The organism is Rhodococcus huquni, from assembly GCF_055231055.1.
Window position 1 is genome coordinate 1 of the sequence record NZ_JBUYWE010000001.1, and the last position, 115,343, is coordinate 115,343.

Below are 115,343 nucleotides of genomic sequence, written 5' to 3' on the forward strand. Positions count from 1 at the left end.
TTACGGCGGCCATAGCGAGAGGGAAACGCCCGGTCCCATTCCGAACCCGGAAGCTAAGCCTTTCTGCGCCGATGGTACTGCACTCGACAGGGTGTGGGAGAGTAGGACACCGCCGAACATCCGTTACTGAAGCCCCCCCAACAATGTTGGGGGGCTTCAGGCATTTCCGGACCCGGAGAGTACGTGAAGTGCGCGGGTCGCCAGGTGGAGATTGAGTCTGGTGTCCACGTCGTGAAGATCTCGTCCCGTCAGCTCGTGTATACGACTCATTCTGTATCGCAAGGTACTTCGGTGTATCCGGAGCGCTCGCGCGGTGTCGTCGTAATGGCCGCCGCATTCCAGGTACTGGGTGAGTGTCTCGACCATTGTGCTGCGATGCCGGCGGTCGTAGTCGAGCAGAACTCCGAGCCATTCGCGGACGAATTCATGGACATTTCCGGAATCTGATCGAGTGTCGAGTATTCGGTAGACGCCGAGATCATCGAAGTGCACGACGCCCTCTGGATGCAATGATGTCGAACGTATTTCGAGGGCCCTGGTTGCGTCGGCGAAGGATCGAGGTATCGATTCAGGATCACGAGACACCGTTCCGACGCCGATGACTCCTGAACCACCCAGTGTCCGGTGCATCGCTTCGTAGATTCTCTGCGGATCGGTGGTCGCCTCCGAGACTGCTCCCACCAGGTCGCCACGGCGTACGAGCAGCGCGTGGCTTCGGGACGAATCCAAGTGTCGCCCGAACGCTGCGAGAACCGCGTCGGCGTCGGCTCCGTCCCATCGGAGGGCCTGCACACGCTGAGGTTTCCGTAGGTCGTATCCCAATGCATCCGCCCGTGCGCAAGCGGTGTCGTTGTCGAGCCCCTCGAGCAGGTCCGCTCCCAGATCGCGTCGAAGCCGGATCTCGGCCTCGGCGATGGAACGTTGATGCGTCATCTGCATCGCCAGTGCTGTCGCACCATGGACGAGTGCGAATCTTTCGAAGTCGCCGGCGCTTCGAGACGGGTCCGAGAGAAAGACGATTCCGAGTACGTCGTGACGAGGGCGAACGACATGAAACAGCCTGTCGCCGTCCCACATCGGGTTCCCGTCGGAGACGGCCTTACGGACCATGTCCGCGTGGTTGTGGCCCCCGATTCTCCGGTAGTGGGTCTTCGTGGACGGGGGAGCGAAGACCCGGAGGTTCCCGAACGCGTCCTCCATCCCGACGTGCAACCCGGTGAGCTCGTTCAGTGCGGCCGCAATCGCCTGATCTCCCGCCAACGTGGTGGAGAGTTGTGACAGAACTGCGCGCACGTTGGACTCGCGGCGCAATCTTTCGACCGTTTCGGCGAGTTGGTCCATGTCTGCAGTACGGAGAAGTTGGCTCGACAGTGCGGTGCGCGCGTTGGCTGCCGCGATTGCCGCTCTGGCGTGTTCGCTGACCAATTCGACCAGCGTCACCTGGTCCGGTGTCGGCTCCGTCGGTGACGTCACGACGACATCGAGCGCCGAATCGGCTCGGGTGCACACCACGTGTCGCCAACCATCTGCCGCTGCATGAGTCTTGTGTTGGGGAGACTTCGACTGCACCGCAAATGGTCCCAGTGCGGCAAGCGCGTATCCGAGAAGCGTCACGATGTCACCCGGCGCCGCACTTTCGTGCATCTGCGCCGTGAGTGCAAGCGCAGCCCACAGGTCGGGAGCCCGTGGAATCTCGTCAACCTTCGGGTCTGGCGGCAGGTCCAGATCCATTGCAGTGGGCTACCCCGAAATCCTTCGTCGAAACGGGTAACCGTGCCGGTCGGTCGAGCCGCGGTGTCGTTGTTCGCCCCGGCGTGACCAGGACATTCTTCGCTGTTCGGACCACGCTGGTGGGGAAGGGGTGAGCAATGGCCGTATCGGACGCGTGGACGGATCCGGATCTCGACAGTGTGCGATCAGTAGTGGCGCACACGTCGGACGGCTGCGAGGGTTGTCTGGAACTCGGGACCCACTGGGATCACTTGATGCTGTGCCTGTGCTGTGGCTACGTCGGCTGCGGCGACAGTTCGGCGATGCGTCACGCGCGTCGCCACGCCGGGGGGACCGGGCATCCCATCGCGGAATCGCTGCGGCCCGGTGATCACTGGCGGTGGTGCTTCGTCCACGATGCGCGGATAGATTCACCCCTGGCCGAGATCTGGCTCGCTCCCGGCGTGCGTGGTCGAGGGGGTCGTGTCGAGCGGGACCGTGATGCGAGTCGTCTCGAGGCGTCCACGAAGAAGGACGTCGTCTCTGTGGATCCAGTTCCGCGCCTCGGATTCGTCGGCGGACTCGAGAGCGCGTCCTGAAGCCACGAGGTGGCCGGGCACGGACTTTGCGACTTCGGAGAGCCGCGCAGCTTCGTTGACCGGATCGCCGATCACCGTGTACTCGAACCGGTCGTGTGCACCGATGTTGCCCGCCACTGCTATGCCCGCCGCGACCCCGATACCCGCATCGCATTCGGTCACCTCGGCCGACAACCGCCGGCGAATCGACCGGGCGGCGGCCAATGCTCGGCCGGCCGGATCGTCGAGGTCTGCGGGTGCCCCGAAGATTGCCAGTGCGGCATCACCCTCGAACTTGTTGACGAAACCGCCGCGCTCGTCGATCTCGTCGACGACGACAGCGAAGAATCTGTTGAGAATGGCAACGACTTCCGCCGGTTGGTGAGTTGCCGCGATGGTCGTCGATCCGATGATGTCCACGAACAACACGGCGACCTCGCGTTCCTCGCCCCCCAGTTCGGGATTGCTGAGCATTGCATTGGCCGCGACTTCGTGGCCGACATGACGGCCGAAGAGATCGCGGATTCGTTCCCGCTCGCGCAGGCCCTCCGCCATTCGGTTGAATCCTCGCTGCAGAGCGCCGAGTTCGGAGCCGTCGTAGACCACGACGGACGTGTCGAGGTCGCCGTCGGCGACGCGCGCCATGCCGTTCCGCACCGCGCGTAGGGGAGAGGCAGTGGCCCGCACACTGATGAGGGCGAGCAGTGGACCGAAGATCAGGGCCACTCCGCCCACCGCGAAGATCGATACGGCGAGACTCGTCGAGCTGGCGGGCCGGATGAAGCTGAACACTGCGATCAGCATCAGGCCGAGAATCGGGATGCCGGTACCGAGGAGCCAGATGAGAAGGGTCCTGCTCGTGATCCCGAGCGTGCGCTCCGGGCGCGGGCCGCCGACTTCGAGTGCGAGCGCGGCAATCGGCCGGAGCGCGAACTCGGACAGCAGGTAGCAGTAGGAACAGATGGTGATGCCGGTGAGTGCAATCGTGAATGCGACTTTGGGTACCACGTCGACGTCGACGAGTCCGTACAAAGTGGTCAGTACGACGAGCGCGAGACCCCACAGCAACGCTTGAACTGCAGTGAGCCTTCGTGGTGCCCGGAACGCGGCTAGGTGGTCCGTGGGGCTCGGAGTGGCGTCGGACGTTGCCCAGCGCAGGTCTCGGATGAGACGTCTTGTGCCCCAGGTGATGCCGACCACGATCGCGAAGGCGACAAATACGGGGACCGCGACGAAGTTGACGAAGACGTAGTCCATGGTCAGCACCGAAGGGCCAGGCACCACCACGGTGACCAGCATGACGGCGATGAGCGCGCCGATGAGATTCGTGATGACGAGTGGGGCTGTGAGCAGAAGCTGTACCCGAATCCGCCGGCGCGTCGATGTCTCGTCGGAGGGGCCGAGCAGCCAGGACCCCATCGGGGCAGAGGAGGTGTGTCGTCGACGCATAGTCATTCGAGACTAGTCGGGGTGATCCTCTAGGGTGGCCACGTGCGCCTTGTGATTGCTCAGTGCCGTGTCGACTACGTGGGACGTCTGACGGCTCACCTGCCCTCAGCCCGTCGACTCATTCTCGTGAAAGCGGATGGGTCGGTCAGCATTCACGCCGACGATCGGGCGTACAAACCTCTGAACTGGATGACCCCGCCCTGCTGGCTCGTGGAGGAGGCTGCAGGCGACGAGGGCGCGATGTTGTGGGTTGTGACCAACAAGGCGGGCGAGGAACTTCGGATCACGGTCGAGGACATCGAGCACGATTCCAGTCACGAGTTGGGCGTGGACCCCGGGCTGGTGAAGGACGGGGTAGAAGCACACCTGCAGGAGTTGCTCGCCGAGCACGTCGAAACACTCGGTGCCGGATACACCTTGGTACGGCGCGAGTTCATGACGGCGATCGGCCCGGTCGATCTGATGTGTCGGGATGCGGACGGCGCATCCGTAGCGGTGGAGATCAAGCGGCGGGGGGAGATCGACGGGGTCGAACAGCTGACCCGTTACCTCGAATTGCTCAACCGCGATCCATTGCTCGCCCCCGTGACCGGCGTGTTCGCAGCGCAGCAGATCAAGCCGCAGGCGAAGACACTGGCAACGGATCGGGGCATCCGTTGTCTCGTTCTCGACTACGAAGCCTTGCGCGGCACCGAGAGCACAGAATTCCGACTCTTCTAGACTGGACGCGTGCCCCGTAGGAAACCTCAGCCGCGCAACCGCCGCCGAACGCAGGCGTCGGGTGCAAGCGGCGGGGGTTCACTGTTCGGTGGGGCCACCGCGAGACACGAGCAGGGCCCGCCCGGGTCGACCGACGACACCTACCTGGTGCGAACCGTCCCCGGATCGCGTGCAACCAAAAGCTACCGATGCCCGGGTTGTGACCACGAGATAAGCCCAGGGGTGCCGCACGTGGTCACCTGGCCGGCGGACTTCGGTGGTGTCGAAGATCGGCGCCACTGGCACAGTGGTTGTTGGTCGGGCCGACGCACGCGCGGGATCACCCGCAAGTGGTCGTGATCAGCGCGTACTGCTTCCGGACCTGACGGGCTGCTGCGCCTTCGGGCGTTCCCGTTCTGCAGTCTTGCCTGAATCGGCGCGGGCCTGTGCCGGTTTCGCAACGACCTCGTCCTCGGCGTTCGACGCCGCCGACTTCGATTCGGTGGAGGTCGTCGAGTCCGTGTCTTCGACAGCCTCCGTGTCCTCGGCGGTGTCCGCGTTCTCGACCACGGCCTTCTCGGCGGGCTGTGAGTTCTTGGTGGCGCGTTCCGAGGAATCGGCCGCGCTGTCGGTGTCGTCCTGGTCCGTCTCGCTCGGAGCGGCCTTGATGTCGGTGGGTACGTCGAGCAGTTCGCTCTCGCGATTGACCGAGGCGAGCATCGCAGGAACCGAGTCGAGCTGTCCCCTGATACCCAAGAGCTGGGCGAGGATTCTGCCGCGCAGAACGCGCAGCTCCTCCGCCAGGTCCTTGGCGTGGGCGATTCTGCGCTCGGCCTGATCCGTCGCCAGTTGCAGACGGCGCTCGGCCTCGTGTGACGCATCGGCGAGACGACGCTTTGCCTCTGCCTTGCTCGAGGATTCGAGCTCGTTCGCCGCAGTGATGGTCTTCTGTCGGCGCTCCGACATGGTGAGGTCGAAGTCTTCTTGAATTCTGGTGCGCTTGAGTTCGGCCTCGGCGGCCAGTCGCTCGCGCTCCGACTGTGCGGCTTCGACGATGCGGGTGGCCTCGTTGCGTGCCTTCGACATCGTCTGGTTGTGTTCGACCTCGAGCGCGTTACGGCGATCCTCGAGCTCGGCGACGAGAGATTCGTATTCGCCGCGAAGAGTTGCGCCCTCCTGCTCGGCGATCGACACCATCTCGGCAGCGTCGGACTCGGCCTTGGCGCGAACCTCGGACGCTTCGTCCGAGGCGAGTCGCAGCATGCGCGAGATGCGATCGCTCATGCCCTCCGCGGTGGTGGGCGGAACGGAGAGGCGGTCGACATCCTTGCGGAGGTCGTCGATCTCGTTTCGCGCATCGTCGAGCTGCTTGGCGAGATCGCGAGCCTGAGCGGCGGCCGCGTCACGATCGGCGGCCGTCACGCGAAGCTCGGCATCGAATCGCTCGAAGTAATTGCGGACTTCGTCGCGATCGAACCCCTTTCGTGCGACAGCGAAGGGGAGATGCTGAGATCCGCGATCGTGCTCGTTCACCATGCCCGTCAATCTACCTGGGTAGAACGCTTGTCGCTGCCATGGGTTCGGTCCCCTTGCAGCGCAGTCAGTTGCCGGCTGCTTGCTCTACGAGCTCGATCAGAACGCCACCCGCATCCTTGGGGTGGACGAAGTTGATGCGTGAATCTGCGGTGCCGCGTCGCGGAGCGTCGTAGAGCAGCCGAACGCCCTTGTCCCGAAGTTCGGCGGAGAACACATCGATGTCGCTGACGCGATATGCCAGCTGTTGCAGGCCGGGGCCGCTCCGCTCGATGAACTTGGCGATGGTCGACTTCTCGTTCAACGGGGCAAGCAACTGCAGTGCGGTGCCGCCTGCGGGCGCACCGGCGACGCTCAGCATCGCCTCGCGCACGCCCTGCTCTTCGTTGACTTCCTCGTGAGTGGATTCCATACCCAGATGTTCGCTGTACCAGGCGATGGCTACGTCCAGGTCGGGTACTGCGATACCGACGTGGTCGATGGCGAGGACCAGGTTCGAGGACAGGGGGGACGACTGCGACTGGGGGGAGGACTGTGTCATGGCATCGACGTTAGCGCTAACGTTTGAGTAGGTCTCGCCGGGATGTGACTTGCGTCGCTGGAAACAGTGAACGTTGTCGTGCGGCGGGACGATCACCCGACTTTTGTACGCGGAGGAAAATCGTGACCAGTTCTGTGATTGTGGCCGGAGCCCGTACGCCGATGGGGCGTCTGCTCGGATCCTTGAAGGATTTCTCGGGTTCCGACCTCGGTGGGATCGCCATCAAGGGTGCGCTCGAGAAGTCGGGTGTGAAGCCGGAACAGGTTCAGTACGTGATCATGGGTCAGGTGCTCACCGCGGGCGCCGGTCAGATGCCCGCACGCCAGGCTGCGGTTGCCGGCGGCATTCCTATGGACGTACCGGCTCTGACCGTCAACAAGGTCTGCCTCTCGGGCGTCGACGCCATCGCGCTCGCCGATCAGCTGATCCGCGCGGGTGAGTTCGACGTCGTGGTCGCGGGCGGTCAGGAGTCGATGAGCCGCGCCCCACACATGCTCGAGAAGAGCCGTGGGGGATTCAAGTACGGTGACGTGACGATGCGCGATCACATGGCTTACGACGGCCTGCACGACATCTTCACCGACCAGGCGATGGGCTTGCTGACCGAGCAGGTCAACCAGAAGGACGCGCAGAACATCACCCGTGAGGAGCAGGACGCATTTTCGGCGGCCTCGCATCAGAACGCGGCACGGGCGTGGAAGGACGGGCTCTTCGACAACGAGGTCGTGCCGGTGTCGATCCCGCAGCGTAAGGGTGACCCGATCGTGTTCGACGAGGACGAGGGAATCAGGGCCGACACGACGACGGAGTCGCTCGGACGTCTCCGTCCGGCGTTCAGCAAGGACGGCACCATCACCGCAGGTTCGGCGTCGCCGATCTCGGACGGCGCTGCCGCCGTCGTGGTGATGAGCAAGGCCAAGGCCGAGGAACTCGGAATCGAGTGGGTGGCGGAGATCGGTGCTCACGGTGTCGTGGCCGGGCCGGATTCGACATTGCAGTCGCAGCCCGCGCGCGCCATCGCCAAGGCCTGCGAACGAGAAGGGATCGATCCCAAGGACCTGGATCTCGTGGAGATCAACGAGGCGTTCGCGGCAGTCGGAATCGCCTCGACGCGCGAGTTGGGTCTCGATCCTGCCAAGGTCAACGTCAACGGTGGTGCGATCGCGGTCGGTCACCCGCTCGGCATGTCGGGGGCCCGAATTGCGTTGCACCTGGCACTCGAGCTCCAACGTCGCGGTGGTGGGGTCGGTGCGGCCGCGCTGTGTGGCGGTGGCGGACAGGGTGACGCACTGATCGTGCGAGTCCCCAAGAAGTAGTGGCCGCGCCGACGCACCGTAGTTGGGGTGGCCACCCCAACTACGGTGCGTCGTAGACATTCGGGCACAATGGACACCATGCCGAACATCTTCGACGTGTCGACTCCCGCCAAGCGCTTCCGTCTCGTTGCGTACTGGGAGGCTCTGACCTGGGCCGTCCTGCTCGTTGCCATGTTCTTCAAGTGGGTCCTCGGGTTCGAGGAGGCCGTCCGAATCCCGGGCATGGTGCACGGCATCGCCGGGTTCCTCGTGTTCATCGTGGTAGCTCTGATCACGGCCGTACAGCTGAAGTGGGATCTCAAGGTCACCGCTCTCGCTCTACTGTCCAGCGTGCCCCCGTTCGGAACCGTCGTCTTCGAGATCTGGGCTGCGCGCACCGGTCGGCTCGCCGAGCTGTCCACCGACGCCGCAGGCAACCGGAGCGCCGCCACCACGGTCTGAGTCCGTGACGCGGCCCCTGTACGTGCCGCAGCTCGGATCGTGACAAACTGGGTGTCGTGACACGACCAGGTTCTCGTACTCCAGCTCGCTCCGCGGCCATCGCTGCGGCAACCAGTGGTGCCGTCGATCTGTCGGGCTTCAAGGAGCGTGCATCGGCACCTCCTGCCCAGGCGACTCCCGGCACGGGATCGTCGACCGGGGGTGCTCTCGAACCCGTCGTCGAGGTGACGGAAGCCACCTTCGAAGAGGAGGTGCTTCGGCGCTCCGACCAGGTCCCCGTGATCGTGGACCTGTGGGCGACGTGGTGCGAACCCTGCAAGCAGCTGTCTCCACTTCTCGAGAAGCTGGCGCGCGAAGCCCAGGGGCGCTGGGTGCTTGCGAAGGTGGACGTGGATGCCAACCCGCGAATTGCTCAGGCGTTCGGTGTGCAGTCGGTGCCGACCGTGGTCGCCATCGCCGCTGGACAGCCACTCGCAGACTTTCAGGGTGCGCAGCCCGAGGAACAACTCCGTCAGTGGCTGGCAGCGGTGGAGCAGGCCGTCGAGGGCAAGCTTTCCGGGCCGCCGGCGGCGGAGTCCGATCCGGACGAACCCGAACCCGAGGATCCGCGCTTCACGGCCGCCGAGTCGGCGCTCGAAGAGGGTGACCTCGACGGGGCTGTGGCGGCCTTCCAGCGCATTCTCGACGAGGAACCGGCCAACCAGGAGGCGCTCGGCGCCATTCGTCAGGTTCGGTTTCTGGCGCGCGTTCAGGGAGCCTCGAACGACTCCGTCGCTACCGCAGACGCGAACCCCACCGATGTCGATGCCCAACTGGTCGCAGCGGACGTGGAGATGTACAGCCAGGCGCCGGAAGCCGCGTTCGATCGCATCATCGCCGTGATCAAGCGCAGCGCCGGCGAAGACAAGACGCGGGCACGCACTCGGCTGCTGGAGTTGTTCGAACTCTTCGATCCGGCAGAGCCCGTGGTCGTGGCCGCGCGCCGGAAGCTCGCGTCAGCCCTCTACTGACAACGTCAGCCTCCAGCGACAACGTCAGTCACCGATAGCGGCCGTCGCAGCCGACTTCTCCGCCGAGCACTCCCGTTCGAAACGCATCGACGCGTGAGAATCCACTGGGCACGGTCTCGCCGTTCACGTCGCTGGCCGCGAGTCCGTCGGTGAGGAGTCCCGAGATGGCTTCGTCGAGGTCGCCGGGAGAGAGCCAGACGCTGCCGTCCGCGAGTACCTCCGGATGTTCTGGGCTCAGTGCGGTGGTGATGACACCCGAGAGGCATGCCGCCCGCAACGCTGTGCGCGGCGAGTGCAGGTCTTCACCCTTGCTCTTCTGAAGTGCAAGGGTGTACCTCGACGCAAGCAGCACATACGCGTTGTAGTCGCCGGTGAGGCTCGTCGCAAGAAGTTCTCGGCGGCTGGTCCTTGTGGGGGTCCCGCGTTCGGCGAGTTCGTCGACGCTGACACCGATGGTGTTGGTCGAGGGGCAATAGGACACCGGTTCGGTCGCTTCTGCGTCGGCGCACTTCATGTCCGCACCGTCCAGATCGAGTCCGGGCGGATCGGAGAGCTTGAAAATCTGCTGAAACGACGCGACGAACGACTTCAGCGAATCCTCGGTGACCGGGAGTTCGCCGTCGTCCTGATCGTCGGCAAACCGCTGTGGAAGATCGGCTCTGCGCGACTCGATCTCCTTCTCGTCGATTCGCTCGCACGGCGCGGGCCCGTCGGTGAAGCCCACCTGTACGGCGCTGACCCGTTCGAACGCGGACCCGTGGACGTTGTCCGGGTTGCTCGGATCGGTGTCGCCGATCGCCACGGCGGACGCAAGCACGCTGTTCAGCCCGTCCGACGTGTTCATGGTGAAGTGCTTGGTCTTACCTTCCGCGATGTGCCGAAGGAACGCACCGCCGAAGCAGTCCGCCTGTTGCTCGCGCACGATGCCGGCTGTCTTGGCGGCGGGGGCGGTGTCGGCCTTCGTCTGCACGGCATGGCCGTACTCGTGGGCCAGCACGAAGACTGCCGCGATGTCGCCGAACTTCTCGATCACCTCGGGGATGAGGAGTTCACGGTCCCAACCGATCGTGTGGTCTTTGCTGCAGTAGCCGGCGTTGGGTAGATCTTCGGTGCTCTCGCCGCAGAACACCGGACCATGACGGTCGGTCGGATCCCAGGACACCAGTTCGGACACCGGCTCGAATTCTTGGTGGAACATCTCGGGGAAGTGCTGCGACCAGTACGTCTCGATGTCCGTCACCGCGTTGCCGACCATCGTGTCGATCTCGCCGCCGTCGGTGTTCGTGATAGCGACGTCGGCGTCGGGGACGTTCGGGCGAGCCCCACTCGGACCCGAGGTGGCGTCGAGGCCGGCGACACGAAACGGATTGTTGTAGATGGAGACCGCGTCGCCCGCGATCGACGACGCGCAACCTCCCACGGCGAATGCCGCGAACCCCAGTACTGCGATTCGAACCAGCCGACGCCGGTGCCTCTTCATTCACGCTCCAGACTGATCCAGATCGCACCATGAGCCGGAAGTACCACCTGTGCCGAGGCAGGACGTCCGTGCCACGACTGCGACACTGCGGAAACCGAACCGAGGTTCCCCGATCCCGCGCCCTCGTACGGCACCGCGTCCGTGTTGAGGATTTCGCGCCACCGACCCGGCTCGGGCAACCCCACCCTGTAGTTCGAGTGCAACCTGCCCGAGAAGTTGAACAGGCAGGCGACGATCGAACCGTCAGTACCGTAGCGCAGGAAACTCAGCACATTGTTCTCGGTGTCGTTGGCGTCGATCCACGAGTATCCACCTGGTGAGGCGTCCAGGGTCCAGAGTGCGGGGTGGCCACGATATGCCGCATTGAGGTCCGAGACGAGTGCGGCGATGCCCCGATGGAACCGCCCGGTGTCGGGCCGATCGAGTACCCACCAGTCGAGGCCGTTCTCCTCGGACCATTCGCCGGGCTGCCCGAACTCCTGACCCATGAACAGGAGTTGCTTTCCGGGGTGTGCCCACATGTATGCGAGGAGGGCGCGCAGTTCGGCGGCCTTGGTGAAGTCGTTGCCCGGCATGCGGGTCCAGAGAGTGCCCTTTCCGTGCACGACCTCGTCGTGGCTGATCGGCAGCAGGTAGTTCTCGCTCCACGCGTACATCAGCGAGAAGGTGATCTCGTGATGGTGGAAGCTCCGATGCACCGGATCGTGGCCCAGGAAACCGAGCGTGTCGTGCATCCACCCCATGTTCCACTTCATGTCGAACCCGAGGCCGCCCACGTTGGTGGCCCGCGTGACGCCCGGCCACGCGGTCGACTCCTCAGCGATGGTGACGACGCCGGCGTGATGTTTGTGAACGGTCGCGTTCATCTCCTGGACGAACGCGACTGCTTCGAGATTTTCGCGTCCACCGTGGATGTTGGGCGTCCACCCGCCCTCCGGGCGGGAGTAGTCCAGGTAGAGCATCGAAGCGACCGCGTCTACCCGAAGGCCGTCGATGTGGAATTCGTCGATCCAGAACAGTGCATTCGCGACGAGAAAGTTCCGGACCTCTCGGCGGCCGAAGTCGAATACGTAAGTACCCCAATCCAATTGCTCACCGCGTTGGGGGTCGCTGTGCTCGTACAGTGGGGTCCCGTCGAAGCGAGCGAGCGCCCAGTCGTCCTTCGGGAAGTGCGCTGGAACCCAGTCGACCAGGACGCCGATCTCGGCGCTGTGCAGTCGATCGACGAACCATCTGAAGTCGTCGGGTGATCCGAACCTGGCAGTGGGGGCGTAGTACGAGGTGACCTGGTAACCCCACGATCCTCCGAACGGGTGCTCGGCCACCGGCAACAGTTCGACGTGCGTGAAGCCTGCTGCACTCACGTAATCCGCGAGCTGGTCGGCAAGTTCGCGATACGACAGACCAGGACGCCACGACGCGAGATGCACTTCGTAGACACTCATCGGTGACTGCGTCAGATCGCTTGCGGCGCGGCGTTCGAGCCATTGCTCGTCGCGCCAGCGGTGTTGGTTCACCGTGATTCTCGATGCCGTCGCCGGTGGGACCTCCGTATGGAAGGCCATCGGGTCCGCCTTGTCGCGGGCCACCCCGTCCGGGCCGATCACGCGGTACTTGTACAGCTCCCCGGCGCCGAGGTTCGGCACGAACAGTTCCCACACCCCGGACGAACCGAGGGAGCGCATCGGGGCGCTGCGACCGTTCCACCCCTCGAAGTCGCCGATCACGCAGACTCCCCGGGCGGCCGGCGCCCACACGGCGAACGAAGTACCCGTGACGCCACCCTCAGGTGTGTCGTAGGTGCGAACGTGGGCGCCGAGGACCTCCCACAGACGCTCGTGCCTTCCTTCTCCGAGGAGGTGCAGGTCGAGATCACCCAGCGTGGGAAGGAATCGGAATCCGTCGGCCGTGGTCACGGTCTGCCCGCCCGGGTGGTCGACGATCAGCCGGTAATCGGGGAGCTTCTCGATGGGCAGAACTGCTGCGAAGATGCCCTCCGAAACCTCGGGCAGCGGGTACCGCCGATCGCCGACGAGAACTTCGACAGACGCGGCACCCGGTCGTAGTGCACGAACCACGGTTCCATCAGGGTGCGGGTGCGCACCGAAAACCGAGTGCGGATCGTGGTGTTCGCCGCGTGCGAGTAGTTCGAGGTCCGCATCGGCGGGCCTCGCTTCGGAATCGGAGGGAAAGGTCATTGTCCACCACCGCGGTGCGCGAGTGTTGTTCGAACCGGATACGCGATGGTGGGCAGTGCGATCACGTGTGCCACTGCCCGCCACGGCTCGAGCCGCACGAAATTCGTTTGCCCCCAGTCGTACAGCTCGCCGGATACCTCGTCACGGACGGCCATCCGGTCGTGCCAGTCGTGGCCGATCGCCGGCATGTCCAGCCAGATGTTGCCCTGTTCGGCGGCATAGGGGTCGAGGTTGACCACGGTCAGCACGGCGTCGCCGGTGGCCGCGTCGAACTTCGAATACGCGATCAGCGCGTCGTTGTCGACATGATGAAAATGCAGATTGCGGAGCTGCGCAAGCGCGGGGTGGGCCCTTCGGATGCGGTTCAGTGTCGTGATCCACGGTTCGAGTGACTCGCCGCGGGCTGCGGCGCCGTCGAAGTCCCGCGGACGAAGTTCGTACTTCTCGGAATGAAGATATTCCTCACTGCCGGGTCGAAGTGGCGTGTGTTCGTACAGTTCGTAGCCCGAATACACGCCCCACGTCGGAGCCATCGTCGCGGCGAGAGCCGCCCGGATGGCGAACATGCCGGGGCCACCGTTCTGCAGGCTCTCGTGCAGTATGTCGGGAGTGTTGACGAAGAGGTTCGGTCGCGCCTCGTCTGCCTTCGCCGCCAGCTCCTTGCCGAACTCGGTGAGTTCCCATTTGTTCGTGCGCCAGGTGAAATAGGTGTACGACTGGGTGAATCCACGTCGAGCCAGCCCGTACATACGGGCGGGCAGCGTGAACGCCTCGGAGAGAAAGAGCACGTCTGGGTGCGACTGCTTGATCTCCGAGATGAACCGCTCCCAGAAGCTCGGGGGTTTCGTGTGTGGGTTGTCCACGCGGAAGATCTTCACGCCCGCGTCGATCCAGTGGCGGACGACGCGCACAACTTCTCGATGGATGCCCTCCGGGTCGTTGTCGAAATTGACCGGATAGATGTCCTGGTACTTCTTGGGCGGATTTTCTGCGTACGCAATCGTGCCGTCGGGCAGGACCGTGAACCATTCGGGATGCTCCAGCGCCCACGGGTGGTCCGGAGCGCATTGCAGTGCGAGGTCGAGCGCTACCTCCATCCCGTTCTCCCGCGCCGAGCTCACGAACTTCCGAAAGCTCGCCTGCGTCCCCAGTTCGGGATGCACCGCGTCGTGTCCACCTTCGGCGGAGCCGATCGCCCACGGAGAACCGACATCGTCCGGTCCGGGGGTCAGCGAGTTGTTGGGGCCCTTACGGTTGACGATGCCGATCGGGTGAATCGGGGGTAGGTACACCACGTCGAAACCCATTGCGGCAATCCGACGAAGATCGGCCGCGGCCGTCTCGAAAGTGCCGTGGCGGGGCGTGCCGTCCGCATGGCGCCCGCCCGTGGATCGCGGGAAGAATTCGTACCACGATCCGTAGAGCGCCCTGCGGCGATCCACGGTCACTCGATGGGTACGACTCTCGGTCACGAGTTCGCGTAGGGGATAGGCGCGGAGGAGCTCTGCGATATCGGTTCCGAATGCCGGTGCCACTCTCGCCGGGAGTTGACGCTCCGAGCGCAGCGAGTGCGCGATCGCGAGTAGTCGGTCGCGGTCGGCGAGCGGCACGCCCCGCGCGGCGTCCTCGAAACGACGTGCGCCGATCTCCAGGTCGTTGCTCAGCTCGGCAGCGCCCTGGCCGACCGCCAGCTTCGCCTCGACCACCCGCTTCCAGGTGGCGATGGGGTCTCTCCATGCCTCGATTCGAAAGGTCCAGGCCCCTTCGCTCGTCGGAGTGAACAGGCCGTCGAAGACATCGGGAACTCCGCCCGGGCTCATCGGAATGCGGATCGTGCGAACATCCTCGTCGGCAGGTGCCGCGTCGTCTCCGCCCGGGCCCCGAACCGCGAGGTTCGCGGACACCACATCGTGGCCCTCGATCCACACCACGGCGCGCACCGGAACGACCTCGCCGACCACCGCTTTTGCCGGGAAGCGGCCACCGTCGATCGCGGGTTGCACATCGTCGATGCCGAGTCGCCCTGTCACTCCGGCCTCCATTTCGTAGCCGTCCTTCTTCGAAGTCGCCAGTTCAACCGTAATGGAGCGACGGTCCGTTGGGCGGTTACCGCGCGGGTCACCTGCGACGCGCAGGTCGAGTCGTCCGCGTGGGCTCCGTGTAGTGGGTAGTCTTCGCGAGGTGAAAGCCTTGCGTCGGTTCACTGTCCGAGCTCATCTGCCCGAGCGCCTGGGCGCTCTCGGCCCGCTGTCGACGAATCTGCGGTGGTCGTGGCACCCACCCACCCAGGAGTTGTTCGAACGGCTCGACGCAGACCTGTGGCGAAGGGTCCGATTCGATCCGGTGCGCATGCTCGGTGAGGTGGCACCCTCCCGGCTGGACGAACTGGCGGAGAACCCGAATTTTCTGGTGGCACTCGACGCTGCGGAAGCGGATCTGAAGGACTACCTGGCGAGTCCGGGCTGGTATCGAAAGCGCGAGTCGAAGGGTGAAGTGACGGCCTCTGGCATCGCGTACTTCTCGATGGAATTCGGAGTGAGCGAGGTTCTACCGAACTACTCGGGCGGCCTCGGAATCCTGGCGGGCGATCACCTCAAAGCCGCATCCGACCTGGGCTTGCCGCTGATCGGCGTCGGGCTCCTGTATCGGTCCGGCTACTTTCGGCAGTCGCTGACAGCCGACGGCTGGCAGGCAGAGCACTATCCGGCCCACGATCCGCAAGGGCTTCCTCTGCGCTTGCTGACGGGATCCGAGGACGGCGCGCCCGTCCTCGTACACGTCGCGATGCCGGGCGGCCGTGTGTTGCGCGCACGAGTCTGGATTGCGCAGGTCGGTCGGATTCCACTGCTCCTGCTGGATTCGGACATCGAGCAGAACGACGCGGAGCTGCGGGGTGTCACGGACCGCTTGTACGGCGGCGACCAGGATCATCGGATCAAGCAGGAAATTCTGGCGGGGATCGGCGGTGTTCGCGCAGTACGTGCGTACACGCGAGCCCACGGTCTGCCCGATCCGGATGTGTTCCACATGAACGAGGGGCACGCGGGCTTCCTCGGGATCGAGCGCGTACGTGAGCTGATGTCGGACGAGGGTCTGGACTTCGGCACGGCTCTGGCGACCGTCAGAGCCGGCACCGTGTTCACGACCCACACTCCGGTCCCGGCGGGTATCGATCGGTTCCCGGTGGACCTCGTCCGACGCTATTTCGGCAGCGATAACGGCGAGAACGACTCGTCCCTGCTGCCGGGACTCACGGTCGACCGCATTCTCGGGTTGGGTCACGAAGCTGATCCGTCGGTGTTCAACATGGCACACATGGGACTTCGCCTCGGTCAGCGTGCGAACGGGGTGTCGAAACTGCACGGGGCCGTCAGTCGAGACATGTTCCGTCCCTTGTGGCCGGGGTTCGACGCCGGTGACGTGCCGATCGGTTCCGTGACCAACGGTGTCCACGCACCGACGTGGGCGGCGCCCGAATGGATGGACCTCGCCCGCCGCATCGTCGGTCCGGAATCGGTCGAGGAAGCGCGTGGCTGGGAGCGACTACGTGACGTCTCGTCGACAGAACTCTGGGAGACCCGAAATCTACTCAGGGACAAACTTGTTCAGGAAGTTCGCCGTCGGGTGCGAGCGTCCTGGCTCGAGCGGGGTGCGACCACAGCGGAACTCGGCTGGACCGAGTCGGTGTTCGACCCGAACGTGCTCACCGTCGGATTCGCACGGCGCGTCCCCACGTACAAACGTTTGACGTTGATGTTGCGTGACCCCGACAGGCTGCGGGCGATGCTGACCGACGAGGAGCGGCCGGTCCAATTGGTGGTCGCGGGCAAGAGTCACCCGGCGGACGACGGTGGAAAAGCGTTGATCCAGCAGGTCGTACGATTCGCAGACGCCGCGGACGTCCGGCATCGAATCGTCTTTCTTCCGGACTACGACATGTCGATGGCCCGCTACCTGTACTGGGGTTGCGATGTGTGGCTGAACAATCCGCTCCGCCCGCTCGAGGCGTGTGGAACCTCGGGCATGAAATCCGCACTCAACGGTGGTCTCAACCTCTCGATCCTCGACGGCTGGTGGGACGAGATGTTCGACGGTGAGAACGGGTGGGAGATCCCGACTGCGGACGGGGTGGACGACGAGGTGCGGCGAGACGATCTCGAGGCATCGGCGCTGTATCAGCTTCTCGAAACTGCAGTGCTGCCGAGATTCTACGATCGCGGTGACGGCGAGGTACCGGAGCGCTGGGTGGAGATGGTTCGGCACACGCTCGAGACGCTGGGGCCGAAGGTATTGGCGTCCCGCATGGTGCGTGACTATGCGATCGATTACTACGCCCCGGCTTCGGAGGCGCGTCGTCGGGTCGCGGCGGACGGGTTCACCGGAGCCAGAGATCTCGCAGACTTTCGTCGCCGCGTCGCCACCGCGTGGCCGTCTGTCGTCGTCGCACGCGTCGACGGATCGGGATTGCCGGACTCGCCGGAGATCGGCGCGAACCTGTCGTTGCGGGCACGTATCCGACTGGGGGAGTTGGACCGGAGCGAGGTGTCGGTGGAGGCGGTGATCGGGCGAGTGGGAGACGCCGAGGAGCTGACCGACGTGGTGACGGCGCCGATGCGCTATGTCGATTCCGACGACACAGGAGCGTTGTTCGTCACGGACGTTGCACTGCCACTGTCCGGATCGGTCGGATACACCGTTCGTGTGTTGCCGTGTCATCCGCTCTTGGCGGAGCCCTCCGAACTGGGGTTGGTGACGACGGCGTGATCAGCGAGACGACGTGATCAGCGAATAGATGTACCGACGCTGACGGGAGCTATGTCTCGTCGCCGGAACCCTTCCGCTCCGAGAACGGTGAGGACAGCGCCGATCGCTACCAGGATCAGCGCGGTGCCAGGGGAGAATCCGTCGAGCGGAGATCTCGCGAACGGCGACAGCAATCCTGCCCACGCAGGCAGGAGCTCCCCGGCCAGTGTGACCAGCACGATGTACGCCAACCAGCCCCACAGAACCGAGAGTGCACGCGGGGCGTGGCCGTAGCACCATGCGGCTGCCCCCAAGACAGTGAACAGTGGGGGAAGTTGCGCGGTCGTCGCGATGAGAAGTCGCCAGAGTGAGTCGACGTCGCCGAGAGTGGAGGTGGCTGTCACACTCAGGGCCGTCCCGCCGAGCAACAGCACTGCGAATGCGCCACCTGCGATCACGGCCGACTGGGCGCCGAACCACCTGACCCGTGAGATGGGTGCAGACAGCACAGCATCTGTGCGGCCCACACTCTCGTCGCGGACCATTCCGGTCACTGCACTCAATGCGCAGGCGCCGGCAAGCACTGCCAACAGCGTCAGCCACAGCACGAAGGCGTCCTCCGGGGACCGCTCGGATGCAGAGAAGCCCGGAACATGGGCGCCGAATCCGCCTACGGCCAGTCCGATCCCGACGACTACCGGGCACCACGTCGACAACGGCCACCAGAGCTGCCCGAGAACGAAAGGGAGGACGCCAGTGTCGGGTTCGTTCGATGTGGCCGGCTCGGCGACGCGCCGGGAGAGAGAGAAACCGAACCCGTGATCACGGTGGGTCAGCGACCATGACGTCGTTCCCAGGAGCAGCACCACGACCGTGACGCCGAGGAGAACGGGCCACCACCTGGGTGCGTCGAATGCGTGCGTCGCGTGGGCCCAGGTGAACGGTGACAGCCACCCCACGACATTTCGATCGCCCGAGTGCAGTGCATCGCCGATCACGTGCACCAGGTAGGCCCCCGCGACGCCGCCGAGTGCCGCGGCGTTCGAGTATCGGGCGTCTTCGAAAATCTGTGAGGTGAGTGCGGACAGTGCCGTGAACACGAGGCCGACCATCAGAACGCCGGCGGCGACCGTGAAGGAACCGGCCGCGCCGAATCCCGCGGACACGAACGCGACTGTCAGCAGCGCGCAGACGCACATGTTCGCGACGACGGCAGAGCTGAGCCCCGCGATCGTGGATGCGAACCGGCCGACGACGCCGGTACGGGCCAGTTCGGCACATCCCGACTGCTCGGCCCCACGCAGATGCGGGGTGACGAGGAGGACCGACATGACAGCGACCGTCACCATGGTCACCTCCGCGACATGATCGGTCAGATGTGCGGTGGAACCGCCCCACGCGAGTAGGAGAGTTGCGGCAGCGACGAGCACACTCCACACCGCGATACGAAACTTGTCGGTGCGAAGGGCCAGTGCCGAGAGCACCGTGGTTCCGGAGAAACGCTTCACCGGATCGCCTCGTCGAACAGTGGCGATACCGATTCGGAGTCCTCGCTGAACTCCCGACGAAATACGTCCTCGAGGTTGGGTGGGTTCGCCGAGATCGATACGATGCCGAAGCCGGTCAGCGTGGTCATGACCGGATCCATCTCCTCGGCATCCACGTCGAAGACGACGGTATTGGGGGCGCCCATTTTTCGGAGGTTGTGCACGCCCGGAGCGCTCCCGATGGGTGTGGGGCCGATGCGTGTGGTCACCGTGATGGTCGTGCGGGCGAAGTGCCTGAGATCGCTGACCGTTCCCGTCTGGACTGTCTTGCCGTGCCCGATGATCGTCACCGATTCACACAGATTCTGGACGTCCGTGAGTGCATGACTCGTCAGCAGAACGGTGCGACCCTGTTCGCCGTATTCGGCGATGCACTCGCGAACGACGGCTTCTCCCAGCGGATCCAGCCCGGCCGTAGGTTCGTCGAGCACGAGGATTTCGGTGTCCGCCGCGAACGCCGCCACCAATGCGACCTTCTGACGATCGCCGCGCGAGTAGGTACGCCCTCGCCTCGAGGGATCGAGTTCGAAGCGTTCGATCAGGGACGATCGCCGATTCGGGTCGGTACCCCCGCGCAAGCGACCGAGCAGATCGATCGTCTCGCCTCCGGTCAGATGCGGCCACAGCGCGACATCACCCGGCACGGCGGCAAGCTGGCGATGCACCTTCTCGGACTCGTGCCACGGATCCAGGCCGAGGATCTCGGCGGAGCCGGAATCCGCTCTCAGTAGTCCGAGGAGAACGCGGATGGTCGTGGACTTTCCCGAGCCGTTGGGGCCGAGAAATCCGTGTACCTGCCCCTTCTTCACCTCGAGATCGAGGCCGTCGAGAGCGCGGACACTCCCGAACTTCTTGGTGAGCCCGGTGACCGAGATGGCAGAATCCATCCGCCGAGCATAAGGGGGAGTACCCGAAGCTCTCGCACCCGCTCAGGGCCGTGCGTCGCGGATTCTCCCGAGAGCCTTGCGTACGACGGCGGGATCGCCCGTCTCCCAGAACGGCGGCAGCGACGCGCGCAGGTATCCGGCGTAGCGCGCGGTAGCGAGGCGCGAATCGAGAACTGCGACGACACCTTTGTCATCGACACTGCGTAGCAGCCGTCCCACACCCTGCGCGAGAAGGAGCGCCGCGTGATTGGCCGCGACAGAAAGGAATCCGTTGCCGCCGCGAGACTCGACGGCGCGTTGACGGGCGATCAGTAATGGATCGTCCGGGCGGGGAAACGGGATGCGGTCGAGTATGACGAGGCTCAGTGACGGTCCGGGGACGTCCACCCCCTGCCACAGCGAAAGGGTGCCGAAGAGGGAAGTGGCCTCGTCGTCGGCGAACGCCTTCACCAAAGTGCCCGTGGCGTCGTCGCCCTGACACAACACGGGGGTATCGAGGCGCTGTCGCATCTCCTCGGCCGCAGCCTTTGCTGCGCGCATCGACGAGAAGAGTCCGAGAGTTCGGCCACCTGCAGCCTCGACCAACTCGGCGATCTCGTCGAGGAACGCGGGAGTGAGTCCGTCGCGCCCCGGGGGAGGCAGATGTTTTGCGATGTAGAGGATTCCGGATCGCGCGTGATCGAACGGGGACCCGACGTCTAGTGAATTCCACTTGATCTCGGACGAATCCGACGGGGCTTCGGAGCCGACAGCCATGGCCGGGTCGCTTCTAACCCCCGATTCCGCCGGCAGCCCCCAGTTGACAGCCAGTCCGTCGAACGACCCGCCGACTGTGAGAGTTGCCGACGTGAGTACGACCGTGGACTCGGCGAACAGCCGCGACCTGAGCAGGCCACCCACGGACAGTGGCGCCATTCGCACGACCCGGCGTACGTTTCCGCGATTCTCGTCGGCAGCCAGCCACACGACGTCCTTGCGTTTGGCGGGGTCCGGCTCCTCGAACGTGCTCAGAATGCGTACGGCGCTGTCGTGCACTTCTTCGACGGCGACGAGTGCGGCGTTACGCGCGGCTGCAGCTTCGGGATCGTTGATCGCCATACCCGGACGGGAAGGGCCGATCGCCGTACGCAACGACCACGCAGCGTCCCTGACCGCGGAAAGGGCGTGAGCGGCACCGTGCGGCAGCGTTTCCCAACGTTCGGGTGGCGTGTACTCGAGGAGTTCGGCCCACCCTTCGGCCGCAGCTTCGAGCTTGTCGACGTCCTCCTCCTCGACCAGCTTCGAGCATCGCCGTGCAGCAGCGCTGATCGTTCCGGCACCGAGTTCGGCGGTCGCGACGTTGGTCACCCGGTCCACGAGCTCGTGTGCTTCGTCCACGACCACGACGTCGTGTTCGGGCAGGATTGCGATACCGGTGATCGCATCGATGGCGAGCAGAGCGTGGTTGGTCACCACCACGTCCACCCTGGATGCCTCGGTGCGGGCTCGTTCGGCGAAGCAGTCCTCACCGACCGGGCAGCGCGACTTTCCGAGGCACTCGCGCGCCGTGACACTGACTTGACGCCACGCCTTGTCCGAGACTCCTGGAACGAGGTCGTCACGGTCACCGGTCTCGGTGTCGGACGACCACTCGGTGAGTCGGGCGACCTCGCGGCCGAGACGCGACACTGCGAACGGGTCGAACAATTCCTCGTCCGGCGCGTCGTCCGCAGAGCCGGAATGAATCTTGTTCATGCACAGGTAGTTGTTGCGGCCTTTGAGGATGGCGAACTGTGGGCGTCGGCCCAGTTCCGATTCGAGCGCTCCGGCCAGGCGTGGCAGATCCCGTTCCACCAGCTGGCGTTGGAGGGCGATGGTCGCGGTGGACACGACGACCGTCTTGCCGGATTCCACCGCGTGCCGCACGCTCGGAACGAGGTAGGCGAGCGACTTGCCGGTGCCAGTTCCTGCCTGCACTGCCAGGTGCTCACCCGTGTCGATCGAGTGTGCGACCGCAGAAGCCATCGTCAACTGGTTGGAACGTTCGGCTCCGCCGAGCGAATGCACCGCGGATCGGAGCAGTTCTGGAACGTTGGGAAGTTGATCGGCCACCCGAGCAGGTTAGTCGAGGCCGACGTCGGCGAGGGTCACCCGGTCGGAACCGGCCGTCGCGTCGCGGCCTGTCAAGGCGACGCCCGCAGCGCGCAGTTCCACCAGGGTCGATTCGGTGGTGATCGGAGACACTCCCACGGTGTAGGGGAGTAGGACAGTAGTCGCGAAGCCTTCACGTACGGAGTCCAGTGCAGTCGCCCGAACGCAGTGGTCCGTCGCGATCCCCACGATGTCGACGTCGGTGATCGAGCGGTCGCGCAGCCAGTGAGCCAGTGACTCATCGGTGTCCGAGGTGCCTTCGAAACCGGAGTACGCAGCGGTGTACGCGCCTTTGGAGAAGATCTCCTGGGCGACGCCGACGTCGAAGTTCGGATGAAAGTCGGCTCCGGGTGTGCCGACCTTGCAGTGGACCGGCCAGGTGTCGACGAAGTCGGGGTTGTCCGAGAAGTGGGCGCCCGGATCGATGTGGTGGTCCCGGGTGGTGACGACGGCGTCGTAGGTGTCCGAGGTGGCGAGCGGTCCGATCGCCGCGGCGACTGCCGCGCCGCCGTGGACGCCGAGCGACCCACCTTCGCAGAAGTCGTTCTGCAGATCGACGATCACGAGTGCGCGAGCAGTCATCGGGCGTGTCCTCCGGTGAAGCGCACGGGTATGGCGGACTCTCCGCTGGAGAGCTTGAGACCCTCCCACGGGAGACTGACGAGACCGTCGGCGAGCAATGTCCGACCGTCTTCCAGGGTGGGCAGCCCTTCCACCGGCTTGCCCTCGCGGACGAGCGGAATCAGGAGGTCACGGGCTTGCAGACCGGACGACGTGGGGGCGGAGTCGTGGGCGGGGTACACCAATTCCTCCACGACTGTTCCCGTCGGCCTGGCGAAGCGGACCGCCCGTTTGGCACCGCCACGGGATGCCTTGTTGGTACTGCGCTTCTCTACGGGTGTCCCTTCGACCTCGACCAACTTGTAGACCATGCCGGCGGTGGGGGCGCCGGAGCCGACCACCACCGAGGTGCCCACACCGTAGACGTCGATCGGTTCGGCGCGAAGAGCTGCGACGGAATATTCGTCCAGGTCGCCGGACACGACGATCTTGGTGTTCGGGGCGCCGAGATCGTCGAGCTGTCGGCGTACCTGGCCGGCGAGGACCCCGAGGTCGCCGGAGTCGATACGTACTCCGCCCAACTCGGTTCCGGCGACCTCGATCGCGGTGTTCACGCCCTCGGTGATGTCGTACGTGTCGACGAGGAGCGTGGTCCCCACTCCGAGCGCATCGACCTGGGCGCGGAACGCTGCCGCCTCGTCCGGCCCGTCGGGGGTGGTGTGCAGAAGGGTGAACGCATGGGCACTCGTGCCTGCGGCCGGTATGCCGTGCCGGCGGACGGCTTCGAGGTTCGACGTCGTCGTGAACCCGGCCAGATACGCGGCACGGGACGCGGCGACGGCGGCTTCCTCGTGGGTACGGCGCGAGCCCATTTCGATCATCGGACGCCGCGCCGAGGCGCTGACCATCCTGGCTGCGCCGGACGCGATGGCACTGTCGTGATTGAGGATCGACAGTGCGAGCGTCTCCAGCAGAACGCACTCGGCGAACGAGCCCCGCACGGACAGGAGGGGGGAGCCGGGAAAGTAGAAGTCACCTTCCCGGTAGCCGTCGATGTCCCCGGTGAATCGGTAGTCGGCGAGCCACCCGGTGGTCTTCTCGTCGAGGAACTCGGAGACGATCGCGAGCTCGTCCTCCCCGAATCGGAAGTTCTCGAGCGCGGTCACCAGCCGTTGCGTACCTGCCACGACGCCGTAGCGGCGGCCGTGTGGCAGGCGGCGCGCGAACACTTCGAAGCTGCAGTGGCGTTCGGCAGATCCGTCGGCCAGTGCGGCCGCGAGCATGGTGAGCTCGTACTGATCCGTGAACAACGCGGTGCTGTCGTGTCGTGAAGTCACGCCCCGAACTCTAGGCGTTTCGGTGTGGACGGGCGGCGCTCCGCCCGAGGCTGCCCTGTTGTGTCGTCGCCCCCCGTCGTACCCTGGGAGCATGTCTTCGAGTTCCACAACACGTGATGCTCCGGACTCGATGTCCCAATTCGTCATGGGTCCGGCAGCGTCGACGATTGCCGTCCATGCGTCGTCGCCGCAGGCCACTCCGGTGGAATCCGAGGTCGTGGAGGCCGACGAAGCGATCGATCGTCCATGGGTCACCGTGGTGTGGGACGACCCCGTGAACCTGATGCATTACGTCACCTACATCTTTCAGAAGCTCTTCGGCTACAGCAAGGCAAAAGCCACGGATCTGATGATGAAGGTTCATTCCGAGGGCAAAGCCGTCGTGTCGAGTGGATCTCGCGACAAGATGGAGAGCGATGTGCGGCGGCTGCATGCGGCAGGCTTGTGGGCCACGATGCAGCGTGACGACACCTAGATCGGAGCGCCGATCGACGACCAGACCGCCCAGCGGCAGTGACAACCGGCCGCCCAGCGGCAGTGAGGACACCGGGTAGCGACGTGCGGATGTGGACGAGAAAGAACTCGCTCGGCGGCGTGAAGCTGCGCTCGGAGATGGATGCGCACGAGGCCACCGTGTTGCGGTCGCTGGTGGCGTCCGTGTCGGGATTGCTCGAGGAGCGTGCTGCGTCCGCACCGGAGGATGATCTCGCGGCACTCACGGGGATTCGGTCGGGCAACACGAAGGCTCCGGACGACGAGGTATTGGCCCGACTGCTTCCCGACTTCCATCGACCCGACCAAGATCCCGACGGAGCCGACCCCTCGGACACGCGCGCGGACGTCAACGGCGCTCTACGCGGATTGCACGAACCGGAGATCATCGACGCCAAGCTGGCTGCTGGGTCGGTCATCCTGTCGACGGTTCCCGAGCGTGGCGGCAAGGTCGTACTGACACCGGAGCAGGCGGATGCGTGGCTTTCCGCACTCAACGACGTCCGGCTCGCCTTGGGAGCCAATCTCGGAATCGACTCCGACACGCCGGACGAGCTGGACGAGAGCGACCCTCGTGCACCGCATTTCGATCTGTACCACTGGCTCACCTGGATGCAGGATTCACTGGTTCAGGTGCTGTTGCCGTGACGGTGCAGGGCCGGCTGTCGGACGTGGCGGGCCTGACGGTGGGGCACGCTCACCAACTCGATCGAGACGTTACCGTGGCCTCGGAGGCCGGCCTCGGCGCAGGCGCGGCCACGGGTTGCACGGTGGTGCTCGCCCCGGACGGTGCAGTCGGCGCGGTCGACGTCCGCGGAGGCGGCCCGGGTACCCGTGAGACCGATCTACTCGACCCGACCCACACGGTGCAGCACGTACACGGACTGGTACTCACCGGCGGGAGCGCTTACGGCCTGTCGGCCGCCGACGGCGTGATGCGCTATCTCGAAGAGGTCGGCAGTGGCGTGCCCATGGGTGCCCCGGGTCTGGTCGTCCCGATCGTGCCGGCTGCGGTCGTGTTCGACCTTCCGGTAGGGGACTGGAACCTCCGCCCGGACGCAGATTTCGGGTATCGCGCGGCCTCGGAAGCATCCCGCGTATTCGATTCCGGTTCGGTGGGCGCCGGCGTGGGTGTCCGGGCCGGTTGCCTCAAGGGGGGAATCGGTACTTCGAGCGTGGTCGTGAAGGACGGCCCGGCGCAGGGCATCACGGTATCGGCACTCGTGGTGGTCAACCCTGTGGGCGAGGTCTTCGACCCTCGTACCGGGCTGCCCTGGGGCGTGGGTTCGGACGGCCCCGAATCGTTCGGGCTGCAGGTACCCGATCCGAGCGAACTGACGGCAGCCAACGCGCTTGCGGCCAAGGGGACCGTGCTCAACACCACGATCGGAGTGGTGGCCACCGATGCACACCTGAGCAAGGCAGCGTGCAAGCGCCTTGCGGTGGCCGGACACGACGGTCTGGCTCGGGCGATCAGACCCGCTCATTCACCGCTCGACGGTGACACGCTTTTCGCGTTGGCGACCGGTCGGCACGCGTCGGCGGACAGCTCCGGTGGGATCGATGGGGCAGAGGCCGCCTTCCCCGGCAATCTTGCGGTGGTGGACGCACTGTGTCGCGGGTCCGCTCGCGTCGTGGAGCGTGCCATTGTCGACGCGATACTCAGCGCGGAGTCCGTGGCCGGGATTCCCGCCTACCGTCAGACGTTCCCCTCGGCTTTCCTGCCACACGGTTGATCGACCGAACCGCTCGCATGTCCGGTTTGGGTAGGATCGAGGGCGCCGAACGAGCGTTGGAGGACCAACTGTGGGCGTGAACAGAATTGCGAAGCGATCATGACGTCGCCGGTCGGCCCGAGCGGACTCGGGCAGTCGCCGTCGCCGCAGACGCCTGACAAGAAGCCGATATGGCAGCAAGCGGCAATCGTGGTCGGTGGATTCACGATGCTCTTGTACGTGATCGAAGTCCTGGACGTGCTGTCCGGTGACCGTCTCGAGCGTGCCGGTGTGGAACCGCGCTCGTCCGACGGTCTCTGGGGCATCGTGTTCGCGCCCGTCCTGCACGACGACTGGAATCACCTGTTCTCCAACACCATCCCGCTGCTGGTGCTCGGGTTTCTGGTGCTTCTCTCCGGGATCGCGAGAGGGCTGGCGGCCACCGGAATCGTATGGGTCGTCGGCGGTTTCGGAACCTGGCTGACCGGTGGTGCCCATTCGGTCCACATCGGCGCGTCCGTACTCGTGTTCGGATGGCTCGCCTACCTGCTGGTGCGTGGAATCTTCACACGAAGCTTCGGGCAGATACTGGTCGGCGTAGCGGTGTTCTTCGTGTACGGCGGCCTGCTGTGGGGAGTGTTCCCGTCACAGCCCTTCGTGTCCTGGCAGGGCCACCTCTTCGGGGCTCTCGGCGGTGTCCTGGCGGCGTGGGTGACATCGTCCGATGCCAGGAAGCAGCGCGAGCAGAAGCGCGTCGAGAAGCAACCTGGAGCACAGTTCGGTCTGTGATCGGCACTTCGCCGTCTACACCGGGTGGTGGGCGCCCACATTTTGCTCCAACGCCAGGACGACCGATCTTGCGCGCGAAATCCAGTCCGCGACGATACTCCCGGTCACCTTCGAAGGGAGTTGCGCGAGCCGCAACGTCAGGGTGTGACACCCGTTCGAATCACGCACAGGGAGGACGAGAGAACCGACGTCGTAGTCGGTGGCAGGATCGAGTTCGCACACGCGATAATCGACGGTCGACTCGGTGATCGATACGCGAATATCTCGTTCCTGGGCCGGCGTCAACCGTCCTGACGCGTATCGCCGGGTCGCGTCGCACATCGAGTCGTAGGCAGCTCTGCCCTCGTGGGGCAGCAAGGACAGTACGTAACCGTTGGAGCGCACGAATTCGATCCGCTGGCGAAAGCTTTCTCTGGTGGAGTCATCGGCACCACGGTTCTTGGCCAGCCATCGTTCCTGCTCGGCATCGGAGAGGTCGAAGACGATGCTGTCGCCGATCGGGGGCACCATCGGTATCCGTCGTGCAAGGCCGTTCTCTCGGTCGACGCCCGGCCCTACCGCCGACAACACCGTTGCCAATTCGTCACGGCTTACCGCCGTGTAGAGGTTGACCTCGCATCCGATCTCCTTGGCCAGGGCCTCGAGGTCAGGACGCGCTGCCTGTGCTTCCTGAATCGCGCCGGAAATTTCGTGGTCCATGCGAGCCATCAACGACGAGCTGACGAAACTGCCGTAGCCGCCCTGAAAGTATAGGAGGGGTGTGATCGGATTGGTAACAGCAAGATCGTCGACGCTGCACAGCACGATCAAGTGGTCGCCGGCGTCGATCGTGTCTGCGATGTGCGCATCGACCCACGCGATGGATCGACTCAGCACCGGGTTGCCGGATGGCGAGGTGAACCAGTCGATCCCGTCGAATTTGTTCTTCCAACGCCGCGCGATCGTGGCGACGAGTTCCTCTTGTTCGCCGCCGACAACGTTGATGCATATCGAATCGCAGCTCGAGAGTTTGCCGAAGGTATTGGACGTCTTCATGGGCATGAAGGAGACGAGTGGAGGGTCGAGAGAGACGGAACTGAATGTTCCGACGACAAGGGCGAGCAGTTCGCCGTCTTCCGCACGACCGGTGACAATTGCTACGCCGGTGGGGTAGTGGCCCATCACCTCGCGGAAAAGCTCCTGGTCGATGTCGGTGGTGCTTTCAGTGAACATTGGATTACTCCTTGGAGCGTTGGTTCGTCGATCCACTGGTCGGCTCAGCTGTCGCGTATGTGTGTCTGTAGCTTGCGGCCCAAGGCCTCTGGACGGAGAAACAGGATGCACAGCACACCGCCGACGAGGAGGACGCCGCCGGTGATCGTGAAGGCATGGTGTACACCGACTGCCATATTGGTAGCCATTTCCGGCGTCAGCGCAGCGCCCGAAGGGGGTGCCACGTACCCCGCGCGGGTCATCAGCCACCCGACGAGTGTTGGTGAGATGATCGCCCCTACCGACGCGACACCGCCGAGTGTGGCCATCATGATGGGGCGCTGTTTGGCCCCAACTGCGAACGCAAGGGCAGAAGCCGTCATGGGGTAGGCGAGGCTGCAACCGGCTGCCACACAGAGGAGGGCGACAGCGAGGACGCCCGAGGTCGTCGGAACGAGCATGAAACAAACTCCCGCGACGAGGGCAGCGACTCCGAAGGGCAGTGCGATCGAGCGATGCGCGTCGAATCCCTTCTGCATCAACCGATGACCAAGGAAGCCGAGTAGCAGCAGAACGGCTGCGCCCAGGAGCCAAGGAATCGTGGTGACCGTCCCGACTTCGGGGAGGGAGAGCCCGACCACGGTTTCGAGGTACTGCGGAAGCCAGGTGGTGACGAATCCCTGCACCCAGAAGTTGGAGCCGCCCCCGATGACCGCCGCCAGAAAGGTCAAGCTTGCGAATGCCCGCCACAGAGAGATGGGCGCCTGCTTGTCGACCTCGTCGGTCGCCGAGTCTGCGACCGCATCACCGTTCTTCCCATGACCTGCGTATGGCCCATCGCTGGCTAGTAACAGCCAGGCGACGGTCCAGACGAGGCCGGCGATGCCGAGGACGCCGAAGGCCCAGCGCCATCCCCACTCGACGATGACCCATGCGAGGGCAGGGGCGGCAAGAACCGGCCCCAGAGTGGATCCCGCCGCCACGAGGTTGGACGGTAGTGCGCGGCGGCGAGGCTCGAACCACGAATGAACCGCGGTGAGGGACATTGCCGTCGCGGGCCCTTCGGCGCCCCCGAGCACGATGCGGGTGACCAGCAGGATCGCGGCACCGCCACCCAGAAACATGGGGAACTGCATAACAGCCCACACGACCCCCATCGTGAGGATGATCCACCGCACGGAGAATTTCGCTGCGACGAAGCCGGCCACGACCGAGACCACGGCGTACAGGAAGAAGAAGGCACTGCCGATGAATCCGAACTGGACTGTGGAGATACCCAGGTCGGGAATCGCTTCGGACGCAACGAGGCCGAGTACGGCCTTGTCCGCGAAAGCGACGATCTGAAACAGGACGAGTAGTGCTGTGACGAGCCAGGCCTTGCGGTTCATTCTGCCGAAGTCGACTTTCCTCGACCTCTCCGTGAGGGGAGATTCGAGAACGTCGTCCGGCGCCACGGTCGAAGCCATGAGTGGCCGCCTTTCGTGTGGGCTGGGGTTCTGGGCGTGCGGGAGATCTCCTCCGGGTCCGACGGAGTTCGTCGCAGACTCGACGGTGTGGAAAACCTATTCCCGGTTTCGTGACTCGGGTAGGAGAGAAACCTTTACTGTCGGTGACCGCGCTCACTGGGCAGAATGACGTGGTCACCCAACGCAGGAGGAACCCGTGAACGCTCCCGTGGTCGACCTGTCCATCTCGGGCCAGGTGCGGTCGGTCCAGGCACGGTCAGCGACCGCAGTCGATCTCGTGGCCCAGGTCAGGGCGACGATCGCCGCGCGCGAGCCCGAACTCGAGGCGTGGGTGCAGATGTCTTCGACGACGTCGGAAGAGGCCGTGCACGTCGACGCCGACGAGCGTGCCTTACCTCTGCGCGGGATCTCGGTCGGGGTGAAGGACCTCATCGACGTTCGCGGCATGCCCACTCGTGCAGGCTCCGCGGTGACGTCCGGTGCCGAGGCCGTCGCCGATGCACCGTGTGTGTCTCGGTTGCGGTCGCTCGGCGCGGTCGTCCAGGGCAAGACTGTGACCACGGAGTTCGGCTACTTCCGGCCGGGCCCCACTCGGAATCCGCACGCACCGGGCCACACACCCGGCGGCTCGTCGAGTGGCTCCGCTGCTGCCGTCGGCGCGGGCACCGTGCCGCTGGCGCTCGGCACCCAGACCGCAGGATCGCTCACCCGTCCTGCCTCCTACTGCGGCGCGGCAGGAATGGTCCTCGCCCACGGCAGCACCGACACCGCCGGAATCCTCGGCCTCAGTGAATCTCTCGACTCATTGGGGTTTCTCACCCGCACTGTTGCGGATCTTCGCTACGTGCACGATGCGTTCGTCGGTGCACAGCGGAGGCATGCCCCGCGCAGTGGGGTGATGCGTGTTCTCGTCTGGGACGGGAGCCGATTGGACGACCTCGATCGATCGATGACGATCCTCCTGGATCGGCTTCCCAGCGTGTTGAGCGAATTGGGTCTGATATCCGACGAACTCGAGTGGGACGACCACGTGCAGACTCTCGCAGCTGATCACCACACGGTGATGGCTTACGAAGCTGCGCGTGGTTGCGTCGGCGAGCTCAATCGGCACGGGGATGACCTGAGCGCTCAGATCAGGGATTTGCTCGAGCGAGGCCGAAAGGTCCCGCACAGCGTCTACTGGGACGCCCTGATTCGGCGGGACCGGTCCCGCGACCTTCTGCACAGTTTTCTAGAGGGTGGTGCCGTGATAGTCGGCCCCGCCGCCACGGGCAGGGCGCCCAGGGGACTGTCCGCGACAGGTTCACCCATCTTCAGCCGTCCGTGGCAACTGCTCGGCCTGCCTGTCGTGGTCGTGCCGGGTGCCAGAACGAGCTCGGGGCTGCCCTTGGGCGTGCAGATCGTCGGTGCTGCCGGCGGAGAGGAGAAACTCTTCGACGTGGGCGAGAAACTCGAGTCCGTACTACGGGGCCCCTCAGGGTTGGTTGACTGACCATGGTTGCAACACCCAAGATTTCAGGAGACGCAGCGATGCTGAAACCACGTCCGATAGATCATCACCGGATGTTTCTCACGTGCTACGAGGACACCTTCGATTACGGGTGGCACCACGTCGACCTGTTCGTCCACGACGAGCACGGACGTGAGGTCAACTGGGTGCACTGGACCGTTGAGGCAGACGGCCCGGAGGCTGCCGACGAGTCCGTTCGCGGTGAGGAACCACAGCTGTTACGCACGACTCCGTGGGAGAGCAAAGTCAGTGCGGCAGGGGCGCGCTACTGGACTGCAGAGGCCGGCTGGGGAGAAGAACGGTTATGACGGTGAGGAACACCGGAGCGGAGCCGACGGCCTCGGTGTACGTTGTCGACGACGATCCTGCGCTGTGCGATTCCGTCGACTGGATACTCGAGAGCATCGGTATCCGACCGGTGATCTGCCACAGCGCCGACGCATTCCTCGAGGTGTACGACGGGTCGAACCCGGCCTGCATCGTTCTCGATGTGCGAATGCCGGGCATGAGCGGTACTCGACTGCAGGACAGGATCAACGAGTTCGCGCCGCACGCCGTGATCATCTTCGTATCCGCGCACGGCGATATCAGAATGTCCGTCGGAGCATTGCAGAAGGGCGCAATGGACTTTCTGGAGAAGCCGTACGACCCGCAGCGATTACTGGACGCGGTGCAGTCGGGTACGGAGCGAGCCCGAAGTCTTTTCACGGAACATGTTTCTCGCGCCCTGTTGCACGACAAGCTCGAACGTCTGACGCCACGGGAGCGGGAGATTCTCGCTCTGGTCGTCGAAGGCCTGCCGAGTCAGAACATCGCCCGCAGGTTGGGGATGAGTGTGAAGACAGTCGATGTTCATCGTGCACGCATCAAGAGCAAGACCGATTCCGACAGCATCGGAACCTTCGTCCGAGACCTGCTCCGCTGGGGAGTAGAAGTGCCGGGCGGGGATCGGTGAACGCGGTAGCAGTCGAGCCCTCAGTAGTAGTCGAGCACGAGGCGTGCATCCTTGGCGCGTGACACGCACACCGCAATGGTCTCACCGGACTTCTTCTCGGCCTTCGTGAGCACGTTGTCGCGGTGTTCGGGTGAACCCTCCAGTACCTGCATGATGCAGGTGCCACAGATGCCTTCTTGGCAAGAGGTGTCCACGTCGCAGCCGTTCTCCTGGAGAACTTCGACGATGCTTCGGTTGGCAGGAATATCGTAGATTTCGCCTTCGAGCTCGACTTCGAAGGCGCTGTTCTCGGACATCTCGGACAGGCCGGCGGCGTGGAAGTACTCGCGGTGGACCGCTTCGGGTGAGACGTGCCTACTCGCGAACTCGATCACCTTGTTCATGAATCCGTCCGGCCCACAGGTATAGACGTGCGATCCCGACGGCAATTGGGCGAAGGCCTCGTCGAGCGTCTGTCCCTGGGACTCGCGGGCGACCCCGATGTGTGCGTGTAGTTTTTCCGGACAGCGGTCGTGCAGTAGGGGCAGGAAGGCTGCATCGGCCTCGGTGCGGGCGAAATAGTGGAGCTCGAAGCTGATGCCGTGGACGTCCATGTAGCGAGCCATGCTGAGCATCGGGGTGATTCCGATACCCGCTGCAACCAGCACATGGTGACGTGCATCGGCTGCAATTGCGAGCAGATTTCGCGGCTCACCGATGCGGAGGGAGTCGCCCACGGCGAGGTCGTGCAGTGCCGCAGACCCGCCGCGGGAATTCGGCTCGCGTTTGACGGCGAACGTGAACGAGTTCGTGGCGTCAGGGGTGCTGCACAACGAATACTGGCGGGTGATCGAGCTCGGCCCCTGGACGTCGATGTGTGCGCCCGGACGGTATGTACCGAGAGGTGATCCGTCAGCTCTTTCGAGTGTGATCGACTTGACGGTCGAGGTTTCCTGGGTGATGTCGGAGACGATGACGTCGATGAGGGTCATGTCCGCTTCTCCTCGATTAGGCCAACGGCAGGGGTTAGGTCAACGGCAGGGGGCAGGGCAAAGAAAGTCGGACGTGAAATCACCGGACGTAGAGTCCGCCGTTGACGTCCCAGCAGGCGCCGGTGACGAAGAACGCGTCGTCGGATGTCAGCAGTGCGACAGTGTCCGCGACGAACGACGGGCTACCGAGTCGTCCCACGGGGATACCGGCGATGATCCCGTCGAGCTTGTCGGCGGGCACCGTCCGCCTCACCACAGGTAGATCGTGCGGACCGGGCGATACGGCGTTCACAGTCACGCCTCGGCCCGCGAGCTCGCGCGCGAACACTTTGGTAGTGGTGAGGATGGCTCCTTTCGAGGCGGCGTAGTGGCCGCCGGTGGCGGTGCCACCGTTCTGGCCCGCCAGTGACGCCATGTTGACGATGCGACCGAAGCCCTTGTCGGCCATGGCACTTCCGAATACCTGGCAGCCGAAGAAGATGCTGTTCACGTTCGTAGTCAGTACGTTCGTGAAGTCGTTCTCCGCGAGAGTCATGAGGTCGGCAGCTTGGGTCACCGCCGCATTGTTGACGACGATGGTCGGTGTACCCCAGGCCTCTTCGCACACCTCCAGCCCCTCCTGGAAGCCGGATTTGTGACTCACGTCGAGTTCGACCCCGCGGGCCGTGGACCCGTCCGCGGACAATTCCGAAGCGAGGGCACCCACCGATCCGCCGTCGATGTCGGCGAGGAGAACCCGTCGGCCGTCAGCGTGCAGTTTGCGGGCGATGACGGCGCCCATTCCGCCGGCTGCGCCTGTGACGACCGCGATTCCGTTGGTGGTCATATCGCTCCTCACAACAGGTATCCGGATGCACTCACCGCATCCTCGCTGTCGACGAGGCGGATCACCTTCAGGGAGATCTTGTCCTCACCGTCGTCGTCGAGCACGACCGTGTGGGTCAAGTCGGCCCCGAGCGTGATGAACTCGTTCCGCTTGAACGCGTTCACGATCTGTGCGGACCGGATTGTGACGGAATCGGAGGTTGTCTCCGCGACAGTGAAACGTGAGACGACACGAACGGTCCGTGCCGCTGCCACGGCAGACGGTGAATAGCCCTGGAGCATCCGCTCGACACGCAGGCGCCGCATGCGCTTGTCGTCGTACACCAGGTTGAGCGAGGCTTCGAAATCTTGGGTGTCCGGATCGATCGGGACGACGTAGACGCCGTCGTCGGTGTACATCTGCTCCCAATACTTGTAGTCCTTGGCGTCGAGGGCCTCTGCCTCGCGCCACACCAGTTCGATGGCGCGCAGAACGCGCGGGTTCGCAAGATCAGTCATCGCTCATCAACTTCTTCCACATTGCGTAGGCCTCACGCATTCCTGTCTCGTCGGTGACGTGGGATGTCGGCCAGCCTTCGGTCGTCAGATATTCGCGTCCCTCGCCGCGGTTGACGAGGATCGGCATGTCGGGGTTACCGCCGGCACCGATCTGCACCCGAGCCCAGCCCTCGGCGTCGTCCGGGCTCCCGAACCCGAACGGGCCCTGGAAGTGTTCGTGGATCCGCAGGCGCTCCCGATTGACGTTCTCCGGGCCACCGTCCATTCCGATGGCCATGTGCCATATTTCTGTTTCGTCGACGGAGATGGGGATGAGAACCCGGAAGAACGAGGACGACATCGCCACGTTCGGGAAGGTGTTGAGGTTGAATCCGCACCCGTGCATCGAGCGCATGTAGCGGCGGATCCGCTCGGGAGTCTCACCGGCTTCCGTGAGTTCGTCCACAAGATGCTGGAAGCGGGGTTGGATCTCCTCGGTGCCGTCGTCGATGTCGAGGTCCATGTGGGCAGCGGCCATAATGGCAACACTGTGACCGTTGCCGAGCGAGTGCGTCTCGGCGGCCGGATCGTCCATGAACGACATCATGCTCGCGGTTTCCGCATCGACCGACGCCATCCACGACTTGTGCACCATCGGGAAGTGATAGCCGTCGGTGGTGTTTTCGAGTTGAATCTTCCAGTTGCCCTTGAATCGGAACTTGTGAACTCCGAGAATCTTGGTCGGTAAACCGTTGCTCTGCTTGAAGAATCGCTCCATCCAGACCTTGGCGTCGCCGAGGAAGTCCGTCAAGGGTTGCGCGTCCTTGTCGAATGTCGCCCAGATCATCCCCAGGTAGCTTTCGGTGCGGAGCGTCTGGAGTGGAAAGTCCTTCTTGTCGATTACACCTTCGTAGCCGTCCGGGTAGGGAATGCCGCGCAGTCGGCCGTCGAGCGCGTACGACCAGTTGTGATACGGACAGGTGAATCCGTTCGCCTTGCCGCTGCGCTGGTCGCACACCGTGGCACCACGATGGCGGCATCGGTTGAGCAGAGTGTTGAAGTTGCCTTTGCGGTCGCGGGTGACTATGACCGGCTGGTCGCCGACCTGTGTGGTCTTGAACGAGCCGGCCTCGGGGATCTCGCTCTCGTGTGCCACCCACACCCACGTGCGGTAGAAGATCTTCTCCATCTCGGCACGGAAGATCTCCGGGTCGGTGTAGAGGCGACCGGCGACTCGATCGGTGCCGACCAGGTCTCCGTACTGCTCTCGAATCGAGGGCTCGATCGTTGTCATGGTTTTCTTCCTTCGAAATTAGTCACGAGCGTCTGCATCAGTGCAGGACGCTCATCGCGTCGGCGGGCAGTGGCGTCGCGAACATTCGTTGCGTGCGGAACCGGCGCATCCGTGCGGTGGTGGTGTCGCGCATGTACTGGACCTCGAAGTCGATTTCGAGTCGGGCGCAAGATAATTCGGCGGTACCGTCCGCGTACAGCGACAATTGCTGCATGATCCAGCAACCGCGGGCGTCATCGTCGTCGATGCGGATCTGTTCGCTGCCGAGCAGGTGCACGTTTCGAACGAAATGTGTCGCGGGCGGCAGATATCGAGTGACGAGCGCGGTGATCTCGTCGCGTCCGCGACCGATACCGAATTTGCCCGCGTATTCGGGCCCCACGCCCTCCCACGTTGCGTCGGTTGTGAACAGCTGTCCGATTTGGCCTCGGGTCTCCAACGGTCCGGGGACATCGCACAGGTCGAGGTACCGAGTCACACAATCGTGAACCGCGTCCTTCGCTTCGAGGAACGCGAGACGGTCCGATACGGCGGTCACGGATCAGCGCTCCACATCGTCTCGGATGGTGAGTTCTCGACCCATCCGGGCTTCTATCTTGAAGTACTTCCACAGCGCGTACTCGCCGATCATGGTGGTACGCAGCAGATTGCACGCTTCCCTGACCGTGTGCTGATCCTTCGCATCCGCGAGGACGTAGCAGGTCCACGGCCATCCGTCGGAAGGGCCGACCATGTGGGCGTCGTCGTCGAATGTGCCGATGATGTCGATGCCGTCCATGTTCTTCAGGCTCGACAACATGCTCGAGATCGCGACCCATACCGGACCGATGTCGGACTTCGGCAGGTCGAAGAAGTTCTGGTTGTTGCCGATACAGAACAGTGTGCGCAGTGGTTCGGTCACTACGGTCTCCTTTCAAGTCGTGGAACTGCGAGGTCAGGGGAAGCTGGGGATGCCGGCATCGAGACCGAGAAGGATCGAGCCCGCGGCCTCGAAGGTGTTGGTCTGGAGCATTGCGTGCTGGGCGGGGACGAGTGCGTCCTGCAGATACCTCTGAAGCGGATGACTGTCGTAGATTGCGCCAGTTCCCGCGAGATCGAACGCTGCGAGCACCACAGCGCGACCCACGTGTGCAGCCTGAGTCGCACTCAATCGCAGCATCGCTTTGTGCTCGTCGGTGATCGGGTCACCCGACATCGCACGCTCCCAGACCTCGTCGGTGACCTCGTAGAAGAATGCCCGGGCCGATCGGAGGTCGGCCTCTGCCTTCGCAAGACCGGTTTTATAGGCGGGGCGATTGCCCTTGGCAGAGCCACCCGTGATGCTGGAACGGGAGGAGCCGACCTCCACCACGTAGTCGAGGGCACCGCGCGCCGCTCCCAGCGTCACCACGGCCAGAACCTGCGCTGCGTAGGGAAGCATCGGATAGCGCGTTATCGGCTCGTCGATCTGGGGGACTCCGCCGCGTACGAAGGTCATCTCTTCGGGCACGAAGAGCCTGTCGGCGCGAACCGCATGGGAGCCGGTCGCCTTCATGCCGGCCACGTCCCAGTTCTCGACGATCTCCACGTCGGCGGGATCCACAAGGGCGGTGAGAGGCATTCCTTTGGTGTCCGGTCCGCCCGCAAGTCCGATGCCGAGTATGTCGGCGCCACGGCATCCGCTTGCGAACTGCCAGAGACCGCTGCACAGATATCCGCCGTCGACCTTCTCCGCTTCCTGCATCGGGAACAGTCCGCCTGCATACGCGAGATCAGGTCCGTTTGCGTAGATCTTCGCTTGCGTCGCGATCGGAAGTGCCGAGAAGTACACCAACGACGATCCGAAGCTCGCCACCCAGCCGGTGGCAGGGTCGACCGCAGCTATCCGTTCGACGAGCTTCATGAACGACGATGGGTCCAATGGTTCGCCACCGAACTGCGTTGGGGTCGACGCGCGGTACATGCCGGCCCGCTTGAGCAGAGCGATGTAGTCGGCCGGAACGAAGTGCCGTTGGTTGAATTCGTCGCGCCGGTCCCGCAGCACTTCCAGCGCATTCGCGAATGCGTGCTCTCGTGCCGGGCCGACGGGCTCCGCTGCGATCCGTTCGGTAGTGCTGGGGATCGTCATCTCGTCTCCGTTCGATTCGTGTTCGCGCTGATGAACACGGTATGGACGAGACGGCTGCGGCGGTATCAGGGTTTCCCACCGAGGCCATAAAGTAATTCCCAATGGTGTCGACGAAGCGCCACGGTCGATGATGTGGCGTCATGGTCTCGGAGGTGTTCACACATGTATCCCACCCGGCGTGACTTTCAGTCGATGGCAGAGCGAACGGGAACGGGAATTCTCATTCACGAGGCCGCGTCGAAGAACATTCTCTGGGCGAACCCTGCGGCGTGCCGGATGTTCGGTTTCACGCTCGACGAGTTGCGGCCACTCAAGGCCCACCACATGAGTAGTCAGGAGCGTCAGTATCGACGCACGGTCGGGGTCGCGTGGCTCCAGTCCGCGGTGATCCACGGATCCAGCCGTCGGCAATGGAAATACCGGACCAAAGCCGGTGACGACTTCCTCACCGACGCCAACGCATCGTTCATGCAGTTTCAAGACGGTCCGGTCGTCATGGTCGAGTTCCGCAACATCTCGGAGGAAGTCGAGATCGCGCAGGAACTCAGCTGGGTGTCTCACTCACTGCAGCGAATCATGACCTACACATCGGCTGGGATTCTGGTGCTCGACGAGAACAACCGCATCGAAGACGTGTCCCGGTTCGCCGCGCGATTGTTCGACTCCACGCCGGAAGTGCTGGTAGGCGTCCCCGTCGAGGATCTCGGTCGTTGCGACCCGCCCCTGAACTCGGAGGACGTAGTGGCGAAGCTGGCGGAAAGGACCGGATCGGTAAAGATCACCCTGAAGATCAAACGAACCAGTGCCAGCATCACCTGGCTGGCCGGTGAGCTCGAAGATGTGCTGCACGACGGGATGACCTCACGCCTGCTGGTGCTGCGGGACGTGACCGATCGCGTCGAACTCGAGATGCGGCACGAGTACCAGGAGGCCAACGTTCAGTATCTGAGCCGGTACAACGCGATGGGGGATATGGCGATGATACTTGCGCATGAGCTAGGGCAACCCCTCGCTGCCACATCGAACTATCTGAGCGGATTGAAGAGCCGAGTCGCCGGACAGACCCTCGATCGGGAGCAGTTGTCGTATGGGCTGGACATGGCAGAAAGGCAGTTGAGTCGGGCGGCCGAGATAGTGGCGTCGGTCAAGCGGTACGTGCGACGTATCGAATCGGCGATGTCTGTAGTGGATCTGACCGAAGTGGTCGACGAGAGTTTGTACTTCGTACGCCTCCGTGCAGACGATCTGGGGGTGAGCGTGAATGTCGAGCAGACGGACGAGCCGTTGCCGGTCGACTGCGAAAGCGTGCTGATCGGTCAGGTCGTCATCAATCTGTGCTTCAACGCGATCGACGAAATCTTACTGACCACGACTCGGGTCAAGGAACTGACAGTCAAAACGTCCCGAGACGGCGGCAGTGCTTATGTCCGCGTCATGGACGAAGGACGTGGAATGGAGAGCGCGCCCGAGAATCGCCTTGCGGCAGGTGCTTTCTCCGAGAAACAAGACGGCTCGGGCCTCGGTTTGATTCTCTCGGAGCACATCGTCGAACGACATGGCGGCGAGATCGAATTTCTGCCCAACGAACCCCGCGGCACCGAGGCGAGGTTGCGGTTGCCGATATCGGAGTCCGGCAGGTCGCACGAGGAGTCGCAACACATAGAGAAGCAACCTGGAACACAGTTCGGTCTGTGATCGGCCACGTCACAGTTCCGCCCGAAGTGTGAGTCCGACTCGCCAATTGCCTCAGAAGCTTTTTGGAGTGCGTCGTGTCGTGGCAGCATGACGAGTATGCGCATTACCGTCCTGGGGTGTTCGGGCAGCGTCTCCGGACCGGACTCGCCTGCATCGGGCTACTTGGTGTCCGCACCGGACACGCCGCCCATCGTCATCGACTTCGGTCCGGGTGTCCTCGGAGCGCTCCAGCGGTACGCAGATCCAGGCGAGGTATCGATACTTCTCAGCCATCTGCATGCAGATCATTGCCTGGATATTCCGGGCCTCCTGGTGTGGCGCAGGTACCACCCGAACCCGCCGACGGGCAAGGCTCTCGTCTACGGGCCCGCCGACACCGCGACTCGCATCGGGGTGGCCTCTGCCGAGTGCGGTGGGGAGATGGACGACATCTCCGACACGATCGATCTGCACGCATGGGCCGAGAAGGAGCCCGTCGTGATCGGCGGGCTGACCGTGGCTGCCCATCGTGTCGACCATCCACCCGAGGCCTATGGATTGCGGTTGACCGACGTGGATGGGCGAACTCTTGCCTACACCGGCGACACCGGCATGTGCGACGAAGTCGTGGAGCTGGCCAGGGGCGCCGATGTGCTCCTTTCCGAGGCGTCGTGGACCGACAGTCCCGACCGGCCCGCCGGCATCCATCTGTCCGGAGTCGAAGCCGGCCGGGTGGCGCGGATGGCAGGGGTCGGCGAGCTACTTCTCACCCACATTCCGCCGTGGACCTCCCGTGAAGACGTGATCGCCGAGGCCAAATCGGAGTACTCCGGACCCGTGCACGCAGTCTCCGCCGGGAGTGTCTACACCGTCTGACCCGACCGGTTGCGGTGGCAGATAGGCTCACGGGCGTGACCACACGAGAAGACGGCAGAGCAGACGACGAACTCCGCGAAGTCAAGATCACTCGCGGCTTCACCTCTCATCCGGCGGGCTCCGTGCTCGTCGAATTCGGCAACACCCGCGTCATGTGCACGGCGAGCGTCGAGGAAGGCGTTCCGCGCTGGCGGAAGGGCTCGGGCCTCGGCTGGCTCACAGCGGAGTACGCGATGCTCCCGGGCGCGACTCACACCCGCAACGGGCGTGAGTCGGTCAAGGGCAAGGTCGGTGGACGTACTCAGGAGATCAGTCGCCTCGTCGGCAGGTCACTGCGCGCCGCGATCGATCTGGCTGCCATCGGCGAGAACACCATTGCAATCGACTGCGACGTACTGCAGGCGGACGGTGGCACCCGGACCGCGGCCATCACCGGCGCCTATGTCGCGCTCGTGGATGCGGTCACCTACCTGCGTGCCGGGGGACTGCTCACCGATCCGCAGCCGATCTCCTGTGGCATCGCCGCGGTGAGCGTAGGCGTCGTGGACGGACGTGTTCGCCTCGACCTGCCGTACGAGGAAGACTCGCGTGCCGAGGTCGACATGAACGTCGTCGCCACCGACACGGGCACGCTCGTCGAGATCCAGGGCACCGGCGAAGGTGCGACCTTCCCGCGCAGCACACTCGACAAGATGCTCGATTCTGCGCTTGCGGGCTGCGAGCAACTCTTCGCTGTTCAGGCTGCGGCTCTGGCCGAGCCCTACCCGGGCGAGCTTCCAGAGCCCAAGGAGCCGGCGAAGAAGAAGTTCGGTGCCTGACTCGGTTCGCGTGCTCGTCGCGAGCCGCAACGCGAAGAAGCTCCGGGAACTCGAGCGTGTGCTCGCAGGTGCCGGCGTGGTCGGTGTCGAACTCGTCGGTCTCGATGCGGTTCCGGAATACCCGGAGGCCCCCGAAACCGGGGCGACGTTCGAGGAGAACGCGCTCGCGAAGGCTCGTGACGGGGCCCGGGCAACCGGGCTGGCCTGTGTCGCAGACGATTCCGGAATCGAAATCGACTCCTTGAACGGGATGCCGGGTGTGCTGTCGGCTCGGTGGGCGGGCGCCCATGGCGACGACGCTGCCAATACCGCTCTGGTGCTCGCGCAGATTCACGACGTTCCGGACGACCGTAGGGGAGCGGGGTTCGTCTCTGCTTGCGCGCTGGTGGTTCCAAGGGGCGCCGGAACCGATGCGACCGAAACCGTCGTTCGCGGCGAGTGGCGTGGCACCATCGCCCGCGAGCCGGCGGGCGACGGCGGATTCGGCTACGACCCGATCTTCGTTCCGGACGGTAGTACGCGATCCGCAGCGCAGTTGACCGCGGAGGAGAAGGACGCGCAATCGCACCGGGGTCGGGCGCTCGAGCTTCTACTACCTGCTCTCCGAGCCCTGGTGAAGTAGGAGATCAGACTCCGAAGTCCTTCTTCACCTGTTGGGTGCGGATGTGCTCGACGTAGAACGACAGGAACGGAATGGTTCCCGCGAGCAGGGTGCCTACGGTGCGACCCACCGCCCAACGCACCTTGACTGCCAGGTCGAGCGTCACGAGCAGGTATACGAAGTACACCCAGCCGTGGACCACGGCGATCCATGTGGGCAGGTTGTCGACACCGAAGATGTATTTGGCGACCATTTCTGCCGTCAGCACGAGAAGCCACACGCCGGTGGCGTAGGCCAGTACGCGGTACCGGAGCAGTGCCGAACGAATCTTCTTCGTATCCGTAGCGCTCCTGCCGACCGGAGTTGCCGCGGGGCTCGCCGAATCGGTGGTGGTGTCTGTGCCGTCGGGGCCGGTGCTCACGTGCTACTCCTATCGGTCTCGCGAGCGGACAGCTCGGCGAGATAGCGGTTGTACTGCGCAATTTCAGGGTCGACCTCGTCGTCGACGCGCGGTGCGCTCGGGCGCTGCGGCAACAGGTCGGCAGGGATCTCACGCGGCTCGTCGGTCGAGTTAGGACGGTCGGAGGACTCGTCCGGGTTGTCCTCGAGCTGGACGAAGCGGCGATAGGCATAAACGAGGAACGCGGCGAAGAGGGGCCACTGGAAGGCGTAACCCAGATTCTGGCCGGTTCCTCCTACAGCCTCGAAACGCGTCCACTGCCACCAGCCGAGGGCGAGGCAGCCGACCGCGCCTACCAGGACCAGAACGATCAGGCCCATTCGGCGCTTGTGGGAATTTCGAGACACACAACGACGGTACCTGAACGGGCAAATTCGCTGCTGAGAGGTGGTGCGGTTATGGCTGTGGTCACAGTCGTCGGTTGCCGAACAGAGCAGGAGTGAAAGCCCATGAGCACCTATGGAACTACGGATGGAAACGAGCGAGCAGTTGTCGAGAGCTTGCTGGACCGCAACCGCCGAGGTCTTGTCGAAACTGCACGCGGATTGTCCGAGGTCGATGCCCGTCGCCGATTGGTCGCATCATTGACGACGCCGATCTCGTTGATCAAGCATGCAGCGGCCGCGGAGCGGATCTGGTTCCAGCGATTCTGGGCGGGACTGGACGAATCCGAATGCGATGGCTACTCACGCCGCGACACGGGCACCTTCACCGTCGCCGACGATGAGAACCTGGCAGACGTCATCGCAGAGTTCGAGCGGGCTAGCCAACGATCGCGCGAGATCGCGTCCCGCTTCGAGCTCACCGATACCAAGGACGAGCCGCACATCGGAATCGTCAGTATGCGATGGACGCTGATCTACTTCATCGAAGAGTTCGCCAGGCACGCAGGTCACGGCGACATTCTTCGCGAACAGATCGAGGCCTCTGCCGTATCGAGCCCGCAGCCTGGTTCGAGTTCCTGACGTCGTTCTCCGCCGTGTGCGGACCTTCCCACAGTGCGCGAGGGGGGACTCGAACCCCCACGTCCTTTCGGACACCAGATCCTAAGTCTGACGCGGCTGCCAATTACGCCACTCGCGCGCGGAGGACACATTACGCTATGGAGCGGGACCTCTGGACATCCCACACGAGCCGGTTTGATGCTCCGATCTACTGCCTCCGGCGCGGTTTGTTCCGGCCTGCCCAGGTCGGCGTCTGCGAGTGACAGTTCGGGCAGAGAAAACGGACTTCTTCGGGCCTCGAGTCCAGCGGATCGCCGCGAATGTGGTCGACGTGGAGAGTGATCGGCTCACCGTTCCAATCGTCGCCGAGCCCGCACCCGACGCACTTGTACGGAATACCGGACTCGACGAGCGCGCGTCGTAACAGATGTGGTCGCACCCGTTCGCTTCCTGGCGGGCGTTGCACGAGAATCTCCTGCCAGGTCAATCGGTTGCGGGCAGGCACTCCTTTCGCGTGCGCTTGTCCAGTGAAATGGGAGGTGTCGATGTCGAGCTTCCGAAGCCTCCGACCGAGGTACGCCTGAGCACCACCTGATTGGCGGATACCAAGTGCCCTGAGAACGCCAGCGATGCTTGTCGATTGGTCTACCGCCTGTTGAAGGACTTCACGTGTGTACTTCATGCCGACCGCGCTGCGCGTGCTGCACGAAGATCGGCGCGTTGCTGCTCCCTTCGGTGCCGCCAGATGCCGTATCGGAGCTGACCTGGCGGAAGAGACAGGCGGTGTGCCGTCGTGTCGATCAACGAACGGCAGCCGTGCACGTCGCCGGAGTCGATGTCGACGGCGGCCGATGCGTACTCGCCGATGAGCATCTCTGCCTCCGCACTGACCAAGCCGGCGTGCATCGTGAAGTTCTCCCAGGTGCGGCGACCGAAACCGGGAACGGATTCGAAGACGGCCCGGTACGGCGTCAGGTCGTCGGCTGCCGAGAGATCCGATACGTGCGCGCAGCCGAGTTCGGTCAGCGACCGCGCTGCGAGTGCGACAGCTTCGGCTTTCGTCACATAGTTTCCCGGCACGCGTTGACGGTTGTGGAACACGTCCTCGAGGTGACCGGGATCCTCGGCGAAGAGTGCGAGGTGCTCCAAGTCGTCCAGTGCTGACGCTCCGCGGTGCCCGCGCCACCTGGCGAGCACTCCGCGAACTCCTGTGGTGGGGGAGCCGTACATCGCACGCGCGGCGAAAGCGCTTTCTATGAGTGCGGACTCGATCTCGGTCGGGTGAAATCCCAACTCGACATCGGTGATGGACATCGTCGACTCGATGTGGTCGATCAACTTGCGAATGTGGACGGTATTCATATGTTCCCCCCGTTTCGGCCGAAGCCATGAGACCCCCTCGTTGTTCGAACTGTAGTTCGAGCCACCGACACCGTTGATGGACTCTTGGTGGGGCAGGAGGCGGCGCACGCAGGCCGCTGCATCGGTGTCAAGAGATAACAAAACAATAACGATTAATATGAGGTAATCCTCAGGTTATTGGATGTCCATGCATGTCACGGGCCTGCGGGTTCATGTTCTACCGACCGGTCACTTTGGCGCTCGAATGTGGCCCAATTCACTCTCCAGGTTGTACCTACTCTGCCGTAGCGCCCTGAACGTGAGGGATTCCTCATGATTCTGTGTCAACCTGGAACAGTCCGGAAGCGCTGGTCAGCACGTTCTCGAGTGTCGTCATCCTCGTGAACGACCGCGCTCCGGACCGACATCGGAGCAATACCCCTCGAGGGGAACAGGAGAGGACGTTCGCGTGACTATCGACGACACGACGCCCACAGGAAACGGCGACAACCACAAGGGGACGCGGCGGAGCGACGTCGGTACGGGGAAGAGTTCCGTCGCATTGCGCACTGCGCTCGTCGACCGGCTCGCGGCAGGTGAGCCGTATGCGCTCGCCTTCGCAGGGCAGGGAGCGCCGTGGTTGGTCTCACTCGACGAACTGGTGCGTGACCATGGCCTCGAGCCCACTCTGACGAAGCTCGTGAACGAGGCCGCGATGCGGCTCGAGCCGGTGGCGTCCGATCTGCTTGTCGTGCGTACGGCCGGATTCGACCCGATCGGGTGGATGTTGGAGGGCGATCTCGCCGGAGACGAGGATTCCGAGGTCTTCGGCCCGTCGGATGCCGTCCTGGGTTCGGCCGCAGTCTCCCTTCCTGGCGTGTTCCTCACACAGTTGGCAGCCTTGCGGGCGCTCGCCGCCGCGGGACTCGATCCGACGGTGCACACCCCGGAGTCCGTGGTGGGCCATTCGCAGGGCCTGCTGGCCGTGGAGTCGGTCGCATCGTCCGGACATCGAGACGGAACGCTCCTCGCGATCGCCCAGATGATCGGTGCAGCAGCGGGACTCGTAGGCCGCCGCCGTGGCGTGATTGCTACCGGCGGACGCAGCCCGATGGTTGCCGTGTCCCAGGCCGATCCGGCGCTCGTGCAGGCCGTCGTCGACGAGATCGCGGAGGGTGCAGATCCGGCCGGCGCTCCTGTCCTGGCGATTCGCAACGGTCGCAATCGCGTCGTCCTGTCCGGGCCTCCGGCTCAGCTCGCCCGGGTTCAGCAGCGGTGCACCGAGATCGCCGATCTCCAGGCTCGTGAACGTGAGACCAAGAAGCGCGGCGGTGCCGTGTTCGCGCCGGTGTTCGAGGATGTGGACACCGAGATCGGATTCCACCACCCCGCGCTCGCCGATGCTGTCGAACTCGTCGAGCAGTGGGCCACTCGCTGTGGGATCGACGTCGACCTTGCCGGGAGAATGGCTCGCGGCTGCCTGACCGACGCGGTGGACTGGGTCGACACCGTCGACTCCGTGGTGGCAACCGGAGCACGGTGGATCGTCGACCTCGGACCCGGTGAGCTTCTGACCCGTATGACCGCCGGCACCCTTCGCGGGCACGCAGTCGGCGTCGTCGCCGCGGCCACGCGCGGTGGTCGCCGCAATCTGCTGACCCCCGGCGCCGCGCCGGAGGTTGCCCCTGCCTGGACAGAATTCGCGCCGAAGCCGGTGACCCTGCCGGGAGGCCGGGTCGGTGTCGAGACCGCCTTCACCAAGCTCACGGGCCGTTCGCCGATTCTGCTCGCAGGCATGACACCGACGACCGTCGACGCCGAGATCGTCGCGGCGGCAGCGAACGCCGGCCACTGGGCCGAGCTCGCCGGCGGCGGTCAGGTGACCGAAGCCATCTTCGAGGACCGGGTGGCGGAACTGAAGACCCTGCTCGAGCCCGGGCGCGGCGTGCAGTTCAACTCACTCTTTCTCGACCCGTACCTCTGGAAATTGCAGCTGGGCGGAAAGCGCCTCGTTCAGCGGGCGCGCGCTGCCGGTGCGCCGTTCGACGGTGTCATCGTCACGGCCGGTATCCCCGAACTCGACGAGGCAGTTGCTCTCATCGAAGAGCTGTCCGAGGTCGGCATCACCAACATTGCCTTCAAGCCCGGAACGGTGGCTCAGATTCGCTCGGTGATCCGCATTGCCAACGAGGTTCCGTCGTTCCCGGTCATCGTCCACATCGAGGGCGGCAAGGCCGGTGGCCACCATTCGTGGGAAGACCTCGACGACCTGTTGCTGGGCACGTACTCCGAACTGCGTGCGCGGCCCAATCTCGTCGTGTGTGTCGGCGGCGGCATCGGAACTCCGGAGCGCGCTGCCGACTACCTGACCGGCCGTTGGTCCGAAGCGGCCGGTCACCCGGCCATGCCCGTGGACGGAATTCTCGTCGGTACTGCCGCGATGGCGACCCTCGAAGCGACGACTTCTCCCGAGGTCAAGCAACTGCTCGTCGACACCCCCGGTACCCCCGACTGGGTCGGCGCCGGAACGGCCGAGGGCGGAATGGCCTCGGGGCGTAGCCAACTCGGTGCAGACATCCACGAGATCGACAACGCCGCATCGCGGACCGGCCGCCTCCTCGACGAGGTGGCTGGCGACGCGGATGCCGTGGCGGATCGACGTGACGAGATCATCGAGGCACTGAACGTCACAGCCAAGCCCTACTTCGGTGACGTGGCCACGATGACGTACGAGCAGTGGCTCCGCCGGTACCTGGAGCTCACCGTGGGAATCGACTCCGCCAAGGACTTCGATTGCGGCAGTGACGTCTCGGACGCCGTCGACGAGGCAACCGTCAGCCCGTGGCTGGACATCACCTGGCGTGACCGGTTCGCGGAGATGCTGCAGCGGGCCGAGGCGCGCCTCCATCCCGTCGACCGCGGGCCGATCCCCACACTCTTCTCCGACCCCGCGACTCTCGAGCGTCCGGAGGCTGCAATCTGCGCTCTGCAGACGCAGTACCCGGATTACGCGACGACACAGTTGCATCCCGCGGACGTTCCGTTCTTCGTTTCGCTGTGCAAGACGCCGGGCAAGCCGGTCAACTTCGTACCGGTGGTCGACGGTGACGTGCGGCGCTGGTGGCGCTCGGATTCGCTGTGGCAGGCACACGATCCGCGCTACGGCGCCGAGCAGGTGTGCGTCATCCCGGGAACCGTTGCCGTCGCGGGCATCACCCGCGTCGACGAGCCGGTCGGTGAGCTGCTGGACCGGTTCGAGAAGGCCACGTACGACGAACTGATCGGTACCGGCGTGAAGCCGACCACGATTGCCGCGAGGCGTCATCACGGTGTCGTCGAGGGTCCGCTCGACCGAGTCCTGTCGGCGCCGGATGTCGATTGGGCGGGTCGGCTGACCCAGAACCCGGTCCGACGCCTGGGAGACCTCGACCGTTGGTCCGCGGAGTCGGACACGAAGGCCGTACACGAGGTGAGCGGTGCCGTGTTGTCCGTGACGGATGAGGAGCACGTGCAGCTCACCGTGCCTCTCGTTGCAGATCGCTCGCTGACGATCACGATTTCGCTCCCCGAATCCGTCGTCGACGGCGGAGCCCCGGTCGTGAGTGCCGACGAGGCAGAGGCCTCGATGCGGGCGCTGCTCGCAGTGGCCGCTGGACAGGAACTCCCCACGGCGAAGAACGGTGTGGCACGAATCAACCTGGCGTGGATGCCGGAACTGGTCGCCGATCACGCCGGTGTCACCGGTGCCGGCGTCTCCCCGGATCTCGCCGTGAGCGGAAACGCGGTTCCCGACGTGATCGTCGGCGCCTGCTGGCCCGCGGTGTTCGCCGCTCTCGGTGATGCAAGGGCCGACGAGGTGTCGGTGATCGAGGGAATGCTGGACCTGGTCCATCTCGACCACTCCGTCGACCTGGTGGGCGAACTCCCCACGGAGACAAGCATCCTCGTGGTGAAGGCAGCCGTCGCTTCCGTTCTGGACACCGACCTAGGTCGGGTCGTGGAAGTGCAGGTCGAGGTCGGCGCGATGCTCGGTGAGGGCCTGGATGCGCCTCGTGTCGCCACGTTGACGGAGCGCTTCGCGATTCGTGGACGCACCGGCAAGGGCGAGCTCGTCGACCCGCCGCGTGCCGGCGGATCCGTGTCCGACGAGGTCGTGGACACTCCACGCCGCCGTCGTCGGGACACCACGATCACTGCTCCTCGGAACATGGCACCGTTCGCTCAGGTGTCCGGTGACCACAATCCGATTCACACGTCCGCCAACGCGGCGCTGCTCGCCGGTCTCGGTAGCCCGATCGTGCACGGAATGTGGCTCTCGGCAGCCGCACAGCAGGCCGTCACGGCCGTCGACCCGGACGAGACTCGGGTACCGCCGCGCCGGCTCGTTGCATGGACTGCCCGATTCATGGGCATGGTCCGGCCGGGCGCTTCGATCGATGTGCGCGTAGATCGTGTGGCGCTCGACCGTGGGTCCGAGATCGTCGAGGTCGGTTGCCGCATCGACGGCGAGCTCGTGATGGTGGCGACGGGCCGTACCGCCGTACCTCGGACCGTGTACGCGTTCCCGGGACAAGGAATTCAGCGCCCCGGCATGGGACTCGACGCACGGGCCCGGTCGAAGGCTGCCCGTGAGATCTGGGACCGCGCGGACAAGCACACTCGCAAGGCGCTGGGATTCTCCATCCTCGCGGTCGTCCGGGACAACCCGACGGTGGTGAAGGCGCGCGGTGTCGAACACAAGCATCCGGACGGTGTCCTGCATCTGACCCAGTTCACCCAGGTTGCGATGGCGACACTCGGCGTCGCCCAGGTCGCCGAGCTCCGGGAGTCCGGAGCGTTCGTAGAGGGTGCGCTGCTGGCCGGTCACTCGGTGGGCGAGTACAACGCACTGGCCGCGGTGGCAGGCGTACTGCCGCTGGAGGCAGTGCTCGAGGTCGTCTTCCAGCGCGGATCGGCGATGCACGAGTTGGTCCCCCGCGACGAGCAGGGGCGGTCCGACTACCGGATGGCGGCAATTCGTCCGTCGCAGATCGGTGTGTCCGACGACGACGTCCACGCATTCATCGCAGGTGTGGCGCAGCGGTCCGGCGAGTTCCTCGAGATCGTCAATCTCAACCTGCGTGGCTCGCAGTACGCGATTGCCGGCACAGTGGCCGGACTCGACGCGCTCGAAGCGGAGATCGACGTTCGTCGTGCGGAGTTCGGCGGCAAGCGCGCCTACATCCAGGTGCCGGGCATCGACGTGCCGTTCCACTCGACAGTTCTGCGCGGCGGCGTCGACGACTTCCGTGGGCGTCTCGAGGACTTGCTTCCGGAAGAGATCGATCCCGCCATCCTGATCGGCCGCTACATTCCGAACCTGGTTCCGAAGCCGTTCTCGCTCGAGCGCGAGTTCGTCCAGGAGATCGCGGATCTGGTTCCGTCGGAGCCGCTCCGTGGCGTCCTGACCGACTTCGAGTCGTGGGCGAAGAAGCCTTCTCAGCTCACTCGTGTGATCCTGACGGAACTGCTGGCCTGGCAGTTCGCAAGCCCGGTCCGCTGGATCGAGACTCAGGACCTCCTGTTCGCCGACGAGGCGGACGGTGGCCTCGGCGTCGAGCGTTTCGTCGAGATCGGCCTCGGCGCCGTTCCTACTGTGGCCAACCTCGCCTCGCAGACTTTGAAGCTGCCGGGTCGGTTCGGTCATCCGGTCGAGGTTCTCAACATCGAGCGTGAGGCTTCCGTCGTGTACTCGACGGACGTCGACCCCGCGCCGACCTCGGACGACGAACCGGCCGAAGCAACGGCAGACGAATCGGCACCGGCCCCGGCAGCAGCGACTGCACCCGCCGCGGCCCCTTCCGGCGGCCCGCGCCCGGACGACATTCCGTTCGCGGCATCGGATGCGACCCACGTGCTCATCAGTCTGTGGACGAAACTGCGTCCGGATCAGGTCGGACGCGCCGACACCATCGAGGCCTTGTGCGACGGCGTCTCTTCGCGACGAAATCAGCTCCTGGTGGACCTCGGCTCCGAACTGTCGCTCGGTGCGATCGACGGTGCTGCCGATGCCGACATGGGTGCTCTCGCAGGCACGGTGGATCAGCTGGCCCGCACCTACAAGCCGTTCGGCCCGGTCCTTTCCGACTCGATCGGTGACCATCTGCGCAAGGTGTTCGGACCCTCGGGGCGCCGGCCTGCCGCCGTTGCCGACCGGGTGAAGAAGGTCTGGGAACTGGGCGATGGATGGGCACACCACGTCACGGCAGAAGTTGCCCTCGGCACCCGAGACGGCGCGAGTATTCGCGGCGGCGATCTCGGCGGTCTTGCGGACGGCGGATTGGCCGACGGCAGCGCAGTGGACGCTGTCATCGACAGCGCGGTAGCAGCTGTTGCTGCGCGTCGTGGCGTCACCGTGGCGCTGCCCTCGTCCGGCAGTGGATCGGGTGGCACGGTCGACGCGGCAGCGTTGGGCGAGTTCACCGAACACATCACCGGCCGCGACGGCGTCCTCGCCTCGGCTGCCCGGATGGTGCTCGAGCAACTCGGCCTTGCCGATGACACGAGCTTGCCGGATCAGGCCACGGACACCGAGCTCGTCGACCTCGTGTCGGCGGAACTCGGTTCCGACTGGCCGCGACTCGTTGCCCCGGCCTTCGACGGACAGCGTGCGGTGCTTCTCGACGACAGGTGGGCAAGCGCCCGTGAGGATCTCGCACGCCTGTGGCTCGACGAGGACGCGGCGCAGCTCGATTCGTTCGCAGGCGCCGGCCGATCCGTTGCACAGCAGGCCCGTTGGTGGGAGACGCGGGCGCGCGGCGAGAGCCGGACACACCTCGCGGAGACGTTCTCGCGAATCGCAGCAGTCGCGCTGGAAACGACCGAGACACCGCAGTGGGCCGACGAGGTAGCGGTGATCACCGGTGCCAGCAAGGGTTCGATCGCTGCGTCGGTGGCGGGGCGACTCCTCGCCGGTGGCGCAACCGTGTTCGTGACCACGTCGCGGCTGGACGACAAGCGTCTCGGCTTCTACCGCGACCTGTATCGCAAGAACGCCCGTGCAGGTGCAGCCCTGTGGGTCGTACCGGCGAACATGGCGTCCTACACCGACATCGACGCCCTCGTCGAGTGGATCGGATCGGATCAGTTCGAGACCGCAGGCGGCGCGAAGAAGCTCGTCAAGGGCGCGTACACCCCGACGCTGCTGTTCCCGTTCGCCGCTCCCAGGGTCGTCGGAAGTCTCGCCGATGCGGGTGCCCGTGCCGAGATGGAGATGCGGGTTCTGTTGTGGGCGGTGGAGCGGCTCATCGGCGGCCTCTCACAGATCGGATACGACCGGGATGTGGACACTCACCTCCACGTCGTTCTGCCGGGCTCGCCGAACCGTGGCCTGTTCGGCGGCGACGGTGCATACGGCGAATCCAAGGCGGCACTCGACGCGGTGGTCGGTCGTTGGACTGCCGAGCGGACCTGGTCCGAACGAGTCGGCCTGGTTCACGCGTTCATCGGATGGGTTCGCGGAACCGGACTGATGGGCGGAAACGACCCGCTGGTCGAGGCAGTCGAAGCGGTCGGCGTGCGTACCTGGTCGACGGAAGAAATGGCCGCGGAGCTACTGACGTTCTGTGAGTCCGGTGCGCGTAAGGATGCGGCCGAGCAGCCGCTGAAGGTCGACCTGACCGGTGGACTCGCCGAGGTCGATCTGGATCTGCCGGCCCTCGCCAAGCAGGCCCAGGAGGCAGCGGCGGCGGACGACGGAGAGGACGTTGTCGAAGAAGACACGATCGGTGCCCTTCCGGCGCCGCCGCGGGCGGACGACTCGGCAGCTCCGGCGTGGTCGGGCGTCACCGCGGCACCCGAAGATCTCGTGGTCATCGTCGGTGCGGGTGAGCTCGGTCCCTACGGTTCTGCACGTACCCGCTTCGAGTTCGAGGTCGACGAGCAGCTTTCTGCTGCAGGAGTTCTCGAACTGGCCTGGAACACCGGTCTCGTGACCTGGGAAACCAACCCGGTTCCGGGCTGGTACGACGCAGAGACCGGCGACCTGGTTCCGGAAGCCGACATCGCCGATCGCTATCACGATGCGGTCGTCGAGAAGTGCGGCATTCGGCAGTACGCCGACGACGGCGCCATGGTCGACAACACCGCGCCGCTCCTGACCTCGGTGTTCCTCGACAAGGATCTGTCCTTCGTCGTGAGCAGTGAGGCCGAGGCGCGTGCGTTCGTCGAGGCCGACCCCGAAAACACGACGATCTCGTCCGTGCCGGACAGCGGTGACTGGCAGGTCACCCGCAAGGCCGGGACCGAGATTCGGGTTCCGCGGAAGATGAAGCTCACGCGCAGCGTCGGTGGACAGATTCCCACGGGATTCGACGTCACCAAGTGGGGCATTCCCGCGGATATGGCCGACTCCGTCGACCGGGTGGGGCTGTGGAACATCGTTGCCACGGTCGACGCCTTCCTCACCGGCGGATTCACCCCGAGTGAACTGTTGCGATGGGTGCACCCCTCGCTGGTGGCCAACACGCAGGGCACGGGCATGGGCGGCATGACGTCGATGAGATCGCTCTACATCGACACGTTGCTCGGTGAGAATCGACCGAACGACATCCTGCAGGAGGCTCTGCCCAACGTTATTGCGGCGCACGTCGTTCAGTCGTACGTCGGCGGATACGGTGCGATGGTGCACCCGGTTGCGGCCTGCGCCACCGCCGCGGTGTCGGTGGAAGAAGGCGCCGACAAGATCAAGCTCGGTAAGGCGCAGCTCGTCGTCGCCGGCGGTTTCGATGATCTCGGTACCGAGGGCATCATCGGATTCGGTGACATGTCCGCCACTGCGAAGACGGACGACATGCGCTCCAAGGGAATCGACGACCGTCGCTTCTCGCGGGCGAACGATCGGCGTCGAGGTGGGTTCGTGGAGTCCCAGGGCGGTGGCACCGTGCTGCTGGCTCGCGGTGACCTCGCGCTCGAGATGGGTCTGCCCGTTCTCGGTGTGGTCGCCTACGCAGGATCGTTCGCCGACGGTGTTCACACGTCGATCCCCGCTCCGGGGATCGGTGCACTCGGCGCCGGTCGCGGCGGAGCGGATTCGCAACTGGCGCAGTCGCTCGCGAAGCTGGGAGTCGGCGCGGACGACATCTCGGTGGTGTCCAAGCACGACACCTCGACCGCAGCCAACGACCCCAACGAGGCAGAGCTTCACGAGCGTCTCGCGGGTGCGTTGGGACGCAGTGAGGGTGCGCCGCTGTTCGTGGTGTCGCAGAAGAGCCTCACCGGCCACGCCAAGGGGGGTGCCGCCGCGTTCCAGCTGATCGGTCTCTGCCAGGTGCTCGGGGCGAGCACGCTCCCGCCGAATCGCAGTCTCGATTGCGTCGACGAGCAGATGACCGAACACGATCACCTGGTGTGGGTTCGCGAACCCCTCCGTTTCGGTGAGCGGTTCCCGCTGCGTGCAGGTCTGTTGACCAGTCTCGGGTTCGGTCACGTGTCCGGGCTCATCGCAGTGGTTCACCCGCAGGCGTTCGTCGAATCGCTGCCCGAGGACCGGCGCGGCGAGTATGTGACGCGCGCTCGTCAGCGAGCGGTCGCAGGGCAGCGGCGGCTCACCTCGGCAATGGTCGGAGGTGCCGATCTCTACGAGCGGCCCGCCGATCGTAGGTTCGGCGGCGACAAGGTGTCCGCGGCCGCGAGCCGGCAACTCGAGGCAGACGTGCTGATCGCCGGCGACTCACGACTGGGTGACGACGGGGTCTACACCTCGGGTCTGCCCGGTTGCAGGTAGGGAGCACGGGATGGGAGTTCTGGGAATCGGTTTCGATCTCGTCACCGTGTCGGAGTTCGCCGAGCAGTTGGACCGTCCAGGAACGGCCATGCTCGACAACTTCACCTCGGGGGAGCGACGAGACGCCGTGACCCGGAGCTCCGATCCGGCTCGACATTTCGCGGCCAGGTGGGCGGCGAAAGAGGCAGTGATCAAGGCCTGGTCCACTGCCCTGTTCGCCCGCCCACCGGTGTTGCCCGAGGTGATTCATCATCTGATCGAAGTGGTGACCGATGCGTGGGGGAGACCGTCGATCAGGCTGCGCGGCGAAGTCGCGCAGCACCTGACCGACGTAAAGATCCATGTGTCGCTCACGCATGACGGCGATACCGCGGGGGCTTTCGTCGTCATCGAAAGATAGGGCCCGCCACTCACAGGCCGGAGGCCGGAGAGAGGAACGCGGTCGCTCCGGATACCTCGTCGCGACCGTTGCCGAACGCGTTCGTCAACCCACGACGCTCGAGAATCGGGCGCACGCCTTCACCGAAACGGTATGCCTCCTCGAGGTGCGGGTAACCCGAGAGGACGAAGTGGTCGAGGCCGAGATCGGCGTACTCGGCAATGCGGTCGGCAACCTCGTCGTGCGAGCCGACGAGGGCGGTACCGGCACCACCACGCACCAGGCCCACCCCCGACCACAGGTTGGGCGCGACCTCGAGGCTCCGTGCACCGATGCCCTTCTGGTATTCGGCGCCACCGCCGTGAAGCTCACGCATCCGGCGCTGACCTTCCGAACCGGAGCGGGCCAGGCTCTGCTGCGCACGCTCGACCGTCGCCGGATCGAGGGCCGCCAGCAGACGGTCCGCTTCGGCCCAGGCCTCTTCGGAGGTGTCGCGCGTGATGACGTGCAGACGGATGCCGTAGGTGAGGGTGCGGCCTTGAATTCGGGCCAGGTCACGGATCCACTCGAGCTTTTCGCCGACGGCCGCCGGCGGCTCGCCCCACGTCAGGTAGGTGTCGGCGAACTGGGACGCGACCGTGCCGGCCGCGGGTGACGAGCCGCCGAAGAAGATCGGTGGCGTCGGGTCGGGAACACGCTGGAGTTGCGCCTTCTCGACATGAATATGGCAGCCTTGGAAGTCGACCGGGCCGTTGTCCGCCCACAGTCGCCGGATGACGTCGAGGAACTCTCCGCACCGCTCGTAGCGTTGGACCTTGTCGAGAAAGTCACCGTAGATGCGCTGTTCGTGGTCCTCGCCGCCGGTGACCACGTTGAGGAGCAGTCGGCCGTTCGACTGCCACTGGAACGTCGATGCCATCTGCGCGGCCAACGTCGGGCTCAGGAGACCGGGGCGAAGTGCCACGAGGAACTTCAAAGTCTCGGTCGTGTCGACCATCATCGCGGTGGTGAGCCACGCATCTTCGCACCATGCGCCGGTGGGGGTGAGCACCGACTCGAAGCCGCTGTTCTCGGCCGCTGCGCCGATCTGGTTGAGGTAGCGCAGCGTCGCTGGGCGGTCGCCGCTCATCCCGCTCCCGTGGCCGCCGGCGATGAGGTTGCGAGAGTCGCCGTAGGTGGGAAGGAACCAGTGGAATTGCAGAGACACAGATCATCCTCGGGTAGACGGTGCGGACACCCCAGTCAATCGAGGTGTCCGCCGTCCATCCATGGTTCGAATCAGTGTGAATCGAACGTCCGCGTCCTTCTCACAGGAGCCCGTGCCGCGGCGGAACAGTCCCGGACAGCGTCCATCTTCCGATGTGCTGAACCTTCCACCGCTCCGGATCGTGAAGCGTGTGTGTGCGAGCGTCTCTCCAGTACCGCGAGCGGTTGGCCGACTCGGACGCGCTCCGAGTCCCGCCCAGTTCGAACAGTGCGGTCGTCGCTTCGAGCGATGCCCGGGCACTCGCCACCTTCGCGACAGCCGCGTCGATCGAGGCGGCCGCTGCGCTCGCCTCGGTGAGATTCGCGCGAGCTGCGTCGATACTCCGTGCACCCGACTCGAGCAGTGCTGCGGCTGATCGGACGGTCAGTGCCGTCTCACCCGCCAGTTGCACGAGCAGCGGATCCTCCACCGCATGTTCCACTCCGGACTCGAAGTACGGTCGTGCCTTGGCGGCAACCTCTACGCCCTCGCGCAGAGCGGCCTGTGCGATGCCCGCATCGATCGCCGCGTGCAGGATCTGTGCCCTGGCTCCATAGGTCGTGGGCCGCTCGAAGATCGGGGTGAACGGCACGACATGCTCGGTAGCTACCACGACCGATTCGAGAGTGACGGTTCCGCTCGCTGTCGTCCGCTGACCCATTCCTTCCCAGTCGTCGACGACGGATACCCCGGCCGTGTCCCGAGGGACGAACGCCACAGCCTTCGTCTGCTTGACCAGCTCACTGGTTCGGGCACTCTGAGCGGTGGCGGCGTCGTCGCCACCGGCAATCGCGGCCCGAACTGCGATCCAGTCCGCGAACAGCGCGCCCGTGCTGTAGAACTTTCGACCGTCGAGGACGTAATGGTCACCGTCGCGTGTGAGGGTTGTCGAATCGAGATCGATGGTCTTCGAACCACGTTCGCTCTGCGCGTTGGCGAACAGCTTCCCGGCCAGCACTTCCGAGTAGAAGAACCGCTGCTGAGATTCGCTGCCCTGCAGACGTAGCGCCTCCAGGAACGTGTAGTGACTGTGCGGAATCTGCGCGATGCTCGGATCACCCTCGGCGAGAAGTCGGAAGACTTCGGCCAGAGTGACAGTGGAGACATCGATCCCGCCCTGCGCCGCGGGGACGCTCAGTGCCAGCAGACCGGATTCTGCAAGCTGTCGGATCTGCGTGCGGGGGAGGGTGCGGTCGAGATCACGAGCGGATGCTTCCTCCGCGAATCGTGCGGAGAGTTCGGCGGCGACCGCGATCGCCTCTGTGTCCGAGGCGATCGCGGTGTCGGTGTCGATGGTGGTCACGATCAGCTGTACCACGTCGGTTCGGGAAGCTCGCCGGTCAGCACGTGCCCGCCGATCTCGCGCTTCTTGTACGGAACGGGGTCGTGCAGGGTGTGGGTTCGTGCATTGCGCCAGAAGATGTCGAGGCCTACGGAATTGGACGTAGCTCGCGCCCCGGTCAGTTCGAAGATCTTGTTGCCGATCTCGAGCGCGACGTCGGCTGCGCGCACCTTTGCGGCGGCGATTCGGACGGCGAGTTCACCACGGCCCTGTTCGGTCAGATTCTCACGCGCGTCGTGCAGGATCGTATTCGCCTCGAGATCTACCTGATCGACGAACGCTTCGACTGCCCACAATTTCGACTGCAGGTCTCCGTAGCCCTCCCGTAGGTACCACTCGTCCGTGGCGACCTCCTTGTTGTCGCCGCCGTACGGCCACGGCCTTGTTCGTGTCCGTGTGTACTCGGCTGCGGTGTCCAGTGCGCCCCGCGCAATCCCCAGGTAGAAGTTGGCGAAGACGATCTCGAGGGCCGGGAAGTTGAGTGTGTTGTAGACGAGAGGCTGGAATGTCTTGTCCACGAACCCTGCTGCGCCCGACCAGTCCACCTCGACGTCGTTGATCTCGACCGATCCCGAATCGGTGAGTCGTTGGCCGAGGTTGTCCCAGTCGCCGCGGAAGACGATCCCGTCCTGAGCAGTGGGAACGATCGCGAAGACGTGGGTCGAAGTCCCGTCGATGATCCCTTCCAGGACCGTGAGATCGGTGGCACGTCCACCGGTGGAGAACGACTTGACGCCGTTGTAGACGAGAGTCTCGCCGCGATCGACGATGGTCAGGTCACTGTCACGGGGATTGACCGCGCCGCCGAACAGGAAGTTGTTGCTCGTGTACAACTCTTCGACTGCTGCGATCTGCGGTTGCGTACCCACCAGACGGACCGCCCAGGCCCAGAGATAGTGGTAGCCGAGGAGTTGGCCGATGGATCCGTCACCACGGGCAACCTCGCGAATTACCAGATATGCGGTCTCCCAATGCTGCCCGCCACCGCCGAACTCGGCAGGGCCCAGCAGTGTGACGAGTCCGCTGTCCTTGAGGAGCTTCACCTCTTCGTAGGGCGCGCCGCCCGCTCGATCTCGTTCGAGAGCATCCCTCGCGAGCAGCGAGCTCACCTCGCGAGCCCTGTCGAGCCAGGCTTCGGTGTCGTGTGGAGCGTCCCCCCACGTGGTCTCTTCTGCAGTGATCGTCATGCTGTCTTCTCCTCTTCGGTCGTGGCGGTTCCGATCGCCCACACGTAGATCGGTTCGGTGCCGTTGATTTCGTAATCCCCGACGACCTTCGATTTGAAGACGGTCGGATTGTGGCTGGAGACGGTGCGGGCGTTGCGCCAGAAACGATCGAGGTCCAAGTCCCGATCGACCCCCGAGGCACCGAGGGCGTCGAAGATCTTCGCGGTCGCCGAGACGACCAACGACGTCGAGGTGATCTGGCCTTGCGCCGAAGCGATCTCGGCTGCGATGTTGGCCTGCTTCTCCTCGGCGACGTCCTGACCGAACGAGACCTCGTACGCCCACTGCGCCGGCTCGGCGGCGTGCAGGGCGATGGCCTCCGCAGCCTGGGCGGCGGCCGACACCTCACCGACGATCTGCTGGATCTGCGGATCCCGGCCGTAGGTGGGTGCGTTGCCGTGACTGAACGTGCGCGTTCGAGCGGCGACACGCTCGGCGATCGCGGTGGTGGCCGCTCGTGCGATGCCGGCCAGTGTGGCGAGATGGAACAGCTGGTAGAAGGCCGTCTGATACTTGAAGCGAGTCGAGAAGTCGATGAGGTTCTCCGGCTGCACCACTGCGTCCGCGTAGGTGGAGGTTCCGGAACCGGTGGTCTGCTGACCGAATCCGTTCCAGTCGTCGCTGTGGGTCACTCCCGGCTGGCGCGCTTCGAGAGCAGCAATCACGAAGACGTCGTTGTCGGTGCGCTGGGCGTACAGGTCGATCCAGTCGGCGAAGATCGATCCGGTGCTGTAGTACTTCGTGCCGTTCGCGACGAAGTGATCTTCACCGGGGGCGGGGGACACCTTGGTGCCGGTCTGGCCGAGAGCGACGCTTCCGACTTCGGACCAGGCGTTGCCGACCAACTGGCCGTCCACGAAGCGCTTCAACCACACGTCACGTTGCGGGCCCGCCGGCGCGACGAGACGGTCCTCGACGAAGGCGAAGTGGCCGCGCAGGGCCTGGGTCACGTTGGAGTCGGCCGCGGAGAGTTCCACGAGCAGCCGGAAGAGTTGGGGGATGTCGGCGCCGAGGCCGCCGTGTGAGGTCGGCACGCGGACGGCGCCGAAGCCTGCACGTTTGAGTTCGTCGATCTGCTCGAACGGCAGTCTGTGGTCGCGTTCACGTTCGACCACCCCTTCCGCGATGCGGGCGAAGAGGGGTCTGAACTTGCCGGCGAGAGTCTCGTAGTCGATCTCGCTCACTATGCGTTGTGCGTGGCGTACCTGGGAGGCGGTCATGGCTGTCGAAGGTCGCATACGCAGTGCGCTCGTTGAAGTGTTGTGCGCGCACTGATCGGAACTGTGGGGTGACGCGGCCCCAGGCTGTTGTATGCAGGACATGTCAACGGAGAACATTGCCGAGCAGATCAAGTTCGCCTACTGGGTGCCCAACGTCAGTGGCGGACTCGTCACGTCCGACATCGAACAGCGGACGAGTTGGGAATTCGAGTACAACAAGAAGCTTGCGCAGACAGCGGAGAACAACGGATTCGAGTACGCCCTGAGTCAGGTGCGCTACGAGGCCAGCTACGGCGCCGAGTTCCAGCACGAGTCGACGAGTTTCAGTTTGGCGTTGTTGCTTGCAACCGAGCGACTCAAGGTGATCGCTGCCGTCCATCCGGGGCTGTGGCAGCCGGGTGTGCTGGCCAAGCTGGGCGCGACCGCAGACCATCTCTCGAACGGCCGGTTCGCCGTCAACGTGGTGAGTGGATGGTTCAAGGACGAGTTCACCCATCTCGGTGAGCCGTGGCTCGAGCACGACGAACGCTACCGGCGCAGTGCGGAGTTCCTACAGGTGTTGCGCAAGATCTGGACGGAAGACGACGTCGACTTCCGCGGAGATTTCTACCGAATCCACGACTTCACGTTGAAACCGAAACCGCTCAACACGCCGGACCGACCCAATCCCGAAATCTTCCAGGGCGGGAACTCGGCGGCCGCACGGCAGAACGCCGGCCGTTACTCCGACTGGTACTTCAGCAACGGCAAAGACTACGACGGCGTCACCGAACAGATCGTCGACGTCCGCCGCGTGGCCCGTGATCACCAGCGCGAGGTGAAGTTCGGGCTCAACGGCTTCATCATCGCTCGTGATTCGGAGAAGGAAGCGCGGGAGACGTTGCGTGAGATCGTGGCCAAGGCGAACAAGCCGGCGGTCGAAGGCTTCCGTTCGGCAGTGCAGCAGGCCGGTGCGTCCACCGCGGACAAGTCCGGCATGTGGGCCGACTCGTCGTTCGACGACCTCGTGCAGTACAACGACGGGTTTCGTAGTCAGCTCATCGGCACGCCGGAACAGATTGCCGAGCGGATCGTCCAGTACCGGCGTCGGGGGGTCGATCTGATCCTCGGTGGGTTCCTGCACTTCCAAGAAGAGATCGAGTACTTCGGGGCAAAGGTTCTGCCGTTGGTGCGTGAGCTCGAGGCCGCCGAGTCGGACGATCGGACCCTCGTCGGAGTGTGAGTGGACAGTCTCAGCCGGGCGAGTCGCCCGGCGTGCGCGACTCCTTCTCTGCGACGAGAAGATACGCGATCATGAGGCGTTTCAACTCGGCAACCGCGCTGTCGTGGCTCTGGTCGTCCTGAACCGAAAAATTCAACATCGAGTAGACGACGTGGACGAGTACCTCGGCCATCATCTTGCGTCGCTCACGCTGGGTATCAGGCGTGAGCGGCGCAAGCATGCGTGAAACCTGTTCGGCGAAAGCCTTTTCGTGAATCGCGCCGGTCGCGCGGGTGGAAGGTGTGGACTGCATCGCCAGCCACACTTCTCTACGTGAGGGGTCGGAGGTCCACAGATTGGACATGTGGTCGACGAAGCTGTTGAGGAATCGGAGCCAGTCGAGGGAAGGGACCTCGCCGTCGAACTGGGCGAGTTCGTGCTGGACGCCCACCAGGTCCTGCCGGTTCAGTTCACAGACGATGACGTACTTGTTCGCGAAGAACTGATACAGCGTCCCGATGGGGACGTCGGCCCGGGACGCGACTTCCTCGCACGTGAACGATTCGAAGCCGACATCCACGAGAAGCTCACGGGACGCCGCGAGGAGCGCATCGAACTTGCGTCGACTGCGCTCCTGCGTCGGGCGGCGGCGCGGCATCAACTCCTGAGGGTCGGATTGCAACTCCAACGCCGGATCGTTGTGACGCGGCACCTTCTTGTCTCCTCGAGGCTCCACGGGCACAGGCTATCGGTCTTCGGCGCCCTGACCGACAACTGTGGCTGTTCATGCCCTGGTGTCGGCGTGCCGACTCATGCCCGACTGTCGGCTCGGCGACTCATGTCCGACTGTCGGCTCGCCGACGGTACGCACTCGTGGCGAACACGAAGCCGACACTCCCGATCCCCACGATCCATGCCACCGCGGTCCACCCGACGCTACCGACCGGGGTGTCCGACAGGAGAGCCCGCAGAGTTTCGATGATCGGGGTCATCGGCTGATGCTCGGCGAAACCGTGCATCCACGTGGGCATCGTCTCGGTCGGCACGAACGCGCTGCTCACGTACGGCAGAAACAGGAATCCGAACGTGAAGCCGCTCGCCGCCTCGGGCGTCCGCGCGAGGATGCCGAGACCAGCGCAGAGGAAGGACAGGGCGGTGACGAAGCCGGCGATCACAGCGATCGCGGCGAGCCAGCCCAGCACGCTCGCAGAGGGCCGGAAGCCCATGACGAGGGCGAGTCCCGTGACCAGAGTGGTGGTGACAAGGTTGCGGACGAGGCTCGCCAGGACATGCCCCGTCAGAACCGAGGATTGCGCGATGTCGAGGGTCCGGAAGCGTGTGACGATGCCTTCGACCATGTCGCTGCACACCGACACCGCGGTGGTCGATGCTCCCCAGGCGGCGCACAGAACGAGGATGCCCGGCACCACGTAGTCGAGGTATTCGGCGCCCGTGTCGATCGCGCCGCCGAAGACGTAGACGAACATCAGCATCAGGAGAAATGGCAAGGCGACCGCGACGATCATCGAATCCGGGCTGCGCAGAGTATGTCTCAGGCTGCGGCGAAGCATGGTCAGCGAGTCCCGGGCAGGGTGCATACGGGACGTTGTGGTGGTGGGGATCGTCGTGGTCATCGTGCGGCCGCCTGTCCGGGGACCTCGACCGTGCTCGGTCGCGTGGTGTCGGTGAGCGCGAAGAACACGTCGTCGAGTGTGGGGGTATGGATTTCGATGCGGGCGACGGTGACCGAGGGATCGAGCGCATCGAGGACTGCTTTGAGGGATGCCACGCTCCCGTCGGTGTCGACTTCGATGGTCGAACGATCGTCGTGGCGAGTGGCGCCGGGCAGGCCACTCACGACTCGCTCGAATTGATCCGGGTCGTCGAAGCCGAGTGCGATGCGTCCACCCGGCACCAGGCGTTTCAATTCGGTCGCGGTCCCCTCCGCGACGATCCTGCCTGCGTCCAGTACCGCGATGCGGTCCGCCAACTCGTCGGCTTCGTCGAGATACTGCGTCGTGAGGAAGACCGTGACGCCGTCTCGTGTCAGTTCGCCGACCACGGTCCACATCTCCCGTCGGCTGCGCGGGTCCAGGCCCGTGGTGGGTTCGTCGAGGAAGAGGATCTCGGGTCTTCCGACGAGGCTCATCGCGATGTCGAGTCGGCGCAGCATTCCACCGGAGTAGGTGCCGGCCCGTCGGTGAGCGGCGGATTCGAGGTCGAAACGTGCTATCAGCTCGGTGGCGCGTCGGTGCCGTTCGTGCTTGCCGAGGTGCTGGAGATCGGCCATCAGAAGCATGTTCTCGAAGCCGGTCAGCAACTTGTCGACCGCCGAGTACTGGCCGGTGAGACTGATCGCCCGCCTGATCGATTGCGGCGAGCGGCCGAGGTCGTGGCCGGCGACGCTCACGTTGCCCTGATCCGGTGGGGTGAGTGTCGACAGTATGTCGACGGTGGTCGTTTTGCCGGCACCGTTGGCGCCGAGCAGCGCGAAGACGCTGCCACGCGGTACCTGGAAACCGATGCCGTCGAGCACGGTGTGGTTTCCGTAGTGCTTGACGAGGTCGGTGACGGCTATTGCCGGGTCGTCGGGGAACATGACACTCCAATACTGTGTAGGTCATATACTGATGTTTACACGGTACACAGTTTTAGAATCATGGCAACACCTCGAGCGGATCGGACTGGGAATTGACGCGAGATCATGGCGATGGGACGCAGGACGCGACAAGCGCACCCGACCTGTCGGCACTTCCGCGCGTCGTGCAGACGGCGTGGGGACTGAATCGCCCGGGAACGCGTGGACCGAAACGCGGACTCAGCGTGGACCGCATCGTCGACGTCGCTGTCGCTGTGGCCGATGGCGAGGGCCTCTCGGCCATCTCGATGGCCAGGGTGGCGAAGGAACTCGGGTTCACGACGATGTCGTTGTATCGCTACGTGGAGAGCAAGGACGATCTGATCGAGCTCATGGTCGACCGCGCGATCGGGCCGCCGCCCGAGTGGGTCCCCACGCTGGGGTGGCGCGAGGCGATCGAGCGTTGTGTCGTCGCGGAGTACGACACCGTGAGTCGTCGTGGATGGTGGCTGGAGTTGCCGATCGGCGCGCCGCCCAGCGGTCCGAACAGCCTGGCGTGGCTCGACCACATGCTGCGCTGCCTCGCGCCCACGGGCCTACCGGAGTCGACCAAGGTGGAACTGGCCCTGAATCTGTCGATGTACGTCATCGGGCGTGCGCGGCTCGCCAAGGAGTTGGCGGCGAATGCGAACTCGCCCGGGGCCATCGATTACGCGACGGCTCTCCCGGTACTGCTGGACAGGTCGACGTACTCCGCCCTTCTTGCAGCTGTGGAATCTCGGGCGTTCGAGGGCGGTGACGACCCGGAGCCGGACGCCTTCCGACTCGGCCTCGATCTGATGCTCGACGGGCTGGAGGAGTTCGTGCGGAAGGCGGGTGAGGTGAGTGCCTAGTCAGACGGACAGGTCGCGTCGCAGCTTCGCGACGTGTCCCGTTGCGCGCACGTTGTACTGAGCGACCTCGATTTTGCCTTCTTCGTCGACGACGAAGGTCGAGCGGATGACGCCCTGCACCACCTTGCCGTACAGCTTCTTCTCTCCGAACGCCCCCCACGCCTCGAGCGTGGACTTCTCCGGGTCGGACAGCAGCGGGAACGTGAGTTCCTCGTTGTCGCGGAACTTCGTGAGCTTCGCGGGCTTGTCGGGGGAGATGCCGACGATGTCGAGCCCGGCGCCGTTCAGATCGGCGAGGTTGTCTCGAAAGTCGCAGGCCTGCTTCGTGCATCCGGGTGTGCTCGCGGCCGGGTAGAAGTACACGATGACCTTGCGTCCCCGGTACGAGCTCAACGACACGTCGTTTCCGTCGGCGTCGGGAAGGGTGAACTCGGGCGCGGTGTCGCCGGGGGCGAGCTTCTTGTCGGTCATCTCGCCAAGGCTAGTCGAGGGAATCGGCACGAGGATGCCGCCGCGCAGGGCGCCGTCAACTACGCTCGGGCCCGAGTGTGCGGTCGATTGCGCGGGTTGCGCGGTACGGTCGTGCACACTGCACGATCGTCGTATTCGTCGAGAGACGGATGCAAGATCTGCATCCCGATACATTCAGTCGAGCCAGTTGGAGGACACGTGCCCAGGGACACCGAGAGCATCGAGCGCGAGATCGAGAACGCCCGGAATCAGCTCGCGAGCACTCTCGACGAGTTGACGGTTCGCGCGAATCCGAAGCGGCTTGTGGAGAACACCAAGCAGACGGTGGCGGCGAAGGTGAACGAGCCCGCGGTCAAATACGGTCTGATCGCAGCCGGCGCGGTAGTCGGGCTGCTGGTGATCCGCAAGATCCTGCGCTGACCGATCTCGGTACCCGTACGGGCCGTTCCGAATGGTTGTCCACTGCGACTTCCGTTCCGGAGCGGCCCGTACGTCGTTTCGAAGGGAGTGGCCAGAAGTCAGGGGCCCGATGAACTGGTGATTCATGTACAAACGGAAAATGCCGTCCTCCCTCGTAATGAGGAAGGACGGCATTTCTGTGCGCCCACAGGGACTCGAACCCCGGACCCAGTGATTAAGAGTCACTTGCTCTACCAACTGAGCTATAGGCGCTCGCTCTTGCGAGACAGAACAGTAGCGGACCCGTTCTCGGGAATGCAAATCACCTGGTGGGGCGTTGGGAGCCGTAACAATCCGGGCGTCGCCGTCGATTGATACTCGAAAGTTACGGCGCCCTTGTCATGTTGATTGGAACGGGCGCCCAGCTGCTGGCATCATTGGTGGTCACACGGTCTCGACGCGCTGATCGTCTCGCGGAGGCGAGGGACGAGCCGGCTGGAACGTGAATTCGGAGCGAGAACGTGAAGTGGGGTTTTCCATGAGTCTGTGGCGCAGTTCGTCAGCGCGTGGCCGAGGTGTGACGTACCTCTCGGGCAACAGGGGAGCGTCTCGAGCGCTGGCAGGTGTGGCCGTGGCTTTGGTGGCGACATTGACGGCCGCAGGCTGTTCGATCGGTTCGGGTGCGTCCAGTGAGGGCCAGGCACCCATCGACTCGAATCCCTTGACCGAGCTCATCAAACCGAAGGTGACGTTGTCCGCACCCGACGGTGCGGTCGGGGTGTCTCCCGGTGCTCCGGTCACGCTGAATGTCGACGACGGGACGTTGGCCGAGGTGATCATGCACAACCAGGACGGGCGAGCCGTCCAGGGTGCGATCGCCCCTGACGGGCTGTCCTGGGTCACCACGGAGCCCCTCGGGTACAACAAGCAGTATTCGGTCGAGGCGAAGGCCAACGGTCTGGGTGGGGCAAGTGTCACCACGTCCTCCTTCACCACCAGTTCTCCAGGGAACGTGACGAAGCCGTACGTCATGCCCGGCGAGGCCAGCGTCGTCGGTATCGGACAGCCCGTCGCGGTGCAGTTCGACGAGAACATCGCAGACCGCAGAGCAGCCGAGGCCGCGATCACCGTGACCACGAACCCTCCGGTCGAGGGTGCGTTCTACTGGGTCAACAACCGTGAGGTCCGATGGCGCCCACAGGCGTATTGGGCGCCCGGCACCAACGTCGACGTGAACGTGAACGTCTACGGCACCGATCTCGGCGACGGCGTGTTCGGTCAGGAGAACGCGCACACCAACTTCAACATCGGCGATGCCGTGATCGCGACCGCAGACGACAACACGAAGCAGGTCACGTTCGAGGTCAACGGTCAGGTCGCGATGACCATGCCGACGTCGATGGGCAAGGACGACACTCCCACGGACAACGGTGTCTACATCATCGGTGACCGATTCGGAGAAATGATCATGGACTCGTCGACGTACGGCGTCGCCGTGAACTCCCCGGAGGGCTACAAGACGCCCGTTCAGTGGGCAACGCGCATGTCGTACAGCGGCATCTTCTTCCACTCCGCTCCGTGGTCGGTGGGGCAGCAGGGCTACTCCAACACGAGCCACGGATGCCTCAACCTGAGTCCCGCCAACGCCAAATGGGTATTCGACAACACCAAGCGCGGCGACATCGTCGTCGTGAAGAACACGGTGGGTGGAACCCTGTCCGGAACCGACGGACTCGGTGACTGGAACATCCCGTGGGAAGTCTGGAAGGCCGGTAACGCCGACAACGCATAGACCCCGAGAACCAAGAATGCCCCCGGTGAAAACCGGGGGCATTCTCTTTGGGGTGAGTGACGGGACTCGAACCCGCGACAGCCAGGATCACAACCTGGTGCTCTACCAACTGAACTACACTCACCATCCGCTTCTGCGGCCACCCGAGGGCAGCAACTTCAGCGAGGAAGATACTAGCGTGCCGAGCACCCGAGAAGCCAATCGGTGTGTCAGGCGGGGCCGATGTCCTTCACGATGGTTGTGATGTCGCTGGTGGAGGGGCCGGGGTCGGCGACGAACGCGGTGCGGCGGTAGTACTCGAGCTCGCGGATGGATTCCTTGATGTCGGCAAGGGCGCGGTGGGCGAGCCCTTTCTCCGGCTGCCCGAAATAGATGCGGGGATACCAACGACGGCACAGTTCCTTGATGGAGCTGACATCGATCATCCGGTAGTGCAGGTGAGCGTCCAGGGCCGGCATGTCCCTGGAGATGAACCCGCGATCGGTCGCGATCGAATTGCCGGCGAGTGGGGCGGCACCCGCGGACGGAACGTGCTCGCGAATGTAGGCGAGCACCTGTTCCTCCGCCTCGGCGAGGGTGACGGTCGACTTCCGCACCTCGTCGGTCAGCCCGGACTTCTCGTGCATTCTGGTCACCACATCAGGCATGTCGGCCAGCGCCTCGTCGTCCGCGTGAATGACGATGTCCACACCGTCACCCAAGATGTTCAGGTCGCTGTCGGTGACGAGAGCTGCAATTTCGATCAGCTTGTCGGTACCGAGTCGGAGACCCGTCATTTCACAATCGATCCACACAAGTTTGTCCTGCACGCACAACACAGTAGCCAAGTCTCCCGGCGGGATAAGGTTTGCGGTGGAACTTTCGCGGGACACACGTACTGCGAGAGACAAAGAATCTGTCCGAGTTTCCGCTCCGAGGAGGGCCCCTGCATGACCGTCGATTCCGAGGGTGGCACTGCAACACCGACGCCGGCCGAGAAGGCCAAGGCCGCACGTGAAGCTGCCGCCGAGGCCGCCCGGGCGGCGGAGGCAGCAGCAGCAGCGGCGGACGCTGCCGAGCGAGAGGCAGTCGAGGCGGAGAAGGCAGAAAAGCCCGGGGCGGACGAGAAGAGCACCGCTCCTTCTGGTGCTGCAGCCGAGATCGCCGCCGGATACGCCTCTGCGGGTGGTGCGCTCGAACTAGGCAGCGTGGTGGTGGGCGGTGCGGTCGATCCCTCGGCCCGAGTACGGATTCCGTTCAAGACACTCAACCGTCACGGCCTGATCGCGGGCGCTACCGGCACCGGCAAGACGAAGACGCTGCAGGGCATTGCCGAACAGTTGTCGGCGGCCGGAATCCCCGTCGTCATGGCAGACGTGAAGGGCGACCTGTCCGGTCTGTCCAAGGCAGGCGAGTCCAACGACGCCGTCACGAAGCGCGCCGCGGAGACCGGCGACGACGCGTGGACTCCGACGGGCGTTCCCGTCGAATTCCTGTCGCTGGGAACCGAGGGAATCGGTGTTCCGGTGCGCGCGACCATCACGGCATTCGGACCCATTCTGCTCAGTAAGGTTCTGGGGCTGAACAACACTCAGGAATCGACGCTCGGGCTGATCTTCCACTGGGCCGATACCCAAGGGCTCGCTCTGCTCGATCTCAAAGACCTGCGCTCGGTGATCGCCCACCTCACGAGCGACGAGGGCAAGGCCGACCTGAAGGGGATCGGCGGCGTGTCCTCGGCAACCGCAGGCGTCATTCTGCGTGCACTGGTCAACCTCGAGGCCGACGGCGGCGACACTTTCTTCGGAGAGCCCGAACTCGAGACCGAAGACCTGCTCCGAGTGGTCGACGGCGCCGGAGTCGTGACGCTCTTCGAACTGGGTGCGCAGGCGGCGCGTCCTGCATTGTTCTCCACATTCCTCATGTGGGTCCTGGCCGACCTGTTCCAGACGCTGCCCGAGGAAGGGGATCTGGACAAGCCCAAGCTCGTCTTCATCTTCGACGAGGCGCACCTTCTCTTCGCGGATGCATCCAAGGCCTTCCTCGAGCAGATCGAGCAGACCGTGAAGTTGATCCGGTCCAAGGGTGTCGGTGTGTTCTTCTGCACCCAGCTGCCCACCGACGTGCCCAATGCCGTGCTGTCGCAGCTCGGCGCGCGAGTGCAGCACGCGCTGCGCGCATTCACGCCAGACGACCAGAAGGCGCTCACCAAGACCGTCCGCACCTACCCGAAGAGCAAACACTACGACCTCGAGGAAGCCCTCACCACCTTGGGGACGGGTGAGGCCGTCGTGACCGTGCTTTCGGAAACCGGCGCGCCTACTCCAGTGGCGTGGACCAAGATCCGTCCGCCGCGCTCACTGATGGACACCATCGGAAACGACGCCATCACCGAGGCTGCCAAGGCGAGCGGTCTGTTCGGGAAGTACGGCGAGAGCATCGATCGTGAGTCGGCATACGAGAAGCTGACGGCAAAGGTGGCGGGTGCGCCGGCTTCCGATGACACGGATCTGCCTCCGCTTCCGCCTCAGCAGGACACCGCACCGCCCGCCCAGGACGACGGACCGAACCTTGCGCAGCAAGTCCTCGGGAACACGGCGGTGAAGGGATTCCTCCGGTCTGCGGCCTCCGCAGCGGGACGGGAGATCAGCCGGAGCATCTTCGGCACCGGCCGCCGTCGGCGCTAGACGTGGCCAACCCGCCCGGCCGGGCCTGACTCGCTCGGCCGGGCGGGTTGGCGGCACTCAGTCGTCGCCGAGCTTCTTGTAGAAGGTGCCCACGATGGGGGCCACGACGGCGCGCGGGCTGTACTGGCCGGCCACGGACATGGCCTTGCTGATCAGCCCCGGGACGACGCGCATCTTGTTGCTCGACAATCCGTCGAGCGACACCTTCGCGGTGTGCTCGCTCGAGATCCACAGGAAGTCCGGTACGAGCTTGTCGACGATCGAGGCATCCGCCGCGTCGGGGATCTCGGTACGCACAGGGCCGGGAGCCAAGAGAGTGACGTTCACGCCGGTTCCCTTGAGTTCCCCACGCAGTGATTCCGAGAAGGTATTCACGAATGCCTTCGACGCCGCGTAGGTGGCATTGTTCGGAATCGGCATGTTGCCCGCCGCCGATCCGACCATCAGGATCGCGCCGGATCCGCGGGCGACCATCCCGGGAAGAACAGCGAGAGTGAGGTCGTGAACCGCCACGGCGTTGAGTTCCACCTGGGCGCGTTCGTACGACGGATCGAGCTCGGCGACCGGGCCGAACGTGGCGATGCCCGCGTTGTTGCACAGCACGCTGATCTCTCGCCCGGACAGTTCGTCGACGAGCTCGGTCCGCTGGTCGCGGTCGGACAGATCGCACGCCCGAACCTCCACCTCCACACCGTGCTTGCCCCGGAGGGTGGCCGCCAGTCCTTCCATGACTTCACCGCGTCGGGCCACGAGAACGAGCGAGTGACCACGGGCGGCGAGGTCGACGGCAAGCGCCTCGCCGATCCCGGAGGATGCTCCGGTGACGACGGCGCGGGCTGTGGAGGCGGGGTTCGGCAGGCTCACGGTGAGCCAGCGTAACGGGTCACAATCGGGCGGCGAGGCGCGTGCCCTGCTCGATGGCACGCTTGGCGTCGAGTTCGGCCGCGACGTCCGCGCCGCCGATCACATGGGTGACGACCCCGGCCACGGTCAATTCGTCCACGAGATCGCGAACCGACTCCTGACCTGCGCACACCACGATGTTGTCCACCTCGAGGACGCGGGGGTTCTCGTGCTTCTCACCGAAGGTGATGTGGAGGCCCGTATCGTCGATTCGCTCGTAGTTGACGCCTGAAAGTTGGTGTACGCCCTTCGCCTTCAGCGCTGCGCGGTGCACCCATCCGGTGGTCTTCGCCAAGCCGGCTCCGATGCGTCCTGTCTTGCGTTGCAGCAGATAGACCTCACGCGGCGACGCGGTGGGCACCGGCGTCGTGAGAGCACCCGCAGCCGCTTCCGGTTCGGTGACGCCCCATTCCTGCTTCCATTCCTTCACATCGAGCGTCGGTGACGACTCGTGGGTGAGGAACTCGCTCACGTCCACGCCGATACCGCCCGCACCGATGACAGCCACCGAACTTCCGACCGGCTTGCCCCCGCGAACGACCTCGGGGTAGGTGAGCACCTTCGGGTTCTCGATGCCGGGAATCGCGGGCAATCGTGGTGTGACGCCGGTGGCGAGAACGGCCTCGTCGAACCGGCCGACGAGATCGTCGGTCGTCACTCGGGTGCCGAGTCGAACATCGACCCCCGCCCGCGCGAGTTGCCTGTCGTAGTAGCGGATCGTCTCGGCGAACTCCTCCTTGCCGGGGATTCTCTTGGCGATTCCGAACTGGCCGCCGATCTCGGAATCCGCTTCGAAGAGGGTGACCGTGTGACCGCGCTGAGCGAGATTCAATGCGGCCGACAGACCGGCCGGTCCCGCTCCGACGACCGCGATGTTCTTGGTGATTCGGGTGGGGGAGAGGACCAGCTCGGTCTCCCGGCCAGCACGCGGATTGAGGAGGCAGGAGACGTGCTTGTTCACGAAAGCGTGATCGAGGCACGCCTGGTTGCATGCAATGCAGGTGTTGATCTCGTCGGCCGCGTCCGCTGCGGCCTTCCGGACCCAGTCGGGGTCGGCGAGCATGGGGCGTGCCATCGAGATCAATTGCGCATCACCGCGTTCGAGGATCTCTTCGGCGGTTTGGGGCATGTTGATGCGGTTGGATGCCGCCACAGGAATGGAGACGTGCTTCTCGAGCTTGCCGGTGATGTCGGCGAACGCTGCGCGCGGAACGGAGGTGACGATCGTGGGAACTCGCGATTCGTGCCAGCCGATATCGGTGTTGATGATGGTGGCTCCGGCGGCCTCGACTTCCTGGGCCAGAGCAACGATCTCGTCCCAGGTCTGACCGTCTTCGACGAGGTCGGCCATGGAGAGTCGAAACAGGATGATGAAGTTCTCGCCGACTGCGGCGCGGGTGTCCCGCACGATCTCGACGGCGATTCGGCGACGGTTCTCGGATGTGCCGCCCCAGCGGTCCTTACGCTTGTTGGTACGCGCGCAGAGGAACTGGTTGATGAAGTAGCCTTCACCGCCCATGACCTCGACTCCGTCGTATCCGGCGGACTGGGCCAGCCGGGCACACCGGACGAAGTTGCGAATCTGGCGACGCACACCGCGGTCGGTCAGCTTTCGCGGTCGAAACGGATTGATCGGAGCCTTGATCGAGGAGGCCGACACGCTGAGCGGTTGGTAGCTGTAGCGACCGGCATGCAGGATCTGCAGCGCGATCTTTCCGTCGGCGGCGTGCACGGCGTCGGTGATACGGCGATGTCGGGCGGCCTCGGCTCGATTGGTGAGCTTCGCGCCGAACGGTAGGAGCCAGCCGGTCCGGTTGGGTGCGTAGCCGCCGGTCACGATCAATCCGACTCCGCCGCGGGCTCGTTCGGCGAAGTACTCGGCCAGACGAGGCACGTTCTTCGCGCGATCTTCGAGGCCCGTGTGCATCGAACCCATGATCACTCGGTTCTTCAACGTCGTGAATCCGAGATCGAGCGGGGACAGCAAGTGTGGATAGGAGGACATGTACGGGCCTTTCACTGAAGAACTGAGGTTCGCGGGGGTCGACCTGGTCGGCGGCGTCACAGAATTTCGAGGACCTCCCTGCACCAATCGGCGAAGCCTTCCTCGACTCGAAACCCGCCCCGTAGAACCAGGTACTGGTGCAATTCGGAACCGGTCAGCCGGTCGGGCTCGGGGAAATCGCGCTTCTGGACCTGGCGATAGATCTCCAGTCGCTGCGAGTGTTCGTCCAGATGACGCTCGAATTCGGCTCGCACTGCACCTACATCGCCGTGCGTCGCGCCTCGCAGTTTGACCGCGAGATCGTCACGAAGATGTCCGACCGTCGTCGGTTCGGCGATCCACCGGTGGAGTTCGGCCCGTCCGGTCGCGCTCACGTCGTACACGATCTTGTCGGGGCGCCCGTCCTGCGCGACGGTCTCGCTCACGACCCATTCGGAGCCCTCCATCCGCTTCAGGACCCGATAGATCTGCTGATGACTGGCATTCCAGAAATAACCGATCGACTTGTCGAATCGACGAGCGAGTTCGTATCCGGACCCGGCCTGTTCGGACAGGGAGACGAGCAGTGCATGTTCGAGTGCCACGACTCCAGTATCTATGCAACGAGGTGTATATGCAACGTGATGCACCATGGGCCGTTCGGGGGTGTCGAAAGCGGGCCCGGACCTCGCTGTTCGTCTAGGCTCCCGCCATGACTTCAGATGTCGTCGGTGTCGCCACCACGCGCAAGCAAGTGGTGGCATGGGGTCTGTGGGACTGGGGATCTGCCGCCTTCAATGCGGTGATTCTGACCTTCGTGTTCTCGGTCTATCTCACCGATGCGGTGGGTGACGATCTTCCGGGAAGTGTGTCGGCCAGTACCTGGCTCGGCTGGTCGCTGGGCATCGCCGGATTCGTCATCGCCGTCACTGCCCCGGTCACCGGGCAACGTTTCGACGCGACCGGCCGACGCAAATGGGCACTGGGCCTGCTCACCTTCGCGACCGTCGGGTGTATGGCGGGGATGTTCTTCGTCCGCGACACGTATCAGTACCTGTGGATCGGGCTTGTTCTGCTCGCGGCCGGATCGGTGATCTTCGAACTGGCCAACGTCCCGTACAACGCGATGCTGAGGCAGGTGTCCACGCCGTCGAACATCGGGCGGGTGTCCGCTTTCGGCTGGGCGATGGGGTATTTCGGTGGCATCGTGCTGCTCTTGCTCTGCTACTTCGGCTTCATCTCGGGTGATGGCGACACCCGTGGAGTCCTCGGTCTGACTACCGATGGCGGGTTGAACATCCGTTTGGTAGCGCTGCTCGCGGCGGTGTGGTTCGCCGTCTTCACGGTGCCCGTCCTCCTGAAGGTTCCGGAATTGCCGCGCACGAATGCCGATCCGGGCGCGGCGAAGGCGGGAATAGTCGAGTCGTACCGGGTGCTGTGGCGCGATCTGCGGGAGCTGTGGGCAACGGATCGGCGCACTGTCCACTTCCTGATCGCCAGCGCGCTGTTCCGGGACGGGCTGGCGGGTGTCTTCACGTTCGGCGCGGTGTTGGCCGTCAACGTCTACGAAATCGCTGCCGCCGACGTGCTCCTGTTCGGCGTTGCAGCCAACGTCATCTCGGCGATCGGCGCGCTCGTCGCCGGCCGGTTCGACGACCGAATCGGGCCCAAGTCCGTCATCGTGTTCTCGCTCGTGTCGATGGTCGTGGTCGGAGTGGTTCTGATCTCTGTGTCGGGCCCCGGCATGTTCTGGATCTTCGGCCTGTTGTTGTGTCTCTTCGTGGGGCCGGCGCAGTCGTCGGCCCGCACCTTCCTCGCTCGCATCACACCACCCGGTCGTGAAGGTCAGATGTTCGGTCTCTACGCGACCACCGGGCGAGCGGTGTCTTTCCTGTCACCCACGCTGTTCGGCTTCTTCGCCTGGTGGTTCGGCGCCGACCGGGCGGGAATCGTGGGCCTACTGATCGTTCTGGCGATCGGACTGCTCGCGCTGGTTGCGGTGCGGGCGCCCGAGCGCGAGCCGGAACTCAGCTGACGCGTCAGCGCATTCCTACGCGCGAGAGGATCGCGTCGGCGAGTGAATCCGGGCGCTCTTCCGGAATCCAATGAGATGCACCGCGGAAGATGTCGAACTCGTACGGAGCGTCGACGAACTCGCCACACCGCTCGGCTCCCGCCCTGCCCATCGCGAGGTCTTCCGTGCCCCACACATAGGTGGTCGGAACTGTGACGGGCGGCAGTTGGTCCATTTCGCGCGTCATCGCGCGGTACCAGTTGAGCGCGGCGGTGAGTGCGCCGGGCTCACTGAGTAGTCGGACGTGTTCTTCGACCTGCTCCGTGGGAACCACACCCCCGAACATGGCCCGGAGTGCGCTCGAATCATCGCGTAGGAGAACGTGTTCGGCCTTGCCCTCCTGCCTGAAGAGAGTGAAGTACGAGGACCGCTCTTGCTGGTCGGGGTCTTCGCGGACTGCCCATCCGAATGCGGAGGGGTGTGGAATCGAGACAGTGGTCAACGAAAGGATTCGGTGCGGGTTGCGGCCCGCGACGACCCATGCGACAACGGCACCCCAGTCGTGGCCGACCAGGTGGGCCCTCCGGATATCGAGCGCATCGAGCAGTCCCACGATGTCGGCGGCGAGAAGTTCGGTCCGATAGGCGTCGACTCCTTCGGGACGGGCGCCGGGGGAGTAGCCGCGCTGATTCGGGGCGTAGACACGAAGGCCGGCACCGGCGAGGTGAGCGGCAACCTCGGACCACGAGGCCGAGGTCTCGGGAAAGCCGTGCAGCAGGACGATGGGTGTGCCGTCCGCCGGGCCATTCACGGCAACGTCGAACGTGAGGTCGTCGACGGTGACCTGGGTGAGTGTGGTGTCGTACGAACCGGTCTCGTCTGTCATGGCACCAGGCTACGAGGCGACTTCAGGAACCGGAAGGGTTCCACGCCCCCATTCCCAGCATGACGAGGCGCAATTGCTTCTCGGCGCGCCGGGATATTTCCTTCTCTGTCCGTCCGTTCGGCTGATGCGACTCGAGGAGATCGACGACTGCGGAGAACATCGCGGAGACGGTGAGGTCCGCTGCCATCTCCAGGTCTTCCGCGCTCCAGGTGCCGAGTCCGGGCATCCGGGACAGGTCGGTCGTCAACTCGCTGACGAACAACGTCATCTCCAGCCCGATTGCTCGTCGGAGCTCGGGCACGCCGCCATATCGTTCGCGGCTGAGGAAGCGGAACTGTGCCTCGTGTGAGCGGACCTGTCGCACCAGGATGTCGAGCGAATCGCCGGCGCTCTTGGCGCCCTTGCTGCGTCGTGCGTCGCGGAGCATCTGCCGCAGCATCCGCATGCTTTCTTCGACCAGGACGACGCCGAGCTCTTCGAGTGAGGCGAAGTGTCGGTAGAAGGCCGTGGGCACGATTCCCGCGGTTCTGGCGACCTCGCGCAGGCTCAGGCTGGCGAAGGTGCGGTCGGCGAGCAGTTCGAGCGTGCCGTCCAACAATGCGGCCCGCGTTCTTTCCTTGCGCACTGCGCGGCTTTCCGGCTGGATTCCCGCGGCGCTGTCCGTCCTGCTCACGTGAGCGAGTGTAGGCCGCGCCGCGCCTCCGGTGGACATCGACCGAAATCACAGTGCTCACGTCTTGACAACTTCATGTGTCCACGTGTCACACTATTACCGGTGTACAGGTGTGCACTCAAAGTTCGGAGGTTGTGATGGCCGTGATCAACAAGGGTCGTGACGCGAAGCCACGTCGCTTCTCGTTGGTGTCGCTGTTCGAAGCGATGGCGACGCCGCACGCTCTCGACCGCTACCTGGAACTGGTGGATCCCATGACCACCGTGCGGGACTTGCGCGGGAAGGTCGAGTCGGTAGAGCGATCCACCTCGGACACAGTGACCCTGACCATTCGTCCCACGCGTCAGTGGCGAGGATTCAGCGCCGGGCAATATGTGCAGGTGGGAGTCGTTATCGACGGCGTTCGCCATACTCGCTGCTATTCGCCTGCGGGGTCGGCCGACGAGCGGGGCGGCGCTATCGAACTGACGATCAAGGCACACCCGGAGGGTCTCGTCTCCCAGTACCTCCATCGCAACGCGCAGCCGGGACTCATGGTCGATCTTTCCCAGGCCGCGGGCGAATTCGTTCTCCCGTCACCCCGCCCCGGCCGAATGGTGCTGATCAGCGGTGGCAGCGGCATCACGCCGCTGATGGCGATGGTGCGCACTCTCGTGGCCGAAGGATATTCCGGCGAGGTCACGTTCGTGCACTACGCGTACACCGAGAAGGACGTCGCTTACCGCACGCAACTCGACGAGATCGCTGCGGCGAATCCCAACGTGAACGTCGTCTACGCGTACACCGACGATGCGGAAGCCGGGCATCTGAGCGGCTTCTTCGGTCGGCACCATCTGGATGCCGTAGCGCCGTGGTTCGAGGACGGCGAGACGTTCTTGTGCGGGCCACCCGGGCTGATGCGCGCCGTGCGCGAGACCTATCGAGAAGTCGGAATCGAAGATCGGCTGCACACCGAGGAGTTCGCGCCGGCAGTGATCGCGGTGGACGGCGAATCCGGTGGCACTCTGTCCTTCACCTCGAGCGGGGTCACTGCCGAGAACGGCGGAAAGACGCTCCTCGAACAGGCAGAGGCGGCCGGTCTCACGCCGGAGTACGGCTGCCGAATGGGGATCTGCTTCTCCTGCACGTCCACCAAGACTTCGGGGTGCACGAAGAACGTGCGCACGGGGGAGGCGGATTCGGAGCCCGACAAGCAGATCCAACTGTGTGTGTCCGTTCCGGTCGGCGACGTGACCGTCGACATCTGACCCTCCCAACTCGTCAACGTTCTCTCCCATCCACGTCTGGAGATCGACATGCTCGGACTTTCGTTTCTTCCCTTCCTGAACGACAGCAGCAAGGAATCCGCGCCGGAGGCCCCGCTCGTACTCACGTACGACCAGGTCGAAGAGTTGGGCCGTGAACTCGACGCCCTCCGCGACCGAGTCGTCGGGGAGCTCGGCGCCGAAGACCGCGAGTACATCTACAAGGTCATCAAGGCGCAGCGCGGTCTCGAAGTTGCCGGCCGTGCATTGATGTACTTCCCGTTCGTCCCACCCGTGTGGCTGGCCGGCGTCGGTTCGCTCGCGCTGTCGAAGATCCTCGACAACATGGAAATCGGCCACAACGTCATGCACGGCCAGTACGACTGGATGCGCGAGCCCGGACTCAACTCCAGGGTGTTCGATTGGGATACGGTCTGCCCGGCCGATCAGTGGAAGCATTCCCACAACTACATGCATCACACCTTCACCAATATTCGTGGCAAAGACCGTGACATCGGCTACGGCATCCTGCGTATGGACGAAGAGCAGAAGTGGAATCCGTACTACCTCGGCAACCCGGTCTACGCCTTCCTCCTGATGACCTTCTTCGAATGGGGCGTCATGCTCCACGACCTCGAAGCCGAGAACATCATTCAGGGCAAGCGCAAGTGGGTCGACGTCAAGCCGCTACTGCAAGGCATGCAGCGCAAGGCCGGTCGTCAGGTCCTCAAGGACTACGTGGTCTTTCCGGCGCTGACCGGTCCGTTCTTCGCTTCCACCCTCGTCGGAAACGTCGCTGCGAACCTCGTCCGCAATGTGTGGACCTACTCGATCATCTTCTGCGGCCATTTCCCGACCGGCGTACAGACGTTCAGCGAGGACGAGACGGCCGACGAGACCAGGGGACAGTGGTACGTCCGGCAGATGCTCGGATCGGCGAACATCGAGGGCAGCGAACTGTTCCACATCATGTCGGGGAATCTGTCGCATCAGATCGAACACCACCTCTTCCCCGATCTGCCGGCGCACCGCTACCCGGAAATGGCGCCCGAGGTGAAGGCGCTGTGCGAGAAGTACTCGTTGCCGTACAACACGGGCGGCTTCTTCTCGCAGATCGGATCGGTCTGGGGAAAGATCTTCAAGTTCGCACTCCCGCCGTTCCTCGTCGGGTCGGAGCAGGTTCCCGGTGTTATCGTCGAACGGCAGAAGTCCGCGGCCTGAGAGGGATTCGACAATGGTGGGGAAGTTCGAACGGCGTAAGGACACCGTCCAGGATTTGACGGAGTCGGCAGCCGGTCACGTGGGCCGGATTGCGACGATCATCACGGGCGCGGTTCGGGACGTGACCCACGAGATCGGTGACTGGATCTCCGACGGCATCGAGATGCGCGATGCGGTCCGAAAGGCCAAAGAAGACGAAGATGCGGACGGCGTCGTGATCGACGCGGACGATTCGGATCCGGAGCCGAATCGTCCGGCGTGAGAACTCAGGCGCACCGAGCTTCGTACAACCAATAGGTTTCCTGGTGCCCTTGGAGATTCACCTCCAAGGGGTGTGGGACCACCGCATCGAACACTTCCGTGAGTGACGACTCGAGTTCGGGTTCCTCGGCGGCGGACCAGACGGTGAGCGCGCCACCCGGGCGCAGAACGGCGCGCGCCTCCGCGAGGAGCCCGGGGCGATAGAGCGAACCGTTGGATTCGTGCACCAGGTATCCAGGCCCGTTGTCGACGTCGAGAAGTACGAGATCGTACGAGGAGTCGGGGGCCTGCTCGAGGGCGTCCGCGACGTCGGCGATGTCCAGTTCGACGCGGTCGTCCGCCAGCATGTCGGGCCCGTGGGGGACGACGCCCTCGCTCATCCAATTCACCAGCGCAGGCTCGATCTCGACGACGGTGCACTCCTGCACTCGCTCGTCCGCGAGCACCTCGTTCATGGTGAATCCCAGGCCGAGCCCGCCCACGAGCACGCGCTGGGGGCTCGCCACGGTTGCCAGGGCAACCGTGGCGAGGGCCCGCTCACTGCTGGTTTCGTGAGTGTCCATCACGAAGATGCCGTTCGCGCGAAGCTCCAGCACGGACGCCTCGTCCGTGCTCCGCTCACGCAACACCAACTCACCGCGCTCGGACTCGGCGCGGGCGATCTCGACGAAGTCCATGCCCGCCATGATGCACCGAAGTGCCCGGCACAGGGCAAGTCGAACGTCTCAGATGACGCCCAGAGCGAGCATCGCATCCGCGACCTTGACGAAGCCGGCGATGTTGGCGCCGTGGACGTAATCGCCCTTGCGTCCGTACTCGTCTGCAGTCTCGATGGTCCGCTGGTGGATGCCACGCATGATGGCGGCGAGACGCTCGTCGGTGTACTCGAATCCCCACGAATCGCGAGACGCGTTCTGCTGCATCTCGAGTGCGGACGTGGCGACACCACCTGCGTTTGCAGCCTTGCCGGGGGCGAAGGCGACGTTGGCATCACGGAACACCTGAATGCCCTGTGGGGTGGTGGGCATGTTGGCGCCCTCGGCAACCGCCACGACACCGTTCTTCACGAGCGTCCGGGCAGCGTCTTCGTCGAGTTCGTTCTGAGTGGCGCAGGGGAGTGCCACCTCGCAGGGAACGTCCCAGATGGATCCACTCTCGACGAACTTGGCGTGGGGAACCTTGTCCGTGTAATCACAGATCCGGCCGCGGTCGACTTCCTTGATCTGCTTGAGCAGATCGAGATCGATGCCCTTTTCGTCGACGATGTAGCCGGACGAGTCGGAGCAGGCGATGGGCAGGCCGCCGAGCTGCTGGACCTTCTCGATCGCGTAGATCGCGACGTTGCCGGAGCCGGAAATGACGACTCGCTTGTTGTCGAGCCCATTGCGCGACGCCTTCAGCATCTCGGCGACGAAGTAGGCCACGCCGTATCCGGTGGCCTCACGGCGAACCTGGGAGCCGCCCCACGTGATGCCCTTGCCGGTCAGAACGCCCGACTCGTACGTATTGGTCAGCCGCTTGTACTGGCCGAACAGGTAGCCGATCTCGCGGCCACCGACTCCGATGTCACCGGCCGGGACGTCGGTGTATTCACCGATGTGCCGGTTCAGCTCGGTCATGAAGGACTGGCAGAAGCGCATGATCTCGGCCTCGGAGCGTCCCTTGGGGTCGAAGTCGGACCCGCCCTTGCCGCCGCCGATGGGCAGACCCGTCAGTGCGTTCTTGAAGATCTGCTCGAATCCGAGGAACTTGACGATGCCGAGGTTGACGCTGGGGTGAAAGCGAAGTCCACCCTTGTAGGGTCCGAGCACGCTATTGTACTGGACCCGGAAACCGCGGTTGACCTGCACATGGCCGTTGTCGTCCGTCCACGGCACTCGGAAGATGATCTGGCGCTCGGGCTCGCAGAGGCGGTCGATGAGGCCCGCGTCTGCGTACTCGGGCTGGACATCGACGACGACCCGAAGAGATTCGAAGACCTCGGCGACAGCCTGATGAAACTCGGGTTCACCGGCGTTGCGGTCGACGACCTGCTTGTAGATCTCTTCCACGCGGTCACGAACGGACACCGCACACCTACCTGTTCCTGTGAGGATTTTGTAACAGCGCGTTCACATAACCACAAGAGGCCTACTACCCGGTACTTCGGGTGCTCGAAACGGACGAGAGAAGACTCACGTCGGGCTCATGCGACGAACCCGGCTACAAGTGTCGGGATGACGAGGAAAGCGATCACCGCGATGTGAATGCGCTTGTGGTAGCTGAGATACGCAGCGAACTCTCGCAGAAATGCGGTCGGCACGTAATACAGGGCGGTGGGCGCACCGACAACTTCCCAGTCGTACCCGAGCGATCGCGCCAAAGATGCAGAACGCAAGACGTGGAAGTTGTTGGTGACCACGACCACCCCGGACGTGCTCTTCCCCTGTCCTTCGAGCAGTCCGTGCGAAAGAACGAGATTCTCGCGAGTGGTGGTCGATCGATCCTCGAGGAGAATTCGGGTGGGTTCCACCCCCTGCTCTTCGAGGTACCGACCCATTGCCGCGGCCTCGGACACGACTTCGTCGGCCCCCTGCCCGCCGGAGGGAACGAACAGGGCATCCTCGCCACGCGCACCGACTTCGAGACTCCGATCGAGACGGCTACGAAGCAACGGCGTCGGGCGGTCGCCGCTGAGCGAGCAACCCAAGGTGACGACAGTGTGCACTCGGTCGAGACGGGGGAGACGCGAGTACAGGAGCGAGTACGCGGTATATCCCGACAACAAGAAGCCCACGTAGATGTACACGGACAAGATGGCGGCGATGACCGCGGCTGTCATCGTGCCGGTGTAGCGGGTGAACTGAACGGCGGCAAGAGCATACAGCGCGAAAGAACCCACACCGAACGCGAGCGGGAGGGCATTCGCGAGTCGAATACCCTCCCTGCGCATCACGACGACGCCGTTCGCGACAGCCGCAGTCGCCACGAGGAGCAGAGCGATCGGGACGAGGACGTAAAGGACACCGCTCGCCATGAGAGTTCCGGCATCCTCGTCGTATCGGTACACCAGAAATGCCGTCGAGAACCACAGCATCACCACTCCGGCGACGATCAACATTCCCGTGGACACGCGCCGCGGTTCCTTACGCACACGCCACACAGCGAGTGCGAGTATCGCGACGGAAGCTGTCCAGATGATTGTGTCGGAATCGACGTGCATCCTGCTCCTCTGTCAATGCTCGGCTTTCCGAAAGGACTCTAACGAGCCTGTGGTGTCGTGGCCGGGCGTCGTCGCCGTGCAGCGAGCCCCAGCGCGATATCCACGACGAGGAAGGCCAGCAGGCTCAGGCCGAGCAGAGGCACGAGCCAGCCCACACCCACCGCGAGCGCGGTCACGGCAGCCAACGTGGCAGGCCGCACCCGGCGCCAGGAGCCTCTCGTCGGCGCCCTGCCCACCAGCCGGTCGCCACGTGAGGGCCGTCGGCGCCACCACATGAGGTATCCGCGAACGATGACGGACAACAGAGCCGCTGCCAGCAGGACGAGGGCAATCTGGCTCACGACCCCGAACAGGATTCCCATGTGCAACGCGATGCCCCAGGAAGCCAGCTTCGCGGCAAGCGGCCAGTCGGCGAATCGAGAGATGTCGGTGACCGATCCGTCCTTTCCGTCGATCGCGATCGAATCGGTGGCGAACTGCCACGGCTGGCGCGTCTCTTCCACCTCGAACGCCGTGTCGTCGCTCTGGGGAATGGAAACCTCCACTTCGCCGGTGACGCCGTGCGATCGGGCCGTGTCGAGGACGGCATCCACGTCAGTGACCGCGGTCTCGTGCGTCGTCGGATTCGGGGCCGCCGGTGCGGAGGCGCCGGGGTGGGAGCCGTGGCCCTCGTGACCGCCGAAGGATTCGGAACCGGTGGATGCGAGTTCGGTATCCACAGCGGGCGTCGTCCAGCTCAGTGCCGAGCGAAGATTCGTGACGTTCTCGCCGGCATACTTCGACCACGTCAGTCCGGTGGCCGAAAGGAACACCAAGCCGACAGCGATCCAGATCCCCGCGACGCCGTGCCAGTTCAGCGTTCGGACGCGGCCGGTAGTGCTCCGGTCGAGCGTCCACAGCCTGGCCGTTCTGCCGTCTCGACGGCGCGCAGCTCGGTACCGCTGGACCCACAGATAGATGCCGCCGAGCGCGATGACCCAGAGCCAGGATGCGGCGAGTTCGCTGTAGATGCGGCCGGGTTCGCCGAGGTGGAGATGTCGATGCAATTGCGAGATCCACGTGCGTACGGGCAGGGCGCCGCCGCTGCCGTACATGACGAGTTCACCCTGTGACTGTGTCGTCACCGGATCGACGAACACGGCGAGCCGCTCGGACTCACCAAGACTTGGGTCGGTGAAGAGGACCTTCGTGGTGTCACCGGCCTCTGCCACCGGCCGGACGGCGTCGACTGTCAGATCAGGGCGGACCTGTTGTGCGGCGCGCACTTGTTCGGCGACGGGAACGGCTGGGCCGGTGCTGTCGACGTGGAGATAGTCGCGGTAGACGATCTGCTCGATCGTCGGTGCGACCGCGTAGAGACCGCCACTGATGGTGGCGAGGACGAGGAACGGTGCGACCAGAATGCCGGCGTAGAAATGCAGTCGCAGGACAAGGGGGCGGAGACTGGTGCGGGTCCCCGGTGGGGCCGAGGAATTGGACGAGGTCGGGCGCGGTTCGATCTTGTCGCGCTCGAGTTCGGGTACGGACATGCGCGTGAAACTCGATTCGATTCCAGCCGAGGACGCAGGCAGGAAGTGCCGACGAACTCGGGGATGAACGCCGCGACACGATGGACGTGTGCGGCGCAAGGAAATGCCGCCGTCCCTGTTCGTGTGGAACGGGATGGCGGAAAGGTGAGATTCAGACGAATGCCGGTGGGCCGCGAGTGCCTGCGGAAGCTCCAGCGAGGACCGAGCGGGACACGTTCGAGTGATAGACCGGCGTCGCGGACCACAGTTCGATCGCGACCGGGTACGGCTTGATCGCAATGCGGACGATCCGCACGAGCGCCCCGAGTACACGAGTGCCTGCGTTTTCCGTGGCGAGGACGAGTACGGCCGTCGCGGCCAGTGCGGCGACGTGCGCGGACAGCATCGAAGCGGAGGGAACAGCGTTGTGAGCGTGGTTCGAGGCCAACGACAAGGTCGTGTGACCGATCACCTGCCCGGTAGCCAGGGTGCCGAGAGTAAAGGGGAGAAGGACCCGGGGAGATCGAACGGCGCCTACGGACAAGCCGAGTGCGGCCGACGCGAGGAGCAGGAGCACGATCGCCCCGTCGTTCGGTGCGGTGCCGCCACCGATACCGTGCGCGGCAACACTCACGGCACCGGAGAGTGCGCCCACGGCAGACCCGCGCAACCGCGCGACGAGGTTCGACCGTGAATTCACCCGCAAACCGTACCGTCTGTGGTGCCCCCGGCAGGATTCGAACCTGCGACCAATGGATTAGAAGGCCATTGCTCTATCCCCTGAGCTACGGAGGCGCGGTGCGAATATTACCCGCCCAGCCGTAGGGGCCCGATCGGGCATCGGTACCGGCGTCAGTCGAAGGCAACTGCGGCGACGAGCATCCCGGCGAGTACCAGTTCGACGATGAAATAGAACCAGACGGGGTAGAAGCGGGCTCTGTCGCCGACGAGGGCGGAGACGATGCGTCCGAACGCCATACCGGCGAGCGCTGCGGCGACGGCGATACAGACACCGATTCTGATGCCCCCGACGTCGGCTGCGGCCAGTACCAATGCAACGGCTGTGGCGACGCCGAAGCCGCCGTAGACCGCACGGACCTCGGTGCGTGAGGTGACGGAGTCTGCTGTGATCGCGAAGGGCGCGACAAGGCGGTGGGGAAGCGCGAGTCCGTAGAGGCCCATGCAGAGGAAGAACAGAGCGACGAGCACGATCGGCACCACTGTCACTTCGAGCCTCCGGATCAGGTGTGGTTTTGCTCTCCCTTGTATCAGGAAATGGCTCCGTGCGAAGGGTCCGCATCTTCTACAGCGTGTCGTAGGTCCTACTCTGGACGCATGGCAACACCCTCCGTCGCGTCCACGGATCTGCAGCCCAAGGCCCCGTCTCGCCCAGCGTCCACGGCGTTGTTCGTTGTCGCCGGGCTTGTTGCGGCTGTGGTCGCCGCGATCGTGGTCGGACTCTCCGCAGCGCAGGCATTGGTGTTGCTGGGGATTCCGGACCCTGGGGCCGTGACGACGTACGGCCTCCCTGCAGTACGGGCGGCAGGTGAGATTGCGGCGGTCATAGCGATCGGATCGCTACTGCTTGCAGCATTCTTCGTGCCGCCGCAGAAGTCGGGCGTGCTCGATGTGGACGGATACCGGGCGGTCCGCACGGCGTCGTACGCCGCGATCGTCTGGGCGGCCTGCTCGCTGGTACTCGTTCCGCTGACGTTGTCCGACACATCTGGTCAGCCGTTCGCGGAGGCCGTGAAACCGGACAACATCTTCAACTCGATCGGCCAGGTCGAGTTGGCGGGCGCGTGGAGATGGACGGCGATCATTGCGGTCGTGCTGGCGGTTCTCGCGAGGTTCGCGCTGCGGTGGTGGTGGACACCGATTCTGCTCGGCGTCGGCATTCTCGGCTTGATGCCCTTGGCGCTGACCGGGCACTCGTCCTCGGGCGGCTCTCACGACATGGCAACCAACAGCCTCATCCTGCATCTCGTTGCTGCGTCCCTGTGGGCAGGCGGCCTGTTCGCACTGTTGGCCCATGCGCGTCGCCGAGGCGCGTGCACGGACGTAGCGGCCAGAAGATTCTCGGCCGTCGCCGGAGTCTGCTTCGCGGTGATGGCAGTGAGCGGCATCGTCAATGCCCTCGTTCGGTTGCCGCTCGGTGATCTGTTCACGACGACGTACGGGCAACTGGTGGTCGCCAAGACCGTGGCACTGGTTCTGCTCGGTGTGTTCGGCTGGGCGCAACGACGACGTTCGCTGCCCGCCCTCGCTGCGGACCCCACGAGTCGCGGAGCACTGATCCGATTCGCCGGCGCGGAAGTGATGCTGTTCGCGGCAACGATCGGACTTGCCGTCGGACTGGGGCGCACTCCGCCGCCACCGCCGAGTTCGGTGCCGTCGGTGCCGGAGGTCGAACTCGGCTACAACCTGCCGGATCCGCCTTCGTTCGGCGCATTCATGACCGACTGGCGCTTCGACCTGATCTACGGCACCGCGGCGATCATGCTCGCCGGGCTGTACGTGCTCGGCCTGAGGAAGCTGCGTCGTCGCGGCGACGCATGGCCGATCGGCCGCACCATCGCGTGGATTTCCGGGTGCATCGTTCTACTGATCACGACGTCATCGGGTGTCGGCAAGTATTCGCCGGCCGTGTTCAGCGTTCACATGGGAGCGCACATGGCGATGTCCATGTTGGTCCCGGTCCTGTTGGTGCTCGGCGCACCGATCACCCTCGCGCTGCGTTCGCTCGAGCCGGCGGGTAAGGACGGCGTGCCGGGCGTACGCGAGTGGATATTGATCGGCCTGCACAGCCCGCTGTCCCGCTTCCTGACACATCCGATCGTGGCGGCAGTGCTGTTCGTCGGCGGGTTCTATGCCCTGTACATGGGCGGGATCTTCGACGCGGTGGTGGACACTCACGCCGCACATCTGATGATGAACCTGCACTTCCTGGTCACCGGCTACCTCTTCTACTGGGTGGCGATCGGTGTCGATCCTTCGCCGCGTCCGCTGCAGCCGGTCACGAAGCTCGCGATGGTGTTCGGTTCACTGCCGTTCCACGCCTTCTTCGGTATCGCGCTGATGAGCATGGGTGCGGTGATGGGGGAGCGATACTTCCGTGCCCTCGGCCTCGGCTGGAACGACGACCTGATCGGCGACCAACAGTTGGGTGGAAGTATCGCCTGGGCCACCGGCGAGATTCCGCTGGTCCTGGTGATGCTGGCGCTACTCGTTCAATGGTCGCGCAGCGATGATCGGACGGCCAGACGGGTGGACCGCGCCGCGGACCGAGACGACGGCGCCGATCTCGCAGCACACAACGCGATGTTCGCCGAGTTGGCGCGACGCGATCGCGAGCACGGCGAATGACAGATTCGGGTGCGAACGCTGGGACTTCTCCGTAGGTTGATGGACGACCGTCCATGTCTCGACCCGGGGAGATCTCGATGCGACTCACGTCCGCTGCCATACTCGTCGCGCTTGCGTTGGCAGTGACACCCGGTGTCGCGCAGGCAGATCCGACAGCCGGTGCTCCGGGCACGGTGACTCACATCGAGGAGTTGCCGGCCGATCTGTCGATTCCCGCCGCGAGCGCCGCCTATCGGCTGACATACGACACGCTCGGCATCGACGATCGCCCCGCAACGAGTACAGGTGCGGTGTTCGTGCCGCCGGGGCAGGCGCCGGAAGGTGGTTGGCCCGTTCTGTCCTGGGCACACGGCACCGTGGGGCTCGGTGACGACTGCGCGCCGTCCACCAATCCCCGCTCCGCCCGGGATGTGGCGTACCTGGACCACTGGCTGACACAGGGATACGCCGTCGTCGCAACCGACTACGTGGGTCTCGGCACGGACGGTGTGCACCCGTACCTCGACAGCAAGGTGGCCGCGCACAACGTCGTCGACATGGTGCGGGCCGGTCGCGGCGCCGTGCCCGGATTGTCGAATAAGTGGATGGTGATCGGGCAGTCCCAGGGCGGGCACGCGACGTTGAACGCCGCGCACGAGGCCAGCGCCTATGCACCCGAACTGGACTTCCGAGGTGGGGTCGCGACCGGAGCCCCGTCCAACCTCGAGCACCTGTACCCCTACGGCGATCCCGCATTTCCGGAGCTGGGTCTCGACGGTCTGACCACGTTCAGTACCTACATCCTCGCCGGGCTGCGCGAAGCGAAACCGGATCTCGACGTCGACAGCTATCTCACTCCGCTCGGCGGCGAACTCGTCGATTCGGCCGAGACTCTCTGCTACGACGATCAAGCGGCACGCGCCCGGGGCGTCGCAACGGGCGCGCTGTTGTCTCGTTCGCTGAACACTCCGGAGTTCCGGTCCGCGATCACGGACTACCTGGCGGTACCCACCGCGGGTTACGACCGACCGATCTTTATCGGTCAGGGACTCGCCGACACGGTCGTGCCGGCGCCGCTGTCGTTCGCCCTGGTGCCGCAGTTGCTCTCGGGTGGTGCGAACGTCGACTACCGGACTTATCCGACCGATCACAACGGCACGATGGCCGCGTCACTGCCGGATTCGACGCCGTTCGTGGCCGACGCCATGCGGTAGTAGGTTCCAGCACCCTGCAGCGAGTAGCATGTGAGGCCGATGATGCGCGGTGGTCACCACCGTCGGTATCGAGGCCCTGGCGGAGAGTTTCGCTCTCGTTGGGGCCGTTTTGATGTACCGACTAGCATCGAACGAGAATCGTCCGAGTGGCCTGCGGGGGAACGATGAGATCTCCCGTCGGTCGCACGTCGTAAACCCCAGGTAGGAGACTCGAACGCGTGGCTGAGTTCATTTACACGATGAAGAAGGTGCGCAAGGCGCACGGTGACAAGGTCATCCTCGACGATGTGACGATGAGCTTCTACCCGGGCGCGAAGATCGGTGTGGTCGGGCCGAACGGTGCAGGTAAGTCGAGCATCCTGAAGATCATGGCCGGCTTGGACCAGCCCGGCAACGGTGAGGCGTTCATCGCTCCCGGCGCATCCGTGGGCATCCTGATGCAGGAACCGCATCTCGACGAGACCAAGACGGTTCGCGAGAACGTCGAAGAGGGCCTCGGCGAGACGATGGTGCAGCTCAATCGGTACAACGAGATCGCAGAGCTGATGGCGACCGACTACTCCGACGAACTGATGGAGGAGATGGGCGAGCTCCAGGAGAAGCTCGACCATGCGGACGCCTGGGAGGTCGACTCGCAGCTCGAACAGGCGATGGATGCTCTCCGTTGCCCGGCGCCCGAAGAGATGGTGACCCACCTGTCCGGTGGTGAGAAGCGTCGTGTCGCACTGTGCAAGCTGCTGCTGAGCAAGCCTGACCTGCTGCTTCTCGACGAGCCCACCAACCACCTCGACGCAGAATCCGTGCTGTGGCTCGAGCAGCACCTCGCCGCCTACCCCGGTGCCATCCTCGCCGTCACTCACGACCGGTACTTCCTCGACCACGTCGCGGAGTGGATCTGTGAGGTCGACCGTGGTCGTCTCTACCCCTACGAGGGCAACTACTCCACTTACCTGGAGCAGAAGGCTGCGCGCCTCGAGGTCTCGGGCAAGAAGGACCAGAAGCTGCAGAAGCGACTGAAGGACGAGCTGGCGTGGGTGCGTTCCGGCGCCAAGGCACGTCAGGCGAAGAGCAAGTCCAGGCTCGCGCGCTACGAGGAGATGGCAGCCGAAGCCGAGAAGACCCGCAAGCTCGACTTCGAAGAGATCCAGATTCCCGCACCGCCGCGTCTCGGTGACGTCGTCGTCGAGGTATCCCACCTCGACAAGGGATTCGACGGGCGCGTTCTGATCAAGGACCTGTCCTTCACGTTGCCGCGTAACGGCATCGTCGGCGTCATCGGTCCCAACGGTGTCGGTAAGACCACGCTGTTCAAGACCATCGTCGGCCTCGAGGAGCCCGACGCCGGTGAGGTCAAGGTCGGCCAGACCGTGCAACTGAGCTACGTCGACCAGAACCGTTCGGGCATCGACCCGGACAAGTCGGTGTGGGAGGTCGTGTCCGATGGGCTCGACTACATCCACGTGGGGCAGACCGAAATGCCGTCCCGCGCCTACATCAGCTCGTTCGGATTCAAGGGTGCCGATCAGCAGAAGCCGTCCGGCGTCCTGTCCGGTGGTGAGCGCAACCGCCTCAACCTCGCGATGACCCTCAAGCAGGGCGGCAACCTGATCCTCCTCGACGAGCCGACCAACGACCTCGACGTCGAAACCCTCGGCTCCCTCGAGAACGCACTCGAGCAGTTCCCGGGCTGCGCCGTCGTGATCTCTCACGACCGTTGGTTCCTGGACCGCACCTGCACGCACATCCTCGCTTGGGAAGGTGGATTCGGGGACAACGAGGCTGCCTGGTACTGGTACGAGGGCAACTTCGAGGGCTACGAGGAGAACAAGATCGAGCGTCTCGGCGCCGACGCGGCCCGCCCGCACCGTGTGACGCACCGCAAGCTGACCAGGGACTGATCAGTGCCCGATCAAGAGTCAGTGTCCGATCAAGTGTTCTCCTGCGAAATCCAGGTTCGCTGGGGCGATTCCGACCGTCTCGGACACATCAACAACGTTCGCTACGTCGAGTACATGCAGGAAGCACGCATCTTCTTCTTCGCACACGAGATGGCGATCGAGGGGGAGCGGCCACACGCGATGGTCGTGCGCAAGATGGACATCGAATTCTTGCGCCCGGCGACCGACTCGTCGGGTCCGCTGACCGTGGAGATGTCGGTGCTGCATCTGGGTAATTCGTCGTACACGATGCGCCACGTCATCAAGGATCGTCACGGCGAGACCTGCGCTTCCGGTGACGCGGTTCTCGTGGCCTTCGACCCCCATGCCGAGAAGTCGAGGCCACTGTCGGACGCGGAGCGGTCGATGCTGAAACGGAATCTGGTGCAGATACCCGCTTCCTGACACCCCGCTGAAGTTCGCCCTGAGTCGGATCACCGCAGCTACTCTCGAGGAGAGTTGTCTGCGGTGATCTGTATCTCGAGGAAAGTGGGCCACGATGACGGGAACGGCGTCCGACCACGTGGGCGAGTGGGCGAGCAATCTCCCCGGCGAGCTGCGAGGAAGGGTGCCGGCCCTGGCCGCTGCCTATTATCGGCATGTCGACGAGGACGACGGCACCAGTATCGTCAACGGGTCGGCGGATGCCATTCTCGGAGCTCACCTTCGGTTGGCGCTTCATCGCCCACCGGGTAGTCCCGCGATCGCTGTGCACGGCGCGGAAGCCGAGTGCGGGCCTTCGCTCCAGGTGGTTGTCGAGGACATGCCGCTTCTGGTGGAGTCCGTCACCGCGCTGCTTACTCGTCGCGGGCTTTCCATCACCGAGTTCATGCACCCGATTCTCGCTGTGGAGCGAGACCCGGACGGAACGCTGACGGATGTCGTCACGGGCGGGCACGAATCGGGCGTCGTGTCGGAGTCATGGATTCACGTTCAACTCGATCGCCGAACGGACGATGCAGCTCTCGAAGGACTGGCCGACAGTGCGGCGAAAGTTCTCCGGGATGTCCGCCAGGTGGTGAGTGACACCGAAGCCATGCGCACGCTCGAGTTCGACGTGGCACGGGAACTCGAAGAGACCGCGGCACGAAGGTCGTCGCGCAGTGAAGAGTTGACGGACTGCGCCGCACTGCTTCGGTGGCTGGCGGACGGTCACTACGCGGTGCTGGGCTACCGACGCTACGAACTCGGCGAACCCGACTCTTCCGGCATCCGTACCCAGGAGGTGGTGCCGGGCAGTGATCTGGGCATGCTTCGTACGGATCTGCACACCGGTCAACGTCTCGGCCTCCCGCCGACCGCCGAAATTCCTGATCGTCCCCTTCTGCTGCTCACCCAGGGTTCGTCTCCGGCGACAGTGCACCGTTTCGCCTACCCGTACTTCGTGGGTGTGAGCATTCTCGACGACGACGGCAACATCACCGGCGAGCATCGGTTTCTCGGGGTCTTCACCGTCACGGCGCTGCACGACAACGTGCTCGACATTCCGGTCATCGAACGGCGCGTCCGTTCCGTCATCGAGCGCGCCGGGTACGACATCGGCTCCTACTCGGGGCAGGCGATGCTCGAGCTGATCCAGTCGTTTCCACGTACGGAGCTGTTCTCGAACGACGCCGACACCTTGCTCGACATCGCCAAGGCCGTTCACAGCATCGGACTGCGCCGACAGGTTCGGCTCTTCGTGAGAGAAGATCAGTTCGCCAGATTCGTCTCCAGCCTGGTGTACCTGCCACGCGATCGCTACAACACGCGATCACGTCTCGAGATGCAGCGAATTCTCCTGCGCGAGTTCGGTGGGGGCACTTTGGAATACACGGCCCGTGTGACGGAATCCGACCTGGCTCTCCTGCACGTGACCATCCGAAAGCCGGCCGACGCCATGCATGTTCGGGCGGATATGTCGGACTCGAACCGGCTGCGTGTGCAGGGACTCCTTGCCGAAGCGGGAAGGACATGGGACGACCGGTTGGGCGATCTCGTGTCGTCCCTCCCGGACGCCGAGCCGGCACTTCTCCAGCGGTACGCGGATGCATTTCCGGACGGCTACAAGGAGGACTTCGACGCGATGCGGGCGATGGGGGATATCGCGCGCATCGAGAAGCTGACGAAGGGTTCGATAGATCTTCAGCTGTATCGCGAATCGGATTCCGACGAGGGGCGTTGGCGATTCACCCTCTACGTCGGAGGAGAGAGCATTTCACTGAGCGAGGTACTGCCCGTGCTGCAGGGTCTCGGTGTGGAAGTGCTCGACGAGCGCCCGTATTCGGTACGACGACCCGACGACATCATCTGCTGGATCTACGATTTCGGTCTGGCCGTGCCGGTGGATCTTCGGTTGTCCGCCACGGAGGGGGATCTGGATGCGGCGTTGAAGCGAGACGTGGTTCCAGGCGCCGCCGCGGACGACTCCCAGGACCCGGCCGGTCTGCACGCTCGTTTCACCGAGACGTTTGCGGCCGTGTGGCTCGGAAAAGCCGAAGCGGACCGATTCAACGAGCTCGTGCTCAGGGCAGGCCTCGACTGGCGTCAGGCCGTGATCCTGAGGGCGTATACGAAATATCTGCGGCAGGCCGTATTTCCGTACAGCCAGTTCCACATCGAGGGGGTCGCCCTCGCCAACCCCCGGACGACCCGTGCGTTGGTCGGTCTCTTCGAGGCGATGTTCGATCCCGACCTCCAAGCGGAATCTGCCGGGCGGGTGACCGAATTGGAGAACCGGCTGCGTGCGGCCATCGACGAGGTGGTGAGTCTCGACGCCGACCGCATCTTGCGCGGCCTCTTCGGGCTGATCGGCGCGACACTACGCACCAACTACTTCGTGGAATCGCCGGACGGTGAATCGCCCGACTGTCTTTCCATCAAGCTCGACCCCGGTCGAATCCACGAGTTGCCCAGGCCCCGTCCACGTTTCGAGATATTCGTCTATTCCCCGGACGTGGAGGGTGTGCATCTGAGGTTCGGTGCGGTTGCTCGGGGCGGGCTGCGCTGGTCGGATCGTCGAGAGGATTTCCGCACCGAGATTCTGGGGCTGGTGAAGGCGCAGGCGGTGAAGAACGCGGTGATCGTCCCCGTCGGCGCGAAGGGTGGCTTCGTCGTGAAGTCGCCGCCGCCGGCGACCGGTGATGCCGCGGTCGATCGGCAGGCCGCTCTCGATGCAGGTAAGGCCTGCTACCGAACGTTCATCTCGGGTCTGCTGGACGTCACCGACAACGTCGACCGGTCGTCCGGTGAGATAGTGCCACCGCAGCGAGTGGTTCGACGTGACGACGACGATCGCTACCTGGTCGTCGCAGCGGACAAAGGCACGGCGAGCTTCTCGGACCTCGCCAACTCGGTGGCCCAGGACTACAACTTCTGGCTGGGTGACGCTTTCGCTTCGGGTGGCTCGGCGGGCTACGACCACAAGGAGATGGGTATCACCGCGCGTGGTGCCTGGGAGAGCGTGAAACGGCACTTCCGGGAGATCGGAATCGATACTCAGACCGAGGAATTCACCGTCGTCGGTGTCGGAGACATGAGTGGAGACGTTTTCGGAAACGGCATGCTGCTGAGTCGGCACATTCGATTGGTCGCCGCTTTCGACCACCGCCACATATTTCTCGATCCGGAACCCGACGCGGCATCGTCCTTTGCCGAGCGCACTCGCCTCTTCGCGCTGGCGCGGTCGTCGTGGGCCGATTACGACACCGGACTGATCAGCGAAGGCGGGGGAGTGTGGGAGAAGACGCGCAAGTCCGTTCCGCTCAGCGCCGCCGCTCGCACCGCGCTCGGTCTCGACGAGTCGGTCACCGAACTGTCTCCACCGGAACTGGTGCAGGCAATCCTGCGGGCACCGGTCGACCTCCTGTGGAACGGCGGGATCGGTACCTACGTGAAGGCGAGTGCCGAGTCCAACGCGGCGGTGGGTGACAAGGGAAACGACACCGTTCGAGTCGACGGCGCCGACCTACGTGTGCGGGTCGTCGGCGAAGGAGGCAACCTCGGCGTGACGTCCCTCGGGCGGATCGAATACAGCCAGTGCGGTGGCCGTATCAACACCGATGCCATCGACAACTCGGCCGGCGTGGACTGCTCGGACCACGAGGTGAACATCAAGATCCTCCTGGACACCCTCGTAGGGAGTGGCCGGTTGGCGAGTGCTGATCGCAACCCGCTGTTGGCTTCGATGACCGACGAGGTCGCCGACCTGGTGTTGGCGGACAACGTCGCGCAGAACAATCTGTTGGGCGTATCGAGGCTGAGTGCACCTCAGATGGCGAGTGTGCATCGCCGCCAGATCGACGAACTCGTGGCACTGCGAGGAGTGGATCGAGAACTCGAGGCGCTTCCTGCCGACGAGGAGATCGTGCGGCGACGGCAGGCCGACCAGGGACTGACATCCCCCGAACTCGCGACCCTGACTGCACACGTGAAGCTCGCACTGAAGGACGAACTGCTGGCGACCGATCTGCCGGACAGCGAAACCTTCGCGCCACGTCTGCCGCGCTACTTTCCTTCGCGTCTGCGTGGCGAGTTCCGGTCCGCAATCAAGTCGCACCCGTTGCGCCGACAGATCGTCGCCACGATGCTGGCCAACGAGACGATCGACAACGGTGGAATCACGTTCGCCTATCGACTGGCGGAGGACGCCGGCGCGAGCAGCACGGACTCGATTCGGGCGTACGCGGCGGTCACCGAGATCTTCGGACTTCCGGCGCTGTGGGCGCGAATTCGCGATGCCGGTCTGGACACGACGACGGAGGATCATCTGATCCTGGAAACGTGTCGAGTACTGGACCGTGCGTCGCGCTGGCTGTTGCAGAATCGCCCGCAACCCATCGCGGTGGGAGCGGAAATCGCTCGCTACTCGGCCGATCTTCGTCATCTCGGACCGAAGGTGAGGGGGTGGCTGCACGGCCACCAACGTGACGATCTGAGGGATCGTTCTCGTGAGGCGGAGGCACTGGGGGTGCCCGAAGACCTGATTGCCGAGGTGTATTGCCTGCTGGACCAGTTCTGCCTGTTGGACGTCAGCGACGTGGCGGACATCGCCGAACGCGACATCGACGAGGTCGCCGAACTCTATTTCGCGATGGATGCGCACATCGGGGTCGACTGGTTGCTCACTGCGGTGTCCGGGTTGGCGCGCGGTGATCGGTGGCATTCGCTGGCACGGCTGGCATTGCGCGACGATCTCTACGGGTCGCTTCGGCAGCTCACCATGGAGGTTCTGGTGGGTGGTGAACCCCACGAAACACCGCAGGAGAAGATCGACGACTGGGAGTCGATCAACGCGTCGAGGCTGTCGAGGGCGAGGTCCGCTCTCACCGAGATATTCGAGTCTGGAACGCTGGACCTCGCGACGCTGTCGGTGGCAGCGCGTCAGGTACGCAGCATGGTGCGCGGCCTGAGCACGCGATCGGAGGTATGACGTTGAGTGAGAATGCGGGCGACAGCGTGGGGCAGGGCGACAAGGTGGGTTTCCACACCGAGGTCGAGGTGCGTTGGTCGGACATGGACGCGTTCCAGCACATCAATCACGCTCGAATGGTCACTCTTCTCGAAGAAGCGCGCATCCCTTGGCTGTTCGAGGACGACCGGCCGACGGTGACTCTCCGTGAGGGCGCGGTGATCGCCGACCTCCACGTCCGCTACCGCGGACAGCTGCGGCACAGCGACACCCCGCTGGACGTGCTGATGTGGATCGACAAGGTTCGCGCAGTGGATTTCACGATCTCCTACGAGGTGCGGCCGAGGGGTGCGGACGTCTCCACGCCGCCGTCCATCGTCGCGTCGACTCAGATCGCCGCATTCGACATCGAGACCCAGCGTCTACGTAGGCTCAGCGAGCAGGAGCGTGCCTACCTGGAGAGCTGGCAGCGTGTATGAGCGCGTCCTTTCGGTAGTCGACGAGGGCGAGCGCCGAAATCTCGCGAACTTTCTCGCCCGGGTGGTGCAACTCGACGACTCGGCTGTCGTGAGATTGCGCGGTCGTGGTGGTGGCCGGCTCGGGGTGTGGGCTGCAACAGGTTTCGACGTTCTCGCGGTCCGTTCACTCGAGGGCTCCATCAGCCCGGACGACACGGCGGCCGGTGCAGACCAGTTACTGGATGTCGTACGTAGCGCCACCGGGCCGAACATGGATCCGGGGTTCTCCATGGACTCGGCATGGCGCGGCGCCCTGCCGCCGACGGACGGATTCGATCACGTCGACGATGTGCCGGCGCAGGTTCTCCTCGAGTTGGCCCAGCGAGGCGCCTCGCTCGCGGACGAACACGGCAGCAGTCACGGCCCGCCCGCCTCACTCCTCGATCAGGACGTGCTCGAGGTGTCGGGCAACGGCCACGAGGTGGGGATACCGATGCGGGTGGTCTTCGCCCTCGGTGCAATGGGTTTCGTGCCGGGGTTCGGCACCGCGGGCGATTCCGTCGACCAGGACGAGAAGGTGCGCGTCCGCGCGACGCGCACCTGGCTGCGACTCGACGCGCGATTCGGATCGGTGTACCGCAGACGTGGCGGGGGACTGCCGCTCAGTGTGGTGTCGCACTGAGTCGTGCAGTACTCACAGTCAGATGAGCCAGGCAGACGAGTCCGGCAGTAGTTTGCCGTCCCGGAGCGGGGTGCTCGACAGCAGCACTTCGCCTGGAGGCATTGCGATCGGCACGTCGGACGCGTTGAGGACGCATACGAGACCGCCCGGCCTTCGAAATGCGAAACATCCTGCCGGGCTGCCGTACCAGTCGACGTCGTCTCCCGAAAATTCCGGACGTTGGGTGCGGAGTTCGAGCGCGGTTCGGTAGAGCGACAGTGTCGAGTCCATCCGTTCGAGTTGTGACTCGACGGTCAGTGGCGCCCAGTCCTCCGGGATCGGCAGCCAGGTCTGCTGTCCCGACGTGAACCCGAACGGCGGTCGGGTTCCTTCCCACGGGATGGGGACCCGGCAGCCGTCACGCCCGCGTTCGGTGTGGTCCGACCGTTCCCATACCGGATCCTGCAGAGCCGAATCGGGTAAGTCCGCGTTGGGCAGCCCTATCTCGGCGCCGTTGTAGACGAAGCAGGCTCCGGGCAGTGCGAGTTCCACCAGGATCATCGCGCGGGCGCGCGCCGTGCCCACAGCGCCACCGCCGTACCGGGTGACCTCGCGTTCGACGTCGTGGTTGGACAGCGTCCAGGTGGGCGTACCTCCCACCGCCGCAACGGCTTCGATCGAGTTCTCGATGGCCGAACGTATCCCGTCGGCGACGAATTCGGCCTCGGCCAGGCGGAAGTTGAAACCGAGGTGCAGTTCGTCGCTACGGATGTACTCGCCGAACCGTGCGTTGTCCTCGACCCAGATCTCGCCGACCGTGACGGCCTCCGGGTACTCGTTCATCACCTTGCGAATCCCACGATGAATTTCGTGGACCGCAGGATTGTTGAAACGGGGGTCGTCATCCGTGTTCACGAGCAGCTTGTTGACACCCCAGTCGTGATCGGGAAGACCTTCGGGCTTCGCCATGCCGTGCGCGACGTCGATCCGGAAACCGTCGACTCCGCGCTCGAGCCAGAAGCGCAGCGTCTTCTCCAGGTCGGCGAACACTTCGGGGTTGTCCCAGTTCAAGTCGGGCTGTTCCGGCGCGAAGATGTGGAGGTACCACTGACCGGGTGTGCCGTCTCGCTCCGTGATGCGCGTCCAGGCCGGTCCGCCGAAAATGCTCGGCCAGTTGTTCGGCGGCAGCGAGCCGTCGTCACCCTTGCCGTCTCGGAACAGGTAACGGGCGCGCTCCGGGCTTCCTGGTGCGGACGCCAAGGCCGCGCGAAACCATTCGTGCTCGACGCTCGTGTGGTTCGGCACCAGATCCATCGTGACCCTGATTCCGCGATCGTGCGCGGCCTCGACGAGGGCATCCATCGCGCCCAGATCCCCGAAGATCGGGTCGATGTCACGAGGATCCGACACGTCGTAACCGTGGTCGGCCATCGGGGATCGCATCACCGGGCTCAGCCACAGTGCGTCGATGCCGAGAAGCTCGAGGTAGCCGAGCTTGTCCTGCACGCCTTGCAGGTCGCCGATACCGTCGCTGCCGCCGTCGGCGAACGAGCGTGGGTAGATCTGATAGAAGACCGCGTTGCGCCACCAGGTTCGAGAGCCGGGCGAATCAGCAGGGGTGCTCACAGACCACATCGTGCCAAACCTCGAGGCGCATCACGACTCGGAAGGCGCGGCGGTTCGTCAGAAGGGTGAATTGACCATCGACGCGGCAGCCATGTCCATGTAGTCGACGAGCGCTTTTCGGTGGGCGTCGTCCATCGTCGCCGAGTCGATCGACGCGATGGCGGTGTACATGCACCGCAGCCAGGCGTCTCGTTCGATCGGACCGATCTTGAAGGGTTGGTGCCGCATCCGCAGTCGAGGGTGCCCACGCTCGTCCGAGTAGGTGTGGGGCCCGCCCCAGTACTGCTCGAGGAACATCCGCATCCGCCGTTCGGCCGGGCCGAGGTCCTCTTCGGGGTACAGGGGGCGGACGATGTCGTCCTTCGCGATCTCTTCGTAGAAGCGAGCGGTGAGTTTGCGGAACGTCTCGGCTCCGCCCACCGCTTCGTAGAAGGTCTGTTGCACGTCAGTCATGGCACAGCCCATTGTGCCCGACGGGGCGGGCAGGGCTCGACTGCGGAGTGCCCGACAGGGCGGGGGAGGCTCGACCTCGGATACGAACCGACGTCGAAAGTGTCACCGGTTGTTCACCGGATGTGCTGGTATTTCGATCCAGAATGGGCGTGCGCACAGGTCCGATCCGTGGTCCACTTGGTGGCAGTCTTCCGGAGGTGGCATGAAGCACGGACACAGCGCGCGCAAGCATCGACAACTCGTGCCCACCGACGGCCGGAGCGACCGGTCGTCGGGGGCGTATGCGTTACAGGTGATAACAGAGGGTGACGCGCTGTGTGCGCGGCCACCCGATCAGATCGTTCCTTCGTGGCTGGGACGCCGAGTGTTGCTTCTGAATGCAACCTACGAGCCCCTGACCGCCCTTCCCGCCCGGCGCGCCGTGGTCCTCATGACCTGCGGAAAAGCCGATACGGTTCACGAAGACCCCCAGGCGCCGGTCGTTCACTCGGCCGACTGGTCCGTGCAGGTGCCGTCCGTGATCCGACTCCGCAACTACGTTCGCGTCCCCTACCGCGCGCGCATTCCGATGACGCGCGCCGCGCTCATGCATCGTGACCGCTTCCGATGCGCGTACTGCGGGGCCAAGGCGGAGACCATCGACCACGTCCTTCCGCGCAGCCGTGGCGGTGGACATTCGTGGGAGAACTGCGTGGCGTGCTGTGCGCCCTGCAATCACCGCAAGGCGGACAAGCTTCTCTCCGAGCTCGGCTGGACTCTCAGGACTGTGCTCGCTCCGCCCTCTGGAGAACATTGGCGCCTGCTCGCGACCACGAAGGACCTCCATCCGGCGTGGATGCAGTATCTGGGTGAGGGCGCAGCCTGACGAATTCGGCCCTGACGCTTCCTCGTCAGGGGTTCTGGGCTACCTTTGGACCGTGAGCATTCTCGAGACTGTGCTGATCTACGTAGGTGCGCCGCTCGGCATCACCGCGTTCTTCGCGGGTATGTCGTTCGTCGGCAAGAAGAACCCGGGACCCGTTCCGCCTGCCTTCCATCTGGGCGAGAAGTGGACCCACGAGCCCGTTCTGTGGAGTGCTGTCGACGAGGTGACCGTTCCTGCAGGTCATCACGCCGGACACCACGCCATCACCGCGGGTTCCGAGAATCTGATTGGAGGGTCCGCTCATGGCAAGTGGTGACGTCGTAGCCAAGCCGATTTCGGCGGAGAATCTGCCCATGGGGCACGTCGTGACCACGAGTGGTCGAGTGTCGGGTGTTCACCGTGTCGGTGAGCCCTTCACCGACGACCTCCCGTTCACGACCGACGAACTGGTCGCCCTCGACGACGCACTGACGGACGCGACGCGACGCACCAAGGTGCGATTCAACGTGTACGTCGGTGAACTCGGCGAGGACACTGCCTCGGGCGCGGACGCGCTGTTCCCGACCACGCCCGAACCCGAGCGGTCGGTGCTCTTGGCCGTCTCGCCCAACCAGCGCACCATCGAGGTTCGGAGCGGACGGGCGGTAGCTGATCGCGTCACCGACAGGGTTACCCAGCTCGGTGCCTCTGCAGCGGTCTCGTCGTTCTCGGAAGGGCAGCTCATCGATGGTCTCGTGAGCGCCATCAAGGTCATGAGCGCCGCGATCTCCGCGCCCTGACCGACCCACACGACTGCACACGAAGGTGCGTCTCCGATTCGTCGGAGACGCACCTTCCTTGTTTCGTTTCATAGGCACGTTCGCGAGTGTCGGTGGGTGATGCGAACATATGTTCGTGTCCGATTCGGAGCGAGTGCGTCCCGCCGCCGGCGCGGCGGCCTCGATTCTGCATGCCGACCTGGACGCGTTTTACGCCTCGGTGGAGCAGCGTGACGATCCGCGGCTACGCGGTGTTCCGGTCATCGTGGGCGGCGGCGTGGTGCTCGCCGCCAGTTACGAGGCGAAAGCTGTCGGTGTTCGGACTGCATCGGGGGTAGCGGTCGCGAAGCGACTCTGTCCGGATGCGATAGTCGTCCCGCCTCGGATGGGCGCGTACACGGAAGCAAGCAGGGCGGTATTCGAGGTCTTCTCCCACACCACACCTGTCGTAGAGGCTTTGTCGATCGACGAGGCCTTCCTGGACGTGTCGGGTCTCGGCAGGATCTCCGGCACGCCGGTGGAAATCGCCGAGGCACTGCGTCGAGACGTCTACCGAGAAGTCGGGCTACCGATCACGGTGGGCATTGCTCGCACGAAATTTCTCGCGAAGGTCGCGAGTGCGGTCGGCAAGCCGGACGGCTTGCTGAACGTGCCGCCGGATCGTGAACTCGAGTTCCTGCATCCGCTGCCCGTCGAGCGGTTGTGGGGCGTCGGTGCGGTGACGTCCGCAAAGTTGCGGGGAGCCGGGATTCACACGGTGGGGCAGCTTGCGTACGAGTCCGAGGATCGGCTCACGCACCTGCTCGGCACTTCCGGTGCGCACCATCTGCACGCGCTGGCATGGGCGCGGGACCCTCGACGGGTCGACACGGGTCGACGACGAAAGTCCGTCGGCGCCCAGTGTGCGCTCGGTAGAGGGACGCGGTCAACGGAAGATGTTGCAGCTGTTCTCATGTCGCTCGTGGACCGGGTCAGTGGTCGGCTCAGGCGCGCGGGCCGGGTAGGGCGCACCGTCGTCTTACGGATGCGCCTCGGCGACTACACGCGCATCACCCGATCGCGAACTCTGCGAATGCCCACAGCGCAGACCGAAACGATCCTCGAGGCGGCGCGCACGCTTCTGGACGAGGCGGTGCCGACCATCGCAGCACGTGGTATCACCCTGGTCGGAATAGCGGTTCAGAACCTGGAGAACGTAGCGCCGCAGCAGCTGGAGCTGCCGTTCGACATGGACACCGCCTCTCCGATCGACGATGCGCGAGACCTGGTCCGAGAGCGGTTCGGTTCGTCGGCTCTCACACGAGCGACGCTTCTCGGAAGGGGCCGTGGGGTCGAGGTTCCCCTGCTTCCGGACTAGCGCGCACTACGTGCCGGAACGAGTACGGGGCCACCGCACACAGCGATGACCCCGTTCTCGGTGGTGTTACTACGTCAGCGAGCGTCGAACTCCCGCGCGGCGAGTGCCCGAACGACACCGGCCCGGCCTTCACTCACGAGACGGCGCAGCGCAGGCGGCAGGTCCGCGTCGAGGAAGCGGTCTGCCGCAGCAATCGACTCCTGACTGATCGACCACGACGGGTACAGACCGACCACCACGGTTTGTGCCACCTCGCTCGAACGTCGTTCCCACACGCCGAGGACGTCGGCGAAGTAGCGCGAGACGTAAGGCTCGAGCAGGTCGTCCTGTCCGGCCCCTACGAATCCGCCCGCGATGGCGCGAGCCGTGATGTTGGGGATCGAGTCGTCGTTCACGACCTTTGCCCATGCCGTCTCCTTCACCGCGGACTGGGGGCGCGACGCCGCAGCGGCGGCGGCATGGCGGGCACCAGCTGCAGTGCGGTCGCGCTCGGCTTCCGCATCGATGAACGGGGTGGCTTCGCCGTCGGCATCGATCTCGCCTGCCGCGGCCAGAGCGCTCACGATTCGCCAGCGCAGGTCGGTGTCGACGGTGAGACCACCCAGTCCCACGGTCTCCGGATCGGCATCGAGAAGCTCGCGCAGGACCTCCGTGTGCCACGGAGAAAGCTGAGCGCCGGTGAGTGCGTTGACGAAGGCAAGCTGATGATCGGATCCGGCCTCTGCCTCGCGGGCGAGCTCGAGCAGCCGGTTGGCGAAGTCCGGCCAGCCGCTCTCCTTCGCCCACTCGGGCTGTGCGTAGTGAGACAGCGCGGTCTGCGCCTGCAGGAGCAGACGCTGAACGACGCCGACCTCGGACTCCGAACCGATACCGCGTTGGACCAACGAAACGAAGTCGCGTGCCTTCAGTTCGGCTTGCCGTGTCATTTCCCACGCGGCCGACCAGACGAGGGTACGGGGGAGTGACTCGGCGATGTCGCCGACCCGCTCGATGGCCGTGGCCAGCGATTCCGGGTCGAGACGCACCGAGCAGTACGTGAGGTCGTCGTCGTTGACCAGCACGAGCTTTCCGCGAGGAACACCCACGAGGTCGGGTACGTCGGTGCGCTCGGAAGCCTCCAGGTCCAGCTCCACTCGGTGTGTCCTTACGAGCTTGCCGTCCTCGTCGTCGTACACGCCGACTGCGATACGGTGCACCCGGTGTTCGCCGGCGCCCGGCTGGGCGCCGTCCTGCACGACGGTGAACGCGGTGAACTTGCCGTCCGCATCGACCTCGAATTCGGGACGCAGGATGTTCAGGCCGGTCGTCTTGAGCCATTGCGTGCCCCAGTCGGACAGGTCGCGCCCGGACGACTTCTCGAGGGCCCCGAGAAGATCGTCGAAGGTCGCGTTGTCGAATGCGTGCTCACGGAAGTATTCGCGCAATCCGGCGAGGAAGGGCTCGAGGCCGACGTAGGCGACGAGCTGCTTGAGGACGCTCGCGCCCTTCGCGTAGGTGATGCCGTCGAAGTTGACCTCGACGGCGGCGAGGTCCGGGATGTCCGCCGCGATCGGGTGGGTGGACGGCAACTGGTCCTGGCGGTAGGCCCAGGACTTCTCGACGTTGGCGAACGACGTCCAGGCGTTGGTGTACTCGGTTGCCTCGGTCTGACACAGCACGGACGCGAACGTTGCGAACGACTCGTTGAGCCACAGGTCGTCCCACCAGCGCATGGTGACGAGGTCGCCGAACCACATGTGCGCCATCTCGTGAAGCACGGTCTCGGCCCGGCGTTCGTAGGAGTACCGGGTGACCTTGGAACGGAACACGTAGTCCTCGAGGAACGTGACCGCACCGGCGTTCTCCATTGCGCCCGCATTGAATTCGGGCACGAACAGCTGGTCGTACTTACCGAACGCGTAGGGAACGCCGAACTTCTCGTGGTAGAAGCCGAAGCCCTGCTTCGTCTCGGTGAACAGACGATCGGCATCCATGTGGTCGGCGAGAGAGGCGCGGCAGAAGATTCCGAGGGGGATGTCTCCGTGCTCGTCCGAGTACGTGTCGTTCCACTCCGCATAGGGGCCGGCGATGAGCGCGACGAGGTAGGTGCTCAACAGGGGTGTGGTCTCGAAGACGTGCATGCCGGATTCGGACGTGCGGGTCGCACCGTTGGAGATCACCTTCCATTCGGTGGGAGCGGTGACGCGAATGTCGAAGGTGGCCTTGAGGTCCGGCTGGTCGAAGCAAGCGAACATGCGCTTGGCATCTGCTGTCTCGAACTGCGAGTACAGGTAGACGGAGTCGTCGGACGGATCGACGAAGCGGTGCAGACCCTCACCGGTGTGCGAGTAGGCGCAGTCGGCCTCGACGATCAGTTCGTTCTCGGGAGCGAGACTCGGCAACGCGATCCCCTCGGCCTCGTCGTAGCCGGAGACATCGAGCGCGGTTCCGTTGAGCGAGGCGGAGACGACTCGGTCGGCGATGAGGTCTACGAAACTCGCTGCGCCGTCGTCGGCCTGAAAGGTCACCGTGGTCTTCGACCTGAACGTGGATGTGCCGGGCTGACCGTTGCCGTCGGTGAGATCGAGTTCGACCAGGTAGTTCTGTACCGACAGAAGCTCGGCACGGGTCGCAGCCTGCTCGCGGGTCAGATTCGGGGGTGCCACAAAGATCTCCTCGGTGATGGGCAGTTGTACTCGTTCGATGCTGCCATCCCATCACGATCACGAGCGGAGGGCTAAGGCAACAGGTCGGACAGGTCCACGGACGGGTCGCCGAGTCGTTGCGGATCGATGGAAGACGTCGAAGACACCAGCGTCTTTATCTGATCGGTGACATCCCAGATGTTGACGTTCATCCCGGCAAGGACGTTGTTTTCCGTGTCGCACCAGAAGGCGACGAATTCGCGGGCCGCCAGGTCACCGCGAACGACCACTCGGTCGTAGCCGTCGGCGGGCACGTATCCCGTGTATTCCATGCCGAGGTCGAACTGGTCGGTGAAGAAGTACGGCAGATCGGCGTACTCGGTCGGGCGGCCGAGCATGGTTGCCGCAGCAGCTTTCGGCTGCTTCAGCGCATTCGCCCAGTGCTCCACGCGCACTCGTTCGCCGAGGTGTGGATGGCTTTGAGCAGCGATGTCCCCGACAGCGACGATGTCGGCATCCGACGTGGTGAGCGAGGCATCCACGAGGACGCCGCCGTCCACGTCGAGTCCGGCATCTCGTGCCAACTCCACGTTGGGCGTGGCGCCGACGGCAACGAGCACGGTGTCGGCCGCGACCGTGGTTCCGTCGGCGAGCCGGATACCCGATGCCCGACCGTCCTCGACGGTGATCTCTTCGACGGTTGCGCCCAAGCGAAGGTCGACGCCGTGCTCGCGGTGAAGGTCGGCGAAGACCTGGCCCATCTCGGACCCCAGCGCACCGAGAAGCGGAAGCTTCGCGGATTCGACGATCGCGACGTTCACACCGCGTTCACGCGCGGACGCGCCGACTTCGAGGCCGATCCATCCTGCGCCGATGATCGCGAGTGTCGAATCGGGTTCGAGCGCTCCGAGAATGCGGTCCGACTCGTCGATCGTGCGCAGATAGTGCACGCCCTCGGCGTCGGCACCCGGGATCGGCGGACGATTCGATCGGGAACCGGTGGCGAGTGCCAATTTGTCGTATCCGATGGTCGAGCCGTCCGGCAACGAGACGGTGTGAGCGCCTCGATCGATCGCTGTCACCTCCGTGCCGAGACGGAGGTCGACATGGTGGTCGCGGTACCAGTCACCGTTCTCGACCGTGAAGTCGGCGAGTTGCTTCTTGCCGGCCAGATGTTCCTTGGAGAGCGGCGGCCGCTCGTAGGGGAGGTGGTCCTCTCGAGCGAGAAGCACGATCGCGCCCGAATAGTCGAGTTCGCGTAGTGCACGGGCGGTCGACGCCCCGGCAAGACCACCTCCGACGATCACGAACGTCGAATCCTGCGACTGCGAATGCTCGGACACGGTAACCATCTCCTCGAGGGAATTGGGTAACGGAGGGGTGCCCCTTCTGACGACCCTACGTCGGTGTGGTGTCGGGAGACGGAGGGTCGGGAACTTTTGATGGATGATCGGTGTTGCGGAGTACGAGGTGTGAGAAGAAACCGACAACTCGCCGAGGAGCGTGCAGATGACTACAGGTAGTTCAGAGGGTGCAGCCGGTACCAAGGACCTTGCGGAGTTCTGGTTCGACCCGCTCTGCCCCTGGTGCTGGATCACCTCGCGGTGGATTCTCGAGGTGGACAAGGTTCGTGACATCGAAACCAAGTTCCACGTGATGAGCCTTGCAGTACTCAACGAGGGTCGTGACATTCCCGAGGACTACCGGGAGATGATGAGCAAGGCGTGGGGCCCGGTTCGGGTGCTGATCGCGGCAGCGCAGAAGCACGGCGACGACATTCTTCTCCCGCTCTACACGGCGATGGGCACCCGAATCCACAACGAGGGCAACAAGGATTTCGCCGACGTGATCTCCGCGTCGCTCGCCGAGGTGGGGCTCGAGGCGGAATTGGCCGGCGCAGCGGACACCGACGCGTACGACGCCGCGCTGCGTGAGAGTCATGCTGCGGGAATGGATGCGGTGGGCCCTGATGTCGGTACACCGACGATCCACGTGAACGGAGTGGCGTTCTTCGGTCCCGTGCTCTCGCGTATCCCACGCGGTGAGGACGCCGGACGGGTGTGGGACGGCGCTGTTGCGCTCGCGGGCTACCCGCACTTCTTCGAGCTCAAGCGAACTCGTACCGAAGACCCCGAGTTCGACTAGAGAGCGGGCCCGGCCGGGCCTACCGAGGCTGTCGGAGCAGGAAACTGCGGATCACGGTAGATCTGGCCGGGCTTGAGGAACAGTGAACCGTGGCGGGTCCGGTTGCGCAGCGCCGCGGCCCGCCAGGTGAGCACCGGATGTCCGGACATCACGTTCACGAACCAGGCGAAGAATCCCCGCTCGGTAGTGGCGCGATCGGCCAGTTCGTCGAATCCGACCACGCTGACGAGGTACTTGCCGGCGCCGAGAACGCCCATCGCGCCGCGAGCACCCCGAGGACGCACGCAGTACCCGTGGTTGTCTGCTGTGTACTCCATCGAGCGGTAGAGGGCAGGGCCGACGACCGGGAGGTAGTTCGCGGCGAACTGACCCAACTGCCGCCAGTACGAGGCATGGCCGGCGGCGATGTGTCCGACCTCGTGCCCGATGATGAAGGACAGCGCCTCGGGTTCGCGGGCCTGCCCGCCGATCTCGAACATGTCGCTGTAGACCACGACGAACCGTCGAAGACCGTGACCCGACGCGAAAGCGTTGATCTGACCGTTGCCGAGAACCACGTAGGCGTCGGGCGGCGTGCGCATACCGAACCGTGCCGCCGCCTCGGCGACCATCCGATACCCATCGGGAAACTGGGTCGGCGACATCTTGACGCCGTTGACCTGCTGCGAGCCGTACAGCTGACCACGACCGATCGCGAGGGCGATGGGCGCGAGCAGGACGATCAACAACCAGGTCGACACGATTCCCAGAACCAACGCCAGAATCGAGAACACGTAGACGATCGCGGTCAGAATCACGGTCACGACGAGAAGTGGGATCTCCCAAGGATGGCGAACGGGGTCGTCACCCGGAAACAAGCCCCTCCGCCCGGAACCCGATCCTGGTCCCGCCGGACCGGCCCACTGCGGATACTGCTGTGCGGGTGGAGTCTGCGGCGCCGGCGAGGAGAAGCCAGGCGGGGGAGTGCCGTGGAAGTTCTGCCCGGCGGGGTGGTCGGGATGCATGCGCACCAGGTTAAGGCGCGCCGGGGAGAGGCAACCAATCGAAGCCTGCGCTGCATCTGACAGAATCACCGACCATGCGCGTATACCTTGGTGCCGACCATGCCGGATTCGAACGTAAGAACGAGATCATCGAACACCTGACCGCGGCGGGACACGAAGCCGTCGACTGCGGTGCACACGCCTACGACGCCGTGGACGACTACCCGGCGTTCTGCATCGAGGCCGCACGTCGCGTCGTCGCCGACGAAGGCAGCTTGGGAATCGTGTTGGGTGGCAGCGGAAACGGCGAGCAGATCGCCGCGAACAAGGTTCCGGGTGCACGGTGCGCGCTCGCATGGAGCGTCGAAACCGCCCAGCTCGCTCGCCAGCACAACAACGCGCAGCTCATCGGAATCGGCGGGCGTATGCACTCGCTGGAAGAAACGATCGCCATCGTCGATGCTTTCCTCGCGACGGCCTGGTCCGACGAGGAGCGCCACCAGCGCCGTATCGACATTCTCGCCGAGTACGAGAAGACGGGCGAGGCGCCCGCGGTACCGCAGGCCTGAGGAATACCCGTGCCTGAAGGGCACACCCTTCACCGACTGGCGCGCCTGCATCATCGCGAGTTCGCGGGCGCGCCGGTCCGGGTACTGAGCCCGCAGGGCCGGTTCGAGCAGGGCGCTGCGCTCGTCGACGGTCGTATTCTGTTGCGAGCGGAGGCATGGGGTAAGCACCTGTTCCACCACTACGAGGCAGACCGAATCGTGCACGTTCATCTCGGGCTGTACGGCGCGTTCACCGATTCGTCGGTGCCGATGGACGAGCCGGTCGGACAGGTACGGATGCGGATGATCGGTTCTCGTTTCGGTACCGATCTCCGTGGTCCCACGGCGTGTGAAGTGCTGGATCCGGAAAAGGTGGACGCACTCGTCGCCCGACTCGGCCCCGATCCGTTACGTAAGGACGCAGACCCGGAGCGGGCATGGTCGCGAATCTCGCGGTCCAAGGTCTCGATCGGCGCTCTGCTCATGGATCAGTCGGTGCTTGCCGGCGTAGGGAACGTGTATCGCGCGGAAGTCCTCTTCAGGCACGAGATTCACCCGGACCGACCCGGCAATGCAGTGTCGAGGTCCGAATGGGATGCGCTGTGGGCCGATCTGGTCGCTCTGATGAAGGTGGGAGTTCGCCGCGGGAAGATGCACGTCGTCAGGCCGGAAGACGACAAAGGTGAACCGTCCTATGCAAAGGACCGCCCACGTACCTACGTCTATCGCCGTGCCGGGGATCCCTGTCGGGTGTGCGGCACTCCCGTTCTGCACTCGGTGATGAAGGGCCGCAATCTCTTCTGGTGCCCCACCTGCCAACCCTCCTGATCCTGCGAGTGGTCTGCGAGTCTCTGGACTCGCAGACCACTCACAGGGGAGTCAGAAGTCGAAGCCGCCGAAGTCGCCGCCGCCGAAGTCTCCACCACCGAAGTCGCCGCCCATGTCGCCGGTGTCTCCCATGTCACCGGCATCTCCGGCGTCTCCGCCGTCGCCGCCATCGCCCAGTTCCTGGGAGCCGTCACCGGCGCCGCTTTCGAACTCGTTCGCGGAATAGCCGACACCGGACATCCCGGAGAACATCGCCGAGAACAGGAACATCGAACCCATGCCCCACGCACCGGCGACGAGTGCGGGACGCCACCACGGCTCCGAGTACCAACCTGCGGGTACGGGGCGACCGGCCACGCGGCCGCCCGGGTAGTAGTTGGGGGTGTGTGAGGACGGGTTGGGCGAGGCCGCGACCTGTCGACCTTCGAACTCGACTTCGCGGTCCTCGGTGACCGAGCCCGCGGACTTCTGCCCATCGAGCGACGGGACCTCGGGGCCGGGATCCATGTCCATCGCGATGCGCGCGGCGCGAATGTAATAGAGCCCCTCGAGTGCCGTCTGTTTCGCGAGCCTGGCTTGAGCGGGAGTGGTTGTCTGATCGATCTGGGAACCGGCCGCCGTGTAGCGCTCCGAGGCGTCCGCAAGGGCCTGCTTCGAGGGCGTGTCGGATCCGACGAGATTGAACACTTGGCCGCCCAGACGCTCGATCGCCTGGCGGGCGTCCGCTTTGGCGTCTTCGAGCCGGTTCGCGCTGGAGCGATTCTGAGTCTTGGCCACGACGAATACGACCGCGGCAAGGACGACGATGATGAGCAGGAATTCCATGGGGGCCTCACGACCGGACGTTTCGGAGGTGGCAAATCGGACAATTTCCACAGTACCGACGCGGTCCCGGGTTACGCCGCGAGCGAACACCGGCGTGATCGTGACGGGACGAGAAGCGGGCAAACGAAAAAGGAGCGTTCCCGTGGGGGAACGCTCCTGTGTGGAGGGGATGACGGGAATCGAACCCGCGTAATCAGTTTGGAAGACTGAGGCTCTACCATTGAGCTACATCCCCGTGCACGTCGAAAATCGCTGCGAGCAGTGAACTCCGGCTGCGATGGAGACTGTACCCAACCTCGCTTTGGAATTCATAATCGGGGGGCCGTAGGATCGTCCCTCGGGTCCTCGCGATGTCGGCGAGAATCTTTTCGGACCGGGGTGTAGCGCAGCTTGGTAGCGCATCCGCTTTGGGAGCGGAGGGTCGCAGGTTCAAATCCTGTCACCCCGACCAGAACCACCAGACAGCAAATCTGTCGAAATCGAACGTGCAAGACCAACGAAGGAGCTATTTCCGTGAAGAGCACCGTCGAGCAGCTGAGCCCGACGCGAGTCCGTATCAACGTTGAGGTGCCCTTCGAGGAGCTCAAGCCTGATTTCGACAAGGCCTACAAGGCCCTCGCGCAGCAGATTCGTCTCCCCGGCTTCCGTCCGGGCAAGGCCCCGGCCAAGCTCCTCGAAGCTCGCGTCGGTCGCGGCGCGGTCCTCGAGCAGGTCGTCAACGACGCACTGCCCGGCCGCTACTCCGAGGCCGTGACGAGTTCATCGGTGAAGGCCATCGGCCAGCCCGAGATCGAGATCACCAAGCTCGAAGACGGTGACGTTCTCGAGTTCGCCGCCGAGGTGGACGTACGCCCCGAGATCACCCTTCCCGACTACTCGACGATCGCCGTCGAGGTCGACCCGGTCGAGATCACCGACGAAGCGGTCGACGAGCAGCTGTTGTCGCTGCGTCAGCGCTTCGGCACCCTCACCGGTGTCGACCGCGGTGTGCAGGACGGCGACTTCCTGTCGATCGACCTGACCGCCACCGTCGACGGCAAGGCCGTTCCCGAGGCGACGGCCACCGGCCTGTCGCACGAGGTCGGTTCCGGTCAGCTCATCGAGGGCCTCGACGAGGCCGTCATCGGCGTGAAGGCGGGGGAGTCGAAGGAATTCCCCTCCACCCTCGTTGCCGGTGAGTTCGCAGGCAAGGAAGCTGTCGTCACCGTCACCGTCGGTTCGGTGAAGGAGCGCGAGCTTCCCGAGGCGGACGACGAGTTCGCGCAGCTGGCGAGCGAGTTCGACACCCTCGAAGAGCTCCAGGCAGATCTGCGTGAGCGCGTCGGTCGCGTTCGCAAGGTCGAGCAGGCCGGTCAGATCCGCGACAAGGTTCTCGAGCAGCTTCTCGAGACCGTCGAGATCCCGTTGCCCGACGCCGTCGTCAAGGCCGAGGTCGACGCGGCGCAGCACGACGCAGTGCACGGCTTCGATCACGACGAGGAAGCCTTCGAGAAGGCACTCGAGGAGCAGGGCACCACTCGCGAAGAGTTCGACAAGGAAGCTCAGGAAGGCGCCGAGCGTTCGGTCAAGACTCAGCTGCTGCTCGACTCGATCGCTGATTCCGGCGACATCACGGTCGGTCAGGACGAGCTCACCGAGCGCATCCTGTTCCAGGCGCAGCGCTACGGCATGCCGCCGGAGCAGTTCATTCAGCAGATCCAGCAGGCGGGTCAGCTCGGCGCAGTGTTCGCGGACGTCCGTCGGGGCAAGGCTCTCGCCTCCGTGGTCGAGCAGGCCAAGGTCACCGACACGACGGGTTCCGCTGTCGACACATCGGAGCTCTTCGGTGGCAACGAGTCCGAGGACGACGACAACACGGCAGATTCCGCCGAGAGCGAAGATAAGTAAACAGGCAGGTGGCGGGGCAATTCGGCCGCTGTCGTCAATGAAGAGTTTTCCGCTTTGAGCGAAGTGGGGCGGCACCGGGACTTCGGTGCCGCCCCACTTCGTTAGTGTCAGTGTCAGCAATCGACGATTTATCGAGAAGGCAGGTACCGTGACTTCCAATCACCTGGAGACTTTGCAGAGTCCCGCCATGACCTCGGCCACCGCTGGATTGAACCTCAGCGACTCGGTCTACGAACGCCTGCTGCGCGAGCGCATCATTTTCCTCGGTACCCAGGTCGACGACGACATCGCGAACAAGCTGTGCGCGCAGATCCTGCTGTTGTCGGCGGAGGACCCCACTCGGGACATCTCGCTGTACATCAACTCGCCCGGTGGCTCCGTCACCTCCGGCATGGCGATCTTCGACACGATGCAGTTCGCCGAGTGCGACGTCGCGACCTTCGGTATGGGCCTTGCTGCGTCGATGGGGCAGTTCCTTCTGTCGGCCGGCACGAAGGGCAAGCGTTACGCGCTTCCGCACGCGCGGATCATGATGCACCAGCCGTCGGCCGGCATCGGCGGTACGGCCAGTGACATCGCGATCATGGCCGAGCAGTTCAAGCACACCAAGCGTGAAATGGCCGAGCTCATCGCCGAGCACACGGGCCAGAGCATCGAGCAGATCACCGAGGACTCGGACCGCGATCGTTGGTTCACGGCCACCGAGGCACTCGAGTACGGCTTCGTCGACCACGTCGTCTCCCGCGCGCGCCAGACCGGCGGGTCCGGTAACTGACCGGATCGCGCCGTCGCACGCCCCACAATCCTTTGGAGAACCGATGACCAACATGTTCGATCCCCGTAAGCTCGGTGGCCAGGCTCCGGCCGGTCCGCAGAGCCGCTACATCCTGCCGTCGTTCATCGAGCACTCGAGCTACGGCGTCAAGGAGTCCAATCCGTACAACAAGCTGTTCGAAGAGCGCATCATCTTCCTCGGCGTACAGGTGGACGACGCTTCCGCCAACGACGTGATGGCGCAGCTTCTCGTTCTGGAGTCGCTCGACCCGGACCGCGACATCACGATGTACATCAACTCGCCCGGTGGATCGTTCACGTCGCTCATGGCGATCTACGACACCATGCAGTACGTGCGCGCCGACATCACCACGGTGTGCCTCGGTCAGGCCGCGTCTGCCGCGGCCGTCCTGCTCGCTGCCGGCACGCCCGGTAAGCGGATGGCACTTCCCAACGCGCGGGTGCTGATCCATCAGCCGGCCACCGAAGGGATCCAGGGTCAGGTCTCGGACCTCGAGATTCAGGCCGGCGAGATCGAGCGTATGCGTCGCCAGATGGAACTGACGCTGGCGCGGCACACGGGCAGGGATGCCGATGTCATTCGCAAGGACACCGATCGCGACAAGATTCTGACGGCCGAGGAGGCCAAGGAGTACGGCATCATCGACGACGTGCTCGAGTACCGAAAGCTCAGCGCACAGAAGTAGGTCGTTTACACGCCGTCTCACCCCGGCTCGCGACACGCCAGTATCGGGCGGTTGCTGCGGGCCGGGGATGCGATCCGCGAGGCTGAGTTCCCCGAAAACGTATCTGCGCGAAGCGTGGCTGTTCTTCGGGCGGACGGTTTCGAAAGATCCGTCGGCGAATCACCGGTAAGCAGTCGACCTCGTTCCCGATCTGCGGGTACGGTCACATAACGGGCTTTCGTCCAGATCCACTTCGGGCGAGGGTTGCACGGAAACGAAGGAAGTAGGGACCTGACGAGATGGCACGCATCGGAGACGGCGGGGATCTGCTCAAGTGCTCTTTTTGTGGCAAGAGTCAGAAGCAGGTCAAGAAGCTCATTGCGGGACCTGGGGTGTACATCTGCGACGAGTGCATCGACCTGTGCAACGAGATCATCGAAGAGGAACTGGCCGAGTCGAGTGAGGTGAAGCTCGACGAGCTTCCGAAGCCTGCCGAGATTCGTGATTTCCTCGAGAACTATGTGATCGGTCAGGATTCTGCCAAGCGGTCGTTGGCGGTCGCCGTCTACAACCACTACAAGCGCATCCAGGCGGGCGACAAGAACCGCGACGCGCACGGCGAGTCGGTCGAGTTGGCGAAGTCCAACATTCTGATGCTCGGCCCGACGGGCTGCGGTAAGACCTATCTGGCGCAGACCTTGGCGAAGATGCTGAACGTTCCGTTCGCGATTGCCGATGCCACGGCGCTCACCGAGGCCGGTTACGTCGGCGAGGACGTCGAGAACATTCTTCTCAAGTTGATTCAGGCTGCGGATTACGACGTGAAGCGCGCCGAGACCGGCATCATCTACATCGACGAGGTCGACAAGATCGCCCGCAAGAGCGAGAACCCCTCGATCACTCGGGACGTGTCCGGTGAGGGCGTCCAGCAGGCGCTGCTGAAGATCCTCGAGGGGACACAGGCGAGTGTTCCCCCGCAGGGCGGACGTAAGCACCCGCACCAGGAATTCATTCAGATCGATACGACCAATGTTCTCTTCATCGTGGCGGGCGCGTTCGCCGGGCTCGAGAAGATCGTGTCGGACCGCATCGGGAAGCGCGGAATCGGATTCGGCGCCGAGGTCCGATCCAAGGCGGAGATCGACACGCAGGACCACTTCGGTGAGGTCATGCCCGAGGATCTCATCAAGTTCGGCTTGATCCCCGAGTTCATCGGTCGACTCCCGATCGTTGCCTCCGTGACGAACCTGGACAAGGAGTCACTCGTCCAAATTCTCGCGGAGCCGAAGAATGCGTTGGTGAAGCAGTACACGCGCTTGTTCGACATGGACAACGTCGAACTCGAGTTCACGACGGACGGACTCGAGGCGATCGCGGACCAAGCGATTCTCCGGGGTACCGGTGCCCGCGGTTTGCGCGCCATCATGGAGGAAGTCCTCCTCCCCGTGATGTACGACATTCCGAGTCGCGACGATGTCGAGCGTGTCGTGGTGAGCGCCGAGACCGTCACCGACAACGTGCTTCCCACCATCGTTCCGCGCAAGCCCGAGCGGGAGCGTCGCGACAAGAGCGCGTAGGTAGCTTGACCGGGAATGGACGTTCGTGCGGGTTCTCCGCGCGAACGTCCTTCTCGTATCGGGCGCTTGCCCCGAGGTTCATCGGCCCTGAAGATATCCGAGTTGGTTGGTTCACACACGTGGAGGACAGCGAGTAATGACGGCAGCAGGCCCGATCTTCGTCTTGAACGGCCCCAACCTGAATCTTCTCGGTCAGCGTCAGCCGGAGGTGTACGGGCGCTCCACTCTCGACGACGTGGTGGAGTTGTGCCGAACCACGGCGGCTCAGGCGGGTCGCGAGATCGACGCGCGGCAGTCCAATCACGAGGGGCAATTGATCGACTGGGTACACGAGGCTCGGCTGACCGCGTCTGCTGTCGTGATCAATCCCGGTGGCTACACGCACACGTCGGTGGCGCTGCGCGACGCGCTGGTGACCCTCGAAGTTCCGCTCGTCGAGGTGCACATCAGCAATGTGCATGCTCGTGAGGAGTTTCGCCGTCACTCGTACGTGTCGGGCATCGCGACCGGCGTCGTCGCGGGCCTCGGTATCCAGGGATACCGAGCCGCGATCGACTTCGTCTGTGCGCTGGACTGATCAGGCTCGCTCGAACACGGCCGCCAAGCCTTGGCCGCCGCCGATGCACATGGTCTCGAGACCGTAGCGAGTTTCCGTGCGGTCCATT

At 64.5% G+C, this 115,343-nt stretch carries 100 protein-coding genes, 6 tRNA genes, 1 rRNA gene and 1 pseudogene (1 of these 108 running past the window's edge); 51 read left to right on the top strand and 57 right to left on the bottom strand.

Annotated elements, in window-relative coordinates:
- The first annotated feature begins 1 nt into the window (after window position 1).
- A 5S ribosomal RNA gene (rrf, locus tag ACZI8R_RS00005) occupies window positions 2-118 on the top strand.
- A 38-nt stretch (window positions 119-156) separates the two neighbouring features.
- Here the strand turns inward: rrf and ACZI8R_RS00010 are convergent.
- Window positions 157-1,731 (bottom strand): PucR family transcriptional regulator, encoded by a 1,575-nt coding sequence (locus ACZI8R_RS00010; RefSeq protein ID WP_463377518.1) that lies wholly within the window; start codon window positions 1,729-1,731, stop codon window positions 157-159.
- 254 nt (window positions 1,732-1,985) lie between these two features.
- On the opposite strand from ACZI8R_RS00010, the pseudogene ACZI8R_RS00015 reads away from it, so the two are divergent.
- Window positions 1,986-2,087: pseudogene (locus tag ACZI8R_RS00015) on the top strand (UBP-type zinc finger domain-containing protein); the annotation flags it as partial.
- Window positions 2,088-2,141: 54 nt separating this feature from the next.
- Here the strand turns inward: ACZI8R_RS00015 and ACZI8R_RS00020 are convergent.
- On the bottom strand, window positions 2,142-3,737 hold the full coding sequence (locus ACZI8R_RS00020; protein ID WP_463377519.1) for an adenylate/guanylate cyclase domain-containing protein: 1,596 nt from the start codon (window positions 3,735-3,737) through the stop codon (window positions 2,142-2,144).
- Between the two features lie 42 nt (window positions 3,738-3,779).
- Between ACZI8R_RS00020 and nucS the strand changes: the two genes are divergently transcribed.
- The gene (nucS, locus tag ACZI8R_RS00025) at window positions 3,780-4,457 is read left to right on the top strand and encodes an endonuclease NucS (protein ID WP_463377520.1); all 678 of its coding nucleotides are present in this window, start codon (window positions 3,780-3,782) and stop codon (window positions 4,455-4,457) included.
- Between the two features lie 9 nt (window positions 4,458-4,466).
- Entirely contained in the window at window positions 4,467-4,796 is a 330-nt protein-coding gene (locus ACZI8R_RS00030) for an ATP/GTP-binding protein (protein ID WP_463377522.1), read from the top strand.
- On the opposite strand, the gene ACZI8R_RS00035 is transcribed toward ACZI8R_RS00030, so the two are convergent.
- Together ACZI8R_RS00035 and mce are read right to left on the bottom strand one after the other, a co-directional pair.
- Window positions 4,797-5,972 carry a coiled-coil domain-containing protein gene (locus ACZI8R_RS00035; protein WP_463377523.1) on the bottom strand — a complete coding sequence of 392 codons (1,176 nt, stop codon included), beginning with the start codon at window positions 5,970-5,972 and terminating at the stop codon, window positions 4,797-4,799.
- Between the two features lie 64 nt (window positions 5,973-6,036).
- Window positions 6,037-6,510, bottom strand: coding sequence for a methylmalonyl-CoA epimerase (gene mce / locus ACZI8R_RS00040; RefSeq protein ID WP_463377524.1), 474 nt, complete (start codon window positions 6,508-6,510; stop codon window positions 6,037-6,039).
- A gap of 122 nt (window positions 6,511-6,632) precedes the next feature.
- Here mce and ACZI8R_RS00045 point away from each other — a divergent pair, with 122 nt between their 5' ends.
- The 3 genes from ACZI8R_RS00045 to ACZI8R_RS00055 all read left to right on the top strand — a co-directional run bounded on the left by ACZI8R_RS00045 (window position 6,633) and on the right by ACZI8R_RS00055 (window position 9,277).
- Window positions 6,633-7,826 (top strand): acetyl-CoA C-acetyltransferase, encoded by a 1,194-nt coding sequence (locus ACZI8R_RS00045; protein ID WP_463377525.1) that lies wholly within the window; start codon window positions 6,633-6,635, stop codon window positions 7,824-7,826.
- A 78-nt stretch (window positions 7,827-7,904) separates the two neighbouring features.
- A complete protein-coding gene (locus ACZI8R_RS00050; RefSeq protein ID WP_463377526.1) occupies window positions 7,905-8,267 on the top strand; it encodes a DUF3817 domain-containing protein in 363 nt (120 codons plus the stop codon).
- Between the two features lie 56 nt (window positions 8,268-8,323).
- A complete protein-coding gene (locus tag ACZI8R_RS00055; RefSeq protein WP_463377527.1) occupies window positions 8,324-9,277 on the top strand; it encodes a tetratricopeptide repeat protein in 954 nt (317 codons plus the stop codon).
- Between the two features lie 28 nt (window positions 9,278-9,305).
- Here ACZI8R_RS00055 and ACZI8R_RS00060 read toward each other — a convergent pair whose 3' ends face one another.
- The 3 genes from ACZI8R_RS00060 to ACZI8R_RS00070 are packed head-to-tail and all read right to left on the bottom strand — an operon-like array spanning window position 9,306 to window position 14,985.
- The gene (locus ACZI8R_RS00060) at window positions 9,306-10,757 is read right to left on the bottom strand and encodes a neutral zinc metallopeptidase (RefSeq protein ID WP_463377528.1); all 1,452 of its coding nucleotides are present in this window, start codon (window positions 10,755-10,757) and stop codon (window positions 9,306-9,308) included.
- Complete coding sequence (gene glgB / locus ACZI8R_RS00065) at window positions 10,754-12,955, bottom strand: 1,4-alpha-glucan branching protein GlgB (protein ID WP_463377529.1); 2,202 nt, start codon at window positions 12,953-12,955, stop codon at window positions 10,754-10,756. Before glgB ends, ACZI8R_RS00060 begins: the two co-directional genes overlap by 4 nt.
- Entirely contained in the window at window positions 12,952-14,985 is a 2,034-nt protein-coding gene (locus ACZI8R_RS00070; RefSeq protein ID WP_463377530.1) for an alpha-1,4-glucan--maltose-1-phosphate maltosyltransferase, read from the bottom strand. The genes glgB and ACZI8R_RS00070 overlap by 4 nt, the downstream gene beginning before the upstream one ends.
- Window positions 14,986-15,136: 151 nt before the next feature.
- Between ACZI8R_RS00070 and glgP the strand changes: the two genes are divergently transcribed.
- On the top strand, window positions 15,137-17,719 hold the full coding sequence (gene glgP / locus ACZI8R_RS00075) for an alpha-glucan family phosphorylase (protein ID WP_463377531.1): 2,583 nt from the start codon (window positions 15,137-15,139) through the stop codon (window positions 17,717-17,719).
- A gap of 17 nt (window positions 17,720-17,736) precedes the next feature.
- Here glgP and ACZI8R_RS00080 read toward each other — a convergent pair whose 3' ends face one another.
- The 5 genes from ACZI8R_RS00080 to ACZI8R_RS00100 are packed head-to-tail and all read right to left on the bottom strand — an operon-like array spanning window position 17,737 to window position 24,253.
- Window positions 17,737-19,206 (bottom strand): hypothetical protein, encoded by a 1,470-nt coding sequence (locus ACZI8R_RS00080; protein WP_463377532.1) that lies wholly within the window; start codon window positions 19,204-19,206, stop codon window positions 17,737-17,739.
- Window positions 19,203-20,132, bottom strand: coding sequence for an ABC transporter ATP-binding protein (locus ACZI8R_RS00085; protein WP_463377533.1), 930 nt, complete (start codon window positions 20,130-20,132; stop codon window positions 19,203-19,205). Before ACZI8R_RS00085 ends, ACZI8R_RS00080 begins: the two co-directional genes overlap by 4 nt.
- A 42-nt stretch (window positions 20,133-20,174) precedes the next feature.
- Entirely contained in the window at window positions 20,175-22,223 is a 2,049-nt protein-coding gene (locus tag ACZI8R_RS00090; RefSeq protein WP_463377534.1) for an ATP-dependent DNA helicase, read from the bottom strand.
- A 9-nt stretch (window positions 22,224-22,232) separates the two neighbouring features.
- Entirely contained in the window at window positions 22,233-22,844 is a 612-nt protein-coding gene (locus ACZI8R_RS00095) for an isochorismatase family protein (protein ID WP_463377535.1), read from the bottom strand.
- On the bottom strand, window positions 22,841-24,253 hold the full coding sequence (locus tag ACZI8R_RS00100) for a nicotinate phosphoribosyltransferase (protein ID WP_463378171.1): 1,413 nt from the start codon (window positions 24,251-24,253) through the stop codon (window positions 22,841-22,843). Before ACZI8R_RS00100 ends, ACZI8R_RS00095 begins: the two co-directional genes overlap by 4 nt.
- A gap of 52 nt (window positions 24,254-24,305) precedes the next feature.
- On the opposite strand from ACZI8R_RS00100, the gene clpS reads away from it, so the two are divergent.
- From clpS to ACZI8R_RS00120, 4 genes are all read left to right on the top strand, one after another.
- Window positions 24,306-24,635 (top strand): ATP-dependent Clp protease adapter ClpS, encoded by a 330-nt coding sequence (clpS, locus tag ACZI8R_RS00105; protein WP_463378172.1) that lies wholly within the window; start codon window positions 24,306-24,308, stop codon window positions 24,633-24,635.
- A gap of 83 nt (window positions 24,636-24,718) precedes the next feature.
- On the top strand, window positions 24,719-25,300 hold the full coding sequence (gene aosR / locus ACZI8R_RS00110) for an oxidative stress transcriptional regulator AosR (RefSeq protein WP_463377536.1): 582 nt from the start codon (window positions 24,719-24,721) through the stop codon (window positions 25,298-25,300).
- Window positions 25,297-26,388 (top strand): P1 family peptidase, encoded by a 1,092-nt coding sequence (locus tag ACZI8R_RS00115; RefSeq protein ID WP_463377537.1) that lies wholly within the window; start codon window positions 25,297-25,299, stop codon window positions 26,386-26,388. Before aosR ends, ACZI8R_RS00115 begins: the two co-directional genes overlap by 4 nt.
- Window positions 26,389-26,487: 99 nt before the next feature.
- Entirely contained in the window at window positions 26,488-27,156 is a 669-nt protein-coding gene (locus ACZI8R_RS00120; RefSeq protein ID WP_463377538.1) for a rhomboid family intramembrane serine protease, read from the top strand.
- 15 nt (window positions 27,157-27,171) lie between these two features.
- Here the strand turns inward: ACZI8R_RS00120 and ACZI8R_RS00125 are convergent, their stop codons facing one another.
- Complete coding sequence (locus ACZI8R_RS00125; protein ID WP_463377539.1) at window positions 27,172-28,368, bottom strand: flavin reductase; 1,197 nt, start codon at window positions 28,366-28,368, stop codon at window positions 27,172-27,174.
- A 44-nt stretch (window positions 28,369-28,412) separates the two neighbouring features.
- Complete coding sequence (locus ACZI8R_RS00130) at window positions 28,413-29,813, bottom strand: MFS transporter (RefSeq protein WP_463377540.1); 1,401 nt, start codon at window positions 29,811-29,813, stop codon at window positions 28,413-28,415.
- 196 nt (window positions 29,814-30,009) lie between these two features.
- Here ACZI8R_RS00130 and ACZI8R_RS00135 point away from each other — a divergent pair, with 196 nt between their 5' ends.
- Genes ACZI8R_RS00135 through ACZI8R_RS00145 form a run of 3 tightly spaced genes read left to right on the top strand, consistent with a single transcriptional unit; the run spans window position 30,010 to window position 32,278 of the window.
- A complete protein-coding gene (locus ACZI8R_RS00135) occupies window positions 30,010-31,305 on the top strand; it encodes an amidase (RefSeq protein ID WP_463377541.1) in 1,296 nt (431 codons plus the stop codon).
- A 38-nt stretch (window positions 31,306-31,343) separates the two neighbouring features.
- A complete protein-coding gene (locus tag ACZI8R_RS00140) occupies window positions 31,344-31,631 on the top strand; it encodes a hypothetical protein (RefSeq protein ID WP_463377542.1) in 288 nt (95 codons plus the stop codon).
- The gene (locus ACZI8R_RS00145; RefSeq protein ID WP_463377543.1) at window positions 31,628-32,278 is read left to right on the top strand and encodes a response regulator transcription factor; all 651 of its coding nucleotides are present in this window, start codon (window positions 31,628-31,630) and stop codon (window positions 32,276-32,278) included. Before ACZI8R_RS00140 ends, ACZI8R_RS00145 begins: the two co-directional genes overlap by 4 nt.
- A 20-nt stretch (window positions 32,279-32,298) precedes the next feature.
- On the opposite strand, the gene ACZI8R_RS00150 is transcribed toward ACZI8R_RS00145, so the two are convergent.
- From ACZI8R_RS00150 to ACZI8R_RS00180, 7 genes are all read right to left on the bottom strand, one after another.
- Window positions 32,299-33,249 carry a PDR/VanB family oxidoreductase gene (locus ACZI8R_RS00150; protein ID WP_463377545.1) on the bottom strand — a complete coding sequence of 317 codons (951 nt, stop codon included), beginning with the start codon at window positions 33,247-33,249 and terminating at the stop codon, window positions 32,299-32,301.
- Between the two features lie 79 nt (window positions 33,250-33,328).
- Window positions 33,329-34,075, bottom strand: coding sequence for an SDR family NAD(P)-dependent oxidoreductase (locus tag ACZI8R_RS00155; protein WP_463377546.1), 747 nt, complete (start codon window positions 34,073-34,075; stop codon window positions 33,329-33,331).
- 8 nt (window positions 34,076-34,083) lie between these two features.
- A complete protein-coding gene (locus tag ACZI8R_RS00160; protein WP_463377547.1) occupies window positions 34,084-34,572 on the bottom strand; it encodes an aromatic-ring-hydroxylating dioxygenase subunit beta in 489 nt (162 codons plus the stop codon).
- Window positions 34,565-35,845, bottom strand: a complete 1,281-nt coding sequence (locus ACZI8R_RS00165) for an aromatic ring-hydroxylating oxygenase subunit alpha (protein WP_463377548.1) — start codon at window positions 35,843-35,845, stop codon at window positions 34,565-34,567. The genes ACZI8R_RS00160 and ACZI8R_RS00165 overlap by 8 nt, the downstream gene beginning before the upstream one ends.
- Window positions 35,846-35,882: 37 nt before the next feature.
- The gene (locus tag ACZI8R_RS00170) at window positions 35,883-36,383 is read right to left on the bottom strand and encodes a nuclear transport factor 2 family protein (protein ID WP_463377549.1); all 501 of its coding nucleotides are present in this window, start codon (window positions 36,381-36,383) and stop codon (window positions 35,883-35,885) included.
- A gap of 3 nt (window positions 36,384-36,386) precedes the next feature.
- Entirely contained in the window at window positions 36,387-36,746 is a 360-nt protein-coding gene (locus ACZI8R_RS00175) for a hypothetical protein (protein WP_463377550.1), read from the bottom strand.
- A 33-nt stretch (window positions 36,747-36,779) separates the two neighbouring features.
- Window positions 36,780-37,952, bottom strand: coding sequence for an acyl-CoA dehydrogenase family protein (locus tag ACZI8R_RS00180; RefSeq protein WP_463377551.1), 1,173 nt, complete (start codon window positions 37,950-37,952; stop codon window positions 36,780-36,782).
- A 192-nt stretch (window positions 37,953-38,144) separates the two neighbouring features.
- Between ACZI8R_RS00180 and ACZI8R_RS00185 the strand changes: the two genes are divergently transcribed.
- The 4 genes from ACZI8R_RS00185 to ACZI8R_RS00200 all read left to right on the top strand — a co-directional run bounded on the left by ACZI8R_RS00185 (window position 38,145) and on the right by ACZI8R_RS00200 (window position 41,942).
- A complete protein-coding gene (locus tag ACZI8R_RS00185; protein WP_463377552.1) occupies window positions 38,145-39,647 on the top strand; it encodes an ATP-binding protein in 1,503 nt (500 codons plus the stop codon).
- Window positions 39,648-39,743: 96 nt separating this feature from the next.
- Window positions 39,744-40,502, top strand: a complete 759-nt coding sequence (locus ACZI8R_RS00190) for a cyclic nucleotide-degrading phosphodiesterase (RefSeq protein ID WP_463377553.1) — start codon at window positions 39,744-39,746, stop codon at window positions 40,500-40,502.
- A 35-nt stretch (window positions 40,503-40,537) separates the two neighbouring features.
- Window positions 40,538-41,320, top strand: coding sequence for a ribonuclease PH (gene rph, locus ACZI8R_RS00195; protein ID WP_463377554.1), 783 nt, complete (start codon window positions 40,538-40,540; stop codon window positions 41,318-41,320).
- Window positions 41,313-41,942, top strand: coding sequence for a non-canonical purine NTP pyrophosphatase (locus tag ACZI8R_RS00200; RefSeq protein WP_463377555.1), 630 nt, complete (start codon window positions 41,313-41,315; stop codon window positions 41,940-41,942). Before rph ends, ACZI8R_RS00200 begins: the two co-directional genes overlap by 8 nt.
- Before the next feature lie 4 nt (window positions 41,943-41,946).
- Here ACZI8R_RS00200 and ACZI8R_RS00205 read toward each other — a convergent pair whose 3' ends face one another.
- Both ACZI8R_RS00205 and ACZI8R_RS00210 read right to left on the bottom strand, forming a co-directional pair.
- The gene (locus ACZI8R_RS00205) at window positions 41,947-42,342 is read right to left on the bottom strand and encodes a DUF3817 domain-containing protein (RefSeq protein WP_463377556.1); all 396 of its coding nucleotides are present in this window, start codon (window positions 42,340-42,342) and stop codon (window positions 41,947-41,949) included.
- Complete coding sequence (locus tag ACZI8R_RS00210; RefSeq protein WP_463377557.1) at window positions 42,339-42,728, bottom strand: transcriptional regulator; 390 nt, start codon at window positions 42,726-42,728, stop codon at window positions 42,339-42,341. The genes ACZI8R_RS00205 and ACZI8R_RS00210 overlap by 4 nt, the downstream gene beginning before the upstream one ends.
- A gap of 102 nt (window positions 42,729-42,830) precedes the next feature.
- On the opposite strand from ACZI8R_RS00210, the gene ACZI8R_RS00215 reads away from it, so the two are divergent.
- Window positions 42,831-43,346, top strand: coding sequence for a DinB family protein (locus ACZI8R_RS00215; protein ID WP_463377558.1), 516 nt, complete (start codon window positions 42,831-42,833; stop codon window positions 43,344-43,346).
- Between the two features lie 34 nt (window positions 43,347-43,380).
- Here the strand turns inward: ACZI8R_RS00215 and ACZI8R_RS00220 are convergent.
- The 3 genes from ACZI8R_RS00220 to ACZI8R_RS00230 form a co-directional block, all read right to left on the bottom strand.
- Window positions 43,381-43,464: transfer RNA gene (locus tag ACZI8R_RS00220), tRNA-Leu, on the bottom strand.
- 69 nt (window positions 43,465-43,533) lie between these two features.
- Window positions 43,534-44,007 (bottom strand): HNH endonuclease signature motif containing protein, encoded by a 474-nt coding sequence (locus ACZI8R_RS00225; protein ID WP_463377559.1) that lies wholly within the window; start codon window positions 44,005-44,007, stop codon window positions 43,534-43,536.
- On the bottom strand, window positions 44,004-44,687 hold the full coding sequence (locus ACZI8R_RS00230) for a hypothetical protein (RefSeq protein ID WP_463377560.1): 684 nt from the start codon (window positions 44,685-44,687) through the stop codon (window positions 44,004-44,006). Before ACZI8R_RS00230 ends, ACZI8R_RS00225 begins: the two co-directional genes overlap by 4 nt.
- A 448-nt stretch (window positions 44,688-45,135) precedes the next feature.
- On the opposite strand from ACZI8R_RS00230, the gene ACZI8R_RS00235 reads away from it, so the two are divergent.
- Window positions 45,136-54,429, top strand: coding sequence for a fatty acid synthase subunit beta domain-containing protein (locus ACZI8R_RS00235; protein ID WP_463377561.1), 9,294 nt, complete (start codon window positions 45,136-45,138; stop codon window positions 54,427-54,429).
- Between the two features lie 10 nt (window positions 54,430-54,439).
- Window positions 54,440-54,829, top strand: coding sequence for a holo-ACP synthase AcpS (gene acpS / locus ACZI8R_RS00240; protein WP_463377562.1), 390 nt, complete (start codon window positions 54,440-54,442; stop codon window positions 54,827-54,829).
- Between the two features lie 10 nt (window positions 54,830-54,839).
- On the opposite strand, the gene ACZI8R_RS00245 is transcribed toward acpS, so the two are convergent.
- From ACZI8R_RS00245 to ACZI8R_RS00260, 4 genes are all read right to left on the bottom strand, one after another.
- Window positions 54,840-56,015, bottom strand: a complete 1,176-nt coding sequence (locus ACZI8R_RS00245) for an LLM class flavin-dependent oxidoreductase (protein ID WP_463377563.1) — start codon at window positions 56,013-56,015, stop codon at window positions 54,840-54,842.
- Window positions 56,016-56,115: 100 nt separating this feature from the next.
- Window positions 56,116-57,357 (bottom strand): SfnB family sulfur acquisition oxidoreductase, encoded by a 1,242-nt coding sequence (locus ACZI8R_RS00250; protein WP_463377564.1) that lies wholly within the window; start codon window positions 57,355-57,357, stop codon window positions 56,116-56,118.
- Between the two features lie 2 nt (window positions 57,358-57,359).
- Window positions 57,360-58,583, bottom strand: a complete 1,224-nt coding sequence (locus ACZI8R_RS00255; RefSeq protein WP_463377565.1) for an acyl-CoA dehydrogenase family protein — start codon at window positions 58,581-58,583, stop codon at window positions 57,360-57,362.
- The gene (locus ACZI8R_RS00260; RefSeq protein WP_463377566.1) at window positions 58,580-59,842 is read right to left on the bottom strand and encodes an acyl-CoA dehydrogenase family protein; all 1,263 of its coding nucleotides are present in this window, start codon (window positions 59,840-59,842) and stop codon (window positions 58,580-58,582) included. The genes ACZI8R_RS00255 and ACZI8R_RS00260 overlap by 4 nt, the downstream gene beginning before the upstream one ends.
- Window positions 59,843-59,942: 100 nt before the next feature.
- Between ACZI8R_RS00260 and sfnG the strand changes: the two genes are divergently transcribed.
- On the top strand, window positions 59,943-61,064 hold the full coding sequence (gene sfnG / locus ACZI8R_RS00265; RefSeq protein WP_463377567.1) for a dimethylsulfone monooxygenase SfnG: 1,122 nt from the start codon (window positions 59,943-59,945) through the stop codon (window positions 61,062-61,064).
- Window positions 61,065-61,074: 10 nt separating this feature from the next.
- Here the strand turns inward: sfnG and ACZI8R_RS00270 are convergent, their stop codons facing one another.
- The 3 genes from ACZI8R_RS00270 to ACZI8R_RS00280 form a co-directional block, all read right to left on the bottom strand.
- Entirely contained in the window at window positions 61,075-61,701 is a 627-nt protein-coding gene (locus tag ACZI8R_RS00270) for a TetR/AcrR family transcriptional regulator (RefSeq protein WP_463378173.1), read from the bottom strand.
- Between the two features lie 178 nt (window positions 61,702-61,879).
- On the bottom strand, window positions 61,880-62,677 hold the full coding sequence (locus ACZI8R_RS00275; protein ID WP_463377568.1) for an ABC transporter permease: 798 nt from the start codon (window positions 62,675-62,677) through the stop codon (window positions 61,880-61,882).
- A complete protein-coding gene (locus tag ACZI8R_RS00280) occupies window positions 62,674-63,642 on the bottom strand; it encodes an ATP-binding cassette domain-containing protein (RefSeq protein WP_463377569.1) in 969 nt (322 codons plus the stop codon). Before ACZI8R_RS00280 ends, ACZI8R_RS00275 begins: the two co-directional genes overlap by 4 nt.
- 92 nt (window positions 63,643-63,734) lie before the next feature.
- Between ACZI8R_RS00280 and ACZI8R_RS00285 the strand changes: the two genes are divergently transcribed.
- The gene (locus ACZI8R_RS00285; RefSeq protein ID WP_463377570.1) at window positions 63,735-64,514 is read left to right on the top strand and encodes a TetR/AcrR family transcriptional regulator; all 780 of its coding nucleotides are present in this window, start codon (window positions 63,735-63,737) and stop codon (window positions 64,512-64,514) included.
- Here ACZI8R_RS00285 and bcp read toward each other — a convergent pair whose 3' ends face one another.
- A complete protein-coding gene (bcp, locus tag ACZI8R_RS00290; RefSeq protein ID WP_463377571.1) occupies window positions 64,515-64,985 on the bottom strand; it encodes a thioredoxin-dependent thiol peroxidase in 471 nt (156 codons plus the stop codon). It lies immediately after the preceding gene.
- A gap of 198 nt (window positions 64,986-65,183) precedes the next feature.
- On the opposite strand from bcp, the gene ACZI8R_RS00295 reads away from it, so the two are divergent.
- Entirely contained in the window at window positions 65,184-65,405 is a 222-nt protein-coding gene (locus tag ACZI8R_RS00295; RefSeq protein ID WP_463377572.1) for a DUF3618 domain-containing protein, read from the top strand.
- Window positions 65,406-65,584: 179 nt separating this feature from the next.
- Here the strand turns inward: ACZI8R_RS00295 and ACZI8R_RS00300 are convergent.
- Window positions 65,585-65,657 (bottom strand) — tRNA-Lys (locus ACZI8R_RS00300).
- A 265-nt stretch (window positions 65,658-65,922) separates the two neighbouring features.
- Between ACZI8R_RS00300 and ACZI8R_RS00305 the strand changes: the two genes are divergently transcribed.
- Window positions 65,923-67,176: a L,D-transpeptidase gene (locus ACZI8R_RS00305; RefSeq protein ID WP_463377573.1), complete on the top strand. Its 1,254-nt coding sequence runs from the start codon at window positions 65,923-65,925 to the stop codon at window positions 67,174-67,176.
- A 48-nt stretch (window positions 67,177-67,224) separates the two neighbouring features.
- On the opposite strand, the gene ACZI8R_RS00310 is transcribed toward ACZI8R_RS00305, so the two are convergent.
- Window positions 67,225-67,300: transfer RNA gene (locus ACZI8R_RS00310), tRNA-His, on the bottom strand.
- Window positions 67,301-67,385: 85 nt separating this feature from the next.
- Window positions 67,386-67,985: an oligoribonuclease gene (gene orn / locus ACZI8R_RS00315; protein ID WP_463377574.1), complete on the bottom strand. Its 600-nt coding sequence runs from the start codon at window positions 67,983-67,985 to the stop codon at window positions 67,386-67,388.
- A gap of 120 nt (window positions 67,986-68,105) precedes the next feature.
- On the opposite strand from orn, the gene ACZI8R_RS00320 reads away from it, so the two are divergent.
- Complete coding sequence (locus tag ACZI8R_RS00320; RefSeq protein WP_463377575.1) at window positions 68,106-69,842, top strand: helicase HerA-like domain-containing protein; 1,737 nt, start codon at window positions 68,106-68,108, stop codon at window positions 69,840-69,842.
- A gap of 57 nt (window positions 69,843-69,899) precedes the next feature.
- Here ACZI8R_RS00320 and cmrA read toward each other — a convergent pair whose 3' ends face one another.
- The 3 genes from cmrA to ACZI8R_RS00335 are packed head-to-tail and all read right to left on the bottom strand — an operon-like array spanning window position 69,900 to window position 73,334.
- Window positions 69,900-70,706, bottom strand: a complete 807-nt coding sequence (gene cmrA, locus ACZI8R_RS00325; RefSeq protein ID WP_463377576.1) for a mycolate reductase — start codon at window positions 70,704-70,706, stop codon at window positions 69,900-69,902.
- Between the two features lie 19 nt (window positions 70,707-70,725).
- Complete coding sequence (locus ACZI8R_RS00330) at window positions 70,726-72,750, bottom strand: FAD-dependent oxidoreductase (protein ID WP_463377577.1); 2,025 nt, start codon at window positions 72,748-72,750, stop codon at window positions 70,726-70,728.
- A gap of 56 nt (window positions 72,751-72,806) precedes the next feature.
- A complete protein-coding gene (locus tag ACZI8R_RS00335) occupies window positions 72,807-73,334 on the bottom strand; it encodes a PadR family transcriptional regulator (RefSeq protein ID WP_463377578.1) in 528 nt (175 codons plus the stop codon).
- Window positions 73,335-73,441: 107 nt separating this feature from the next.
- On the opposite strand from ACZI8R_RS00335, the gene ACZI8R_RS00340 reads away from it, so the two are divergent.
- Window positions 73,442-74,764, top strand: coding sequence for an MFS transporter (locus tag ACZI8R_RS00340; RefSeq protein ID WP_463377579.1), 1,323 nt, complete (start codon window positions 73,442-73,444; stop codon window positions 74,762-74,764).
- A 4-nt stretch (window positions 74,765-74,768) separates the two neighbouring features.
- On the opposite strand, the gene ACZI8R_RS00345 is transcribed toward ACZI8R_RS00340, so the two are convergent.
- Both ACZI8R_RS00345 and ACZI8R_RS00350 read right to left on the bottom strand, forming a co-directional pair.
- Complete coding sequence (locus tag ACZI8R_RS00345) at window positions 74,769-75,629, bottom strand: alpha/beta fold hydrolase (protein WP_463377580.1); 861 nt, start codon at window positions 75,627-75,629, stop codon at window positions 74,769-74,771.
- Between the two features lie 22 nt (window positions 75,630-75,651).
- On the bottom strand, window positions 75,652-76,341 hold the full coding sequence (locus tag ACZI8R_RS00350; RefSeq protein ID WP_463377581.1) for a TetR family transcriptional regulator: 690 nt from the start codon (window positions 76,339-76,341) through the stop codon (window positions 75,652-75,654).
- A gap of 98 nt (window positions 76,342-76,439) precedes the next feature.
- Here ACZI8R_RS00350 and ACZI8R_RS00355 point away from each other — a divergent pair, with 98 nt between their 5' ends.
- Genes ACZI8R_RS00355 through ACZI8R_RS00365 form a run of 3 tightly spaced genes read left to right on the top strand, consistent with a single transcriptional unit; the run spans window position 76,440 to window position 79,029 of the window.
- A complete protein-coding gene (locus ACZI8R_RS00355; RefSeq protein ID WP_463377582.1) occupies window positions 76,440-77,549 on the top strand; it encodes a ferredoxin reductase in 1,110 nt (369 codons plus the stop codon).
- Between the two features lie 48 nt (window positions 77,550-77,597).
- Complete coding sequence (locus tag ACZI8R_RS00360; RefSeq protein ID WP_463377583.1) at window positions 77,598-78,767, top strand: fatty acid desaturase family protein; 1,170 nt, start codon at window positions 77,598-77,600, stop codon at window positions 78,765-78,767.
- A gap of 13 nt (window positions 78,768-78,780) precedes the next feature.
- Entirely contained in the window at window positions 78,781-79,029 is a 249-nt protein-coding gene (locus ACZI8R_RS00365) for a hypothetical protein (RefSeq protein ID WP_463377584.1), read from the top strand.
- Window positions 79,030-79,033: 4 nt separating this feature from the next.
- Here ACZI8R_RS00365 and ACZI8R_RS00370 read toward each other — a convergent pair whose 3' ends face one another.
- The 7 genes from ACZI8R_RS00370 to ACZI8R_RS00400 form a co-directional block, all read right to left on the bottom strand.
- Window positions 79,034-79,705: a spermidine synthase gene (locus ACZI8R_RS00370; protein ID WP_463377585.1), complete on the bottom strand. Its 672-nt coding sequence runs from the start codon at window positions 79,703-79,705 to the stop codon at window positions 79,034-79,036.
- Between the two features lie 48 nt (window positions 79,706-79,753).
- Window positions 79,754-81,097: an NADP-specific glutamate dehydrogenase gene (gene gdhA / locus ACZI8R_RS00375; RefSeq protein WP_463377586.1), complete on the bottom strand. Its 1,344-nt coding sequence runs from the start codon at window positions 81,095-81,097 to the stop codon at window positions 79,754-79,756.
- 116 nt (window positions 81,098-81,213) lie between these two features.
- Complete coding sequence (locus ACZI8R_RS00380) at window positions 81,214-82,230, bottom strand: YdcF family protein (RefSeq protein ID WP_463377587.1); 1,017 nt, start codon at window positions 82,228-82,230, stop codon at window positions 81,214-81,216.
- A gap of 38 nt (window positions 82,231-82,268) precedes the next feature.
- Window positions 82,269-83,759: a PepSY-associated TM helix domain-containing protein gene (locus ACZI8R_RS00385; protein ID WP_463377588.1), complete on the bottom strand. Its 1,491-nt coding sequence runs from the start codon at window positions 83,757-83,759 to the stop codon at window positions 82,269-82,271.
- 151 nt (window positions 83,760-83,910) lie between these two features.
- Window positions 83,911-84,438 (bottom strand): hypothetical protein, encoded by a 528-nt coding sequence (locus tag ACZI8R_RS00390; protein ID WP_463377589.1) that lies wholly within the window; start codon window positions 84,436-84,438, stop codon window positions 83,911-83,913.
- A 19-nt stretch (window positions 84,439-84,457) separates the two neighbouring features.
- A tRNA-Arg gene (locus ACZI8R_RS00395) sits at window positions 84,458-84,533 on the bottom strand.
- A 57-nt stretch (window positions 84,534-84,590) separates the two neighbouring features.
- Window positions 84,591-84,965: a DUF4345 family protein gene (locus ACZI8R_RS00400; protein ID WP_463377590.1), complete on the bottom strand. Its 375-nt coding sequence runs from the start codon at window positions 84,963-84,965 to the stop codon at window positions 84,591-84,593.
- A 108-nt stretch (window positions 84,966-85,073) separates the two neighbouring features.
- Here ACZI8R_RS00400 and ACZI8R_RS00405 point away from each other — a divergent pair, with 108 nt between their 5' ends.
- The 7 genes from ACZI8R_RS00405 to ACZI8R_RS00435 all read left to right on the top strand — a co-directional run bounded on the left by ACZI8R_RS00405 (window position 85,074) and on the right by ACZI8R_RS00435 (window position 96,763).
- Window positions 85,074-87,104 (top strand): bifunctional copper resistance protein CopD/cytochrome c oxidase assembly protein, encoded by a 2,031-nt coding sequence (locus ACZI8R_RS00405; protein WP_463377591.1) that lies wholly within the window; start codon window positions 85,074-85,076, stop codon window positions 87,102-87,104.
- Window positions 87,105-87,181: 77 nt separating this feature from the next.
- A complete protein-coding gene (locus ACZI8R_RS00410; protein WP_463377592.1) occupies window positions 87,182-88,297 on the top strand; it encodes a lipase family protein in 1,116 nt (371 codons plus the stop codon).
- Window positions 88,298-88,515: 218 nt separating this feature from the next.
- On the top strand, window positions 88,516-90,195 hold the full coding sequence (gene ettA, locus ACZI8R_RS00415; RefSeq protein WP_463377593.1) for an energy-dependent translational throttle protein EttA: 1,680 nt from the start codon (window positions 88,516-88,518) through the stop codon (window positions 90,193-90,195).
- A gap of 21 nt (window positions 90,196-90,216) precedes the next feature.
- Complete coding sequence (locus ACZI8R_RS00420; RefSeq protein ID WP_463377594.1) at window positions 90,217-90,639, top strand: acyl-CoA thioesterase; 423 nt, start codon at window positions 90,217-90,219, stop codon at window positions 90,637-90,639.
- Between the two features lie 94 nt (window positions 90,640-90,733).
- Complete coding sequence (locus ACZI8R_RS00425; RefSeq protein ID WP_463377595.1) at window positions 90,734-95,644, top strand: NAD-glutamate dehydrogenase; 4,911 nt, start codon at window positions 90,734-90,736, stop codon at window positions 95,642-95,644.
- A complete protein-coding gene (locus ACZI8R_RS00430; RefSeq protein WP_463377596.1) occupies window positions 95,641-96,102 on the top strand; it encodes an acyl-CoA thioesterase in 462 nt (153 codons plus the stop codon). Before ACZI8R_RS00425 ends, ACZI8R_RS00430 begins: the two co-directional genes overlap by 4 nt.
- Entirely contained in the window at window positions 96,095-96,763 is a 669-nt protein-coding gene (locus tag ACZI8R_RS00435) for a DUF8185 domain-containing protein (protein ID WP_463377597.1), read from the top strand. The genes ACZI8R_RS00430 and ACZI8R_RS00435 overlap by 8 nt, the downstream gene beginning before the upstream one ends.
- Before the next feature lie 18 nt (window positions 96,764-96,781).
- Here ACZI8R_RS00435 and ACZI8R_RS00440 read toward each other — a convergent pair whose 3' ends face one another.
- Window positions 96,782-98,368, bottom strand: coding sequence for a glycoside hydrolase family 13 protein (locus tag ACZI8R_RS00440; RefSeq protein ID WP_463377598.1), 1,587 nt, complete (start codon window positions 98,366-98,368; stop codon window positions 96,782-96,784).
- Window positions 98,369-98,425: 57 nt separating this feature from the next.
- Entirely contained in the window at window positions 98,426-98,821 is a 396-nt protein-coding gene (locus tag ACZI8R_RS00445) for a globin (protein WP_463377599.1), read from the bottom strand.
- Between the two features lie 202 nt (window positions 98,822-99,023).
- On the opposite strand from ACZI8R_RS00445, the gene ACZI8R_RS00450 reads away from it, so the two are divergent.
- The 4 genes from ACZI8R_RS00450 (at window position 99,024) to dinB (ending at window position 101,801) form a co-directional block, all read left to right on the top strand.
- Entirely contained in the window at window positions 99,024-99,686 is a 663-nt protein-coding gene (locus tag ACZI8R_RS00450; protein WP_463377600.1) for an HNH endonuclease, read from the top strand.
- A 52-nt stretch (window positions 99,687-99,738) separates the two neighbouring features.
- Window positions 99,739-100,002, top strand: coding sequence for an aa3-type cytochrome oxidase subunit CtaJ (gene ctaJ, locus ACZI8R_RS00455; protein WP_463377601.1), 264 nt, complete (start codon window positions 99,739-99,741; stop codon window positions 100,000-100,002).
- A complete protein-coding gene (locus tag ACZI8R_RS00460; protein ID WP_463377602.1) occupies window positions 99,989-100,465 on the top strand; it encodes a DUF5130 domain-containing protein in 477 nt (158 codons plus the stop codon). Before ctaJ ends, ACZI8R_RS00460 begins: the two co-directional genes overlap by 14 nt.
- Before the next feature lie 109 nt (window positions 100,466-100,574).
- A complete protein-coding gene (dinB, locus tag ACZI8R_RS00465) occupies window positions 100,575-101,801 on the top strand; it encodes a DNA polymerase IV (RefSeq protein ID WP_463377603.1) in 1,227 nt (408 codons plus the stop codon).
- A gap of 74 nt (window positions 101,802-101,875) precedes the next feature.
- Here dinB and pepN read toward each other — a convergent pair whose 3' ends face one another.
- Together pepN and ACZI8R_RS00475 are read right to left on the bottom strand one after the other, a co-directional pair.
- On the bottom strand, window positions 101,876-104,446 hold the full coding sequence (pepN, locus tag ACZI8R_RS00470; protein WP_463377604.1) for an aminopeptidase N: 2,571 nt from the start codon (window positions 104,444-104,446) through the stop codon (window positions 101,876-101,878).
- Window positions 104,447-104,517: 71 nt separating this feature from the next.
- Window positions 104,518-105,768, bottom strand: coding sequence for an NAD(P)/FAD-dependent oxidoreductase (locus tag ACZI8R_RS00475; protein WP_463377605.1), 1,251 nt, complete (start codon window positions 105,766-105,768; stop codon window positions 104,518-104,520).
- A gap of 166 nt (window positions 105,769-105,934) precedes the next feature.
- Between ACZI8R_RS00475 and ACZI8R_RS00480 the strand changes: the two genes are divergently transcribed.
- Window positions 105,935-106,570: a mycothiol-dependent nitroreductase Rv2466c family protein gene (locus tag ACZI8R_RS00480; RefSeq protein WP_463377606.1), complete on the top strand. Its 636-nt coding sequence runs from the start codon at window positions 105,935-105,937 to the stop codon at window positions 106,568-106,570.
- On the opposite strand, the gene ACZI8R_RS00485 is transcribed toward ACZI8R_RS00480, so the two are convergent.
- Window positions 106,567-107,574 carry a M48 family metallopeptidase gene (locus ACZI8R_RS00485; RefSeq protein ID WP_463377607.1) on the bottom strand — a complete coding sequence of 336 codons (1,008 nt, stop codon included), beginning with the start codon at window positions 107,572-107,574 and terminating at the stop codon, window positions 106,567-106,569. The genes ACZI8R_RS00480 and ACZI8R_RS00485 overlap by 4 nt on opposite strands.
- A 74-nt stretch (window positions 107,575-107,648) precedes the next feature.
- Between ACZI8R_RS00485 and ACZI8R_RS00490 the strand changes: the two genes are divergently transcribed.
- Both ACZI8R_RS00490 and ACZI8R_RS00495 read left to right on the top strand, forming a co-directional pair.
- Entirely contained in the window at window positions 107,649-108,122 is a 474-nt protein-coding gene (locus tag ACZI8R_RS00490) for a ribose-5-phosphate isomerase (protein ID WP_463377608.1), read from the top strand.
- Window positions 108,123-108,131: 9 nt separating this feature from the next.
- A complete protein-coding gene (locus ACZI8R_RS00495; RefSeq protein WP_463377609.1) occupies window positions 108,132-108,929 on the top strand; it encodes an Fpg/Nei family DNA glycosylase in 798 nt (265 codons plus the stop codon).
- 51 nt (window positions 108,930-108,980) lie between these two features.
- Here the strand turns inward: ACZI8R_RS00495 and ACZI8R_RS00500 are convergent, their stop codons facing one another.
- Window positions 108,981-109,754, bottom strand: a complete 774-nt coding sequence (locus tag ACZI8R_RS00500) for a DUF1542 domain-containing protein (RefSeq protein WP_463377610.1) — start codon at window positions 109,752-109,754, stop codon at window positions 108,981-108,983.
- 161 nt (window positions 109,755-109,915) lie between these two features.
- A tRNA-Gly gene (locus ACZI8R_RS00505) sits at window positions 109,916-109,989 on the bottom strand.
- A 139-nt stretch (window positions 109,990-110,128) separates the two neighbouring features.
- On the opposite strand from ACZI8R_RS00505, the gene ACZI8R_RS00510 reads away from it, so the two are divergent.
- The 6 genes from ACZI8R_RS00510 (at window position 110,129) to aroQ (ending at window position 115,255) form a co-directional block, all read left to right on the top strand.
- A tRNA-Pro gene (locus ACZI8R_RS00510) sits at window positions 110,129-110,205 on the top strand.
- Window positions 110,206-110,267: 62 nt separating this feature from the next.
- Entirely contained in the window at window positions 110,268-111,641 is a 1,374-nt protein-coding gene (gene tig, locus ACZI8R_RS00515; RefSeq protein ID WP_463377611.1) for a trigger factor, read from the top strand.
- A gap of 187 nt (window positions 111,642-111,828) precedes the next feature.
- Window positions 111,829-112,416: an ATP-dependent Clp protease proteolytic subunit gene (locus ACZI8R_RS00520; protein WP_463377612.1), complete on the top strand. Its 588-nt coding sequence runs from the start codon at window positions 111,829-111,831 to the stop codon at window positions 112,414-112,416.
- 43 nt (window positions 112,417-112,459) lie between these two features.
- A complete protein-coding gene (locus ACZI8R_RS00525; protein WP_463377613.1) occupies window positions 112,460-113,122 on the top strand; it encodes an ATP-dependent Clp protease proteolytic subunit in 663 nt (220 codons plus the stop codon).
- A gap of 278 nt (window positions 113,123-113,400) precedes the next feature.
- A complete protein-coding gene (gene clpX / locus ACZI8R_RS00530) occupies window positions 113,401-114,678 on the top strand; it encodes an ATP-dependent Clp protease ATP-binding subunit ClpX (RefSeq protein WP_463377614.1) in 1,278 nt (425 codons plus the stop codon).
- Between the two features lie 136 nt (window positions 114,679-114,814).
- Complete coding sequence (gene aroQ / locus ACZI8R_RS00535) at window positions 114,815-115,255, top strand: type II 3-dehydroquinate dehydratase (RefSeq protein ID WP_463377615.1); 441 nt, start codon at window positions 114,815-114,817, stop codon at window positions 115,253-115,255.
- Here aroQ and ACZI8R_RS00540 read toward each other — a convergent pair whose 3' ends face one another.
- Window positions 115,256-115,343 carry the final stretch of an acetyl-CoA C-acetyltransferase gene (locus tag ACZI8R_RS00540; RefSeq protein WP_463377616.1) on the bottom strand. It continues 1,124 nt past the right edge of the window, so the window shows 88 of its 1,212 coding nt (coding positions 1,125-1,212); its start codon lies beyond the right edge, outside the window; its stop codon occupies window positions 115,256-115,258.

What these genes read in the sequence shown, in the direction of transcription:
- ACZI8R_RS00010 (WP_463377518.1), bottom strand. Translation starts at nt 1,731, where the DNA reads ATGGATCTGGACCTGCCGCCAGACCCGAAGGTTGACGAGATTCCACGG.
- ACZI8R_RS00020 (WP_463377519.1), bottom strand. Translation starts at nt 3,737, where the DNA reads ATGCGTCGACGACACACCTCCTCTGCCCCGATGGGGTCCTGGCTGCTC.
- ACZI8R_RS00035 (WP_463377523.1), bottom strand. Translation starts at nt 5,972, where the DNA reads ATGGTGAACGAGCACGATCGCGGATCTCAGCATCTCCCCTTCGCTGTC.
- mce (WP_463377524.1), bottom strand. Translation starts at nt 6,510, where the DNA reads ATGACACAGTCCTCCCCCCAGTCGCAGTCGTCCCCCCTGTCCTCGAAC.
- ACZI8R_RS00050 (WP_463377526.1), top strand. Translation starts at nt 7,905, where the DNA reads ATGCCGAACATCTTCGACGTGTCGACTCCCGCCAAGCGCTTCCGTCTC.
- ACZI8R_RS00060 (WP_463377528.1), bottom strand. Translation starts at nt 10,757, where the DNA reads ATGAAGAGGCACCGGCGTCGGCTGGTTCGAATCGCAGTACTGGGGTTC.
- glgB (WP_463377529.1), bottom strand. Translation starts at nt 12,955, where the DNA reads ATGACCTTTCCCTCCGATTCCGAAGCGAGGCCCGCCGATGCGGACCTC.
- ACZI8R_RS00085 (WP_463377533.1), bottom strand. Translation starts at nt 20,132, where the DNA reads ATGGATTCTGCCATCTCGGTCACCGGGCTCACCAAGAAGTTCGGGAGT.
- ACZI8R_RS00095 (WP_463377535.1), bottom strand. Translation starts at nt 22,844, where the DNA reads ATGACTGCTCGCGCACTCGTGATCGTCGATCTGCAGAACGACTTCTGC.
- ACZI8R_RS00100 (WP_463378171.1), bottom strand. Translation starts at nt 24,253, where the DNA reads ATGCTCCCAGGGTACGACGGGGGGCGACGACACAACAGGGCAGCCTCG.
- clpS (WP_463378172.1), top strand. Translation starts at nt 24,306, where the DNA reads ATGGGTCCGGCAGCGTCGACGATTGCCGTCCATGCGTCGTCGCCGCAG.
- ACZI8R_RS00120 (WP_463377538.1), top strand. Translation starts at nt 26,488, where the DNA reads ATGACGTCGCCGGTCGGCCCGAGCGGACTCGGGCAGTCGCCGTCGCCG.
- ACZI8R_RS00125 (WP_463377539.1), bottom strand. Translation starts at nt 28,368, where the DNA reads ATGTTCACTGAAAGCACCACCGACATCGACCAGGAGCTTTTCCGCGAG.
- ACZI8R_RS00130 (WP_463377540.1), bottom strand. Translation starts at nt 29,813, where the DNA reads ATGGCTTCGACCGTGGCGCCGGACGACGTTCTCGAATCTCCCCTCACG.
- ACZI8R_RS00140 (WP_463377542.1), top strand. Translation starts at nt 31,344, where the DNA reads ATGCTGAAACCACGTCCGATAGATCATCACCGGATGTTTCTCACGTGC.
- ACZI8R_RS00145 (WP_463377543.1), top strand. Translation starts at nt 31,628, where the DNA reads ATGACGGTGAGGAACACCGGAGCGGAGCCGACGGCCTCGGTGTACGTT.
- ACZI8R_RS00150 (WP_463377545.1), bottom strand. Translation starts at nt 33,249, where the DNA reads ATGACCCTCATCGACGTCATCGTCTCCGACATCACCCAGGAAACCTCG.
- ACZI8R_RS00155 (WP_463377546.1), bottom strand. Translation starts at nt 34,075, where the DNA reads ATGACCACCAACGGAATCGCGGTCGTCACAGGCGCAGCCGGCGGAATG.
- ACZI8R_RS00160 (WP_463377547.1), bottom strand. Translation starts at nt 34,572, where the DNA reads ATGACTGATCTTGCGAACCCGCGCGTTCTGCGCGCCATCGAACTGGTG.
- ACZI8R_RS00165 (WP_463377548.1), bottom strand. Translation starts at nt 35,845, where the DNA reads ATGACAACGATCGAGCCCTCGATTCGAGAGCAGTACGGAGACCTGGTC.
- ACZI8R_RS00180 (WP_463377551.1), bottom strand. Translation starts at nt 37,952, where the DNA reads ATGACGATCCCCAGCACTACCGAACGGATCGCAGCGGAGCCCGTCGGC.
- ACZI8R_RS00185 (WP_463377552.1), top strand. Translation starts at nt 38,145, where the DNA reads ATGGCAGAGCGAACGGGAACGGGAATTCTCATTCACGAGGCCGCGTCG.
- ACZI8R_RS00190 (WP_463377553.1), top strand. Translation starts at nt 39,744, where the DNA reads ATGCGCATTACCGTCCTGGGGTGTTCGGGCAGCGTCTCCGGACCGGAC.
- ACZI8R_RS00215 (WP_463377558.1), top strand. Translation starts at nt 42,831, where the DNA reads ATGAGCACCTATGGAACTACGGATGGAAACGAGCGAGCAGTTGTCGAG.
- ACZI8R_RS00225 (WP_463377559.1), bottom strand. Translation starts at nt 44,007, where the DNA reads ATGAAGTACACACGTGAAGTCCTTCAACAGGCGGTAGACCAATCGACA.
- ACZI8R_RS00230 (WP_463377560.1), bottom strand. Translation starts at nt 44,687, where the DNA reads ATGAATACCGTCCACATTCGCAAGTTGATCGACCACATCGAGTCGACG.
- acpS (WP_463377562.1), top strand. Translation starts at nt 54,440, where the DNA reads ATGGGAGTTCTGGGAATCGGTTTCGATCTCGTCACCGTGTCGGAGTTC.
- ACZI8R_RS00255 (WP_463377565.1), bottom strand. Translation starts at nt 58,583, where the DNA reads ATGACGATCACTGCAGAAGAGACCACGTGGGGGGACGCTCCACACGAC.
- ACZI8R_RS00260 (WP_463377566.1), bottom strand. Translation starts at nt 59,842, where the DNA reads ATGACCGCCTCCCAGGTACGCCACGCACAACGCATAGTGAGCGAGATC.
- sfnG (WP_463377567.1), top strand. Translation starts at nt 59,943, where the DNA reads ATGTCAACGGAGAACATTGCCGAGCAGATCAAGTTCGCCTACTGGGTG.
- ACZI8R_RS00270 (WP_463378173.1), bottom strand. Translation starts at nt 61,701, where the DNA reads ATGCCGCGCCGCCGCCCGACGCAGGAGCGCAGTCGACGCAAGTTCGAT.
- ACZI8R_RS00275 (WP_463377568.1), bottom strand. Translation starts at nt 62,677, where the DNA reads ATGACCACGACGATCCCCACCACCACAACGTCCCGTATGCACCCTGCC.
- ACZI8R_RS00280 (WP_463377569.1), bottom strand. Translation starts at nt 63,642, where the DNA reads ATGTTCCCCGACGACCCGGCAATAGCCGTCACCGACCTCGTCAAGCAC.
- bcp (WP_463377571.1), bottom strand. Translation starts at nt 64,985, where the DNA reads ATGACCGACAAGAAGCTCGCCCCCGGCGACACCGCGCCCGAGTTCACC.
- ACZI8R_RS00305 (WP_463377573.1), top strand. Translation starts at nt 65,923, where the DNA reads ATGAGTCTGTGGCGCAGTTCGTCAGCGCGTGGCCGAGGTGTGACGTAC.
- ACZI8R_RS00320 (WP_463377575.1), top strand. Translation starts at nt 68,106, where the DNA reads ATGACCGTCGATTCCGAGGGTGGCACTGCAACACCGACGCCGGCCGAG.
- ACZI8R_RS00330 (WP_463377577.1), bottom strand. Translation starts at nt 72,750, where the DNA reads ATGTCCTCCTATCCACACTTGCTGTCCCCGCTCGATCTCGGATTCACG.
- ACZI8R_RS00340 (WP_463377579.1), top strand. Translation starts at nt 73,442, where the DNA reads ATGACTTCAGATGTCGTCGGTGTCGCCACCACGCGCAAGCAAGTGGTG.
- ACZI8R_RS00345 (WP_463377580.1), bottom strand. Translation starts at nt 75,629, where the DNA reads ATGACAGACGAGACCGGTTCGTACGACACCACACTCACCCAGGTCACC.
- ACZI8R_RS00350 (WP_463377581.1), bottom strand. Translation starts at nt 76,341, where the DNA reads ATGTCCACCGGAGGCGCGGCGCGGCCTACACTCGCTCACGTGAGCAGG.
- ACZI8R_RS00355 (WP_463377582.1), top strand. Translation starts at nt 76,440, where the DNA reads ATGGCCGTGATCAACAAGGGTCGTGACGCGAAGCCACGTCGCTTCTCG.
- ACZI8R_RS00360 (WP_463377583.1), top strand. Translation starts at nt 77,598, where the DNA reads ATGCTCGGACTTTCGTTTCTTCCCTTCCTGAACGACAGCAGCAAGGAA.
- ACZI8R_RS00365 (WP_463377584.1), top strand. Translation starts at nt 78,781, where the DNA reads ATGGTGGGGAAGTTCGAACGGCGTAAGGACACCGTCCAGGATTTGACG.
- ACZI8R_RS00370 (WP_463377585.1), bottom strand. Translation starts at nt 79,705, where the DNA reads ATGGACTTCGTCGAGATCGCCCGCGCCGAGTCCGAGCGCGGTGAGTTG.
- ACZI8R_RS00380 (WP_463377587.1), bottom strand. Translation starts at nt 82,230, where the DNA reads ATGCACGTCGATTCCGACACAATCATCTGGACAGCTTCCGTCGCGATA.
- ACZI8R_RS00385 (WP_463377588.1), bottom strand. Translation starts at nt 83,759, where the DNA reads ATGTCCGTACCCGAACTCGAGCGCGACAAGATCGAACCGCGCCCGACC.
- ACZI8R_RS00405 (WP_463377591.1), top strand. Translation starts at nt 85,074, where the DNA reads ATGGCAACACCCTCCGTCGCGTCCACGGATCTGCAGCCCAAGGCCCCG.
- ACZI8R_RS00410 (WP_463377592.1), top strand. Translation starts at nt 87,182, where the DNA reads ATGCGACTCACGTCCGCTGCCATACTCGTCGCGCTTGCGTTGGCAGTG.
- ACZI8R_RS00425 (WP_463377595.1), top strand. Translation starts at nt 90,734, where the DNA reads ATGACGGGAACGGCGTCCGACCACGTGGGCGAGTGGGCGAGCAATCTC.
- ACZI8R_RS00430 (WP_463377596.1), top strand. Translation starts at nt 95,641, where the DNA reads ATGACGTTGAGTGAGAATGCGGGCGACAGCGTGGGGCAGGGCGACAAG.
- ACZI8R_RS00445 (WP_463377599.1), bottom strand. Translation starts at nt 98,821, where the DNA reads ATGACTGACGTGCAACAGACCTTCTACGAAGCGGTGGGCGGAGCCGAG.
- ACZI8R_RS00450 (WP_463377600.1), top strand. Translation starts at nt 99,024, where the DNA reads ATGAAGCACGGACACAGCGCGCGCAAGCATCGACAACTCGTGCCCACC.
- ACZI8R_RS00460 (WP_463377602.1), top strand. Translation starts at nt 99,989, where the DNA reads ATGGCAAGTGGTGACGTCGTAGCCAAGCCGATTTCGGCGGAGAATCTG.
- dinB (WP_463377603.1), top strand. Translation starts at nt 100,575, where the DNA reads ATGTTCGTGTCCGATTCGGAGCGAGTGCGTCCCGCCGCCGGCGCGGCG.
- ACZI8R_RS00480 (WP_463377606.1), top strand. Translation starts at nt 105,935, where the DNA reads ATGACTACAGGTAGTTCAGAGGGTGCAGCCGGTACCAAGGACCTTGCG.
- ACZI8R_RS00485 (WP_463377607.1), bottom strand. Translation starts at nt 107,574, where the DNA reads ATGCATCCCGACCACCCCGCCGGGCAGAACTTCCACGGCACTCCCCCG.
- ACZI8R_RS00490 (WP_463377608.1), top strand. Translation starts at nt 107,649, where the DNA reads ATGCGCGTATACCTTGGTGCCGACCATGCCGGATTCGAACGTAAGAAC.
- ACZI8R_RS00500 (WP_463377610.1), bottom strand. Translation starts at nt 109,754, where the DNA reads ATGGAATTCCTGCTCATCATCGTCGTCCTTGCCGCGGTCGTATTCGTC.
- ACZI8R_RS00520 (WP_463377612.1), top strand. Translation starts at nt 111,829, where the DNA reads ATGACCTCGGCCACCGCTGGATTGAACCTCAGCGACTCGGTCTACGAA.
- ACZI8R_RS00525 (WP_463377613.1), top strand. Translation starts at nt 112,460, where the DNA reads ATGACCAACATGTTCGATCCCCGTAAGCTCGGTGGCCAGGCTCCGGCC.
- clpX (WP_463377614.1), top strand. Translation starts at nt 113,401, where the DNA reads ATGGCACGCATCGGAGACGGCGGGGATCTGCTCAAGTGCTCTTTTTGT.
- aroQ (WP_463377615.1), top strand. Translation starts at nt 114,815, where the DNA reads ATGACGGCAGCAGGCCCGATCTTCGTCTTGAACGGCCCCAACCTGAAT.